The sequence below is a fragment of the Winogradskya consettensis genome, from assembly GCF_018332715.1.
Taxonomy (GTDB): domain Bacteria; phylum Actinomycetota; class Actinomycetes; order Mycobacteriales; family Micromonosporaceae; genus Actinoplanes; species Actinoplanes consettensis.
This window is the reverse complement of sequence record NZ_BOQP01000017.1, coordinates 280,912-396,254: the sequence shown is the minus strand read 5'-3', so window position 1 is coordinate 396,254 and position 115,343 is coordinate 280,912. Positions and strand designations below refer to the sequence as shown.

Genomic DNA, 115,343 nt, shown 5'->3' with positions numbered 1-115,343 from the left:
CGGGCCCAGGAGGTCGGTCAGGGCGGTTGTGCCTGCGGGGGTGACGCGGACGGCGCGGCTGGAGCCGATGCGGGTGAGCCAGCCGGAGGTGAGGGCGTGGGAGCAGAGGGTGGCGCCGGCGATTCCGGCGAGGTGTTCGCGGCGTTCGGTCCAGTCGAGGCAGCCTCGGGCGAGGGGGCGCCGGGAGCGGGTGGGGGCGCCCGGGCCGGTCGGGCCGGTCGGGCCGGGGGTGGGCGGGTTGGTAAGGGTGGTCGGGGCAGCCGGGTTGGTCAGGGCGGTGAGCCAGGCGCGGCCCGGGTCGGTCAGGGTGAAGCCGGGGTCTCGGGAGAGCAGTCCTTTGTGGTCCATCGCGTCGGTGATGGCGACGCCGAGGCGGCCGGCAAGGTGGTCGTAGCAGGTACGGCCCCGGGCCAGCGCCGCCGACGCGGTGACCGCCCGCAGGCCCCGGGCCGGGGTGGGTGGGGCGGGGACGTGGCCGGCCAGGTCCTCGATGAGCTGGGCGATCGGGGCGCCGGAGAGGCGGACGTAGCGGTGGCGGCCCTGGCGTTGCTCGGTGAGGATGCCGCCCGCGACGAGTTTGTGGAGGTGCCCGGTGGCGGTGGCGGGGGCTACGCCGGCGTGGGTGGCCAACTCGCCGGCTGTCCAGGCGCGGCCGTCCAGCAGGGCGAGGCAGATGGTGGCCCGGGTCTCGTCGGCGAGCAGCGCGGCGAAACGGGACAGGGCCCGGGACTCGGTCATCGTCCCATCGTCCGGCATCGGGGTTTCGGCGTAGGCCGAACCGTCGGTCGAACCGCTGGTCGAACCGCTGGTCAAACCGTCGGTCGAGCCGTTGGCAGAACCGCTGGTCGAACCTCCGGGATATCGTCGGGGGTATGGGCGGTTACTACGAGTCGCACATCGATCGCAAGATCCGTGAGGCGCAGGAGCAGGGGCAGTTCGACAATCTTCCGGGCGCCGGGAAGCCACTGAGCGATCACGGGCGTGAGTACGACGAGGACTGGTGGGTGAAGGATTGGCTGCGCCGGGAGGGTGCGGCCGGGGGTGCCCTGCCTCCCACGCTGGCCGTGCGGCGGGAGCGGGAGGATGTCGAGGTGACCGTGGACAAACGGCATTCCGAGGACGAGGTCCGGGCGTACGTGTCGGCGTTGAACGAGCAGTTGCGTAAGGCCCGGGCCGGGTTGATGGACGGGCCGCCCGTGCTGCTTCGGCCGCTCGATGCCGACAGGGTGGTGCGGGGCTGGCGGGAACGCCGGGTCAGGCCTTCTTCTCGGTCATGACGAGCGGGTCCGCGGTCAGGGTGTCGCAGCGGATGAAGGCCTTCTGCAGTTTCACGTCGGTGAACCAGAGGACCGGTAACGTCAGCGGCGGCGGCGACTCCGGGGTGAAGACGACCGGGATGACACCGAAGAGTTTGCCCTCGAAGCGGGTGGCGTAGAGGCGTACGTTGCCCTTCGTTGTGAGGGTGTCGCTCTCGAAGAGGGTGATGTTTCCGGCCTTCTCCTGGACGGTCAGCCTGAACGGCTTGGTCACGGCCTTGTCCATGCTGAACTTCAGGGCTTTCAGGGTGCCCTGCGCCGTGGGGACGTCGACCACGCCGTCGTAGGTCGAGTCGTACATCGTCAGTGAGTCGCTCTCCAGCAGCGCCGGGTGGGCCGCGACCAGGGGAAGGTCGCTGCCGTCGCCGTCCTTGAAGACCCGCGGGCCCAGGCACGGGATCTCGTCGAGGCTCGGCGCCGGGGACGGGGACGCCGCGCCGGACGTGGTGGACGGCTCGGGGGATCCGGAAGCGCCGGCCGGAGCCGAGGTGGAAGGGGACGCCGGCGCGGACGGCTCCAGGGACGGTTCGGCGGACGGGGTCGGTTCGGTGGACAGTGTCGGGTCGGCTGAGGGCGCGACTTCGGGTTCGTCGTCACCGCCGAGGATGTCGTCCACGCCGTCGACCAGGCCGTTCCACACATCTGTCAGGGGGTTGCCCCCGTCGCCCTCCTCAGGGTCGTCGGACTTCTCCGCGGCGGGCGTGGGACTTTTCGAGGTGGAGGCGCGGGGTGCCGTCGCGGGCTTCTTGGCGATCTTCTTGGCGGCGGGCGAGGAAGCGGCAGGCAAGGAGGCGGCAGGCGAGGAGGCAGCCGGCGAGGAGGCGTTCGTGGAGCGCGACGGCAGGCCTTCGGGGCATTCGACGTCGGCGCGGGCCGGGGCGTGGCTGCCGGCGACGAGCAGGGCGGCCGTCACGACCAGCGGGACCATGGTGATCACGAGCGTCTTGCGGTGCGGGTGGTGGCCCTGGCGCTCGCCGGGCTCGGCCGCGGGGATGACCTGGGTGGTGTCGGGGTCACCATCCAGGCCGGGTCCACCATCCAGGCCGGGACCGACGCCAAGGCCGGGGACGATCTCCGGGGTGGAGACGGGCCGTGCGGGCGGTGCGCCGTAGGGCAGCTCCGGGGCGAGGGGCGCGTTACCCGGCGGCGAGGAGTGCGCGGCCGCGACGGGAGGGGGGGACGGCTTGCGGGGTACCCACGCCAGGACGAGGGCGCCGCCGATGATGCCGAGGAGCATGCCCAGGGCGAAGCCGCCGAAGTTCAGGCCGATCAGGGAGTACACGGCGGTGAGCAGGCCGAGGATGCCGTAGAAGAGCCGCTGGCCGGGGGAGAGCCAGGTCAGCACGCCGCAGAGCACCAGGATCAGCGGCAGCAGGTAGGACAGGAAGCCCTCGGGGCCGAAATGGACCTCGAGGTCGCCGATGCTCTGGTTCGCGCTGAGGAAGAGCTCCAGACCGGCGAGCAGGAGCAGCAGTCCGCCCCAGTACGGCCGGGTGCGCCGCCAGCGGTGAAAGCCCGCCCAGGTGGGTGTTGGCACGAAGCGCCCTTTCATGGTGCCAGGCACGGTTGAGGCCCGCGGCGGTGCAGACCGCGGGCCTCAAGCGTGGGTCAGAAGCACTCCGGAGGCGTACCGCTGCCGGAGACATTGATCTTCAGGTTGAGGCCGGTGAGGGTGAACGTGCCGGCCGTGGTGGAGACGGCGGTCTGTTTGAGGCCGTCGATCTTCACGTGGGTGGCCTGCTGGCCGAACATGCCGGTGCGGGCCTTCTTCTCCTCGGCGTTCTCGCTCGCGGGCCCGACCGTGGAGGCGTCCTGGCCGATGTTGATGTCGGTGAACTCCGCGTCGCCGCTGAGCTCGTTGACACCGATCAGCAGGTTGGTCGCCTTCGCGGGCTTCCCGTCCTCACGCCCCGCCCGGATGGTGAGGGAGATGGGCAGGCCGGGGGTCTTGACCGACTGGCACAGGTTGTAGAGCTTGGCGGAGTCGATGCTGGAGACGGCGACCGGGATCTTGGTGCCGTCCGTCTTCTCGACGAAGCCGCCGTACTGGGCGAAGCCGGTGCCGTCGAGCTGGTCGGCGGAGATCTTGAACGTCTGGCCGGAGACGGCGAACGAGGCCGCGAACGCCCCGTTGGCCATGCCGAAGACCAGTGCGGCGACCGCCGCGGTGGGTACCGCCGTGGCGACCGCGAAACGGCGCCAGTTGGTGCGACCGTAGGCCGGGTCGCCCTGCGCTTCCTTCACCGATTCTCCCTTGTGAAATGAACGGGTCCTAACGTGCGGGAGATGTTGCTCCTACTCGCCGGTAGGGAGCAAGAGGTCTGGCTACCGGCCGGTAACGTCCACGAAACAAGATCACCTCACGGTGAGTAACATCGGTCATCGCCAATGCCCGCGAACCCCCCATAACGCCGGTGTGACCGTCACCACAGGTGCGGGGGTCGCCAAGGTAACGAATCGGTAACGACCTTCAGGGAGCTCACAGGTTCAAGTCGGGCGCGAACGTGCCGAACCATGTGATGTGAGGGTGCGTGAGAAGGAGCGGCTGCGGGCGCTGCACGAGTACCACCTGCTCGACGCCCCCGCCGACGACGAGCTCGAGGCGGTCGTCCGGGTCGCCGCGATGGTGGCCGGTGTGCCCACCGCGACGCTGAACCTCATCGACGAGAAGCGCCAGTGCCAGCTCACCACGACCGGTTTCGAGGGCGGGGACTCGGCCCGCGAGGACTCCATGTGCGCGGTCCGGTTCGAGACCGGCCGGTTCACCTACCTCCCCGACGCCCGCCGGGACCCCGCGTACGCGACTAACCCCTGGGTCACCGGCCTGCTCGCCGACGTGCGGTTCTACGCCTCGGCGCCGCTGGTCACGCCGCAGGGCCACGCCCTGGGCACGCTGTGCGTGTTCGACTCCGAGGTGCGCGAGCTCAGCGACGCGCAGATCTCCCGCCTCAAGGATCTCGCGCAGGTCGTGCTCGCACTGTTCGAGCGGCGCCGTCAGGCCCGGCTCAACGCGCGGCTCTACGTCGAGGCCGAGGCGCGCCAGGACTTCACCGACGCGGTGCTGGAGACCATCGACGTCGCCGTGGTGGCCGCCGACCCCCACGGTCACCTGACCTTGTTCAACCGCGCCAGCCGCAACTGGCACGGCCTCGACGCCGACCCCACGGTCACGCCGGGCGAGTTCGCGGGCCACTACGCGCTCTACCGCACCGACGGCGTGACGCCGCTGCCCGTGGAGGAGATCCCGCTGCTGCGGGCGCTGCGCGGCGGCATGGTCCGGGACGCCGAGATGATCATCAAACCAGCGGGGCGTACGCCGGTGCACGTCAGCGTCAGCGGCCGTGCCCTCACCACGGCGGACGGCAGCCCGCTCGGCGCCGTGGTCGCGATGAGCGACGTGACCGCCGACCGGGCCCAGCGCGAAGCCCTGGAGAACGCCCTCGCCGAACTGCGCCGCTCCAACACCGAGCTGGAGCAGTTCGCCGGGGTGGTCAGCCACGACCTCGCGGCACCGCTCGCCGTCGTGCACGGCTACCTCGAGCTGCTCGCCGACAACTACCGGGAGAACCTCGACGAGCTGGCCCACAAATGGATCGACTCGGCGGTCCGTGCGGTCGGCCGCGTTCAGGGACTGATCGACGCGCTGCTCTCGTACGCACGGGCGGGCAGTGAGCCGTGCCGCCGCGCGCAGGCCGACCTCGGCGAGGTGGTGACGCTTGCCCTGCTGGATCTGCACGAGGTGATCGAACCGGCCGGCGCGCAGGTCGAGGTCGCACCCGGCCTGCCCACCCTCGCCGTCGACCCGACCCTGATCCGGCAGCTGCTGCAGAACCTCATCGGCAACGCCGTGAAGTACCGGCACCCCGACCGGCCCAGCCGGATCTCCGTCGCCGCCGTGCCCGCCCCCGGAGGATGGCGGGTGACGGTGACCGACAACGGCATCGGCATCCCCGCGTCCGACCGTTCGCGGGTCTTCGAGATGTTCACCCAGATCGACGGCGAGCTGCCCGGGTACGGCGTGGGCCTGTCCACCTGCCAGCGCATCGTCGAACGCCACGGCGGCACGATCCGGGCCGAGGCGACACCTACCGGTCAGGGCACGACCATCGCCTTCACCCTGCCGGAGGCGTGACGTGGGCTCGCTGGGCCGACGCGTACACGCCGGTTTCATCCTGCTGATCCTGCTGTTCCTCGGTTACGTCGTCACCCAGCTCGTGGTCACCGAGCGGCTGCAGACCCGCCACACCGCGCGGGCCACCCGGCTCGAGGCCGCCCGCGACGCCAACGTCGCGGTGCTGCAGCACATGACCGACGCCGAGACGGGCGTACGCGGATTCCAGCTGACCGGCCAGGACCTGTTCCTCGATCCGTACGACAAGGGCCGCAGCGGCGCGTTCGTCGCGCTCGACGCAGTGGCCGCCACGATCACCGACCCGACGGTGCTCCAGCTGCTCAAACAGGAACGCGCGGCCGCCTCGCAGTGGCTCTACGCGTTCGCGACCCCGGTCGTGAACGCGGGAGTCGCCGACCCCGAGTACCCGCTGACCCGCCGGGGCAAGGACCTGTTCGACGGGATCCGCGCGTCGAACGCCGCCGTGGACGCGGCGATCCGGGCCGAGCAGGCGAGCACCACCGACCACGACCGCCGTGAGCAGCGTCTGGCCCAGCTGCTCTTCGAGTCGCTCGGCGTCGTCCTGCTGGGCGGGACGATGCTGTTCGGGCTGTGGAGCCGCCGGACGCTGATCGCGCCGCTGGAACACATCCGCCGTACCCTGCAACGTCTCGCGAGCGGGGAGCTGTCGGCCCGGGCGGTGCCGGCCGGGCCGAAGGAACTGCGGACCGTCATCCGTACGCTCAACGATCTCGCCGCCGAGACCGAACGGCTGCACGCCGCGGACCGGGCCCGGATCCACCGCACCGACCTGCGCCAGGCGGTCGCCGTGGAACTGCGCGACACCCACGACCCCGCGCTCACCGCCCGCCGGGTCACCGCCATGATCGGTGAGGCGCTCGGCGCGGACGCCGTCCACGGCCGGATCTCGGTCGACGTCACGCACGGGCTCACCGTCAGCTGGCCGCAGGAGGCGCCGTCGCTGTCCGCGCGTACGGTCCAGGAGGTCCTTGCCGGTGAGCCCGGCGTGGCCCTGACCGTGCCGCACGTCCAGGGCGCCGTCGCCGTGGCGATCGCCGGTGACGCCAACTGCCCGCCGGGGCTGCTCTACGTGGTGCGCCACGAGCGTCCCGAGTGGAGCGACGACGAGCGCCGTCTGCTGGTCACGCTGACCCGCGAGATCGATCACGCCATCCGCCAGCAGCGCCTGCACGCCCGCCAGACCCGCCTCATCGGAGAGCTGCGCGGCCTCGACGAACGCAAGGACGTCTTCGTCTCGACCGTCACCCACGAGCTGCGCACCCCGCTGACCAGCATCCTCGGCTACACGGAGATGCTCAGCGACGGCGACGGCGGCGAACTGTCCCCGCTGCAGCAGCGCGGCGTCAGCGCGATCCTCCGCAACGCCCACCGCCTGCAGGCCACGGTCGCCGACCTGCTGCTCCTCGACAAGGCCGGCGCCGCGATCGGCGAGCACGACGACGCCGCCGGCGACAGCGCCCCGGTCGACCTCGCCACCACCGCGGCGACGGTGCACGCCGAGTTCGCCCCGGTCGCCCGCGGCCGCGACGTCACCCTGACCGGCGACGCCGCCCCGGTGTGGGTGCACGGCGACGCCAGGCGCCTGGAACGCGCCGTGCGCAACCTGTTCGACAACGCTCTGAAGTTCACCGCGGCGGGCGGCCACGTCACTTACCACGTACGCGCGGAGGGCAGCGACGCCGTCTTCTGCGTCACCGACACCGGCATCGGCATCCCCGAGGGCGACCTGCCCGGCATGTTCACCCCGTTCCACCGAGCGGCCAACGCCATGGATCAGGCAGTCCAGGGCCCCGGCCTGGGCCTCGCCATCGTCCGCACGATCGTCACCGAACACGGCGGCACGGTCCGGGTGCAGTCCCGCCTCGACCACGGCAGCACGTTCACGGTCACCCTGCCCCTCACCGCCGTCCCCAGCCCGGCCTGACCGCTGCCGGTGCCGGCTGTGGCGCTCACGTCTCTGCCGAGGTCCGCGGGGGTCGGCAACCGGTTCGCACCTGGAAGAGCACCGGTTCCGCACTCAGGGGGGCGCAGATTGGGGTCTCCCCGATCAAGGAGTCGCCCCGATGCGCCTGCGCCGGACCGTTATCGCCACCTTCGCCGCGGCCGCGATCGCCGTGCCCACCCTTGCCACCGCCGCCCTGGCCTCGACCCCCACGCCGGCCACGGCCACCGTCGCGGCCTCTGCCACGGCCGCCAAGTCCAGCGACAAATCGAGCAGCAAGCCGAGTGAGAAATCGAGTGGCAAGCCGACTGCGAAGCCGACCAAGACCGCCAAGCGGGCCCTTTTCGCCGCTACCGGCACGGTGACCTCGGTGGATGCGACGGCCGGGACGATCACTCTGTACGCCAAGGGTGGCACCAAGGACGTCCGCAAGAAGACGATCACGGTGACCGTGGCGGACGACGCGCTGATCAGGGTCAACGGGAAGCGGGGGGCGGGGCTGTCCTCGATCGCCGCCGGGTTCCGGATCGACGTGGGCGGTCGCCGGTCGGGGTCGGACTACACGGCGGAGATCATTATCGCCAAAGGTAAGGTCCGCGCCACCCCGTCACCGACCGTGTCGCCTAAGCCTTCACCGACAGTGTCGCCCTCGATCTCGCCCTCGCCGAGCGTAGAGCCGTCCGAGAGCACTGAGCCGGGCGACGATGACGACACGTCACCCTCCGCTGAGCCTGGCGACGACTCACAGTAGTTCCGCTTGAGCTATTGATGATCAGAAACGCCGCGTTCACCGCTTCGGTGCGCGGCGTTGCTGTGCCGGGCAGATACTGGCGGGCGTGACTGTGGCCAACGACGGCGTACCCGCCGACGAGTTCGAGACCGACCTGCTGCGCAACCTCGCCCACCAGCGGGGGACCACCCGCCAGTCGGCGAGCGCGCAGGACATCTACCAGGCGCTCGCGCTCACGGTGCGGGACCGTCTCGTCGATCGTTATGTGAAGACCGCCGCGACGTACTACGAGACGAACCCGCGGTTCGTCTACTACCTGTCCGCGGAGTACATGCTCGGCAAGCAGCTGCCGCAGAACCTGCTCTACTCCGGGCTGCAGAACCAGGCCCGCGACGCCCTCGAGAAGCTGGGTCTCGACCCGGCCGAGCTGGAGGATCTCGACGTCGAACCCGGCCTCGGCAACGGCGGGCTGGGCCGGCTCGCGGCGTGCATCCTCGACGCGCTCGCCACCGAGGACATCCCGGCCGTCGGTTACGGCATCCGTTACGACCTGGGCATCTTCAAGCAGACGTTCGAGGACGGCGCCCAGGTCGAACGCCCCGACGACTGGACGTTCTACGGCAACCCGTGGGAGTTCGCGGCCCCCGACGACCAGCAGCCGGTCGGCTTCTACGGCAAGGTCGAGGACGGCAAGTGGACGCCGGACGAGATCGTGCTCGGCGAGCCCAGCCACATGCTCGTCCCCGGCTACGGCACGCAGACCGTCAACCTGATCCGGTTGTGGCGGGCCCGGGCCAGCCGCGCGTCGTTCGACCTGTCCCGCTTCGGCGAGGGCCGCTACGGCGAGGCCGTCGACGCGATCGTGCGCTCCGAGAACATCAGCAAGGTGCTCTACCCCGACGACAGCACCGAGCTCGGCCGCGAGCTGCGACTCAAGCAGCAACATTTCCTGGTCACCTGTGCGCTGCGTGACATCGTGCGCCGTTACCGGCTGCGCAACACCGGGTGGGACGCGTTCACCGAGAAGGTGACCATCCAGCTCAACGACACGCATCCGGTCATGGCGGTCGCCGAGCTGATGCGGGTGCTGCTCGACGAGGAGGGCCTCGACTGGGATCGCGCCTGGCTGATCGTTCGCGGCACTTTCGCGTACACCTGTCACACGCTTCTGCCCGAAGCCCTGGAGACCTGGCCGGTCGCGCTGGTGGAACGGCTCCTGCCCCGGCACATGGAGATCATCTATCTGATCAACTTCCACTTCCTGCAGGAGGTGGAGCAGGCCTACCCCGGCGACACCGGCAGGCTGCGTGAGTTGTCGATCATTCAGGAAGAGCCCGAGCGACGGGTACGGATGGCACATCTCGCCGTCGTCGGCGCCAAAGCCGTCAACGGCGTCGCCGAGCTGCACTCGAAGCTGCTGCGCGAGACCACCCTGCGGCCCTTCGCCGAGCTGTGGCCCGAACGCTTCCACAACGTCACCAACGGCGTGTCCCCGCGGCGCTTCATGCTGATCGCCAACCCGCGGCTCACCGGCCTGATCAGCTCCCGGCTCGGCGACCACGACTGGCTGCGCGACCTCGACCGGCTCAGCGAACTCGAACCCGCCGCCGACGACTCCGCCTTCCGCGACCAGTGGCGCGAGGTCAAACGCGCCAACCGCCGCGACCTGGCCCGTTACGCTCGCGCGGTCACCGGCGTAGCTCTCGACCCCGACGCCATGGCCGACGTCATGATCAAGCGCTTCCACGAGTACAAGCGGCAGCTCCTGCGCGTCATGCACGTCATCACCCTGATCCACCGCATCCGCCGCGGTGAGACGGCCGGCCTCGTGCCACGGTCGGTCATCTTCGGCGGCAAGGCAGCCCCAGGCTACTACGCCGCCAAGCGCATCATGCGCCTCGCCAACGCCGTCGCCGACGTCGTCAACGGCGACCAGCAGCTCTCGGCGTACGTTCGGATGGCCTTCCTGCCCAACTACAACGTCTCCGGCGCCGAACTGATCATCCCGGCCGCCGACCTCTCCGAGCAGATCTCCCTCGCCGGCAAGGAGGCCTCCGGCACCAGCAACATGAAGCTCGCCCTCAACGGAGCCCTCACGATCGGCACCCTCGACGGCGCCAACGTCGAGATCCGCGACCGGGTCGGCGCCGACAACTTCTTCCTCTTCGGCCTCGACGCCGGCCAGGCCGTCGCCCTGAAACAGGCCGGCTACCGCCCCCGCAGCTGGTACGAAGCCGACTGGGAACTGCGCGAAACCATCGACTTCATCGCCACCATCGACGGCGGCGCCCTGCGCGAAGTCGCCGACGACCTGCTCAACCGCGACGAATACCTGACCCTCGCGGACTACCGCGCGTACATCGAATGCCAGGACGAGGTCGCCCACGCCTGGGAGGACCGCGACGCCTGGACCCGGATGTCCATCCTGAACGCCGCCCGCAGCGGCTTCTTCTCCGCCGACCGCACGGTCCGCGACTACGGACGCGAGATCTGGCACACGCCGGCGGTGCCCGAGGCCTGACCGCTTTACCCGGCCGGGACCTCACGCAGCGTCCCGGCCGGACCTTCTACTTTGGCGTCGGCTTCGTTGGCTTCGGTGGCTTTGTTGGCCTCGGTGGCGGCGTCGGTGGCGGCGGTGATGAATGCGGCGACCAGGAGGCGGGAGTCTTCCTGGGCCCAGGCGATGACGAGTTCGCTGGTGGGGGCGTCGGTGACCGGCCGGTACACCAGGTCGGGGTGCGGTGGCCGGGCGAGCGAGCGAGGCAGGATCGCGACGGTACGGCCCAGCCTGATCATCTGCAGAACCTCGGCGGCGTCGGTGACCTCGGGCCCTTCGTTCCCTTCCGGTGCCCCGGTCCAGCGGACCCCTTTCCAGCGCGGGAAGGTCTCCTGCGCGAGATCGGCGAGGGTCAGTTCGTCGCGGGAGGCCAGCCGGTGGCCGGGCGGCAGAATCGCCACGCGTCCCTCGACTGCCAGGGTCTCGTGGTCCAGTCCGGTCAGGTCGTCGAACGGTTTGTACAGCAGCGCGACGTCGGCCCGCCCATCACGCACGAAGTCGGCGCGGTCGGTCGCGCCGCCGAACAGAATGTCCACCTGGCGGGCGTCCGGCTGCCGGGCGTAGGCGGCGAGGATCCCGGACAACAGGCCGGCGTCGCCACCGGGTTTGATCACCAGACGAAGAGGAACCTGCCGGTCACCGGCCCGGCGTGCCTTGTCGACCGCCGCGCTGACGGCGTTGAGCGCGTGCCGGCCATGGTCCACCAGCGCCTGCCCGGCGGGCGTCAGGGCGACGTGCCTGCTGGAGCGTTCCAGCAGAGTCACCCTGAGGCGGCTCTCGACACGCCGGATCGCTTTTGACAACGCCGGCTGAGCGATCAGCAACCGAGCCGCAGCCCGCCCGAAATGCAGCTCCTCGGCCAGCACGACAAAGTACTCCAGCTCACGGGTCTCTAACTCCGCCACGCCAAGACATCCATTCCCCGCAGGCATCGTTCAAGAACCAGAAGATCTTGGATGCAATCATAAAATCCCTGTTCACTGGGTACATGATCCACCACACGATGATCGTAGCGTTCGACAATCCCATTCCCGGCGACGAGCTCGACCGCTACCTCAAAGAACTCGAAGAACTCGTCATGAACTCCGGCCTGATCGATTCCTTCGCCGCCCAGCACCACATCCGGGTCCCCGGCGACGACCACGCCCCGCTCGCCGTCGCCAGCGCCATCGTGCAGCTCCGTCTGACCGACCTCGACGCCCTGAACGCGTCCTTCAGCATGCCGGGCGTCTTCGACCTCATCGAGCGCTGGCAGAACCGCTACCCGTACAAGGCGATCTGGGTGAATCACCAGCCCCTGGACTGACCGGCCGCCTGGGTTGAGGGTCGCCCGGGGCCACGATCGAGGCCGTCCTGGAGTGCCCGCCCAGTCCTGCGGCTTGCGGGCTGCGGCAGAGAGGATCGGGTCCGACTTCAGTGACCGACTTCAGTGACCGAATGAGCGCCCCCAGAGTGCCGGCCATCCCTGACCGAGCCACGACGAAGGAACCAGCAGCCCGTGCACGGCGATCCGCTGCCAGAACTCGTCGGCGACTCCGCCCAGCTCCACGGCGTCCGGCCACGAACCCTGCCACAACGGATCCCGCAGCGACGAGGCCGGATAGCCCGGAACCGTCACCTGCCGCCGCCCGCTGACAGCCGCACACGCCCCGACCCTGCGCTGCCCGTCGAGCCGAGTGCCCCCGCGGGCGTGCGGCATTCCGGCCACTGTGCCGATTCCGCTGTGGACCTGACCGGTCTCGTCTCACTCGTTCGAGTCTCTGACTCCGCCAGGGCCGCCGACCTGGTGGAGCCCGCCCACCGGGAACGGCTGGGCTGCCCCGTCCGGCCCAACTACATCGGATGACTCTGTCACCCAGTCCGGCCCGGCTGTTTCGGACGGCTCGTTCGCCCCGTCCGACCGAGCCGCCCCGTCTGGCCGAGCCGCCCCGTCTGGCCGAGCTGACTCATGCGGCTGGGCTGCCCCCTCTGGCCAGGCCGCCCCGTCCGGCCGAGCTGTCTCACGCGGCTGGGCCGCACCGTTTGGTCGGGCCGCCCCGTCTGGCCGAGCTGTCTCATAGGGCTGGACCCCGCCGTCTGGCTGGACCCCGCCGTCTGGCCGGGCCCCGCCGTCTGGCCGGGCCCCGCCGTCTGGCCGGGCCCCGCCGTCTGGCCGGGGTGCATCGTCTGGCCGGGCTGTCCCGGACGGTCCGGTCGCTGCGGTGGGGAGGCCGCCCCAGGACGTTACGGCCAGGGCGGCGGCGCGGAGCAGGGGGTTGTGCGGGCGGGCCGTCATCGCGGCGGCCAGGATCGGGTCGTCGGTGCGCAGGAGGGTGGCGAAGGCGGCGCGGACTCGGAGGGCGACCAGCTCGGCGGTTCGGGCCGGGGCCACGCCGGGGAGTCGGGCCAGTTTGCGGAGTGCGCCGGGTAGCGGTTCGTCGCGGGACAGGGGTGCGAGGCGGGCGCGTACCTCGTCGGGGAGCTCGTTGATTGCGGCCGTGAGGGGGCGGTGGGCCGTGGCCGTCCAGAGGTTCGCGGCCTGTGCCGGGTCGTGCAGGGCGTGGCGGACGTGGTCCGTCAGCGCCGCCGGGGTCAGGCGGCGCAGGGCCACGAGGCTTGCGGGTGTGGGGTCGGCGGCGATGAGCTTGGTCAGGGCGGGCTCGGGCCGGAGCGGCACCGTGAGCCGGTCGGCCCACTGCTCGGCGAGTCGCTGGGCCGGTGGGCGGCGGCGGGCGGTCCGGGCCGGGGAGGGGTCCGTGGCGGGGTCGTCGCGGACGGGTGGGGTGGTGACCCGCGGTGGTGGCAGGGTGCGCATCCAGGCGCGGACGTGCTCGACCAGGTCCGGGGCGGGGTCGGCGTTGAAGCGGGCCTTCATCTCGTCGAGTTTCCAGCCCTTGCCGGTCGACTGGACGCTCACGTTGGCCCGGATCTCGCCGTCGGGGGCGCGCAGGGCCAGCAGCACCATCCGGCCCGCCATAGCCTCGTCGGCGTAGTCACTGCCGGCGATGCAATTGCCCATGTACGCCGCCCAGCCCGTCAGGGTGCTCCCGGTGCGGGCGATCTCGATGCGGTCCGTGGTGCCGGGCAGGAGGGTCGCGTCGAACGCCTGGACCTCGGGCGGCACGGTGAATCCCGCGACCAGTGCCTCGGCCGCCTCCTGCGCGGCGTGCAGTGCGGCGCTCAGCTCGCCCCAGCCGCGAGGTTTCGCGGGAACCACGCCGCTGAGCCCGGCCAGTTGGGCCGCGTGGGCGGCGGTGCGGGCCACCGTGGTGAGCTCCTGGGGGATCCGGGGAATCACCGCACTGAGCCAGCCATGATTGTGGTCGAGCTCGGCGGCGGGCCGGCCGCGCAGCTGGGCCATGGCGTCGGCGAGCTCACCGAGCCAGAACAGGTCGGCGACGACCTCGATGCTCGCCGGCGTAGCGGCGGGGTCGGCACGCAGCCGGTCCGGCAGCGCCGGCAGGTCACCCGACATCGGCTGGGGCCACGTCTCCATCCGGTGCGGCGAGAAATAGCCGGCCGCTGTGCGCCAGCCGGTGAGGCTCACCGACTGGAAGGAGTCCATCGCCGCCTGGGCGTCCGGGTTGATCAGGTGATCCTCCCCGTCACAGAGCATGTCCTCGGCTGCCCGCCACGCCAGTGTGGCGTAGGTGTGGGCCGTGCGGAGCCTGGCATCGACGGTCTGCAGCTGTTTCGCGGAGAGGTCTTCCTGGCCGGCCCGCTCTGCCAGGTCGCGGACGTAGGAACCGGGCCGGGCCGGGTGCCCGGTGAGGCCGGGGACGAGCCTGGCGGCGTCGACGGCGGCGCGCCTGCTCAGCAACGCGGCCGCCGCGTCCAGCTCGTGGCGGTGGTGGACGAGTGCGGCCCCGGTGCCGTGGTCGGCGGCGGTGGTGGCGACCCGCGCCAGCACGGTGGCGCCCATGGCGTCGTGCAGCACCCGGGTGAAACGCTCCCGCCAGTAGGACTGCGAGGGATGCCAGAGCGCTGCCTGGATCAGCGTCACTCTGCGGGGCAACAGGCGCTCGAGGATCGCGTCCTCGTGCTGGGCGCGACGGGCCCGTAGCTTGACCGTCAGCTCGTGACCGTGCTGCCACTTGCCGAGCCGCTCGACGCGTCGTCGCTCTCGCAGGAGGCCGCAGAGATGCTCCCACAGCCCGGTGATCAGGGTCAGCCGCCGCCGGGGGCTGTAGGACGACAGCACCCGTCCGAGGTGGTCACCGGCCACCGAAGGCAACCCGTCGGGGAACGGGTCGACTCCCGCCGGTGCCCGTAGCGCCAGAACCTCGACGAGTTGCTCGGGGCCGAGCAGGTCGCTGACGGCCACCGCGAAGCGCAGAACGGGCCACCGCCCGTCCGCGATCGCTTCCAGGGTAGCCGCGCCGAGAGGCTTCGTGGCGTCGGGACCGAACAGGGCGACCAGTGTGGCGGCCGGTGGCCCCAGCCGGTCCGCGAAGCGGGGCACGGCGAGTGCGGCGAGCACGGCGTCTCGGCGGTCACCCGCGCCTCCGGCGATCCTCGCGGAGCGGAACCCGCCACCCAGATCGGCGGTCGCGTCGGCGGCGACCACTCCTGCGGCGGTGACGAGGGCGCTCAGCTCGGCGACCGCGGCTTTCCGGGCCCCGGGGCCGGCCTCCGCGGGACCGATGGCGACCGGGGTGCCCGGCGAGAGATCGGCAGCACGGGTCACGGGGTCGAGTGCCAGGACGCATTCCCTGGCACCGACCGCCACACCACCCGACACCGTGACCATCACCAGACCATGATGGCCCCGGCGTCTACCGGATTTCGTCCTCGATCTCCGCCCTGTGGACAACTCGCGACACCGGCCGGAGGCCCTGTGGACAACGCGGGCACGGCCGGCGCCGATCGGTCCATCCTGGGGGCACGGCTGAGGCCCGCGACCCCGCGATGTGCGGGACCACGGGCCTCGTGGGGTGGTGCTCAGCCCTTGACGCTGCCCGCGAGCAGGCCGCGGACGAAGTAACGCTGGAGGAACAGGAAGATGGTGACCGGGACGATGATGGAGACGAAGGCGCCCGCCGAGAGCAGGTGCCACGCCGTGCCGCGGGTGCCGCTCAGGTTGGCCAGGGCCACCGTGATGGGGGCGATCTCGGTGCCGCCACCGCCGAACACCAGGGCGACCAGCAGGTCGTTCCACACCCAGAGGAACTGGAAGATGCCGAACGCGGCCAGGGCCGGGCGCAGCAGCGGTAGCAGGACCCTGAAGAAGATCGCCACGTGACCCGCGCCGTCGACGCGGGCCGCTTCCAGCAGGGAGGCCGGGATCTCCCGCATGAAGTTGTGCAGGAGATAGATGGCGAGTGGAAGACCGAAGATCGAGTGCGACAGCCAGATCGTCCAGAACGTGTTCGCCAGGCCCGCGTCCACGTAGAGGGTGAGCAGCGGGATCAGCGTGACCTGCAGGGGCACGATCTGCAGGGCGAAGATGACGAGGAAGAGCAGGTTCCGGCCGGGGAACTTGATCCAGGCGAAGGCGTACGCCGCGATCGTGGCCAGGGTCAACGGGATCAGCACCGAGGGGATGGAGATCACGATGGAGTTGATGAAGAACGAGCCCAGCCCGGCTCCCTCTTCGGAGTCGAGCACCGCCTTGTAGTTGTCGAGGGTGACCTGCGGGTCCGAGAAGAACGTCCACCAGCCGGTCGTCTTGATCGCGCGTTCGGGGCGGAACGACGAGACGAGCAGGCCGAACGTCGGCAGGGTCCAGAGGATGGCGATGACGAGCGCGGCGAGCGAGGCCCAGGGGGAGCTGAGCTTCCTCTTCGCGTACGAGGTGGTGGTCTCGTCCTTGACAGCGGCCGGCAGCACCTCGGTGCTCGGCAGGGCGGTGGTCATAGCGCCTCCGATTGCTTGAGCTGCCGGATGTTGTAGACGACGATGGGGATCACCAGGATGAACAGCAGCACCGCGAGCGCCGCGCCGAGCCCCTGGTTGTCGCTGCGGAAGCTCTGGCTGTAGAACTCGTTGGCGATCACGCTGGTGTTGAACTGGCCGCCGGTCATCGTCCGGACGATGTCGAAGACCTTCAGCGTGCCGATCGCGATGGTGGTCAGCACGACAACCACGGCCGGGCGGATCGCCGGCAGCGTCACGAATCGGAACATGCCCCACGGGCCGACCCCGTCGAGACGGGCGGCCTCGATGATGTCCTCCGGGATCGCCTTGATGGCCGCCGACAGCACGGTCATCGCGAAGCCGGCCTGGATCCAGATCAGCACGACGATGAGGAGGAACGTGTTGAGCCAGTCGGTGAGCAGCCACTGCTGCGGGGTGCCGCCCAGCCAGACGACGACCTGGTTGAGCAGGCCGATCTGCTTCACGTTGGCCTGGTCCGGCCGGTACGCGTAGACGAAGCTCCAGATGATGGAGGCGCCCACGAACGAGATCGCCATCGGGAGGAAGACCAGAGCCTTGGCGAACGACTCGAACTTCGTCTTGTCGACCAGGATGGCGTAGAGCATGCCGATCGCCGTGGCGACGAACGGGGTGAGCACGACCCAGATGACCGTGTTGCGCAGCACCGTCAGCTGTTCGCTGTCGGTGAAGATCGTCTCGTAGTTGCCGAGGCCGATGAAGGCGTCCCCGGCGGCGTTGAAGAACGACTGGTAGATCGTGCGGACGCCCGGGTAGACGAGGCCGACGGCCAGCATGATCAAGGTCGGTGCCAGATAGATGTACGCGGTGAAACGGTCGGCTAGCCGGCCCCGGAACAGCGTGGCGATGAACAGGATGATGCCTACGACCGCGGCGAAGAGCAGGATCGCGGCGATCATCAGCCCGATCTTGCCGGCGTTGGTGTCTGCGGTTAACACGCGACCCATACCTCCTTTGAGGAGAGAGGAGAAGGGCCGGTCACCTGTGGCGACCGGCCCCGGGACTTCCTAGCTCACTTGGCGGGCCACGCCTTTTCGACGTTGTCGACCGTGGTCTTGGTGTCCTGTCCGGTGATCCAGTTCGTCATCTGCTTGAAGATGGCGTTGGAGCCGACCGCGGCGGGCATCTGGTCGGAGCCGTCGAAGCGGAACGTCGTGCTCGGGTTCTGCAGCAGGTCGGCGGAGAGCTTGTCGATCGGGTTGCTGACCTTGCTGGTGTCCAGGCCCTTGTTGGCCGAGATCCAGCCCTGCGAGGCCTGCGCCTTGATGTTCGCCCAGGTGTCGGTCGACAGGTACGTCTGGAACGCCTTCACCTCGGGACGGTCGGCGAACGCGAGGTTGAACTCGCCGCCACCCAGAACCGGCTTGCTGGTGGCGTCCTTGCCCGGCAGGTAGAACGCGAAGACGTCGCCGTCCTCGGCCACCTTCGTGCCCGCGGGGAAGTTGGCCGCGTAGAAGCTCGCCATGCGGTGCAGCGAGCAGGTTCCGTCGAGGATCGGCAGGCCGGCCTCCTGGAACGTGGTGGTGGCGATGCTCTTGACGTCGCCGAGGCCACCGTTCACGTAGGCCGGGTTCTTCAGGTACGCGCCGACGGCGTCGAGTGCCGCAGTCGAGTCGGGACCGTTGAAGGGGATGTCGTGGTTGACCCACTTGTCATAGGTCTCCGGCCCGGAGAGCCGGAGCATGAAGTCCTCCATCCAGTCGGTGAGCGGCCAACCCGTGGCCTCACCGCTGGCGATGCCCGCGCACCACGGCTTCTTCTTGTCCGCGACCATCTTGTCGGTGAGCGTCTTGAGCTCGTCGAGCGTGGTCGGAACGGTGTAGCCGGCGTCCTTGAACTCGCTGGGCGAGTACCAGACCAGCGACTTCACGCTCGCACCCGAGGGGGCGGCGTAGAACTTGCCGTCGACGGTGCCGTAGGCCTTCCAGTCGGCACCCCAGAACTTGTCGACGTTCGCCGAGACCTCAGCCGGGGCCGCCACCGCTTTACCGGTCGCGACGAGCTGCTTGAGCAGGCCGGGCTGCGGCACGATCGCGAGGTCCGGCGGGTTGCCGGCCTTGGCGCGGACGAGGATCTGCGTCTCGAAGGACTTGTCACCCTCGTACTTGATCGTGACGCCGGTGCAGTCCTCGAAGGGCTTGTACGAGTCCTTGTAGGCCTTGTCCTCCGGCGTGACGATGCCCGTGTAGACCGAGACCGTCTTGCCCTTGAGGTCGCCGAACGTCTTGTATGGCGCGCAGTCGATGGACGCCGCACTGGCGGTGTCGTCATCCGAGCTGTCGCTGCTGCTGCTGCAGGCGGCTGCCCCGAGTACCAGGCCTACCCCCACGGTGCCCGCGAGCGCGCCCCTGAGGCGCCGACTCTTCGCAAGACCGAACATGCCACTCCCTATGTCACATCACGCCGGGGCGTGACAACGCCGTCACCATCTCCGGTTCCCCTGGCAGTCAGTCAAGAGTGAGGCGAGGTCTTTCGCAATGTTTCCGAATGATCAACCGAGTAACGATTCGGCACCAGAGGGAAGGGCAAGTAAAACGGTTAACACTATTTATATAAGACTTCCGCTGATCGGATGCAATTATCAATGGAAGATCACCGATGCGGTGAGGTTGCTGACGTCGCAAGATTTTTCATGGCAGATCCCGTGGGAGCGTGCCCATGGCGCCGTTCGGACGTGCCCGGATGACCGTTCCGATGACCGGATCGGGCCGTCCCACCGACCCTTCGCGCCGGTTGGCCGACCCTCTTCCGTGTGGTGAGCGTGACGTTGAGCACCGGGACGGTAACGATGAGCGCCAGGATGCGGTCCCCCGCCGCACGACCAGGTGGTCGAGTTTCACCGCGTGGCCGGGGGTTCGTGATGGGCCGCCGGCGGGCCGGAAACCGATTCGTCGGCGCGTCAGGATGACCCTCCGCCCGTGGGGTGGCCGTCAGGCCGGTTTGCGGCAGGCGCCGGCGTCGGTGAGAGCTCTTGCCACGGCTCCGGCGAGCCCGGTGCCGGACTCGGCGCCGGTGGGGTCGGATCCGGTTCCGGTGGGGTTGGTGCTGGGCGTGGCGTCGGTGGGGTTGAACGAGACGTTGCGGCCGGCGATGACCAGGCGCAGGCCGTCCGGGTGGGCCTCGATGGTCTGGAAGGTGAGGCCGCCGGGCAGGGTGGGCAGGGTGATCGTGCGGCCCTGACCGAGTTCGCCGAGCCGGTCGGCGGGAACCCGGATTCCGAAGGCGCTGATCTCCACCTCGGCGGGGCGTACGGTCAGCTTGCCGGCGGTCAGGGCGAGGTCGGCGTACACGCTGATCGGCATTGTCCGTCCCTGCATCGGCATCTTGGCATTGATCACCAGCCGGCCCGTTTCATCGCCGCTGATGGTGGCGCCGGCCAGAGCGCCGGCCAGAGCACCGGCCGCTTCCGGGCTGCTGCCGGTCGTGCCGGAGCCTTCCTCGGCAGGCGCGTCGCCGCTGCGCCCGGTGGAGGTCTGACCGTCGGCTGCGGGCTGCTTTCCGAGGCCGAGGAGGCTGCCGAGACCGCTGTCAGGACTGCCGTCGAGGTTGGTGCCGGCCTTGGTCATGAGGGATGACAGCGTGGCGTATCCGATTGTCGCGTCGAGGGAGATCGTGCGGGCGGTGACCGGTGTGGCCAGCTTGAGGTGTTCGGCCTCGGCGGCGATGTGGGTGAGGGTGATGGGGCCGGCGGTGACGTTGTTCGCGCTGATCGTGGGGTGGGTCAGGGTGCGGGTGGCGAGCTGCGTGAGGAACGGGAAGCCGCCTAGGGAGACGTCCGGGGGCGAGTTCAGGCCGGCGGCGCACTGGAGGCGGTCGGCGATCCGGTGTTCGGCGACGGACCGGGTGATGCGGTCGCCGAGCAGGGGCAGGCCGACGATCGCGGTGGACATCACGGCGAGGATCACGGTGCGTTTTCTGGTCATGGGCTCACTTCAGCAAGTGTGGTTGCCGGGCCGATGCGAGCGGGATGAGAGTTCGTTAGGAGTCGCGGGGGAGGGCGAACCAGACGGTGGATCCTTCGATGCCGGTGGTGCCGCCGTGGCCGCGGATGACTTCCGCGACGATGGCGAGGCCGAGGCCGGTGCCGCCCGAGGAGGGCCGGGAGGCGTCCGCGCGCCAGAACCGCTCGAAGGCGTGCGTGGTGGCCGCGTCGCCGAAGCCGGGACCCGCGTCGGTGACCTCGACGCGGAGGTCGACCGGGTGCAGGGTCACCGAGGCCGCGGTGCCGGGTGGCGTGTGGGCGCGTACGTTGCTCAGCAGGTTGGCTAGGACCTGGCGCAGGCCGTCGGGGTCGGCGGTGACCAGGCACGAGGCCGGAGCGGCAACGGTCAGCGGGCGGTCCGGCTCCACAGCCCGGGCGTCGGCGGCCGCGTCGCGGATCAGAGCCGCCAGATCGACGGGTACGCGGTTCGACTGCGGCCCGGCGTCCAGCCGCGCCAGGTACAGCAGGGACGTCACCAGGGTGCCCATCCGGGTGGCCTCGTCCTCGAGGCGTCCCAGCACGTCGGGGCGTTCCCGCAGATCGACCACGCCGGTGCGGACCAGCTGCAGGTAGCCGCGGATCGACGTGACCGGGGTGCGCAGCTCGTGGGACGCGTCGGCGACGAATGCGCGCATCCTCGACTCCGACCGCTCCCGGGCGGCGAGGGCGCGTTCCTGCGCGGAGAGGGCGGACTGGATGCGCGCGAGCATGCGGTTCACCGCCGACGTGAGCATGCCGACCTCGGTGCGGGGGGCGGCGAGGCGATCGGGGACGCGGCGGTTCAGGTCGCCGTCGGCGAGGGCGGTCGCGGTCGCCGCGATCTCGGTGAGCGGGGACAGGGCCCGGCGCAACAGCAGGCGCGCGGCGAGACAGAGCACGCCGAGCACCGCGAGGGAGGTGACCACGGCGATCAGAATCAGTCGCCGCACAATGTCGTCGACGGGGGACACGGGCAGCGCCACCAGGGCGAGAACCGGGCCGTCGCGGACCACCACGGCCCGGTAGCCGGCGACGGTCTGCGGACCCGTGCGGCTCAGGTCGGCCTGGTCGAGCAGGGGCCGCGCGGGCAGCCGGGACGTACCCGTCGTCCGGGTGATCCCGCCCTGCGCGTTGCGGAACTCGGCCACGAACTCGCTGACATTGGTGACCTGCTGGACGTTCTGGCCGCTTGCCACCGGTGCCAGGGCCGCTATGACGGCCCGCTCCCGCAGGGCCGCGGCGGCGGTGACCAGGGTGTTGTCCATCCGATCCAGCAGGTACGCCCGGAGCGCCACCACCGCCGTCACGCCGGTGACCGCGAGTGCCGCCGCGGTCAGCGCCACGATCCACAGCAGGATCCGCCGCCGGAGCGTCACAGCAGGCTCGAGCGCAGCGCGTACCCGAAGCCCCGGTGGGTGACGATCAAGGGTGGGCCGGACCGGTCGAGCTTGCGCCGCAGATAGCCGATGTAGGTGTCCACGACGTTGGAGCCGGCCCCGGTCTCGTATTCCCAGACCGCGGCGAGGATCTGGCCCCGGGACAGCACGCGCCCCGGATTCTGCAGGAAGTAGCGCAGCAGTTTCAGCTCGGTGGGGGAGAGCTGCAGCTGGACGCCGGCCCGGCGTACGTCGAGCGTGTCCTGATCGAGCTCGACATCGGCGTACCGGAGCAGCCGGCTCGTGGGGGTGTTGCCGCCGGTGCGCCGCAGCACCGCGCGCACCCGGGCGAGGAGGACCTCGACGTCGAACGGCTTGGTGATCCAGTCGTCACCGCCGTACGCGAGCCCCTGCACGAGGTCGTCGCGCGCGTCCCGGGCGGTCAGGAAAACGACGCCGGCCCCGGAACCGCCCGCGCGCAGCCGCCTGCACACGTCGACACCGTCGCCGTCGGGCAGCATCACGTCGAGCAGCACCAGGTCCGGGTCGCGCTCGGTGGCCTTCTCGACCGCCTGGGCGGCGGTGGCAGCCGTGTCCACCGCGAACCCGTGGAAGGTCAGCACGGTGGCGAGCATGTCCACGATGTTGGGCTGGTCGTCGACGACGAGGATGCGCGCGCTGGTCATGATGCCGCCATGACAGCACACCCCGATGAGAACTCCATGAGAACCGGCCGGGGGATGCCAGGGGGCCGTACCGGTCCTCCCGGCGGGGCGGGCAAATCGGTAGCGGTGCCGGCGGGGGCGGTCATAGGGTCGTCGGCGAACGCACCTTCGGTCGGTAGTTCGTTATGGGGAGGCGACATGCGAGGCATCGGGACGCTCCGGATCCGACGTCCGTTCCGACCTCGCGAGGTTCTCCTTGACCCGTCCCACACTCAATCTCGGCATCCTGGCGCATGTCGACGCAGGTAAGACCAGTCTCACCGAGAGGCTGCTGTTCGACCACGGCGTGATCGCTGCGCTGGGCAGCGTCGACGGCGGCGATACGCGTACCGACAGTGGTGACATCGAACGGGAGCGGGGCATCACCATCCGCTCGGCGGTCGCCTCGTTCACCCGGGCGGGCGTGCAGGTGAATCTGATCGACACGCCCGGGCACCCCGATTTCATCGCCGAGGTGGAACGCGCGCTGACCGTGCTCGACGCGGCGGTTCTGGTGCTGTCCGCGGTCGAGGGTGTGCAGGCTCAGACCAGGGTGCTGTTCCGCTCACTGCGCCGGCTCGGCGTGCCGACCGTGCTGTTCATCAACAAGATCGATCGGCCCGGCGCCCGGCCCGCGGAGATCATTTCTGAGGTACGCGCGAAGCTCGGCGCCGATGTGTTCGCGATGAACGACCCGGCGGCGGAGGAGCTGCGGTCGCTCATCACCGAGCAGACGGTGGCCGGGAGCCTGCATCCCGCGTACTTCGGCTCGGCGATCACCGGCGCCGGGGTGCAGGATCTGGCGAACGGACTGACCACCGTCCTCGGCCCACTCGCCGTGGCGAACCGGCAGGCTACGCGGGCCGAGGGGGAGCCGGAAGCGGTCAGCGGGCTGGTGTTCGCCGTTGAGCGGCGGGGTGGTGCGGAGAAGGTCGCGTATCTGCGGCTGTTCGGCGGGGAGGTCCGCGAGCGGCAGCGGGTCCGGCTGCGGCGGGGGAACGAGAGGGTCAGCGGGCGGGTGACCGGTATCGAGGTGGTCGGCGCGGACAGCCGGGTGCTGCGGGCCGGCAGTATCGCCCGGGTCCGGGGGCTTTCCGGGGTACGGGTGGGGGACCGGCTCGGGGAGCGGGGTGCTGACCCCTTGCCGGTGTTCTCGCCGCCGGGGCTGGAAGCCGTGGTGCGGCCCGCGTGTCCCGGTGACGAGGCCCGGCTGCACGCCGCGCTGACCCGGCTCGCTGACGAGGATCCGCTCATCCGGACGCGGGTGTCCGCGGGCGGCGGGACCTCCGTGTTGCTGTACGGGGCCGTGCAGCGGGAGGTGCTCGCCGAGCGGCTGGTGCGGGAGTTCGGCGTCGAGGCGGTCTTCGGGCGGATCCAGCCGGTCTGCTTCGAGCGCCTGCGTGGGAGCGGGACGGCGATCGTCGAGTTCGACAAGCGCGGGGGCAGCGACTTCTGGGCGACGGTCGGGCTCAGGGTCGCCGCGGGGCGGGCCGGGGCGGGGACGGTGTACCGGCGGGAGGACGAGTGGGGTGCGCTGCCCCGGGCGTTCCACGTCGCCGTCGAGGAGTCCGTCCGGAAGACCCTGGAGCAGGGGCTCTTCGGGTGGCAGGTGCTCGACTGCGAGGTCACCGTCGTGCGTACGGGATGGAAGTCGCCCATTTCGACCGCCGCGGACTTCCGGGGTCTCACGCCCGTGGTGCTGCTGCGGGCGTTGCGGGACGCCGGGACCCGGGTGCATGAGCCATGCCAGGCCTTCGAGGTGGAAATTCCCGGGGACACGCTCAGCGCGGTGCTCGCCGCGCTCACGGGGCTGGGGGCCGCGATCGCCGGCACCGCCGGACGCGGTGAGTCCTGGGCGGTCACCGGCGAGGTTCCGTCGCGGTCGGCGCAGGACCTGGCCCGGGTGCTTCCGGGCCTGACCCGTGGTGAGGGTGCCCTCTGGACCCGGCCGGGTGGTGACCGTCCGGTGAGCGGGCCGCCGCCGGTGCGGGCCCGCCTCGACGGCGATCCGCTCGACCGTGAGCGGTACCTGCGCCACCTGAACGGCAGGGTGCCGGTCAGGGGGCGGTCAGCGTGATTCGCGGTCCCGGTAGGTCCAGGAGCCGCCGCCGAGGGCCGACGAGCGTGGCCCGGGCTGGTTCCCGCCGGACGCGGACGGCCCCGACGCGGATCGCCCGGATGCGGACAGGCCCGATGCGGACGGCAGGGAGCCGGGCCGCGGGGCCGCGGGAGCAGGTGCGGCCGGCGTTCCCAGGCGGCGGGAGGCGAGGTACTCCGCGGCGGCGCGGTCCTCCTCCGTCGGGGCTGCCATCAGGGCGTACAGGAGGCCGAGGACGCCGAACAGCACCGTGAGGCCGATCGGGATCAGCAGCGACGTCCCGGAGGCGCCGGTCGGACTGGTCGCGGTGGCTCTGGTGTGTACGGACATCGCGGACATGCCCGTGAAGTGCATGCCGTTGACCGCTACGCCCATGATGAGGGCCGCGCCGAAGATGGCGACCGGGCGCTGGACGTTGGCGGCGAGCCAGAGGGCCGCGGTGGCGGCGAGGACCGCGATGGCGATCGAGGCTGCGACCTTGCCGGTGCCGTACGAGATGGCGCCGTTGAGGTGCATGGCGTACATGCCCATGTAGTGCATCGCGGCCACGCCGAGGCCGGCCAGGACGCCGCCGATGGCGATGCGGGCCGGGCCGGGACGGGTTGCCGTGGTGCCGCCGAAGACGACGAGCATGCCGAGGCCGACCGCCGCGATGGCCAGGATGGCGCTGGCGGCGGTGAGGGCCACGTCGTAGCGGATGGTGGTGCCGACGACGCCGAAGCCGAGCATGGCGACGAAGTGCATGGTCCAGATGCCGGTGCCGCCGATGGCGATGGCCGAGAGCGCGAGCCACCAGGTGCGTGCCCCGGTGCCCGTGGCGGAGCGCAGCCGGACCGCGCAGACCAGGCCCAGCATCGAGCCGAGAACGGACAGTGCGTAACTGATGGCCGGGGTCACCCAGCCGTGCTGGAAGTGGTGAATTTCCATTTGTTTGTACCCCCCAGGTATATCCCCGGGGCGCATCTTGCCTGGTGAAAGCGAATTCGGCGCGGCCCGGCGGCGGTTCCGGGGCAAGATCGGGCTGTTAGGGGGACGTCCGACCGGCTGACCAGCCGACCCTCGCGGGCATCCGGTGGGTGCGGCCGATACGACCGTCTTCGGGTAGTCTTAGTCGCCAGGCCGAGGGGCGCTGCGACGGGGTGACCCGCCACGCTCGGACTGGATTCACCGACCAAGGGCGCCTCCGAGATCCTTGCGGAGGTGGTCACGTGTCTGTAACAGCGCAAACCGGCAAAGACGTGGTGAAGACCCTGCGCCAGCTGATGGCTGAGCGCATTCTGGTCCTCGACGGTGCGTGGGGCACGATGCTGCAGGGTGCCAAGCTCACCCCGGCCGACTACCGCGGCGATCTCATCGGGGACGACCACCCCAAGGATGTCACCGGCGACCCCGACCTGCTCATCCTCACCCGCCCGGACGTGATCCTCGACGTCCACCGGCAGTACCTGGCCGCGGGCGCCGACATCACCACGACCAACACGTTCACCGCGACCAGCATCGGGCAGGCCGACTACGGCCTCGAGTCGATGGTGCGCGAGATGAACATCCAGGGTGCGCGGCTCGCCCGGCAGGCCGCCGACGAGGCCGAGGCCCGCGACGGCAGGCCACGGTTCGTCGCCGGTTCCGTCGGGCCGCTCAACGTGACGCTGTCGCTGTCGCCCAAGGTCGAGGACCCGGCCTATCGTGCCGTCACGTTCGACCAGGTCAAGGCGACGTACGCGGAGCAGATCCAGGCCCTCGCCGAGGGCGGCGTCGACCTTCTGCTGATCGAGACGGCCTTCGACACGCTCAACGTCAAGGCCGCCGTCTCCGCGGCCCGCGCCGTCGCACCGGACCTCCCGCTCTGGATCTCGGTCACGATCGTCGACCTCTCCGGCCGCACGCTGTCCGGGCAGACGGTCGAGGCGTTCTGGCGCTCCATCGAGCGGGCCAACCCGCTCGTGGTCGGCGTCAACTGCTCGCTCGGTGCCACCGAGATGCGCCCGCACGTGGCCGACCTGGCCCGCCTCGCGGGCACCTACGTGGCCTCCCACCCGAACGCCGGGCTGCCCAACGCGTTCGGCGGCTACGACGAGACGCCCGAGGAGACCTCCCACCTGGTCGGCGGGTTCGCCCGGGACGGCCTGGTCAACATCGTGGGCGGGTGCTGCGGCACCTCACCGGCGCACATCCAGCAGATCGCCGGCGCCGTCCAGGGGCTCGCCCCGCGGGCGGTCGCCGAGCCCGTGCCGGCCACCCGGTTCAGCGGTCTCGAGCCGTTCGAGATCGGCCCCGACACCGGCTTCGTCATGATCGGCGAGCGGACCAACGTCACCGGCTCCGCGAAGTTCCGCCGCCTCATCGAGGGCGACAACTTCCAGGCCGCGACCGACGTGGCCCTCGAGCAGGTGCGCGGCGGTGCCAACCTGCTCGACGTGAACATGGACGCCGACCTGCTCGACAGCGAGCAGGCGATGACCACGTTCCTCAACCTCATCGCGACCGAGCCCGAGGTCGCGCGCATCCCGGTGATGATCGACAGCTCCAAGTGGAGCGTGCTCGAGGCCGGGCTCAAGTGCGTGCAGGGCAAGGGCGTCGTCAACTCGATCAGCCTCAAGGAGGGCGAGGAGCCGTTCCTGGCCCAGGCCCGCAAGGTGCGCGACTACGGCGCCGGCGTGGTCGTGATGGCGTTCGACGAGAAGGGCCAGGCCGACACCACCGAGCGCAAGGTGTCGATCTGCGGCCGGGCGTACGACCTTCTGGTCAACGAGGCCGGGTTCGCGCCCGAGGACATCATCTTCGACCCGAACGTGCTCGCGGTCGCCACGGGCATCGCCGAGCACAACGGGTACGCGAAGGCGTTCATCGACGCGCTGCCGCTGATCAAGGCGCGGTGCCCCGGTGTGCGTACCAGTGGCGGCATCTCGAACCTGTCCTTCTCCTTCCGGGGCAACGACGTCGTCCGTGAGGCGATGCACTCGGCCTTCCTGCTGCACGCGGTCCGCGCGGGCCTGGACATGGGCATCGTCAACGCCGGCCAGCTCGCCGTCTACGCCGACATCCCGGCCGACCTGCTGGAGCTCGTCGAGGACGTCATCTTCGACCGCCGCGAGGACGCCACCGACCGTCTCGTCACGTTCGCGTCCACGGTCACCGGCTCGGGCACCAAGCGCGTCATCGACCTGAGCTGGCGTGAGGCGCCCGTGGCCGAGCGTCTCAAGCACGCCCTCATGCACGGCGTGGTCGACTTCGTCGAGGAGGACACCGAGGAGGCACGGCAGCTCGTCGACCGCCCCCTCGACGTGATCGAGGGGCCGCTGATGGACGGGATGAAGGCCGTCGGCGACCTGTTCGGGGCGGGCAAGATGTTCCTGCCCCAGGTCGTGAAGAGCGCCCGCGTGATGAAGCGCTCGGTTGCGTACCTCGAGCCCTTCATGGAGAAGGACAAGGCCGGTAGCCGCGGCCAGGGCAAGGTTGTCCTCGCCACGGTCAAGGGCGACGTGCACGACATCGGCAAGAACATCGTCGGCGTGGTCCTGGGCTGCAACAACTACGAGGTCATCGACCTGGGCGTCATGGTCCCGGCCGCGAAGATCCTCGACACGGCGATCGCCGAGGGCGCCGACGCGATCGGGCTCTCCGGCCTGATCACGCCGTCGCTGGACGAGATGGTCTCGGTGGGTGCCGAGATGCAGCGCCGCGGGATCCAGCTGCCGCTGCTCATCGGTGGTGCGACCACCTCACGCCAGCACACCGCCGTACGCATCGCGCCCGTCTACGAGGGCGCCACGGTGCACGTCCTCGACGCCTCCCGCGTCGTCGGCGTGGTCTCCGACCTGCTCGACCCGGGCCGCGCGGCGACCCTCGACACGGCCAACCGCGAGGAGCAGGCACGCCTGCGGGAGCAGCACGAGAACCGCCGCTCCCAGCCGCTGCTCAGCGTCGACGAGGCCCGCGCCAACCACGAGGTCGTCGACTTCACCGAGCTGCCCACCCCGTCGTTCACCGGGATCAAGGTGGTCGAGCCGTCCATCGCGACGCTGCGCGAGATGATCGACTGGCAGTTCCTCTTCCTGGCGTGGGAGCTCAAGGGCAAGTACCCCGCGATCCTCGACCAGCCCGTCGCCCGCGAGCTCTTCGACGACGCCAACACCATGCTCGACAAGATCATCGAGGACGGGTCCTTCCAGGCCAAGGGTGCATACGCGTTCTGGCCCGCCCACTGCGACGGCGACGACATCGTGCTCAGCTCCCACGGCGTACGGTTCCCGATGTTGCGGCAGCAGACGCAGAAGCCGCAGGGCCGCGCCAACCGTGCCCTCTCCGACTACATCGCGCCCGAGGGTGACCACCTCGGCGGGTTCGCGGTGGCGATCCAGGGTGCGGACGAGCTTGCCCACCGCTACGAGGCGGAGCAGGACGACTACCGCGCCATCATGGTCAAGGCCCTCGCCGACCGGCTGGCCGAGGCGTTCGCCGAATACATCCACCTCGAGGCCCGCCGCGAATGGTTCGAGCCGGACGCCCAGCCCGACCTCGCCGACCTGCACGCGGAACGCTTCCGCGGCATCCGGCCCGCCCTCGGCTACCCGGCCAGCCCGGACCACAGCGAGAAGAAGGACCTCTTCGAGCTGCTCGAGTCGGACAAGCTCGGCATCGCCCTCACCGAGTCGTTCGCCATGACCCCGGCGGCGGCGGTCAGCGGCCTGATCTTCGCCCACCCGGACGCCAAGTACTTCACCGTCGGCCGGATCGCGAAGGACCAGGTCGAGGATTACGCCAAGCGGCGCGGGATGCCGCTGGACGAGATCGAGCGGTGGCTGCGGCCGAACCTGGCGTACGAGATCTCCTGAGCGCCTTCATGCCCGGGCCGGCCTTGCGGGGCCGGCCCGGTTTTTGCCGGACCCCGGTCGTAGGGTGGGCCGATGGATACTCTGGATCGTGCGGAAGCGTTCCTCTGGGTCAATGCGCGGCTGCTCGACCGGCTGCGGTTCGCGTTCCACTTCCGCGACGGTGACCCGGCGACGGTGATCGACGCGCTGCGGCCCTATGGGAACGCGGACGGCGGCTTCGGGCACGCGCTCGAACCCGACCTCCGCGGCCCGGAGAGCCAGCCGGTCCCCGTCGAGCTTGCCCTCTTCGTCATGGACGAGGTGGGCACCCTCGACGCGGACCTGCTCGACGGCATCCTGCGCTACCTCGAGTCGATCACCCGCCCGGACGGCGGGGTGCCCTGGGTGCTGCCGACCACGAGCCCGCGCGGTCCGTGGTGGACGCCGGTCACCGGGCTGCCCGGTTCGCTCAACCCCACGGCCTCGATCGCCGGCCTGCTGCTCAAGAACGGCGTCGAGCACCCGTGGGTCGAGCGGGCCACCGGCTTCTGCTGGACAGCCCTCGACAATCTGAATGCTGTCGGCGCCTACGACGTACGCACCATCGTGAAGTTCTTGGAGCACGTGCCGGACCGGTCCCGAGCCGAAGCGACCTGGGCCGCCCTGAGCGAATCCGTCCGCTCGGTGATCGACCTCGACCCGGCCGCCGACGGTGACGTGCACGGGCCGCTCGACTTCGCACCCCACCCGGACAGCCTCGCCCGGTCGCTGTTCGACGGCGACGTGATCGACCGGCATCTGGACGCGCTGCGGGCGAAGCAGAAGGCGGACGGCGGCTGGGACTTCACGTTCGAGTCGTGGACACCGATCACGCGGCCGGAGTGGCGGGGCTGGGTCACGCTGGAGTCTCTGCTGACCCTGCGCTCCAACGGTCGCTTGTAGAGGAAAACCGCGGTGTGCTGTCCGAGCGCCACGTGGTGAGACGCGGGTGCCCCTCCAAGGAGCCGCGGCCGGTGGCCCACAACAGGGTGAGCCACGGATCGGCGCCGCCAGGAGCCTCGGGAAACAGGCGGGCGAGCAACCGTGAGCAGAGATCGGCGGGCGGGGCCCAGGCAAGCCCGAGGCCTTTCGTCAGATCGTGCATGTGGACCAGCGTCTCCTGCAACCCCAGCGCCGCGAAGCCTTCGGGGTCCGACACCCCGGCGGCGTGGTGGGCGCGGACCTGCGGCGGCGTGGTCCGCACCATCGCGACCAGCAGCGCACCACACGTCTCCAGCACCTGCAGCAGGCCGGCCGGACCCGCGGCACGGTCCGCGGAGAGGAACGTCGCGGGTGCGTCCGGCCTGTCCCGGCTCAAGGCGAAAGGCACGTGGGTGTCCAGCGGCGGGCTCTGCGGTCCCAGCTGCGCGGCGTAGTAGAACAGGTCGTTCGCGAGGTGTTCGGCGGTCTCCCAGCAGTCCCAGTCGAGCGAACCCGCCTTACCACCCCACCCCTGCGGGGGCGCGTCCCGAAGGACCTCCACGGCGAGCCGCACGGCAAGGTCGACGTCGTCCGCGGTGACGGGAGCGGGATACTGCGCGTGGATGTCGCCGTCGTGAAGGCGCCAGCAGAAGTCGTTCATGCGGGCAGCGGCTGGGGCGTGCCGGGCGAGGATGGCTGCGACGGCGGGTGGGACGTCCTGGGGGATGTCGCCGGTTGCGCACCGGCGGACGTACGTGTTGCGGGCGGTGAGGCTGCCGGTCACGCCGCAGGCCGTGGTGACCAGCCAGTTGACCAGGCGCATGGCCGCGTAGTCGCTGTCGTGGCCGAGGTTGCGGGTGACGAAGTCGCGTTCGGCGGGTGACAGGTCGAAGGTGGACGACGTTGCCAGGCCGAAGTCGACGAGGTAGATGCGGTCGGCGTCGGCGCGCATGTTGCCGAAGTGGCCGTCCATATGGAGCAGGTGTCGGCTGCGCAGAAACGCCACGATCTCGAACAACTCACGCTCAACGGTCTCGGGAGGGGCGGTCAACCGCTCGGGAACGGGGCTCGGGAGGTGCTCGAGGAACAGCACGAGGCTAGACGTGGCGGCGGCCAGTTCCTCGAAGCGGGTGCGGACGGCCGGGTTGCCGCCGAACTGCGTGACCACCGCGTCGATGTCGTGGTGTTCGGGCGCGAGCGGGGGACGGCCGGGGAGCACGCGCCAGTGGTACAGCAGGGGGAACGCCTCGGTCTCGCCGGCGAGCACCCCGTCGGAGACGATCGTGCACGCGGCGAGTTCGCGCCACGCGTTGAAGCCCGGGCCGGCGAGTCGGTACGTGCCGTACTGGCAGTGGACCGGCAGGTTGAACAGGTTCGCGGTGCTGTGCGGGTGGGCCAGCTCGCGGCCGGTGATCGGGATCCGTTTGGCGAACACCGGTGTGCCGTCGATGGTGACCACCGAGGAGCCGCCGCCCACGCCGACGGAGCCGGCGGGTGCGGCACGCAGCGATGCCGTCAGCTCGTCGTCGCTGCGTCCGGCGAGGGAGATCGACATGCGATGGTGGAGCAGACGCCGCGGGTTGGCCATCGCGCCATCATGTCATCGGCGGACCGGGTGGCCGGCCCTCCTGATCGTTCTGCAGGCCGAGCCAGATGCGGTCGCGCGTGAACGGCGGGTCGGTGAAACGTACGCCGGTGGCGTCCCGCAGCGCGTTGGCGATCGCCGGGGCGACCGGGTTGTACGGGCTCTCGCTCATCGATTTCGCGCCCAGCGGCCCGATCGCGTCCTCGGTCTGCGCGAACACGACCTCGGTGTGCGGCACGTCGGCGTACGCGGGCACGTGGTACTGCCGGAAGCCGGTCGTGCGGACCTCGCCCGTGCCGCCGTCGAGGACCATGCGCTCGGTCAGCGCCGACCCGAGGGCCTGGGCGACGCCACCCTCGATCTGGCCCCGGCACTGCAGGGGGTTCATGACCCGGCCTGCGTCGGCGCTGTGCACGCTGCGCAGGATGCGGAGCTCGCCCGTGCCCGGGTCCACCGCGATCCGGAACCACTGCGCGTTGAAGGCGACCGACCGGGGGCTGCCGGTCCAGTGTCCCTGCGCGCTGATCGGCCCGGGCACGTCCCGCAGGTGCAGCGTCGACCCGTCGGCCTGCACGACGGTGTCCACTCCCAGCGTGACCGCGCCGGTCTTGGCGAGGATGTCCGCACGCAACCCCTTCGCGGCGGCGAGGACGGCCTGCCCGGCGACGACCACCCCGGTGGAGGCGAACGCGCCCGTGTCGTGGGCCACGACGTCCGTGTCGGACTGGCGGATGACGATCCTGTCCGGCTTGGTGCCGAGGACGTCCGCGGCGATCTGCGCGTGGACCGTGGTGCTGCCGTTGCCGAACTCGGAGGTGCCGACGGCGATCTCGTACCGGCCGTCGGCCAGCAGGGTGAGCGTGGCGTCGGCGAAATGGCCACCGGGCGGCCCGGCGGCGATCATGGCCATCGCCATGCCCTCACCGACCAGCCATCCCGCGGGCGCCGGCTCGGGCAGGGGCTCGTGGGACGCGTCGCGGATGGCGGTCAGGCACTGGTCGAGGCCGTAGCTGGCGATGGTCAGGTCGTCGGCGTGCGAGCCGGGCGCGGTCATGTCCTCGCCGGGCAGGACGACGTTGCGTTCGCGCAGCAGGACCGGGTCCATGCCGAGCATCCGCGCGAGCTCGTCCAGCACCGACTCCACCGCGAACGACACCTGGCCCAGGCCGTAGCCCCGGAACGCGCCGGCGGGCACGGTGTTCGTGTAGACGGCGTACGCGTCGACCTTCTTGTTCGCGCAGCGGTAGACCGAGATGGATTCGTGGCAGCCGTGGAACATCACCGACGGGCCGTGGTTGCCGTAGGCGCCGGTGTCGGACACCACGCGCAGTTCGAGGGCGGTCAGGACGCCGTCGCTTCGTGCGCCCGCCTTCATGCGTACGGTGAAGGGGTGCCGTGTCGTCGCGGAGGTGAACTGCTCCGCGCGGGTGTATTCGTGCTTGACCGGTTGCCCGGTGGTGCGCACGGCGAGCGCGACGAGATCCTCGACCAGCATCTCCTGCTTGCCGCCGAAGCCGCCGCCGACCCGCCCGGTGAGCACCCGCACCCGGTCGAGGGGCAGGTCGTAAAGGTCGGCGAGCGCCCGCCGGGTCAGGAACGGCGTCTGGGTGCTCGACCGCAGCGTGAGCCGCCCGTCCGCGTCGAGCCAGCCGATCGCGCCGTGCGTCTCGAGGCTGGCGTGCTGCACACGGGCGGTCCGGAACGTCTGCTCGTAGACGACGGCGGCCTCGGCGTACCCGTCGGCGACCGAACCCAGCTCGGCATCGAGCCGCCCGATCGCGTTGCTGTCGCCACCGTGCAGCAGGGGAGCGCCGGGCAGTAACGCGTCCTCGGGGTCCACTACGGACGGCAACACGTCGTAGGACACGCGCAGTAGGCGGCAGCCCTCCTCGGCGGCACCCTCGGTGTCGGCCACGACGGCGGCCACCCGCTGGCCGATGAAGCGGACCACGTCGTCGAGAACCCGGGTGTCGGCGGGGTCCTCCGACGGGTTCTCGTGCCGGGCGGTGGAGAAATACTTCGCCGGCGCGTCCTCGTGGGTCAGCACCGCGCGCACCCCGGGCACGGCCAGTGCCCCGCTCGCGTCGATGCCCGTGATGCGCGCGTGGGCGTGCGGTGACCGGAGCACCTTGAGGTGCAGCATCCCGGGCATCGCCACGTCGAACGTGTAGCGGGCCGTTCCCGTCACGATCTGCGGACCGGCCGGGGCGCCGAGGCCGGCCCCGATGGCAGCTCCCGCCTCCGGATCCTCCACCGTACGCACACCGTTGATCGCGTCGGCCACCGCGCGGTACCCCGTACACCGGCACAGATTGCCCTTGAGCGACCGGGGCAGATCCGCGCGTTGCGCCTCGTCCAGCGCGGCCGTGGTCATGATCAGCCCGGCGGTGCAGAACCCGCACTGGAAGCCCTGGGCGTCCAGGAACGACTGCTGCACCGGATGCAGGCCGTCCGCCGTCGCGAGCCCCTCGATCGTGGTGACCCGCCTGCCCTGCGCGCGGAACGCCGGATAGACACAACTGTGCACCGGCTCGCCGTCCACATGGACGGTGCACGCGCCGCAGTCGCCGGTGTCGCACCCCTTCTTGACCCCGAAACAGCCCTCCTCGCGCAGGAACGTGCGCAGACACTGACCGGGCCGGGGTGCGCGGTCGTGCTCGGTACCGTTGATCCGGACCGTCATGCGGCCAGCTCCTGCCGGATCTCGGCGGCGAACGTGCGCGTCAGATGCGCACGCCAGGCGGGCAACCCGTGCACGTCATCGGTCCAGGCATCATCGGGAATCGCCGCCGCGAGCTCGTCCAGCAGGTGCCGCTCGTCCGGCAACTCCGGGAACCGCAGCTGATAGGGCCGCACCGTCGACGCCGTCACGGTCAGGACGAACCCGCCGGCCTGCGTGAGTCGTCCCGCCAGGAGAGCGGCCGACCGGCCGTGCGTGAACAACGACCCTTGACGGTACGCCGTCAGCCCGGTCAACGAGGCCCGGGGCAACGTCACGGACCGCAGCATCTCCCCGTCCCGCAACACCGTGCTGCCGTCCCCGGTCACGAAGTCGACGACCCGCACCCGCCGCTCGACCGGACCGCCGTCGCCATCACCGGGATCGGCGGGGATTTCGCCGGCCGGGCCGTCGGCGGGATCGGCGGGGCCGTCGGTGGGATCGGCGGGGCCGAGAATGAGGCATTCGCCGTCGAGGGCTGCGGTGAGGGCGATCATCGGGCCGGCGGGCAGGGCCGCGCACAGGTTGCCGCCGACGGTGGCGACGTTCCAGATCTTGAAGCTGGCGAGGAACGCTCGGCAGCAGGCGGTGGCAAGCCCGTGGAAAGCGGTGAACTCGGGCGCTCCGGCGAACCTGGTGACGTCCGCGACGGTGCAGGTCGCGGCGATCTCCAGCCCTTCGTCACGGACAGTGATCGGCGTCCAGCCGCTGGCGGCGAGGTCCAGCAGCCGGGTGACCCCGGGCTGAGGCTCGCCGAACAGCGCGGTCCCGCCACCCAGCCACGCGTCCCCGCGCCGCCACTGCCCGGGCCGCGCCGGGCTCACCACCTCGACCACCGTGTGCAGATCCACGCGAGCCCCCTGCGTCCGTACCCACCCCAAGGAAACACGGTACGTTACGCGCCGTCTGTTTCCGCTTCGCTTCCCGCGGACCCCGCCCGGATCGTGCGCCCGGTGGCCGCCGGATGCGATCATGCAGACGTGAGCTACGACCTGGCTGTGTGGTTCGAGACGCGCACGCTCTCGGACGACGAGGTGCTCGCGGTGTACGACGTGATGATCGACGCGGACCCCGATCCCCGCCCCGCACACCCCGCGGTGTCCGCGTTCCTCGACGACCTGACCGCCCGCTATCCCGTCGGCGACCTGGACGACCCCTGGTCCGCGGAGCCCTGCGCGGTCGTGGACGGTGTGCTGCTGTCCGTCATGTATTCGCGGGCCGATGAGTTCCGGTCGGTCGTTACCGAACTCGCGCGGCAGCACGGGTTGCTGTGTTTCGACGCCTCGTCCGACGTGGTACGGACGTTCGCGCGTGCCGGAGCATTCACGCTCTGGTCCGCTGAGGGGTTCCGGTGTGCTGATCCGTCGCACGAGCAGCTCCTCGCCGCGGTCGGGCGGATGAGCGAGACGAACAACTACATCGTCCTGGAACGGGGAGCGGAGAACAGCGAGGTGTACATCCAGTCCCTGGTGTCGGACGGCGCCCTGACCCTGGAACACCGGGAGGGGTCCGCCGACCGGCACTACGCCACGCGGGCCGCCGACCGGGTCGAGCTCGCCGGGGCGTTCGCAGCGTTCCTGGCGGGCGACGAGGAATGGAAGACGCGGTTCACGTGGGAGCGGGTCGACCTGTCCTGAGTCCGGCTCAGGCGTCCGGGGCGGTGCTCACCTCGGTCAGGGCGTGTGCGGGCAGGGGCTTGGCGTAGAGGTAGCCCTGGCCGCGGGTGCAGCCGAGGGTTTGCAGTTCGAGGGCCTGGTCGGTGGTTTCGATGCCCTCGGCGATGGTGGTCAGGTGCAGGACCTGGGCGAGGCGGATGACGGCTTCGGCGATGGCGCGGCCCTCGGGTGTGCCGTTCAGTTCCGCGACGAACGCGCGGTCGATCTTGAGGATGTCGACGGGCAGGCGGGTGAGGTACTGCAGGGACGAGTAGCCCGTACCGAAATCGTCGATCGCGACCCGGATGCCGTGCTCCCGCAGCGCCTGCAACGTCGGGGCGTGGGTGTCGTCCACGAGGGCCGATTCGGTGATCTCCAGGACGAGCCGCGAGGGTGAAGTGGCCGTGCGGTGCAGGACCGCGAGGACGTCGTGGACGAGCGTGGGGTCCTGCAGCTGCCGCGGTGACAGGTTGACGGACATGTAGCTGCCGCTCGGCCGGACCTTCAGGGCCTGTTCCAGCACCCACAGGCCGATACGCGCGATCGCCCCGCTGCGTTCGGCGAGCGGGATGAACCGTACGGGGCTGATGAACCCGCGTGCCGGGTGTTCCCAGCGCAGCAGGGCCTCGGCGCCGAGGGTTCTGCCGGTGGTGATGTCGACGATGGGCTGGTAGAGGACGTGGAGCTCGCCGCGGTCGAGGGCGTGCTGGAGGTCTTCGGTGAGGGTGGCGTCCTCGGCGCGGCGGTCGGTCATGGCGGGGTCGTATCTGGTCCAGCTGTGGGTGCCGGCGCGTTTGGCGTGGTACATGGCGAGGTCGGCGCGGCGCATGAGGTCTTTGACGGTGTCGTCGGCGTCGGTGGTGGGGGCGAGGCCGATCGAGGCGCGGATGGGGACGGTGTCGTCGTCGAGGGCGACGGTGGGGGTGTGCAGCAGGCGTTCGGCGATGGCGGGGGTGTCGTCGGTGGCGTCGGGGAGCCAGATGGCGAATTCGTCGCCGCCGATGCGGGCGCAGGTGTCGGTGTGGCGTACGGATGCTCGTAGGTGGTGGGCGAAGGTGGTGAGCATGTGGTCGCCGGCGGGGTGGCCGTAGGCGTCGTTGACGAGTTTGAAGCCGTCGAGGTCGATGAGCATGAGGGTGCCGTGTTCGTGGCGGCGCAGGCTGCGGGTGATGGCGTTGTCGAGGCCGGTGCGGTTGGCGAGGCCGGTGAGGACGTCGGAGACGATCAGGTCGCGGCTGTCGCGCAGCGAGATCACCTGGCGCAGCATGATCGAGGTGGTCATCACGATCAGGCCCAGCACCAGGCCGCCCCAGAGCAGGATGTGGTCCTCGCGGACGGTGACGATCAGCATGAGGCCGCCGCCGAACACCAGGGCGAGCAGCGGGAGCCGCGCCGACCACGCCGGTTGGCCGGTCAGCCGTTGACGCACGACCGGTGAGCGCGATCCGGTGCTGATCAGGATCGGCGACAGCGTGATCAGCGCCGTGGCGAGCAGGATGCCGCAGCCCAGCACCAGCGACGACTCCGGGTGCAGGCCGCGGACCGCCAACGCCGACCAGATCGCGTCGGTGACCAGGTAGGCGAGCATGCCGAACACCAGCGGCGTGACCGGGTGGGTGAGCCGGGGCACGGCACCCCCGAGCAGCAGCGCGCTGGCCGAGACGAGCATGAGCAGGTCACCGATCGTGTAGCCGATGGTCGCCACCCACAGCGGGCCCGGCTCCCAGTGCTCGATCAGCGGGTCCAGCGCGAAGTACCAGGTCAGCATGAAACCGCTGGCCAGCACGGTCAGCAGCTCGGCGCCGAACGCGTACCTGCGGCGCCCGGAGAGATCCACCATGCGGCTGATGACGGCACCCGCGGAGATCAGCCCGAACATCAGCATCCGCAGGACGGTGCCCGTCCACCACAACGCCTCGGAACCGTTGACCGAGGAGACCGCCAGGGTGACCCCCGCGGCGATCGCGGCGATGCGGCTCAGGCCGGCGAGCCGCCAGGACGACGGGTACGGGCTGCGCCGGGCGGCCCGGAAGAAGTACACGGCTCCGAAGGCGTCCAGCACCAGCAGCGTCGCGGAGAAGATGGCCCGGCGGCCCTCGACGTCCAGGACCGCGGCGGTGACACCCACGACCGCGACGAGCACGACCGCGCACGCCGCGACCGGTAGGACCCGCCCGGGGGATCTGCTCACCTCTGTCCGATCGGCAGGAAACCCACCGTTCTGAACCGCGCGGGGTCCGTGATCCGTACTGAGGCGCATGAGGGTCTTGCTGGTTGAGGACGACGAGTCCATCGCCGAGCCGTTGGTCGACGGCCTGGCGCGATACGGCATCGTCGCCGATCACGTCGCCACCGGCGCCGCCGCGCTCGCCGCCGCGCCCACGGACATGGTGCTGCTCGATCTCGGGCTGCCTGACATCGATGGCATCGAGGTCTGCCGGCAGCTGCGCCGGGGCCGCGACACGCCGCTGATCATGCTCACCGCGCGCGGCGACGAGGCCGACCGGGTGCTCGGCCTCGAACTCGGCGCCGACGACTACCTGCCGAAACCGTTCAGCGTGCGCGAGCTGGTCGCGCGGATGCGCGCGGTGGACCGCCGCACCCGCCCGGTGCCGCCCGCGGCCGACGACCCGGTGCGCTCCTGCGGCCCGCTCGCCATCGACACCCGCACCCATGACGTCCGCCTGCACCGCCTGCCCGTGTCGCTCAGCCCCAAGGAGTACGACCTGCTCCTGCTGCTCGCCGAGGACCCGGGCGCCGTCGTGGCCCGGCGGCACATCCTGGAGACCGTCTGGGGCCCGGCGTTCACCGGGCCGGGCAAGACGCTCGACTTCCACGTCGCCAGCCTGCGGCGCAAACTGGGCGACCCGGCCTGGATCGAGAACCGCCGCGGCGTCGGGTTCCGCCTGGTCGCTCCGGCGTGACCGGCGGAGGGACCGGGCGGCGTGACCGGCGGCGGGACCGGGCGGCGTGACCGGCGGCGTGACCGGGCGGCGGGACCGGGCTCAGTGGCGGGCGGCGGGTTCCGACCAGTCCGGGACCTGCGCGCCGGGGGCCGTGAACGTGGTGAAGTCCGTCGTGTCGCGGAACGCCGGGATGGCGTAGAGGTCCCGGGCGTACGCCCAGAGGTTCGGGTAGGCCGCCAGGCCGGGGTTGATCGTGCGGTGGGCGTTGGGGCCGGCGTCGTAGCGGACCAGGCGGACCCAGAGCCGGATGTCCGCCTCGGTGACCTGGTCGCCGAGCAGGTAACGCTGCTGGGCGAGGCGATCGTCGAGCTGCTGGAACGTGGCCAGCAGGGTGTCGCGGGCAGGTCCGGGGGTGGTCGCCTTGCCGGCGCCGTACGTGACCGCCGGGCCGAGCCGGCGGTCCAGTTCTTCGATCTCGTCCGCGAGCTCGGCCGGGTACGTCGCGATCAGGGGCTTGGCGAGGTGATGGAACTGCGTTGCCAGGTCGATGCCCATGGCGTGCGAGTCGTTGGTGAGGATCTTGCCGGTCGTACGGTCCCAGAGCGCCGGGACCGACACGTGGCCGTCGAACCCGGGGGTGGTCGCCTCGTAAGCCTGGCGCAGCAGGGTGAAGCCGTTGACCGGGTCGGGGCCGTACTGCTCGCGGAAGGCCCAGCCGCGGGCGTCGCGCTCGTTGCCGACGAACGACATGGTGACGATGTCGTCGAGACCGGCGAGGGTGCGCACGATGGCGACCCGGTGTGACCACGGGCAGAACCAGCCGCCGTACAGGTGGTAGCGGCCCGCCTCGGCGGTGTCCGCGGTGATCCGGCCGGTGAGGGGACCCGGGGTGGCCGGCATCGTGTACTCGCCGTGGGTCGCGAGGTCGACCGGGCTCGCAAAAGTGGTCATCGCGAAATTCTAGGCGGCGCCCTGCGCGGTGGCCGCCACCGCCATCGTCGACCATTTCATCGCCGCCATCACGGTTCCGGACAGGTCCTGGCCTGCGTACGCGGCAGCAACTTCTTTGAGATCTCCCCGCTCGTACGCGTTGACGACCCGCAGCACCTGCCCGATCTTCCCCGTGCCCCGCTCGAGGGCCTGCTCGATCTCCGGGGTCAGCGGCAACTGGTGCGCCATCGACGCCGGGCTGATCCCGAGCATCTGCGCGACCGCCGTGATCAGTCCCGCCATGAACGCCGCGTCGCCCGCGGCGCCGAACGTGGCGGCGACGTTCTCGCAGAGGCGGGCGCGGGTCAGGGCGTCGGCCATCTGGGTCTCGGTCGCCTCGGCCACGTCGTCGACCACCATCAGCATCGCCCACTGGCGGATGTGGGGCAGACCGAGCATGACGACCGCCTGGCGTACGGAGGACACCCGGCTCGTCGCCCCCACCGCGGCCGAGTTGCTGGCCCGCAGGACCCGCATCGTCAGCGCCGGGTCGCCCGCGATGATCCGCAGAACCTTGTCCAGGTCGGCGTCGGGGGCGGTCAGCGCGCCGAGCAGTTCGAGGCGGCGCAGCTTCGACGGGGTGAGGCTCTGCGCGGTCAGGACCTGGGGGCGGCTCAGGACGTACCCCTGGCGAAGTTCGAAGCCGTACCTGTTGCTGAGCGCGAGATGCTCGCCGGTCTCGAGCCCCTCGGCCACGATCTTGATGTCGGGGTAGGCCCGGCACGCGGCGACGATCTCGTCGAGATGTGTGAGATCCCCGTCGAGCAGATCGAGCTTCACGTACGAGGCCAGCGGCAGCAGCTTCTCGTGCCCCGAACCCCACACGAAGTCGTCGAGCGCGATCTTGTAACCCTGCGCGACCAGCTCCGTCACGCCCGCGATCACCTCGTCGTCGACCTCGACCGTCTCGAGGACCTCCAGCACGACGTGCTCCGGCCCGAACGGCAGAATCAGCTCGCCGACCAGGAACTCCCGGGTCATGTTGATGAAGCAGGTACGGTCCCCGACAACCTCGTCGATGCCGAACTCGGTGAACGCGTTCACGATGACCTGGCTCGTCGCGTACGTGTCGCGCCGGCCTGCCTCGATCGCGTCCATGCTGCCTCGGAACAGCAGCTCGTAGGCGACGACATCGCCGGTCTGATCGAAGATCGGCTGACGCCCGACATGTACGAGCTGTGTCCCCGGCAACGGGATCGGCACCATGGGGTTCACGCCATGATTGATCGGCGGCACCCGCCCCGGTATGAAGGTTTTCGCTCAGCCCGGTCGTAAAAGAGTGGCATTCGTGGTGCAGCCCTCAGATTCGCGCCCCGCGCAGCTCCTCGACCAGCGACGATCCCGCCGGCGTCCACCCCAGCCCCCGCGCCTTCGCCCCGCTCGCCGCCTGGTCCAGCAGCAGCGCGTCGGCATAGGCACCCCCGAGCCGCTGCCGCGAGGCCTCGGCGCTCTCCGCCACGAAGCTGCCCAATGCCTCCCCGAGCTCGCGTACGCTCGGATTGTCGCCGCTCGCCCCGATCAGATACCCGAGCCCCTCACCCCGCTCGAGCACGATCCGGTACAGCTTCGCGATGTCATCCACGTGCACGGTCGTCCAGTGCTGCGACCCGTCCCCGACCAACGGCACCTTCCCCTCGGGGGTACGCGCAGCAGCGAACCCCTCGACGACCATCCCACCGCCGTGCCCGTAGACAACGCCCGGCGCAATGATCGTCACGACGAGCCCGGACGTGAGCACGGCCTCCTCGACGGGGATGCGCCAGGCGGTGAGCGCCGGCGGCTGAACCGGCGACTCCTCGGTGATCGAGGTGTTGTCACCCCACAGCCAGATCCCACTGGTGTGCACATACGGCTTCCCGGCCCTGCGCGCGGCCTCGAGCACGTTCCTGTCCAGCAGCGCGGTCTCCGCGTCCCCGGTCGCAGCGAGATGCGCCACGGCATCGGCCTTCTTGAACTGCTCCGCAGCCCATCCCGGCTCGAACAGGTCCCCGACAGCTGCCCGCGCCCCGAGCTCGCCGACCTTCCCCGCGGCCCCGGCACTGCGCACCAGCGCAATGACCTCATGCCCCGCCGAAACCAGCTCCGCCACCACCGCCGACCCGATAAACCCTGACCCACCCGTCACCGCGATCTTCATTTGACGACGCTAACCCGTCACGGGCCCCGGACGGACCGTGACGTTACCCACCAGGGACACATCACCATGCTGCACACCGACCGCCTCCTGCTGCGCCGGTGGCGCCCGTCCGACCGCGCCCCGTTCGCCGCGATGAACGCCGACCCGGTGGTCATGCGCCACTTCCCGGCCACACTGTCTGCCGACCGGAGCGACGCGATGGCGGACCGGCTCTCGGCGGCGATCGACTCGCGGGGGTGGGGTTTCTGGGCTGTGGAGCTGGTGGCGACTGGCGACTTCTGCGGCTTTGTCGGGATTCGGCCTGTTCCGGAAACGCTGCTGTTCGCTCCTGCCGTGGAGATCGGCTGGCGGATCGCTCCTGCTTACCGGGGGCAGGGCTTAGCACCGGAAGCCGGCTGCGCCGCAATCGCCTACGCCTTCTCCCCTCCGGCTGTGGGTGGTCCGGCTGGTAGCGGTCCGGCTGGTAGCGGTCCGGGCGTGGGTGGTCCGGGCGTCGGTGGTCCGGGTGTGGGTGGTCCGGGTGTGGGCGTGGCCGTGGGGGATGGGCGGGGTGTGGGTGGGTTGGGGCTGGGGGCGTTGGTTGCGCTTACTACCAGGGAGGATGTGGCGTCGCGGCGGGTCATGGAGAAGATCGGCATGAGATATGACCCGGCCGACGACTTCATCCACCCGACCGTGCCGCAGGACTGGCCTCAGCGCGACTGCGTCCTCTACCGCCTGATCAACAAATAGCCCCGCCGTCGACCGTCAGGGCGCTACCGGCACGAGCGGCCACGGCGAGCCGCGAATTCGCTCCGGGCGCCGACCGCCAGCTCGACGACGGGGCCGAGCTGCCACCGACCGCCCGCGCTGAGGACGTGAGCCGACCGCCCGCGCTGAGGACGTGAGCCGGGCACCCGCGCTGAGGACGTGAGCCGGGCACCCGCGCTGAGGACGTGAGCCGGGCACCCGCGCTGAGGACGTGAGCCGGGCACCCGCGCTGAGGACGTGAGCCGGGCACCCGCGCTGAGGACGTGAGCCGGGCACCCGTGCTGAGGACGTGAGCCGGGCACCCGCGCTGAGGACGTGAGCCGGGCACCCGTGCTGAGGACGTGAGCCGGGCACCCGCGCTGACGACAGGTCCGGGGACGCCGGTGTGGTGGGCGGGCGGGTGCCGCTGTCGAGGTGCAGGGTGGCGCCGAGGTCGGTGACCTTGACGCTGCCGCGTTGTGCGGGCGGGCGCCGATCGAGGCGCTGATCGTGTTCGGGTAACCCGTGGCCCGCCCGCGCTGACGCTTGAGTTGAGCACCCGTCCTGACGACGGGTGCTGGGATGCCCGTCGAGCGCGCGCCGGCGACGGTCGGCCGGCCCCGACCAGTGGCCGCACGGCACGCAGCACCGCTAGGAGGGTGGCGGTCTCCGGACGGGCCGGGCGGTCGTGAGTGACGGCCACGGCCGGGCTTTCCGGGCGGGGTGCGCGCACTCGGCGGGCAGGGTGCGCGCCCTCGGCGGGCAAGCCACGACGCCGGCTTCTGGGATGCCCGGCCGGCCGCGGGCTCGAGGAGCACCCGGTTGCTGTCAGTCGGTGGTGAGGGCCTCCAGGACCTGTTGGCCGTACTTGGCGAGTTTGCTTTCGCCGACGCCGCTGATGGTGGAGAGCTCGGCGAGGGAGCCGGGCTTGGTGGAGGCGATCTGGCGCAGGGTGGCGTCGTGGAAGATGACGTAGGCCGGGACGCCGGTTTCCTTGGCGGCGGCGGCTCGCCAGGCTCGGAGGTGTTCGAAGAGGGCGGTGGCGGCGGGGTCGAGGTCGGCGGCCGGGGCTGCACCGGAGCCACCCGAGCTGCTTGAGGCGCGGCGGGCTCGGGGGGCCTTGGTGCGCTCGGGTTCGCGGCGCATCATGACCTGGCGTTCGCGGCGCAGGACGGTGGAGCTGGCGTCGGTGAGGGCGAGGGTGCCGTATTCGCCTTCGACGGCCAGGAGGCCCTGGGCGAGGAGTTGGCGGACGACGCCGCGCCAATCCTGCTCGCGGAGGTCGCTGCCGATGCCGAAGACGGACAGCTCGTGGTGGCGGAACTGGGTGATCTTCTCGGTGGTTTTGCCGAGGAGGATGTCGATGGACTGGCCGGCGCCGAACTTCTGGCCTCGTTCGCGTTGCAGGCGCAGGACCGTGGAGAGCAGTTTCTGGGCGGCGACCGTGCCGTCCCAGGACTCCGGGGGATTCAGGCAGGTGTCGCAGTTGCCGCAGCCCGCGACTGTGGAGGAGTCCTGGCCGAAGTAGGCGAGGAGCTGGGCGCGGCGGCACTGGACCGTTTCGCAGAGGGCCAGCATCGCTTCGAGGTGGGCGGCGAGGTTGCGGCGGTGGGCGAAGTCGCCGTCGGAGGTCTCGATCATCTTGCGTTGCTGGACGACGTCCTGCAGGCCGTAGGCGAGCCAGGCGGTGGAGGGCTGGCCGTCGCGGCCGGCGCGGCCGGTCTCCTGGTAGTAGCCCTCGACGGACTTGGGCAGGTCGAGGTGGGCGACGAAGCGGACGTCGGGTTTGTCGATGCCCATGCCGAACGCGATCGTGGCGACCATGACCAGGCCGTCCTCGCGCAGGAAGCGGCTCTGGTTGCGGGCGCGGGTGCCCGAGTCGAGGCCCGCGTGGTAGGGCAGGGCCGCGATGCCGTTCTGCACGAGGAATTCGGCTGTCTTCTCCACCGAGGCGCGGGACAGGCAGTAGACGATGCCGGCGTCGCCGGGGTGCTCGGTGCGCAGCAGCTCGAGGAGCTGGCGTTTGGGCTCCTGCTTGCCGACGATGCGGTACTGGATGTTGGGGCGGTCGAAGCTGGCCGTGTAGTGCCGGGCGCCGACGAGGTCGAGGCGGGTCGCGATCTCCTCGCGGGTGGCGCTGGTGGCCGTGGCGGTGAGCGCGATGCGGGGCACGTCGGGCCAGCGCTCGTGCAGCATCGAGAGGTTGAGGTAGTCGGGGCGGAAGTCGTGGCCCCACTGCGACACGCAGTGCGCCTCGTCGATGGCGAAGAGCGCGATCTTGCCCTGGTCGAGCAGGCGCTGGGTGGAGGGGACGCCGAGCCCCTCGGGCGCGACGTAGAGCAGGTCGAGCTCGCCGGCGACGAACTGCTGCTCGGTGCGGCGGCGCTCGCTGACGTCCTGGGTCGAGTTGAGGAAGCCGGCCTTGACGCCGAGCTGGCGCAGCGCGTCGACCTGGTCCTGCATGAGCGCGATCAGCGGCGAGATCACGATGCCGGTGCCCTCGCGGACCAGGGACGGGATCTGGTAGCAGAGCGATTTGCCGCCACCGGTCGGCATGAGCACGAGCGCGTCGCCACCGTCGATGAGGTGCTCGATGATCTCCTGCTGCTCCCCGCGGAACGCGGAGTAGCCGAAGACGCGGTTGAGCACCTCGGAAGCGGGGCCGCTGAGCGGGGGAGCGGAAGTCACCCCGCGAGTTTAGTGAACTCGCCAGGACGACTTCCGCACCCTGTGGATAACTACCTGACGTCGATGAATATGGGGTTCGTGTAGAGCCAGGTGTCGAGCCACGGATCGCCGTCACCCGGGGTGTGCGGGACCGGGCCGTGCGGATCGATGGACCGCCCGAGCAGCCCGGGACCGCCCCGCCGCCCGTCCGAACCGCGAAGCCGCAGGTAGGAGGACGAAGAAGCCACGAGCGGGAACTTCAGCGTGTACGTCCCGGAGCGCCGCGACGTGTCGAAGCTCTCCACCACGCGGGTGTCCGGCGCCAGGAAAGAATCCGCCGCGGAAGGGCCACGAACGGCACCTCGGATGACGTCCAGGTGGGCAAGGCGCGGGAGGAGGCCGTGGAAATTGGGGCGGGAGGCGCTGGTCACAGTCACGGTCAGGGTCAGCCGTTCGCCGCGCCGGGCGGAGATGCGGCCACCCAGCGTCGCCGATCGGCCGTGTGCCGAGGTCAGGCGTACGTCGACGCCGTCCACGAGCTGGCCGTGGTCGACCCAGACGCGGCCGGCGCGCAGGCCCGCCATGACCTCGGCGTATCCGTACCGGGTGACACCTACGTGCGTACGCGAGAATTGGCCCGGCCAGAAGTCGCTGCCGGCCTGGGCCGTGTGGGTTTCGATCGGGTCCGGGATCCTGCCTGTGGAGTCGAACGTGGACCCGGCCGGGAAGTCACCGTTGCGCAGCGTGTCGAAGACGGTCCGGTGGTTGTCGGAATTGCTGGTGATCGAGAACAGTTTCCCCTCGGCCAGCAGGGAATCCCACATACCGCCGACCGTCGCGGTCATCCAGTCGAAACCACCGTGCGTCACGTACGCGTCCGCGGGGTACCCGGCGTACGACTGGGCCGACGGTTTGTTCTCGTATTCGCCGCGGATGCTGGCCGCGCCCCGCAGGCCCGGGATGGCAGCGCCCTGCGCACCCGGCGCGCCCTCCATGCCGATCATGATCCCGGGCGCCGCGTCCCGCCACGCGCGCAGTTCGTGCGGCGCGTCGATGCCCAGCCGCGACGGATGGTTCGCCAGGACCAGGGCGTCCTTGCCGGAGGCGGCCAGCCACTTCAGCGCGGCGACCGCGAGGCTCTCGTCGGACGACGGCAGCAGCTTGCCGTCGTAGAGCTTCTCGAACTGGCGCAGCACCTCGGCCTCGGCCTCACCCGGCGCGGTGAACACCGTGGCGTGCTCGGCGCCGGGGATGTACCACTCGAGGCCCTGGAAAATCAGCGTTCGCGGGTTCTCGGCGCGCGCCTTGAGTATGTCGGCGCGTTCGAGCACGGCGCCGAAGTCCTCGTGCCCGACGTTGCTGTGCTCGGTGCAGACCATCCAGTCCAGACCGAACTGCGCACCCCGCCCGGCGGCCTGCGACACCGTGTACTTCGCGTCGTGGCTGTACTGCGTGTGCACGTGGTGATCGCCGACGAGGTAGACGTACTGATCAAGCTGTTTGTCAGAAGCTGCCGCGGGTGCGGCGGGACCCGCCACCGAGGCCGCGGCGAAGCCTGCTCCGAACAGGCCCGCCCCGAACAGGCCCGCGCGGCGCAACAGGGAGCGCCGGTTCAGGCCCTGAGGATCCAGATCCGCTTCGGGTACGCCCGGATCAGCCCACTGCGGAATCGATGTCATGGCCCGTGACGCTAGGCCGCGCCGACGACCGCCAGCCGTCCACCGGATGATCATCAGGCGAACGCCGGACCGGGAGGAACAGCAGCAGACCCAGGGCGATCCACACGTACGCGTTGGCGCCGGCGAACGCCACCGGCCCCGAGGGGTCCGCCCACCACAGCCACACGACGCTGCTGCTGAGGAGGATCCAGAGCGGCCACGGGCGGCGTACCAGAAACAGGGCCGGCAGCAGCCAGACCAGATGGTGCACCCACGTGACCGGGCTGACCAGGCACGCGAGGGCCCCGGTCAGCGCGAACCCGGTCACGGCGTCGGCGCGGCGCACCCGCACGAACCAGCAGGTCAGCACGGCCAGGACCAGGACCGCCCACCAGGCCGCGGGCAGCTCCAGCCGGGCGATGACCCCACGCAGCGACTGATTCGACACGTACGCCAGCCGCCCGACCCGGCTCGTGTCCCACACCGCGTCCGTCCAGAACGCCACGGAAGCATCCGGAGCGAGTACGGCGGCCAGCAGCGTCGCCCCCGCCGCCGTGCCCGAGGCGACGGCGGCCGCCCGCCATCGCCGCGTGACCAGCAGATACAGCACGAAGACGGCCGGGGTCAGCTTGATCGCGACGGCCAGTCCGATGCCGACGCCCGCCCATCTGCCGCCCCCGGTCAGTGCCCGCACGCCGGCTTCCCCGCGGGCCAGCGTTCGCAGGTCGGCGCAGACCAGGAGCAGCAGGACGAGGTTGACCTGACCGAAACTGAACGTGTCGCGGGCCGGTTCGAACATCAGCATCGCGAGGAGGAGCAGCGAGGTGATCCACCACGCGCGCCGACCCAGCCACCAACGCAACAGGGTGAGCGTGGCCGCGGTGTTCACGACCACGGACGTCACGATCGCCACGGGCCAGGAGGTCAGGGCGAGCGGGCTCATGACCAGCGCGGCGAACGGTGGGTACGTGAAGCCGTACTCGGAGTCCTGGTATCGGTATTCGTAGAGCGGCTCGCCGTCGAGCAGCCAGAACCGCACCGCGCCACGATAGACACCCAGGTCGAAGAAGTGCCGGAACGTCGGCACGGTCACCAGGAATACTCCGACGGCGATCGCCGCACCGGTGACGAGGGCAAGCTTTTTCATCGCAGTGCCCGGGATGCCGGGGTCGCGGTGGTGGCCAGGGCGAACGCGGCCACGCCGAGCAGGGCGCCGAGAACGGCCAGGAGCACCTCACCGCGGTCCGCCGCGTAACCGTCCGGCAGCACCACCGGCGTCAGCACGGCGCTGAGCAGGGCCAGCCCGCGATGCGCGGCCGGGACGACGGCGAGCGGCACGAGCGCCCAGATCACATACCAGGGCCGCAGCGCAGGACCGAAAATGACCACTGCGAGCAACGCCAGGCCAAGACCGGGCAAGGCCCCGATGCGCTCACGGTACGCCCAGACGAGCCCCGCCGACACCACAGTGGCCAGCACCCCCGCCCACCGCCACACCTCGATCGCGAACGGCGACCCCACCCCCTGCGCGGTCACCCGCCCGAGCACCCCGGTCAACGACCAGTTCCCGGCCGACACCGGCGTCCCGAGCGCCCCGACCCACCCGTACCCGCTCCCCGCCACAGCCGTCACCACCACCGTCGTCACCCCTGCCACCGCAGCCGTGACAGCCCAGGCATTCACCCCTGCCCACCGCCCGGCTCCCCGGCCCTGGTGCGTGGCGCGCAGCGAATCCGCCCCGATGATCGCCACTGCCACCAGCCCGAGCGCAGCCGGCGCCTTGACCAGGGCGGCCATCGTGACCAGGACCGCGCCGGCAACCGGGTGCCGGTGCAGGGCGGCGGCCAGCCCGGCGGCGAGCAGGCCGACCATCAGGGCATCGTTGTGGGCACCGCCGACGAGGTGGATCAGGACGAGCGGGTTGAGGATCACCAGCCACCACGCCCTCCCGTCACGGGTCAGCCGCGGCAGCGTGACGGCCAGCAGCGCAAGCCCCGCAACCGCGACCAGCCGCATCCCGAACACCCCGGCACCCACGTGCTCACCGGTCACGGCGGTCACCGTCCGCGACGCGAGCAGGGCCACCGGACCGTACGGGGCCGGCGTGTGCTGCCAGATCTCCGGAACCAGCGCGGCCACCTGCCCACCGAGCACGGCGGGACCGTCCCGGTAGACGTCATGCCCCGAACCGGCCAGCAGCCCCTGCGCGAGATAGCTGTACACGTCCCGGCTGAACAACGGCGGCGCCACCAGCAACGGACCCGCCCAGATGCCGAGGGTCGCCCACCCGTGCCGCGGTGCCGCCGTCCCCGCCCGCCCGTACCACCACCAGCCGAGCAGCATCAGGGTCAGCCCCGCGTAGGCGCAGGTCAGCCCGCCGCGGCCCAGGGTCCCCCCGGCGGCGACCAGCAGGGAACCGGCACCACCGGTCGCGGTGGCCAGAGCGTGATCGCTGCGCACGGCAGCACCGTGACAGCCCAACATGTCCACCCGCGGTACGCCGGGTGACGCCCCCCGGTCGCGCGCTTGTCGCCCCGCCCGCAGCTTCCCAGCCCGACCCACAGCTTCCCAGCCCGACCCGCTGCTTTTCAGCCCGGCCCGCTGCTTTTCAGCCCGGCCCGCAGCCTCCCGGCCCGCAGCCTCCCGGCCCGCAGCCTCCCGGCCCGCAGCCTCCCGGCCCGCAGCCTCCCGGCCTGACCTACAGCGACTCCGCACCCACGGCACACGGCGGTCCTGGCCCCTGCTGCTCCGCGCTCACAGCGAACCGGTGTCCCAGGCGGCCCTGATCATCTCCCGCCCGGCGGCCAGCTCGTAAACGGCCGCGGTCAGCCAGGCCACAGCCAGCCGTTCCGCATCATGCGGATCCAGCCGCCCGAACACATCCCGGGTACGCCGCACACCCGCCGCCCCGAGCCCGTCAACAACCGCCACCGCCGTCCCGAGTTGAGCAGCCGCAAGCCGCCGCGAATCATCCGCCACACCCGACACCAGTGCCGAACGCCCGCCCGCAACCACCCGCTCGAGCCGGTACCGCACCAGATGAAGCGGCGGCCCCGCCACCGCCTCCCCGCCATCACCGGTGCCGCCGCTCCTCAGCGGTTCCGCTTCCGGTCCAGGGATGGGCTGGGCCGGGGGTGTGGCGGTGGGGAGGTCGGTGCGGGTGAGGGAGGTGGTGCCCAGATCGAGGTGGCCGCCGTGCCGGGTCGGGAGCCAGCCGGCGGTGAAGGCGAGGGCGGCGACCCGGCGCGGGCCGGTGAAGCGGGCGATGAGGCGGATGCGGGACCCGGTGGCGTGGGTGGCCAGCTTTCGCAGGTTGGCGACGTAGGGCAGGGACGGGTCGTCGTAGGGGGCGGTCACCACGACCGTGCGCGGGCGTTCGTCGGCGGTATGCCGACCGGAGGAGGGGAGTGCGTCGCGGCGGTCGGTGGAGAGGAGGAGGCCGCGGTGGTCGGAACCGAGGATCGTGCCGTCCAGGAAGGCCAGGTCGTGGGTGGCGGGGCGGGCGTGGTCGGGCAGGGTCGCGGCCTGCAGCCAGCGGTCGGTCTGCGTCCGGTGGTCGTCGGTCCAGAGGGTGGCCAGTGGGGGGTCGAACCAACTGCTGCCGGTGGCCCGCACCGCCTGGCGGGCGCGGCCGTGGCTGAGGCGGCCGGAGGGGGAGGCATGGGCGTTGACCGCCAGGAGGCCCGCGCGGGACAGGTCGTGATGGCTGAGCCGAACCTCGCCGAGGTCCACCGGAGCCCCCGTCGGGGAGATCTGGGCCGCTGTATCCGGGGTGGCGGGTTTGATGTCGGAGATCACCCACAGGCGGCCGTTCGCGTCGGCGAGGTAGGTGACGGCGCCGGCGTGGCCTGTTGCTGCTCGTACGGGTTCGCAGAAGAGGCCGTGGAGGCGTAGGTCGCCGACGGGTTCGTAGTCGCGGCGGGCGACACCGGTTGCCGAGGCGTCGCCGGTGGATACGCGGTGGCAGGCGGTGAGGAGGTCGCGCAGGTCGTCGGTGAGGGTGGACAGGCGGAATGCGGGGTTGTCGTGGTGGGCCGAGCGCAGGTGTTCGACGACGCGGATCGCGTACGTTGCGGGGGTGTGGAGGCCTGTGGCTCTGGCCTGGTGGACGGCCCGGAGCAGGTCGGCCTGGGCGACCGCGCCGGCTCCGGGGATTCCGGTGGAGAGCACCGCGGCCGCGGCCGACCACAGCCCGCGGGCCGCGTCTCGTTGAGCGTCACTGACCTGTGCCGGTGGGAGCGCCGCGGCGACCTGGGGGTTGGGGGCCGGTTCGGCGGGCGCGACGGGGGCTGCGCTGAGGACGGCGGCGCGGTGCAGGCATCGGGGGGACAGCAGGCAGCTGCAAGTGGCGTCGGCCGGGGTGGTGACCGGGGTGCTGAGGGTGATGGTTGTCCGGTCGTCGGGGTGGACCGTGATCTGGGCGCCGGCCTGCCGGACGGGCCAGGTGGTGGCCTGGGCGACGCTCTGATCGAGGCGGCTGCGCAGGCGAGCGGGAAGCACGGACACCGCATCGGCGGTGACGGCGGCGGGAACCGGTGGCAGGGCCACCGGCGACTGGGTCACCGACGGCGGGGTCACTGGTGGCTGGGTCACCGGCGACTGGGTCTCTGGCGGCGGGGTCAAGGACGGCTGGGTCATCGGATCTGGTCTCCGATCCAGCGGGCCAGTTCGGTGGGGCTGAGCGCTGCCACGGGCATGCCGGCTGCGGCCAGCTGGGCGGCTGTGCCGGTGCTGTAGCGGGGGGCGCCGCGGTCGTCGAGGCTGGCGCAGCCGAGCAGGGTGATGCCGTCGTCGGTCAGGGCGCGGGTCGCGGTGAGGAGACCGCCGAGCGGGAAGCCCTCCTCGAAGTCGCTGATCGTGATGACCAGGGTGCGGCTGGGCACGAGGGCGATCTGCCGGGCGTAGCGCAGAGCGGCCGCGATGTGGGTGCCGCCGCCGACGCGGATCTCCAGCAGGAGGGAGAGCGGGTCGGTGACGCGGTCGGTCAGGTCGATGACCTCGGTCGAGAACGTCACGAAATGGGTGCGCAGGGCCGGCACCCCCGCCACGATCGACGCCGTCAGGGCCGCCCAGATCGTCGACTGCTCCATCGAGCCGGAGACGTCGACCAGGAGGATGACCTGCCAATCGACGCTGCGCCGGCCGGGGGTGCGAAAGACCGGCCGCTCCGGGACGAGCTGCGGTCGTCCGGCCGCATCCGCTCGTACGGTGTGCAGGTTGCGCCGCACCGTAGCCGCCAGATCGAGGCGTCCGGTGGGGCGCAGGGTCGGCCGTGACGTCCCCAGGCCCGTGAGCGCCGGGCGGATCCTGCGAGCCAGTTGCGCGGTCAGCTCCGCGGTGAGCCGGGCGACGAGCGGCCGCAACCGCGCCAGCCGCGCCTCGGGCAGGCCGCCGGCCAGGGACAGCACGGCGTGCAGCAGGTCGATCGAGGGCCGGACCCGCTCCGGGTCGGCGGCCAGCACCGCGTCGAGCCTGCCGTGCTCGGCCGCCCGGGCGAGGACCTCGTCGCGCACATCGGCGCCGAAGAGCGCCTGCAGCTCGTCGAGCCAGTCACGAACCTGCGGGTACGCGGCCTCCTGCCCGCCACCGCCACCCGCCGTCCACGCACCCTCGCCGTGCCCGGCGCCGTAGAGCTCGTCGAGCGCGGTCGCGAGCCGTCGCTGCCGGGCCGGGAGCTGGTCGCTCTCGCGGCCCAGCAACAGCCGCCAGCGCTGCTCAGCAGTGATCGTCGAGGGAAGGGCCGAGGAAGACGGCGCGGAGAAAGACAGCTCGGCGGGGGCCGGGTGGGGAGATTCGGAGGTGGGCGGGAGGGCGAGGGCGGTCAGGGCTGCCAGGCCGGCCCGGTCTGCCGACAGCCAGGTGGCGAGGGTGGCGGCATCGGTGGGGAGGTGCTCGTCGAGGGGCCCGTGCCGGGCGGTGACGGTGGTCAGGAGGCGGTCGCGGTCGGCGGGGGTGAGGGCGTCGAAGCCACCGCGCAGGGCGGGCAGGCGGCGTACGAAATCGTCGTCCGGGAGGTTGTCGATCGTGGTGAGCAGCGGGGTGAGGATCTCGTCACCGGATTGCAGGAGCGCACCGGCGACGCTGAGGGCGCCGCGTAGCCGGTCGGTCGCCGCGGTGCCGGGCAGGGTGACCCAGGAGGCGAGGCGATGACCGAAGGCGCTGGGCTCCTCGTAGCCGGTCAGGACGCCGACCGCGGCAGCTGCTCCGCGGATCAGGGGAGAGCCGTCGCGGGTCAGGGCGCGGATCGTGTGGCTCAGCCGGAGCAGCAGGCCGGCCTCGTCGGCGGCGCGGACCAGGTCGTAGAGGGCACGGGCGTCCTCGACGCGGGTCGAGCCGGCGGTCCCGGCCACGGCGGCGACCGCCGCCGCGTGCAGGTCGGCACGAGCTTCCGCGACGGCAGTACCGAGGGCGGCGGGGGCGAGGCTGGGGAAGTGGCCTTTGCCGAGGCGGGTGAGGAGGTGGAGGGCGGTGACGAGCTGGGTGACGGTGCCGGTGTGGCAGACGGAGCGCCGCAGGTCGGTGAGGCGGGCGTGGGTGAGGGTGGTGGCGGCGCAGGACGCTGCCGCTTCGAGGCCGGTGAGGGACTGCTCCGGGGTGGGGCCGCCGGCCCGGGTCTCGCGGTGGCGGCGGGTGGTCAGCATGCCTTCGGCGGCGTGGGCGAGGGTGACGCCGTGCAGGCCGACGAGGGCGAGTGCCGCATCAATGCCGGGGGTCCATTCGACCCGCCAGGTGCTGGTCAGCGACTCGCCACCCACGGCGGGACCGGCGGTGCCGGGGGTGGCGTAGGGGATGCCGCAGGCGGTGAGCCGGCGGATCGTCAGGTCGCGGACGCGGTCGGTCGGGGAGCGCAGCGGGTCGAGCCGGATTCGCTCGGCGGGCCGGCCGGGGCCGGGGAGTTTCAGCCGGGCGAGCTCCCGCTCGACGGCGGGACGCAGACCGGTGACGGGGGCGCCCGCGGGGAGCCGGCCGCGCTGCCGTCCGATCAGGACGGTCTCCATGGCCTGGGCGACGCCGCGGCCCACGCCGGCCGGGGAGCCCTGGGCGAGGACGGTCTGCAGGGCTTCGACGAGTTCGCCGCGCCCCGGTGCCGGTAGCGTGCGCATTCCCGCCAGGTCCGCGGCGAGACGGGTGACCTCGGCCGCCTCGGCCGGGCCGGCCGGGTGACCCTGGGCGCGTAGTTCGCGGGTGACCTCGACGGCGAACGCCCCCACCGCGGAACGGATCCGGGCAGGATCGGCGCCGCAGTCGTGGACCGCCTGCTGCCAGCGGGGATCGCGGATGCCCGCCGGATAGCCGGACCGGGCGTCGAGCAGGCCGAACGTGTACGGCACCAGGGAGATCACCGGCGCCGGACCAGGGGATGACGCCTCCTCCGGCAAGGGACCGCTGAGCAACGCCGGGGCATGGAAGGCGCCGACGACGACGGCGACCCGTCCGGGCGTACGCGTGATGTGTCCTCGCATCCACGCCTCCCGCCGCAGATCCAGCGGGCCCACAGCGGTGTTGTGCCGCAACGCCCACCCGGCGGCCAGCGCGGCCCGCCGTACACCCTCCGGGGTGCTGCCGGGCGCACCCGCCTCGATCAGCCGGTCCCACAGGTCGTCGTCGTCCCGCCCGGTCAGCGCCGTCCGCACCACCGCGCCCAGCGACGGCCCGGACGGATCCTCCCGCCCGGACTCCCAGTCGGGGTCGGTGAGCGGCAGGTCGCAACAGATCACGGGTACGCCGTTGCGCTGAGCCCAGCGCAACGCTGCCAGCTCCGGGCTGAAGTCGGCGAACGGGTAGAAGACGTGCGCGTCCGCCGCGAGCGCCACCGGGGCGGTGGTGCCCGGATCGGCGAGCCAGCGCACCCACGGCTGCATCTCCGCGGGGAGCTCCACCAGCACCGTCTCCGGGGCGAACGCGTCGAGCAGGGCGGGCACGGCGACGGCCAGGACCGGGGAATGATGGCGTACGCCGATCAGCTGCACCCGGTCGTCCCCGGCCAGCTCCTCGACGACGGCTCGGGGATCAGTCACGCAGCACGTCCCGGTGCTCCCACAGCTGACGCCACGATCGCGAGCCTGCCTCGGCCCGCCGCCGCAGGGCCCCGTCCCAGTACGCGAGGAGCCGCGCCGCGTCGGCGGGGTCGTCCTTGCGGGCCACGCCGAGCAGTTGCCCGGGCAGCAGCGACAGCGGGTCAGGGCCGGGCAGGTACGCGGCGGCGAGCCCGATCGAGGCGGCGACCGCGACCGCTTCGGCGGTGCTCATGACCGACGACGGGCGTTCGACCTCCCAGCCTTCGGCGCTGCGGCCGGTACGCAGGTCGCGGAACGCCGTCACCAGGATCGCCAGCACGTCCTCGTCGACGGCGAACGTGGCACCGCCGCGCTCGACCGCCGCCGTCGCCTGCCGGGTGACCAGGGCGACCTCGGCATCGAAGTCGGCGATGGGCGGCACGACCTCGAAGTTGAACCGGCGTTTGAGCGCCGCGGACATCTCCGACACCCCGCGGTCGCGCAGGTTCGCGGTCGCGATCAGGCAGAAGCCCGGCACGGCGTAGCCGACCGCGCCGTCCTGCCCCGCGAGCTCGGGCACGGTGATGCGGCGCTCGGACATGATCGAGACGAGGGCGTCCTGGACCTCCGGGAGGCACCGGGTGATCTCCTCGACCCGGGCCACCGCGCCGGTCGTCATCGCGGTCAGGATCGGCGACGGCACCAGTGACTCCGCAGACGGTCCCTTCGCGAGCAGCAACGCGTAGTTCCAGCCGTACCTCAGCTGGTCCTCGCTGGTGCCCGCCGTGCCCTGCACGGCCAGGGCGCTCGTGCCGCAGATCGCCGCCGCGAGCAGCTCCGACAGCATCGATTTCGCGGTGCCGGGCTCGCCGACCAGCAGCAACCCGCGCTCGCCGGCGAGGGTGACGACGCAACGCTCGACCAGGGCCCGCTCGCCGACGAACTTCGCGTCGATGACCCGGCTCCCGCCGGGCCCCGGCACCGGGAGGCCGCCGGAACCGCAGACGAAGGTCACCACCGCGCGCGGGGTCAGGTGCCAGCCCGGTGGGCGCCGGCCGTCGTCGGCCGCGGCGAGGAACGTCAGCTCCCCGGCGTGCAGGTGCTCGGGCGGATCGATCTGGCGGACGGCGGTCACGGCTGTTCCTTCAGGTCGTGGTAGCGGGGGACGTCGCCGGCGGTGACCCTGCTCCACGCCGCGGCGAACAGCTCGGGCAGGGCCAGGGGCACGACCCGCCGGTTGCCGGCCTCGACGTACAGCGACTGTTTCCAGGTCTCCACCGGCAACCGGGGCGCCCGGGCCGGCAGCCAGCCACCCGGCAGGAACACCGGCCGCCCGGCTCGTTCCCGCTTGGCCGCCACCACCAGACCCGCGGTGGTGAGCGCTTCCTGCGCCTTGCGCAGAGCGGCGGGTTTCCAGCCGTTCCACGCCTGGACCGCCTTGTCGGTCGGGTCGGGCAGGGCGAGCAGCTGCAGATAGTACGCCGCCACAGCGCTGTCGCACCCGAACCGTTCGGCCGCCTCGGCGACCAGGTGCGGGACGCTGACCCGGGGGTCGTGCGGCTCCCCGGAGGCATCGTCGGGACTGGACACGACGCCGTCGATCCAGCCGGAGAGCAGGATCCGCAGCGCCGTCGCGGTGCCGTCGTCGACGAAGCCGAGGGCCGGATCGTCGTCGCCGGTCAGCTTCGCCGGGACGACGTGGTGGGTCACGAAGCTGTGCATCGCGTGCCCGTCGACCAGCGCGGGGCCGGCGTCCGGGCGCTCGGTCACCGGGTGGACCCCGGTGCCGGCCAGCAGGTGGGGGTTGCGCAGCCGGGCCCGGACCAACTCCAGCGCGCCGGGCAGCGCGGCCCGCAGCGGGTCGTCCCAGGACAGCCTGTACGCCAGCCACGGCAGGGCGACCGCGACGGCGTGCAGCCAGATCTCGTCGAACGGCTCGCCGCCGTCCGCCTCGGTCCGCACGTCGTGGTACGACACGATGCGTGACCGGCCGTCGGTGCTGAGCCAGTCACCGTCCTGCGGCCCCGCGATCGCCTGCAGCACCGCCGCGGCCCGGGCGTCGTCGATGACCCGCGCCAGCTCCGCGACCAGCTCTTCCGGCACGGCGATCCGGCGTCCCCGCAGCCGGATCCACTCCTGAGCGACGGCGTCGACGTCGGGCCCCCGCTCCCACAGGCCGGCCGGGTCGGCGGGCATCGCCGCGTCCAGCAACGCGACGCGCTCGGCATGCAGCTTCACCAGGGCGGCCCGGGCGACCTTGGCCTGCGCCGAGGTGAGGCCGAGCGTCGCACGCTGCTCCGGGGTGAGGAAGTTGGCCTCCCACACCTGGATCCCGGGCAGCCCCGCCAGCAGCAGCGTCGCCTCGGCCCGGGTCATGCCGGTCGCGGCGGCCAGCGCCTCGGCCGCCTCCGGGCGCCACGGTGCCGGCCCGCGCTCGGCCAGCAGGGTGCAGAACGCCGTCAGCCGCGCGCCACCCAGTCGGCCACCGGGCCGCACCTCGTTGCGTACGGTCAGATCGGGGGGAAGGGTGAAGACCCCGGTGGGGGAGACCTGGACGGCGTCCTGGCTCCACGAGTATCCGCCCGCGGTGTAGTGCTGCTCGGGTGGGAACAGCACGGTGACCTGCGGTCCGTCGCGGTGCACGACGACCTCCGACGCGGTCATCCGTGGCAGGGTCAGCTCCAGGACGCGCAGCGGCGGCCCGTCACCGGCGAGGGGCGTGCCGGCGATCGCGGTGAGCAGCGCGGTCAGGGCCATCCGGTCGGCGTCGGTGGTCACCGCGGACGCCGCGCGCAGGGCGACCGCGCCGAGACCGGTGAGCAGGGCCGTCCAGCCGGCGGTGGCCGCGGGGATGTCGCCGTGCAGGTCGGAGCCGGCCAGCAGCTCGCCCACCGCGGTCACCTGCTCGAGGATCTGATGCCGGGGCCCGGACGGCCCGGAGTAGTAGTTGTGGGTTGTCCGGGTCAGCCCGTCCCAGGCCAGCCGGATGGCCGAGTCGGTGACGGCCGGCAGCGGACGTTCGGGTGCCGCCTGCGCTCCCAGGTGGCGGGGGATCTCGGCGATCCGGCGGCGCATCCGCACGGCGAGGGCGACCACCTCGACGACCCGGGCCCGCAGGACGGTGTCGGTGACCTCGGGCAGGTGCGCCGCGACGTTGGCCGCGACCGCTTCCTTGACCCGGACCGTCCCGGACACCGTGTCGTCGACGGCGAGCAGCGCCGCCGAGGTGGTCTCGTCGATGGCCCGCAGCGCTGCCGAGCCGGCCTCGTCACGGGCCCGCAACGCGTGCCACCACTCGAACGGCGGCAGCGTCATGGTCTGCTCGCCGACCTCGGCGAGCACGTGCCCGCCGTCGGCCGTCCACACCCGCATCCGCCCGCCCGGGTAACCGGGCCGCCGGGTCACCGGCAGCGGCGCCGCCGAGCCGGGCATTGTGACGGCACCCACGAGCGGTTCGTCGCGGCCGTCGACCCCGGAGAGCGTGACCCGGCGGCCGTCGACGCCCTCACCCGTCTGGGTCCCGGAGGCGGTGGTGGTGACCCGCCAGCCGATCAGGCCGTCGTGCCATCCCAGCGGCGACGCCGCGAACTCCTTCGGCGCGGGATGCAGCCGGCTCGCCTCGGCGACCAGCTCCCCGGTGGCACCGGCGAGGAACGCGGGAACGCTGACCCGGCCACCGTCGCCGGTCAGCGGGTCGAACTCCCGCCACCGCCAGGCGTGGTCGCCGGAGTCGCCGCGCTCCCACTCGCAGCGCCAGAACGCCTGCCCGTCGCTCACCATCGGATAGGCGTGGCCGGGACCGCGGGCGTCCCCGGCGTGCACGGGCTGGGCGCCGGTGGTGACACCCCCGCCGGGCAGCGGCAGCGGTGTCGCCGGCACACCCCACCCCGGCCGCTGCAACTGCCAGTCGGCGCCGGTCAGCTCCGCCGGTCGCGACGCCCAGTAGGCGGCTGGGCCGTGCTCACTCTGCCAGGACACGATCAGGTCGCCGTCGGCATGAAGACAGGACACCCGTGTGTACGCGCTGGGCGCCATCCGCTGCCCCGCCGCCGGGTAACGGAACGCGTGTTCGGTGGTCGCGCCGTCCGGCTCGATCACGTGCGCCGATTGCTGGTCGTGGACCACCAGCTGCGGCCACGCGGCGCCGATCTGGATGCCCTTTTTCTCCTTGGCGACAGCTTCGTAGGCGGGCCAGCAGAGCTCCGCCAGCAGCCCGGCGCGCAGCGTCCGCGCCACCACGGCCGCGGCGTCGAGCTCGTGCAGCCGCCGGAACCCGCCGGGCGCGAGTGCCATGCCCGCGGGTGACCAGAGCGGCGCCAGGCCGCTCAGGTCGGCGTCGAGCGCGGTGATCGTGGCGTCGCCGGCCCGCCCGGTGCGTTCCAGGATCAGGCCGGTGAGCACGTCGCGGACACCGGCGGCGCTGAACGCGAGCTCCAGGGTCCGCACCGGCAGAGCGGGACTGTTGAGACTCGTGCCGGTGCGGAGCCGGGAGAGCGCGTCGCCGACCCCGAGTGCCAGCGCCGGGCGCAGCCCCGGATCGGCGGCGATCGCCGCCAGGTCGCGGCGCCCGGCACCCTCGTCCTGCGACCACGCCGCGACGTCGAAGCCCGAACCCCGGTGACCCGGCCCGATGCCCACCCGGACACCGCCGGCGACACACAGGTCGAGCACGTCCAGCTCGGCGGTCCACGACGAGGCGGCCAGCTGCACGCCGTCGTCCGCGACCAGCCGGGGAATCATCCGTTCCACCAGCGCCAGCAGCCGCTCGCTGCGGATCTTGCGCCCGGCGAGCCGCCGGGCCAGCAGGCGTTCCAGCCAGCGGCTCGCAAGACCCGGGGTGAACCCGGCCGCCACCGTCGTCAGGGCCGCGTCGGCGCCCGAGGCGGACAGCAGCTCCAGCCACTGGTCGGTCATGTCGGTGTTGTAGCCGGGCGGCTCGGGGACGATCTCCAGCAGCCGGGCGCGGATCGCGGCGTCGCGCCTGCCGAGACGCACCAGGCTCTTGCGGTAGGCCTTCCACACCGAGGGGTGGGCGCGGCCCATCGCGGGGAAGCTCAGCAGCCGGGTGACGACCTCGTCGGTCTCCGCCTCGGGATCGCGACCCGCTGCCTTCGCCAGCCGGGCGAGATCGGCCGCCATCGAGACGTGCGGTGACAGCCCGCCCGCAACCCGTTGCAGGGCAAGGCTTTTCACCAGCTCGTACGCCTCGGAAGCAGCCCGCCGGTCGACCACGCCCCGGGTGTACTCGGCGAGCATGGCCGCCGTGAGCGCCCCGGCGAACGCGAACTCCAGATGCACGTCGCGCACCCGGTCCTCGTCGACGACCAGGCCGTGGACCTGCTCGGCACGGCGCGCCGCCGTGAAACAGGTCCCCGCCATCCGTGCGTTGCCGGCGGCGGTGAACGCCCGGCCCGCCTGCTCCCAGAAAGTCGGCAGGAACTGCGGCGCGGCGGCGTCGAGCCGCCGGGCGAGCGCGTCGTAGCCGTCCTTCGCGTTGCCGGGCTTGCCGGTGGCGACCCGGGCGAGCTTCTCCATCTCCTTGACCAGCGCCAGCGCGTGCCGCCCGTTGGCAGGGTCGTGCACGAGCGCCCAGGCCGGGAAACCCAGCGCCTGGCGCCGCGCGTGCCCGACCGCGACCGGCTCACCGGCGGGGGCGAAACCGAGGAACTCCATGCTCAGATCCTCGGCGGCACCGACAGCCGCCCCGACCAGCCGCACCACCGTGCGGCCCTCCAGGACCGGGTGCCGATAGGAGCGGGCGGCAACGGCATCGAGGGCGCCGTCCCCGGGCGGGCCGGGCAGAACGGCACCGGCCTCCAGCAGCACGTCACTCATCGGGTGCCGTCCTCATCGGTGACGCGACCGGCGTGCAGGGTCGCAGCCATCCGTAACCCTTCCGACCACGCGACAGGCGGCACGTCCAGCAGAGGGATCGCCTTCCCGGCCGCGTCGGTGAACTCCAGCTCGGACGTCTCCGCCTCCCACGACGGGTCACCGTCACCGATCCAGACCGCCGCCACCACGGTGACGCCCGCTTCCCACACCTTGCAGACGGCTGTGCCACCCTGCACGCGGTAGCCCGCCGAGGTGGCCCGGGTCTGGGCGTGCCGAAGCTCCTTGAACCGGGCATCGGCGTAACGCGCGATCTCCCGGCGATGCCCCGCCTCGTCGACAGGCTTGTGCCAGACCTCCCGGAACAACTGCAGCAGGCCCTGCTGCACGCCGAGATCGGCGGCGAACTCCCGCAGATCACCGAGATCGGGCAGCCGCACCGGATGCGGGATCGCGACGGTGGCCGTAGCGATCCGAGTGGACTCCCCATCGAGGTCGACGATGCCGAGCACCCCGTCAGCACCGGCGTCCCGCAGGAACCCCGCCCCGGCGACATCCCACTCGCCCCCGGCGGTCACCGGAACGACAACAAGATCCCGCAGCACGGCCCGCCACACCTCATCGGCCCACACCTGCCCGATCAGCACAGCCGGCACCGGCAGCGACCGGATCATCCACCGCTCCACCTCCGCCCGGCACGACGCCTCATGCCGCCGCAGCCACTCCACGAGCTGCCGAAGCCCCACCACCGCCTCGTGCTCCCGGACCGCCTTCGGCACGCTCCTCAAGGCCTTGCCCTGCGCCGTCCGCGCCACGACTTTCCCCTGGTCAAGACTGACCTCATAGCCGGCCCCCGCAGCCACCCACCCCATGGACATCCCCTCATCGAAGCGTGCCGCGGATTGTGCCACCGACCCCCGACATTTCTCCCGGGCCCGAGGCCGGTCGGGGTGGGTTGCGACGATCGTTTCCTGCGGGAACTCCGGCAGGACGGTGCTTGCACACCGATCAGCGGGCGCTCGCTGTGGGCGACAAGCCGTTCGAGGAGTTGGCGGATGACGCTGTCGCCGAAGGTGCCTGTGGTGTCTCCTCTCCGGAAGCCACCCTGCACAGCTACGGCCACGCGGATTCACTCGCCGCAGTGGCTGCGATCGCGGCAGGCCGGTCTACGGTGGATCGGATGGCTGGTCCGATCACAGGAGATTCCCTGGTAGGGCGGCCGGCGCTGCCTCTGGTCATGCGCCCTCGGTTGCACCACTCTGCTCGGGAAGTCTCCCGGGTGGCTGTGGACCGGGGCCGAACGTGCACAGCCCGCGTTGTTCATGACGTCGACCGTCACCATCGCTGCCGGATCAGCGCCGGCGGATCGTGTAGTGCAGGGTCATGAATGGCAGGCCGTAGAGGGTGAAGGCGTGGTCGGCGCGGAGTTGGCCGTTGTCGGTGTGGACGTCGAGGCGTTCGGTGAAGCCGGGGACTGCGAGGGTGGTGAGGTCGCGGGTTTCCGGATCGATGTAGGTCAGGTAGTGGCCGGGGTGGGCGAGGTCGCTGTGGCTGGTCAGGATCAGGCCGCCGCCGGGGCGGGGGAGGGGCAGCAGGGTGGCGGTGAAGCTGCCGTGCGGGACGGGGAAGCCGACGCTGACGTAGCCGTGGTCGTCGTGGCGGTACGTCGTGTAGATGCCGACGTAGATCGGTTCGTCGGTGTCGGCGTAGGAGCGGATCCAGCCGCGTACGCCGACCGCGCCGCCGCCGTCGGGGGTGATCGTGTCGATGCGGCTGCGGACGCCGCGGAGGGTTTCGCGCTGGTTCATGGGTACGTTGGCCTGGCCGACCGGGCGGGCCACCAGGCTGCGGTAGAGCAGGTAGCCGGGGCGCACCCAGAGTCGCCACTCGGGGACGATGTCGAGGGTGAAGCGGGTGGTGCGCTCGTAGAATTCGCGCACCAGCGGATCCACGCCGGCCGGGTCGAACTGCGGGCCGGCCAGGTCGTCGAGTGAGCCGACGATCCCGACGTCCGCGGCGTTCGCCTCGTAGGTGCCGCCGATGACCTCGGCGAGGGTGCGCACGTAGTCGACGCCGACGTAGCGGGTGCGCGACTCGAGCGGGACCACGAACGGCAGGTCCGCGGCTCGCACCCGTTCGGCGAGCAGGCCCACCTGCGGGTCGCGGAACAGCAGCGCCGACAGCACCCGGAATCCGACCACGGCACTTGCCGCCACGGCGGCAGGCGGCGCCGACGGTCCACCGGCCAGCCTCCAGGCCACGCCGACGGCAGCCCCGGCCACCGGCCCGAGCACCACCTTCTGCGGCCGCAACCCGAGCGCCCCGGCCACCGCCCCGGCAACAAGCCCCACGGCCACCGGCCCTGCCCCGCTCGCCAGCCCGGACCCGGACCCGGACCCGGACCCGGTCACCCTGGCGCCGAGCCAGCCGAGCGGTGCTGCGATCGCCCCGCTCATGATTACCCGCGACCACCACGGCGGGATTTCCCCGGGCCGCTGCCGGACCCGCGCCACGGCTTCGGAAGCCATCAACGCCGCCGTCCCCACCAGCCCACCGGCCACCGCGGCCCGCGAACCCCTGCGCCCGGCAATCGCAGCCCCTGCCAGAGCCCCGACCAACCCGGCGACCACCAGCTCACCGACCCGCTGCCCCGCCGCCTTCTCCGCCATGGCCGCACGCTAACAGCCCAGCGGTCGTGAGGCGGCCCGGCGGGAGTCCAGCAGCCAGGCGGGGAGTCCAGCAGCCCGGTTGGGAGTCCAGCGGCCAGGCGGGGTGTCCAGCAGCCCGGTTGGGAGTCCAGCAGCCCGGTGGGGAGTCCAGCAGCGCGGGCCGTGACTGACCGACAGCAACCGCTGGGTGCGGTGAGATCAGGAGTGCAGCGCGCGGAGGGCGGCGAGGAAGCCGTGGCGGTCCGATTCGGAGAGTGTGGCGAGGAGGTCGTTCTCGGCGGCGCGGATGGCGGTCTGGATCCGTTGGTGCAGGCTGGTTCCGGCCGGGGTGAGGGCGAGCAGCCGCACACGCCGGTCCGCCGGATCGGGTTCCCGGTGGATCAGTCCGCGATGTTGCAGGTCGTCGAGGATCGGGATGAGGCGTGTCTTGTCCGCACCGATGGCCGTGGCGAGCGCCGCCTGTGTGCGCACCGTCCGGCGGCTCAGGGCGGTCAGCACCACGTAGCCCCACATGGACAGCTCGTGCCCGGCCAGGATCGGCTGCTCCATCGCGATCAGGCGACGGCCGAGCCGCATCACCATTTCCCCGAGGTCGGGCCTGTCGGAATCCATGTGCGCAAGCTTATAGTAAGCGAATGCACATCATTGAGGCGGATGCCCTGGCGACCCGCGGAAGTGCCGACGTGGTCGCCCGGGCCACGACCGCCGATCTCACCCTGGCCACGCCGTGCACGGGGTGGGACCTGCGGGCCCTCCTGGCGCACATGACCGCCCAGCACCGGGGATTCGCCGCCGCGGCGAACGGGCACGGCGACGACCTCGCGATCTGGGGACCTGACGACACCGGAGAGCCGCTCACGGCGTACGCACAAGCGGTTGATCCGGTCCTGGATGCCTTTGCCGTGACCGGCGTCCTGGAGCGACCCTTCGCCCTGCCCGAGCTGGGCCGGGTCCTGCCCGGGCGGATCGCCGTCGGATTCCACCTGGTCGACTATGTGGTGCACGGGTGGGACGTCGCCCGCACGATCGGCGTCGATTGGCAGCTCGCCCCCGGCGTGCTCGACGCGGCGCTGGTGGTCGCGGAGGCCGTGCCGAAGGAGAACAGGGTGTCCTTCGCGCCCGCCCTGCCGGTGCCGGACGACGCCGGCACCCTCGACCGGATACTGCTCCTACTGGGCCGCGACCCGCATGCGGTTCAGGGTGGTCTCCAGTAGCGGGAGGGCGCGCAGGACCTGCCGGGAGCGGATCAGGGCGTCCCAGAGCGGTTCGAACTTCTTCCACCCCCCGGCGTACGCGAGATGCCGCATCCGGTCCGGCAACGGCTTCGCACTCGCCCCGCGCCAGATGTTGCCCCACCGGTAGAAGTCCCGGTATGCCTGCCAGTAGCCGGCTTCGAGCTGCTCAGGGGTCATCCCGCGCGGGCGGTGGACGACGTGCCGGGTGTCGTAGAGGTCCCAGTCGTGGTGCACGATCCGGTCGTCGGCCTGCATCCGCTTGTAGAGGGCGGTGCCCGGGTACGGCGTCATGATGTGGAACGTTGCCGTCTCCAGGCCCGCGCCGACCGCCCATTCGACGGTGCGGCCGAAGACGTCGGGGCCGTCGCCGTCCATGCCGAAGACGAAGCTGGCGTTGACCATGACGCCCGCGTCGTGCAGGCGGCGGGCGACCGCGTCGTAGTCACGGCCCACGTTCTGGCGTTTGCGCTGCTCGGTCAGGTTGGCCTCGTTGACCGTCTCGAAGCCGACGAACATGCTGCGCAGTCCGGCGGCGTACGCCTTCTCGACCAGACCGGGGGCGAGCACCGCGTCGACCGTGCTCGCCGCCTGCCAGACCCGGCCCATGCCCTTCATGCCCTCGAACAGGGCCTCGGCGAAACGGCGGTTGCCGAACAGATGGTCGTCGAGAAAATACAGGTGTTTGCCCGGCAGGCGGTCGATCTCGGCGAGCGCGTCGTCGACCGCCTGTGTGTAGTACGACTTCCCGCCCTCGAAGAACGCGTCCTTGTAGCAGAAGTCGCAGTGATGCGGGCAGCCCCGGGACACGACGATCGAGTTCGGCACGAGGTACCGCTCGCGCTTGATCAGGTCACGCCGGATCGGGGGCAGACCCTGCAGCGTCCGCGTGGTGGACTCGTAGCGCGGGGCAGCCTCGCCGCGCCGGTGATCGGCCAGGAACTGCGGCCAGGTGTCCTCGCCGGGACCGAGGAAGATCGCGTCGGCGTGCGCGGCGGCCTCGTCCGGCAACGACGTCACGTGCAGGCCGCCGAGGGCGACGAAGACGCCACGGGCCCTGTACTGGTCGGCCAGCTCGTACGAGCGCCGCGCCGACGTGATGTACACCTGGATCACCACGACGTCCGGCCGGTCGTCGGTGAGATCGGCCCGCTCGACGTGCTCGTCGACGATGCGCACCTCGTCGTCCGGGCTCAGGTAGCCGGCGAGCGTGGCCAGGCCCAGCGGCGGGAACAGCGAATACTTGATCGGCCGGAACAGCGGGCTGGTCGCCTCGGTCAGCGCGGGAAGGATCATCGTGACTCGCATGCCGTCACGGTAGAAAGCGTTTGCGGAGAAACTGTGCGCCCGCGGGGGAGGTTGCGTGCGGCCTTGCGGAGAAGGCCGCACGCAGCACTTCACTCGAAGTTGAGGCCACCGGTGCGGGTGCGCTTGAGCTCGAAGAAGTCGGGATAGCTCGCCAGGGCCACCGCGCCGTCGAAGATCTTCACGGCCTGCTCGCCCTTGGGGATGCTGCTGAGCACCGGGCCGAAGAACGCCACGCCGTCGATGTGGATCGTCGGGGTGCCGACGTCCGGGCCGACCGGGTCCATGCCCTCGTGGTGGCTCTTGCGCAGCGCGGCGTCGTACTCGTCGCTCTGCGCGGCCTCCGCGAGGGACGCGGGCAGGCCGGCCTCCTCGAGGGACTCCGCGATGACGGCGGCGATGTCGGTCTTGCGGCCCTGGTTGTGGATGCGGGTGCCCAGCGCGGTGTAGAGCGGGGCGAGGACCTGGTCGCCGTGCTGCTGCCAGGCCGCGGTGACCACGCGGACCGTGCCGAGCGACGCGTTGACGGAGGTGCGGTAGGACTCGGGGAGATCCCGGCCCTCGTTGAGGACGTAGAGGCTCATCACGTGCCAGCGCACGTCGACCTCGCGCTGCTTCTCGACCTCGAGGATCCAGCGGGAGGTGATCCAGGCGAACGGGCACGCCGGATCGAAGTAGAAGTCGACAGTCGTCATGACCCGACGATATGCCGTCCCTTACGGGGAAGCTCCGGGACGCACCCGATTACCGCGCGGATCACTTTCCCCGAGCATCGAGTCATGACTATCGCATCCGTGCTGGCACTGGTGATGACGGCGAGCGTCGTTGCCGCGCCGGCGCCCGTACCCATCGAATGGACCTCCTGCGGCAATTCCGCAGAGTGCGCGACACTGCAGTTACCGGTGGACTGGAGTGATCCGGGCGGCGAGAAATTCGGCTTCCGGGTGGCGAGGCACCAGGCGAAACCGGGGCTCCGCGTCGGGACGCTGGTGTTCGGCCCCGGCGGGCCCGGTGACTCCGGCGTCGGCGTCATCACCGACCCGACGCGGTTCGACCGGTTCAGCCAGGATCTCATCGACCGGTTCGACATCGTCAGTTATGACCCGCGCGGGGTGGGCCAGAGCAGTCCGATGCCGTGCCCCGCCCCGGCGTCACCCGTTATCGCCAGCGCCGCGGACTTCGACCTGCGGATCCAGCAGAACCAGGCGGCCTGGGCGAAGTGCCGGGAGGACTACGGCCCGCTCTGGGAGCACGCCGACAGCCTGAGCACCGTACGCGACATCGACGCGCTCCGGTCGGCGCTGGGCGAACGGCAGCTGACGTTCCACGGCAGCTCCTACGGCACCCTGGTGGGGGAGCTGTACGCCGAGACGTACCCGTCGCGTACCCGGGCGGTCGTCCTGGAGAGCTCCGTCGATCACAGTCAGCGGACCGCCGGTTTCGTGCGGACCCAGGCCTGGGCGTTGCAGGACTCGTTCGACGCGTTCGCCGCGTGGTGCGACGCGACGGAGAGCTGCGCCCTGCACGGCAAGGACGTGCACGCCGAGTGGGCCGCCCTGCTCGACGCCGCCGGCCCCGACGAGGTGTGGGACCTGACGGCAACCGCGCATCGCAGCATGTACGCGCCCGACTATGCGGGCTTTGCGGGCGCCATCGCCGCCGGGGACATCGAGAAGCAGTCCACGCCGGAGCCGGCCACCGCGGTGTCCTGCAACGACTGGGCCCTGCCGGTCCGCGACTACGCGTCCTACCAGCGGCTCATCACGAGCAACGCGACCCGTGACTTCCGCTACTCCGCCGGCGTCCTCGCGATCGGGACCTGCCTCGGCTGGCCGCGACCGGTGGCGGACCCGCAGCACCGCCTCGACGTGCACACCCGCACGCCGCTCCTGCTGATCAACGCGCGGCACGACCCGGCCAGCGGCTACAACTGGGCGCTCTCCGTGGCGGCCCAGCTCGGCCGGCACGGCGTGCTGCTCACCTATGACGGCGCCGGACACGGGTCGTACAACAGATCCACCTGCGTGAAGGCGGCCGTGGACGCGTACCTGATGAATCTGACCGTTCCACGACGCGGAACGGTCTGCTAGAGGCCGGGCAGGTCGAGGGTGTGCGAGGTGTGGGTCGCCTTCGTGGCCAGGTAGCGCCGGTTCGCAGGGGACAGGTGCACGCCGGTCGGGATGCGTTCCTTCACCTCCACGCCGTACGCCTGGAGCTGGGTGGCCTTGTCCGGGTTGTTGCTCAGCAGGCGGATCTTCTCCGTGCCGAGCGCCAGCAGCATCTGCGCCGCGGCGGTGTAGTCGCGCTCGTCCTCGCCCCGGCCGAGCGCGACGTTCGCCTCGTACGTGTCCAGGCCCGAGTCCTGCAGTGCGTACGCGTCGAGTTTCGCGTACAGCCCGATGCCCCGGCCCTCCTGGCGCAGGTAGAGCAGGTAGCCGCCGGTCTGGGTGATGCGCTCGACGGCCTCGCGCAGCTGCGGGCCGCAGTCGCAGCGCTCGGAGCCGAACACGTCACCGGTCATGCACTCGGAATGGGGCCGCACGAGCGGCACGCTGTCCGGGTCCGGAGAGCCGAGCGCGAGGGCCAGGTGCTCCTTGCCGTCGGCGAGGCCGTTGAACGTGTGCACCTGGGCGGTGGTGGAGTAGCCGTCCGCGAAGCGCAGCGGAACCGTGACGCGGGTGCGGATCGTCGCCCGCTGTAAAACCCGGCATTCCAGTGAGTCGGACATCGGCCCCCCAGTGTTGTTGATCTGTCGCATTCTCGTCGTACCCCGGCGTTCCCGGGTCAGTCCCGGAACCTGTCGGACAGTGCGTAACGCAACAGCACGACGTCGCCGATCTGGCGCACTTCGGTCAAATCAGCCCGGCGTTGCGGTCCCCACGGGAAAGCCCCGTCGCTGACGAAACGGGGCGCCGTGGAATCGCCGACGAAGAACGGCGCGACCACGAGCTGCAGCTCGTCGGCGAGCCCGGCGGTGAGGAACTGGGTGTGCATGCTGCCACCGCCCTCGACCATGAGCCGGCCGACGCCGCGGTCGGCCAGGTCGGCGGTGACCCGGTTGAGGTCCAGGGGATCGCCGCCGTCGATGACGGTGGCGACACCGCCCAGCTTGCGCCTCGCCGACGGGAGCGCCGGTGACGCGCAATAGACGAGCTTGTCGGCGTCGCCGAGGGCGAAGAACCGGGCTGCCGGGTCGAGGTCACAGCTGCTCGTGACGGTGACCTTGACCGGGTCGGGGCAGACGCCGCGGGTGATCCGGGCGCGGCGCCGGGCCTCGTCGCGGATCAGCAGCCGCGGGTTGTCGGTGCGCACCGTGCCCGCGCCGACCAGGATCGCGTCGCAGGTCGCGCGGACCTCGTCCACCCGGTCGAAGTCCGCGTCGTTGGAGAGCAGGAGCCGTTCGTCGCCCGGGCTGTCCACGTATCCGTCGATGGACATGCCACAGCTCAGCAGCACGTACGGGCGATCTTTCACTGACCCAACATAGACCGAACCAACTGTGTTGGCACCCTCACGCACCGCTACCAACCAGCTGCCGCACCTGGGGCATGGGGAGCGACACGGCGGGGGAGACCGGCGCCACCGCGCGGACCCGCATCTTGGTCATCGCCCGGTGCGCGATGACGAGCAGCCCGGGCAGTGCCGCCACGAAGGCGAACAGGCCGTAGACCACGGCGATGGTCAGGCCCTGGCCGGCGCTGAGACCGGCCGCGCCGAACGCCCACGCGGTGACCGCCTCGCGGGGCCCCCAGCCGCCGATGTTCACCGGCAGCGTCATGGCGAGCAGGGCCAGCAGCATCAGCGGCGCGAGCCGCAGCACGGACGTCCCCGAACCGGCCGCGCGGGCCGCGACCACGAACGTCGCGAGGTGCCCGGCGAGCACGATCGTCGAGGCGAGCACGATGCCCGGCCAGTTGCGGCGCGACAGCAGCCCGGCGCGGATCTCGGTGACGCCGGTGCGGGCCGCGCGGGCCCAGCGGGACGCCCCGGTGCGCAGCCGGCCGACCGCCAGCACCGCCAGCAGGGCGGCGGCGATGACGGCGGCGACGGCGAGGCCGATGACCGGGGCGTGATCGTGCAGGTGGGACAGGACCGGCGACGGGACCGTGAACAGCACCACCAGGCCGACCGTGACGAGCACGACCTGGCCGGCGGTGCGTTCGAGCACGACCGCGCGGACGCTCTTGCCGACGTCGCCGCCCTCACGGCCGTGCTGCACCGCGCGGTCCACGTCGCCGAGGATGCCGCCGGGCAGCGCCGCGTTGATGAACAGCGCCTTGTAGTAGTCGGCGATCGCCGTGCGCAGCGAGAGCCGCATGCCCAGGCCGCGGGCGACCAGGCACCAGCGCCAGGCGCTGAAGACCGTGGTGGTCACACCGATCGCGAACGCGGTGCCGAGCGTCGTGGCATCGATCACCCGCAGCCCGTCGAGGAAGGCACCGGTGCCCAGGCGCCAGAGCAGCACCGCGAGGATCGCCACCCCGCCGAGCACTCGGACCCACGCCCAGATCGATCGGTTCATTGCGACGCCACCTCCGGTTAGCCGTTCCTGCGACTAATACGTCCGGGTGGGGCCGTGCGGTTCAGTCTTTCTGTGCGTAAAGATCTTGATGGCCTACGGACACCCGCAACGCACCCGCCTCGGCGGCCGCGACGCGGTCCGCGAGGTAGCCGTCCAGCTCCAGCTCAGGGCGCTGTTCGGCGGCCGCGGCCACCCAGCCCTTCAGCCATTGCACGATCAGTTCGCGCTGATCGGGACCGAGCTCCCAGGGGGTGGCCCGGGTGGTCACACCCGCGCCGGCCCGCGCGAAGGACTCCGCGGCCGCGCCGACGGCCTCCGGTCCGAGCAGCCAGCGGTCCCCGGTGTGGCGCCGCTGGTGGTCGTTGAACGCGGCCACCACCTGCTCGTCGAGGGGGTGCGGCGGGTCCAGGGTCACCTCGCCGGCCACGGTCAGGGTGAACAGCGCCGGGGTCCCCGACGCCACGCAGATGTCGGCCAGCGCGGCCACCTCGTCGGAGGTGAACAGGTCGAGCAGCGCGGAGCATGTGACGAGCGACACCCCGGCCAGGTGCTCCGCGGTCAGGCCGGCCACGTCCAGCTCGGAGGTCTCCCCGGTCACCGGGCTGCCGTCGGCGGCGGCTTCGGGCAGATGAGACTTGGCGTACGCGAGGAGCGCCGGATCCCTGTCCTGCAGAATCCACCGCTGCGGCCCCGGCAGCAGGGGAGCGAGCCACCGCCCCAGCGACCCGGCGCCGCAGCCGAGGTCGCGGATCACGATCTCGCCGCCGCCGGCGAACTCGGGCCGGGCCTTGATCAGGTCGATCAGGTCGGTCGCGCGGGCCGCCGCGTCGGCGGGCTCCCGCAGCAGCAGCCAGTCGGTGCTGAACTCTCCGGTCATGGTTCGAGTACCTCGCTCAGTCGTCGTGTCGTCTCGTCCCAGCCGCGCAGCGTGTCACGGCGCTCGCGGGCCGCGGCCCGCCAGTCCGTGCGCAGACCGGGGTCGGTCAGCCAGCGCCGCAGGGCGCCGGCCAGGGCTTCGGCGTCACCCGGCGGCACGAGACCACCCGGCACGCTGCCGTCCGGTGCGGTCCCGATCGCCTCGGGCACGCCCTGGACCTCGGTCGCCAGCACGGGGATGCCCCGGGCCAGGGCCTCGGTGACCACCATGCCGTACGTCTCGGCGCGCGACGGCAGCACCAGCAGATCCGCCGCCGCATACGTCTCATCGAGCGCCTTACCGGTTCTGGTGCCGACAAACCGCACCTTTTCGTACGCGAGCAGCGGCTGGACAAACGCAGGATCCCGGTCCAGCGCACCGGCGCAGACGCAATCCCAGTCCAGATCGTCCACTGTGCGCAATGCCTCGACCAGCACGTCCTGCGCCTTGCGGCGCGTGACGGCGGCGACGCACAGCAACCGGTTGCCCGCGTCGCTCGGCTCGGTCATGGGTGCGGCGTCGACGCCGGGCAGCGCAACGTGCACATTGCCGTCCCGCAGACCGTGCAGGCCCTCGATGCGCCGGGCCGCGCCGGCACTGGTCGCCACGACGGCTGCGGCCGCACGGACCGTACGCCCTTCGAGCTCACTGAGCGTCGCGTCCGCCCCGGTCTCGTCACCGAGCGGCAGATGCACCAGCACCACGAGGCGTAACCGGTCGGCCTGCGCCTCGACGGCGTCCGGCGCCGCACACGCCACCAGGCCGTCGAGCAGCACCGTCGAGCTGTCCGGGATGTCCGCGAGAACCCGTCGCAGCCGTGCCCGGGACGCGTCGGAGGGGTGCGGCCACTCGCCGGTGAGGGCGAGCTCGTGCACGTCCCGGGTCTTCGCGAGACCGGTCAGCACCCGCCGGTCGTACGTGTTGCCGCCGCTGGGTGCCGCCGGGTCGTCGATCCCGCCCGGCAGCACCGCCCAGAGCGGACCGGTCACAGATCTCTCTCATACGAGGCCCACGCGATGTGGGACTCGTGCAGCGTCACCGCGATCCCGGTGAGCCCGCCCGCGCCGGCACCGAGCCCGCCGTCGGCCGCCTTCGCCGCGAGCCGGTCGGCGATGACCTTCGCCAGGAACTCCGTCGACGTGTTGATCCCCGTGAAGTCGGTGTCGTCGTCGAGGTTCTTGTAGCTCAGGCCCTTGCAGATGGCGCCGAGCTCCTGCAGCGCGAGGCCGATGTCCACCACGATGTTGTCGTCGTCCAGCTCGGGCCGCTTGAACGTGGCGTCCACGACGAACGTGGCGCCGTGCAGCTTCTGGGCCGGGCCGAACACCTCCCCGCGGAAGCTGTGGGCAACCATGATGTGATCACGGACGGTGACGCTGAACATTACGCTCCAGACGGGTAGGTGATGAGGTGGCAGAGCGCAGGTAGCTCTCCGCTGGTCAGCCTGGGCATGACCCCGGGCAGCTCGGCGAAGTCGGACTCCCCGGTGAGCAGGGCGTCGAAGACCGGGTCGGCGAGCAGGTCGAGGGCCGTGGCCAGGCGGTCAGCGTACGTGCGGCGCCCGCGCCGGGCCGGGGCGATCCCGCCGACCTGGCTGCTCTTGACCACCAGCCGCCGGGAGTGGAAGAACTCCCCGAGCGGCACGCTGACCTGTTTGTCCCCGTACCAGCTGAGCTCGACGACGGTGCCCTCGACGGCGAGCAGCTCGAGGGAGCGGGTGAGCCCGGCCGAGGTGGCGCTGGCATGCACGACCAGGTCGCAGTCGCCGGTCGCGTCCGCGGGCAGCGCGAAGCCGACGCCCATCGCGGCCGCCAGCTCGGCGCGTTGCGGGTTCGCATCCACGAGCTGCAGTTTCACGCCGGGGAACCGGGACAGGATCGCCGCGACGCTCGCGCCGACCATCCCGGCGCCGACCACGGCGATGCGGTCACCGATCAGCGGCGCGGCGTCCCACAGCCCGTTCAGCGCGGTCTCGACCGTGCCGGCGAGGACGGCGCGGGCGGCGGGGACGTTCTCCGGCACGACAGTGACGGATCCCACGGGTACGACGAAGCGCGTCTGGTGGGGGAAGAGGCTGAACACCGTACGCCCGAGAAGTTCCGCCGGGCCTTCTTCCACCACGCCGACGTTGAGGTAGCCGTACTTCACCGGGGCCGGGAAATCGCCCTCCTGGAACGGCGCACGCATCGTGGCGTGCTGATTCTCCGGCACGCCACCGCGGAACACGAGCGTCTCGGTGCCTCGGCTGACCCCCGAGTGCAGGGTCCGCACGAGCACCTCACCGGGACCGGGTCCGGGCACCTCCACGGGCCGGATCGCGCCCTCGCCGGGAGCCGTGATCCAGAACGCGAAATCCGTCACCGGCGATCTCCTTCCGCAATCGATGAACCGAAGCCGCCGCACCAACGTGATGCAGGAGGACAGCGGCAACCATACGCGGGACCCGATCTTGCGCCCCCGGAGGCACGGTGACCATGAGTATCGGCACGATGACGGCCAGGCCCGCCCGCGGACCCCTCGCGGGGCTCGTGGCACACCTCGTCCTCAGCACCGCCCTCGCAGCGACGACGGGGCTGACCGGCAGTGGCTGGGTGGCCGGCATCGCGTACGCCATCGCGCTCTACGTGCTGCTCCGCACGGGTCTGGAGCGGGCCGGCATGCGCGCCCTCGGCGCGGCCAACGCGGTCACCCTGGGCCGCGCGGTCCTGGTCGGCGGCGTGACCGCCCTGGTCGTCACCTCGTTCTCGCAGTCGATCTCACTGCCCGTGCTGGTCACGCTGGTCGGCGTCGCCCTCGCCCTCGACGGCGTGGACGGCCAGGTCGCCCGTCGCACCGGCACCACGTCCTCGCTCGGCGCCCGCTTCGACATGGAGATCGACGCGTTCCTCATCCTGGTGCTCAGCGTGTACGTCGGCAGCACGTACGGCTGGTGGGCGATCGCGATCGGCGCGTTCCGCTACGTCTTCGTCGCCGCGATGTGGGCCGCCCCCTGGCTGAACGGCGCCCTGCCCCCGAAGTTCTCCCGCAAGGTCGTCGCGGCCCTGCAGGGCGTGGTCCTGGTGGTGGTGACGGCCGACCTCCTGCCGCACGGCCTGTCCTTCGCCGCCCTCGCGGTCGCTCTGATCTCCCTGACCTGGTCCTTCGGCCGAGACATCGCCTGGCTGCGCCGCACGGAACTCACCCGCCGCACCGCCACCGCCCGCACCCCGCTCACCCGCCGCATCCCGGCCGTCCGCATCCCGTCCCAGCGCCGCCGCCGCACCGCCTCGGCCAACGTCTGACGGTCCCGGAGTCTGCTTGACCCGGGGCGGCAGGATGGGCGCATGAAATTGATAGCTGTGATCATCTCGGCGGCGGTGGCTGTTGTTGTTCTGGTCACGGGTGGGGCCGTGTGGGCGGCGAAGCGTGGCGGGGACGGGCCGGCGATCCCGGATCGGGTCATGCTGCAGGCCGAGGATCTCAACGGTGTCGAGCCCGGGCCCGCGGCGGACGAGGAAGGTCTCCCGCAGCCCTGCGCCGACTCCCCGGTGCCAGCGCCTGTCGCCAGCCGTGCCATTGCCGCTGACTACCTGCCGCGGGCCCGGGTGCACGAGTTCGTCGCGGAGTTCCCGGAGACCGTGGCCGGTTCGTACATCGCGGCGTTGAAGGAGCAGCTCGGCCGGTGCAAAGCGGGCGGTGGCGAGGACGGGTTCCGGCTGATCGCCGAGGACCCGATCGGACCCGGCACGGTGCTGTTCAGCAAGCAGTATGACGAGGGTGACCGCTGGGTGGCGTACACCGCTGGTGTCACCGGCCGCTACGTCATCATCATCTCGGTGACCGACCCGGTCGTGGGCGGCGCCGACTTCACGACCGCGAACGACCTGCTCGGCAAGGCGCTGCGCCGCGCTGCTCAGAGCGGCCGGTAGTGCTTCTCAGTATTTGTGTTGACGGTAACTGGATTTACCCGGCTACTGCGGGCGAGATTCCCGATGTTGTATCTGAAGTATTTGAGGGCCTGGAAAATGAGCACGAATCGTTGATGCCCGTAGAAGGTGAAAGTCCGATTCGGGTATATCACCCTGGAAGCGATGCCTGGTTCAGTTTCTCCGATCGTAGGCTGGACGACGACGTGGTGGGCGGCGCCTGCTATCTGCGCGTTGCGGTCAACAACGCGACGGGATACGGCGGGCTCATCTGGACGCTCGACGCCGCCGATCCGCGGCATGGCGGCATCTTCGATCACTGCTGGATCTCCGACAATCCGGCACCACCGGCCAGTGACCCGCGGGTGATAGCCGATCCGGGCCTGCCCAGGTTCCATGACCCGCGGAGCACCCTGCGGTCGGGCCACATTCGTGCCGCGGTCGAAGAGTTCTGCCGGTCAGAGGCCGGCGAACGGCCAGAGTCTGTTCGGTGGACGCTGGGGGACCTTGACGGGCGGCGTCACGACGTTCCACAAGATCCTGGAAGCAGCGAAGTAGACGATCCGTGGGCCTGAACCTGTCCCAGCTGGCTTGATCTGACGATCCCTGGTCCTGGGGCGCCGGTTTCGCGTAGGTCAACGCCAAAGGAACGGTGATCGAGGCCGGCCTGTGCCGGGAAAGTGAGCCGGGTAGCTCTGGGATCAGACTCGCCTGACGGTTCCCACGGGGGCGGGCGGGACGGCGTCCGGGTGCAGGATTGCGGCTATCGCTTCGACTCCGTCGACCAGGCGGGGGCCGGGGCGGACCACCAGGGCGTCGCCGTCGATGGCCCAGACCTGGGCGTCCGGGAAGTGGGGCACGACCCGGGCTGCCTGGTCGACCGCGCCGGCCAGGTGGAAGCCGCACGGGGTGACCAGGACGATGTCGGGGCGGGCGGCGGTCAGTGTGGACCAGGTTGTTTCGATCGAGCGTTGGCCGGCGCGGGCCGCGACCGGTTCTCCGCCCGCGGCGGTGATCAGGTCGGGGACCCAGTGGCCGCCCGCGAACGGCGGGTCCACCCATTCGACGATGGCCACGCGGGGGCGCCGGCGGCCCTCGACGGCGGTGGCGATCGCGGCCAGTCGTGCCCGGAGGTCCGCGACCAGGGTTGCCGCTCGCGCGGGGACCCCGGCCCGCCGGCCGACCTCGGTGATCGTGGCGAGGACGTCCTCGAGGGTGTGCGGGTCGAGGGACAGCACGTCCGAGTGGCAGCCGAGATGGTCGAGGGCGTCCTCGACGTGGTCGGACGGCAGGGCGCACACGCGGCAGAGGTCCTGGGTGAGGATCAGGTCGGGGGCGAGGGAAGCCAGGGCTCCGGCGTGGAGGGTGTAGAGGTCCTCGCCTGCGGCCATACGGCCCTTCACATACGCGTCGATGTCCCCGGGGGTCATGCCGCGCGTGTCCCTCCCGCCGACAACCACAGTCTTGTCGGTACGCGCTGACGGCGGCTCGTCGCACTCGAACGTGACGCCTACGAGGTCGTCGCCGAGGCCGAGGGCGTACACGATCTCGGTGGCGGAGGGGAGCAGCGAGACGAGGCGCACACCGGCGAGCCTATCCCCGGCAAGGTGTGGCTGGCCTGCGGGGACCGCGCTGTACTCGTACTCATCCGCGATGCCTGGGAGGGCCTGTGAACGACATGAAGCTGGGCGACGTGACCGTGCTGCGGGTCGAGGAGAGCGACGGGCCGATCATGGCGGCCGGGGCGTTCTTCCCGGATCTGCCGGCGGCGGCGTGGGAGGAGCAGCGGGCGGTGCTCGTGCCCGATCATCTGGACGGCGAGATGGTGCGGGCGGCGATGCAGACGTGGGTGCTGCGCAGTGAGGGGCGGACCGTGCTGATCGACACCGCCGTGGGTAACGACAAGGTGCGGCCGGCGGTGGCGGCGTGGGACCACCTGGACATCGATTTTCTGGGACGGCTCGCCGCTGTGGGCGTACACCCGGATGATGTTGATCTGGTGGTGAACACGCATCTGCATGTGGACCATGTCGGGTGGAACACGCGGCTCGTCGGCGGGGAATGGGTGCCGACGTTTCCGAATGCGACCTATCTGATGCCCGAGGTGGACTTCGCGTACTGGAATCCGGCGAACAACCCGGCGATCGAGGGCGGGGTCAACGAGAACGCGTACGCGGACAGCATCGCCCCCGTGCATGCGGCGGGGCAGGTGCGGTTGTGGCGGGACGCGTACCGGATCGACGGGAATCTGCGGCTGGAGGCCGCGCCCGGGCACACGCCGGGGCACGGCGTGGTCGTCCTGGAGTCGGGCGGGGACAGAGCGCTGTTCGCGGCGGACATCCTGCACACGCCGTTGCAACTGCCGCACCCGGAACACGCCAGCTGCTTCTGCGACGACCCGGCGCAGGCGCTGACCACCCGGCGCCGGCTGCTCGACTGGGCCGCCGACAACCGCGCCCTGGTTCTTCCCGCCCACTTCAGCGGTGCGCACGCCCTGGAGATCGAGCGGGCAGGTGGCGCGTACGCGGTCAAGAGCTGGGCGTAACCGCGTCGTTCACCTGAAATTCACACCGGACATGCCAGGGTCGGCGGGTGCCACTTCCCGATCTTGCGTCCTACAGCCCTCATCGGACGGTTCTGAACGCCGCGTTCGAGGGGGTCAGCGTGCCCGGTCTGCGCGCGGAGTTCTTCCATCGCAGCGAGGGGGAGCGGACCGCCTCGGTGGGACGGTACTCACTGGGCGGGCAGTACCTGCTGATGGCGTGGGGCTGGACCGATGAGGAGCATTGTTCCTGGTCGTCGGTCCGGGACCCGGCCGGGTTCTGGCATCCTGAGCGCGCGGGCCACCCGGTGGTGCGGATCCTGCGGGCGGGCCCGGGGCCGGACGCCCCCGTGACCGGGATGGCCGTGCGCGCGCCGTCCGGTGAGTGGGTCACGGCCGACCGGGGGCCGGTGCCGGCCCGGTGAGCATGAAGTTGGCGCGCCGGCTTTCCCCCGTGGAAGCCGGCGCGGCCCTTGATCATCGTCGCGGGCGGCGGCAGGCGCAGGGCATCGGCCCGCAGGTCCCTCTAACGGGCTACAGCACCGGCGCCGACCGGGACAGGTTGCGCGCGATGAGGTCGAACGCCGCCGGGAGGCAGGTGCTCCAGTAGCCGTAGTTGTGGCGGCCGTCCGCGTACGTGGCGGTGACCAGCGGCAGGACCTCCTGCAGCGCCTTCACGTGGTCCAGGAAACCGTCGTCCTCGCCGCACCAGAGCCCGACCGGCACCTCCCGCAGCGTGCCCGCCTGCACGAACACGTCGTCGCCCGCGCTGACGGCGGGGGACAGGGCCGCGACGGTGCTGACAAAACCGGGAAACCGCTCCGCCAGCAGCAGCGCCCCGTAGCCGCCCATCGACCAGCCCAGCGCCCCGAACGACTCCGTGGCGAACCCGAGATCCTCGCACCAGCGCGGAATCTCCTCGTGCACCATCTTCTGCGGATCGTCGTCGCCGTTCGGGCGCCACGCGAGCCGGTCACCGGTCGCGCCGACGAGCACGAAGGGCGGATTGCCGCGGCGCACGGAATCGGTCACGAATCTGCCCAGGCCCATCCCGGGGAAGTCCGCCGCGACCTTCGACCCGCCGTGCAGCACGAGGCACACCGGCAGGCCCTGCCCGTCACCGTGACCCTCGGGAACGGCCGTGTAGAAGTCGACCGTACGCCCCCGCGCCCGTGACTTGTGCTTCACCAGGCGCTCGTCACCGACCGGCGCGTCCGGGATCACCGGCTCGGCGGCGGTCATTCGCGACCGCGCGTACCCACCCGCGGCCACCACGGCCCCGGCCGCGGCGACCGCGCCGGCGCCGGTCAGCAAAGTTCGTCTTCTCATCGTCGTGAACAACGCCGCGACCGCACCGGCGTGACGATCACAGCAGAAGCTCGGCCAGCCGGTGCACCGCCGGGTTCGTCGAATCCTTCGGGTACGCGAGTGCGACGTCGACCGTCGGCGTCGGCGCGGCGAACCGTCGCAGGCACAACCCGGGCATCGTCAACGCCCGCGCCCGTCCCTCGGGCACCGCGGCGATCACGGCGCCCCCGGCGACGGCCCGCAACAGCTGCTCGTCGTCGGGCTCGTGATGGGCCAGCCGGAAACCGCCGTCCGGCCACACCTGCGCGATGATCCTGTCGTACATGCCGGGCCCGTTCTCCCGGGGCCACATCACCGCGGGCTCCCCGGTGATGTCGGCGCGCTGGATCCGCCGGCACTGCGCCAGGCGGTGCCGCCGCGGCACGGCCAGCAGCAGCTCCTCCCGGTCGACATGCCGGCAGGCCAGCGCCGGCTCATCGATCGGCGGCCGCACGAACGCCGCGTCGAACCGCCCGGCCAGCAGGCCCGCGACGTTCGGCGCCGTCCACGCGGTCTCCGCGACCACCTCGATCTGCGGATGCAGCTCCCGGAACCGCCCGATCAGCGCGTCGACCCGTCCACCTCGGGCCGACCTCGTGTACGCCAGCCGCAGCCGCCCCTCCCGCCCGCCGACCGCCGCCCGTATCCGCGCCAGCCCCGCGTCCACATCGGCCAGCACCCGCCGCGCCTCGGCGGCGACCAGCCGTCCCACCTCGCTCAGCGAACACCCCCGGGCATCGCGCCGGACCAGCTCGGCACCGAGCTGCCGTTCGAGGGCTCGGATCTGCTGACTCAACGCCGGCTGGGTCAGGTGCAACAGCGCGGCGGCCCGGGTGAAATGCAGCTCCTCGGCGAGCACCACGAACGACCTCAGACGGTCCAGGTCCACTCCGGGCGTACGCGCATCTTCCATGCCGTGAGCCTAGATGCGCAGGTGGATCGTGGTGATAGCCGTTTCTTATGACCACTGCGGCGACAACTATTGGCCAACCCGCCCACCCCGCCCGAACGATATGTCCATGACAGAAGTGACAGTCCTCGGCGCCGGCATCATCGGCCTGACCGCCGCCGTCCGCCTCCAGCAACGCGGCGCCCGGGTCACGGTCGTCCACGACACCGCCACCCTGGACACGGTCTCCGCGGTGGCGGCCGCCGTCTGGTACCCCACCCACACCGACCCGCAGCCCCGCGTCCGCGACTGGACGCGCCGCAGCTACGCCGAATTCCTGCGCCAGGCCGACGCGGGGGTGCCGGGGGTGCTGCTCCGGCGTACCCGGATGCTGGTGCGCGCCGACCTGCCCTGGTGGGCCCCGCCGGACGCGACTCTCACCGCCCACGAGCTGCGTTTCACCGCACCACTGGCCGAGATGGACGTCTACCTGCCCTGGCTGCACGAGCGGATCGTCGACGCGGGCGGCCGCTTCGTGCGCCGCCACATCGAGGATCCGGCCCTTCTCCTGAGCGGAACCCCGGTGGTGGTCAATGCGACGGGCCTGGCCGCGGCTGACAAGGACCTCTATCCGGTACGCGGTCAGATCGTCCTCGTCACCAACCCCGGCCTGCACGAATCCGTCCGCGACGAACACAACCCGGCCGGCATCACGTACGTCCACCCTCGCCGCCACGACGTCGTCCTGGGCGGCACGTTCGAGGAGAACCGCTCGGACACCACACCGGACCCCGGGGAAACGGCGGCCATCGTCGCCCGCTGCACAGCCCTGGTCCCCGCCCTGCGCGAGGCCCGCACCCTCACCACCCGCATCGGCCTGCGCCCCGCCCGCCACGGCGGCCCCCGGGTCGAGGCGGTCACCACGGGTCGCGGCCGCATCATCCATGCCTACGGTCACGGCGGCGCCGGCATGACCATGTCCTGGGGCTGCGCCGACGAGGTCGCCTCCCTCGCCCTCGGGGCGGGGTGAGGGTGGGGGCGCAGGACTGAGGAAAACGGGTTGCTAAAGGAGTCTTTATAAAGAAGTCTCTAGGAATGACTTCCGAGGAGCGCAGGACGATCCGGCTGGACGATCCGCGGGCGCTGCGCGCCTATGCGCACCCGTTGCGCCTCAGCCTGATCGGGATGCTGCGGCGCAACGGGCCGATGACCGCCACCCAGTGCGCCGCCGTCCTGGACGAGAACGTGCCGAACTGCTCGTTCCACCTGCGCCAGCTCGCGAAGTACGGGCTGGCGCAACGGGCACCCGCCGCCGACGGGCGGGAACGGCCCTGGCAGGCGACCGCGCGCAGCACCTCCTGGACCGACGACTCGGACGACCCGGAGACGCGGCTCGCGGCGGACCAGCTGAACGCGGCGATCCTGCGGCAGTACGTACGGCGGGCCGAGGCCTATCTCGCGATCCGCGCGCAGGAGCCGGTCGAGTGGCGCACGGCGGCCGGCTTCAGCGACGACATGATCTATGTGACCGCCGAGCAGCTGGTCACGCTCACCGAGCAGGTCGAGTCGCTGCTGGAGCCCTACCGGGACAAGACCGCCCGGGCCGCGGAATCCCGGCCGGTCACCGTCGTGCAGCTGGCGATACCGACCCCCGAGGACGGTTCGCCGTGACGACCGGGGCCCCGCCGAAGACCGCGCCGGCGCTGCTGCGCGAGCGGGTCTTCCGGAACTACTGGTCGGCGCACGCCGTCTCGCTGGCCGGGGACCAGATCTCGCTGATCGCGATCCCGCTGCTGGCCGTGCTGACGATCGGCGCCGGCGCAGCCGAGATGGGATACCTGACCGCCGCCGCGCTGCTGCCGAACCTGTTCCTCTCGCTGCTCGCCGGGGCGTGGGTGGACCGGCGGCCGTACAAACGAAAGGTCATGATCGGCGCCGACCTCGGCCGGGCCGCACTGCTGGCAGTGGTGCCGGTCCTGGCGTTCGCGGGCGTCCTGCACCTGTGGCACCTCTGCGTGCTGTCCTTCGCCATCGGCACGTTCACCGTCTTCTACGAGGTCGCCGATGGCAGCCTGTTCGCGTCCGTGGTCCGGCGACCGGACTACATCGCCGCGAACTCGCTGACCAACGGTGCCCGGGCCATGTCGTTCGTGGCCGGTCCGAGCGTGGGCGGCGTCCTCGTGCAGGTGTTCACCGCGCCGTTCGCGCTGGTGGCCGACGTGCTGTCGTACCTCGGGTCGGCTCTGCTGCTGACCCGGATCGCCCCGCCGGAGCACGCCGGCTCCGCATCGGAGGGTGGCGGCCTGCGGATCGGCTCCGGGCTGGCGTTCATAGCGCGGTCCGCTGTGCTGCGGCAGCTGCTGCTCGGGGTCACCGTGATCAACCTGTTCAACTACCTCTTCCACGCGCTGCTGATCCTCTACGTGACCACCGTGCTGGGCATCTCACCGGGGCTGCTCGGCGCGCTGATCGGCATCGCGTCGATCGGCGGGCTGGCCGGCGCCGCGGTCACCGGCCCGCTCACCCGCCGGTACGGCATCGGCCCGGTCGTGATCCTCGGCTACGTGGCGTTCCCGCTCCCGCTGGTTCTGATCCCGCTCGCCGGCGGTACCCGGCCGGTGGTGATCGCCATGCTGCTCGCCGCGGAATTCCTCTCCTCGCTCGGCGTGATGATCCTCGACATCAGCGTCGGCTCCCTGCAGACGGCGGCCACCCCGGTGTCCCGGCTCTCCCTGGTCAAGGGCGCGCAACGCACGGTCAACTACGGGGTACGGCCCATCGGGGCGCTGCTCGGCGGGGTGCTCGGCGAGCTGATCGGGGTGCACGCGACACTGTGGATCGGCGCGACCGGTGCGGTGGCCGGTGTGCTCTTCGTCGTGTTCTCCCCGGTCCCCCGCATGCGTGACCTGCCCAGTGCCTGACCACCGCCGAGGGCGGCCGGGTCAGGTGGGATAGACCGTGCCGGGGACCGCGGTGATGAGGACCTCGGCGACCGTCTTCCAGCCCAGCGACCCGTAGAGATGGCGGCCCTCGTCGCTGGCGATGAGCAGGCCGCGCTCGGCCCCCCTGCTGATCGCTGTCTGAGCGAGGGTGCCCATTACCGCGCGGCCGAGGCCCCGGCGGCGGTGGGACGGCCAGGTCAGCACCTTGTCGGGGACGGCGTCCCGGCCGGAGAGGCCCAGGGTGCCGCGGGCGGCCTGCTCACCCGAGTCGTGCCACACCTCGACGCGTACGACGGTGTCGCCGTCCGGGACCTCGTTGAGCTGGTAGGGCGCGGTGACCGTACCCCGGGGATGGTCTCGGAGATCTGTGGTCATCAGCCATTCACGACGGTTGAGCAGGACCTGGCCGGCCGATTCCAGGGTGGCCAGGGCTGCTTCCGGGTCGGTGGTGGGGATGTGCAGCCACGTGGTCGCCTCCTCCTCGGACACGAGCTCGGCCAGTCCGCGCAGGGAATCGGCGTCGAGGGCGTAGTAGTCGACCTCGCGGCTGGTCTGGCGGCTGTGGACGCGCAGGCCGCCTCCGACGTCCGTGGCGGGTGGGAGCCCGCGGGCGGCACCCCAGCCGCGCTGCCAGCTGGTGATGAGGTCGCGCATCAGATGCTGACCAGGACCTTGCCGGTGTCCTCGCCGCTGAGCATCGACAGGAACGCCGCCGGGGCGTTCTCGATGCCGGCGTGGATGCTTTCCTGGTATTTGAGGGTGCCGTCGGCGACCAGCGGGGCGACCTCGGTGATGAACTGGTCCCGCAGGTCGCGGTGGTCGCGGACCAGCATGCCGCGCATGGTGATGCGCTTGCCGATCAGGGCCGCGAGGTTGCGGGGAGCGGCGGGAGGCTCGGTGGCGTTGTAGGCGCTGATCATGCCGCAGACGCAGATGCGCCCGTGCACGTTCATCCGCGCGATGGCCGCCTCGAGGTGATCGCCGCCGACGTTGTCGAAGTACACGTCGATGCCGTCGGGGGCGGCGGCTGCGAGCTGATCGCGTACCGGAGCGTCCTTGTAGTTGAATGCCTTGTCGAAGCCCAGCTCGTTCAGCAGGTGGGCAACCTTGGCGGCCGAGCCCGCGCTGCCGATCACCAGGCTCGCGCCCCGCAGCCGGGCGAGCTGCCCGACGACCTGGCCCACCGCGCCGGCCGCGCTGGAGACGAAGACCGCGTCGCCCGGCTTGAACTCCGCGGTGCGCAGCAGTCCCGCATAGGCGGTGGTCCCGGTCATCCCGAGCACCCCCAGATACGCCCCGAGCGGTGCCGCCGCCGGATCGACCCGCGTGGCGGCCTTCGCGTCCACGACGGCGTACGAGCGCCAGCCGAGCCCGTGCAGCACATGATCGCCGACCTTGAAGCCGTCGGCGGCGGAGGCGACAACCTCACCGACCGCCCCGCCCTCGAGGGCTTTCCCCAGCTCGAAGGGAGGCACGTACGACTTCCGGTCGTCCATCCGCCCCCGCATGTACGGGTCGACGCTCATCAACGCGTTCCGCACGACGATCTGCCCGGGCGCGGGATCACCCACCTCCACCTCGGCCACCTCGAAGTCGTCGGGTGCGGGAGTGCCGTGCGGGCGGGCAGCGAGCCGGATCTCAGTCGAGGTGAAGGTCATGACCCCCACCCTAGGAGGGCGTTCCGCGAACCTCACCCGCGCACCCGGGCAGTCGAGAACAATCATGGTCATGGCGCACTGGCTGCTGCAGGCTAACCGGACCCGCTGGCGGATCGAGGACTTCTTCGCCGACGGTCACCACGAGACGGCCTGGCCGATCCGCCGGCACCGCACCGCCGTCACCGAGGGGGACCAGGTCGCACTCTGGCTCTCCGGCAAGGACGGCGGCGTCGCCGCGCTGGGCATCATCACGGCCGAGCCGGTCCAGGGCCGGGTCCCGGACCCGCAATACTGGAGCCCGAAACCCCCGGACAAGGACGGCTGGCTGCTTCCGGTGCGCTTCGATCAGATCTTCGTGGGTACGCCCATAGCGCGCGCAACGCTCGCCGCCGACCCCCGCTTCGCCACGAGCCTCATCATGCGCATGTCCGGCGGCGGCAACCCCTTCCCGGTCAAGCCCCTCGAATGGGAAGCCATCGAGGAACACATCCCACCCCACGGCCCGGTCGCCGCCACCGTCCGCGGCGCCGCCGCCGTGGTCGCAGCAGGAGCAACCGCCGTCCGCGAAGCCTTCCGCAGCGCGATCACCCGTTCCTAGATCGTCTCCGGAGGTAGCCCGGACGACCCCCATCTGTGCTGGCAGGACTTGAACTTCCTGCCAGACCCACACGGGCACCGGTCGTTACGCTCAGGGCGGGCAAAGGTGCCGAAGGAGGCAACTTTCAAAGCGAACGCCGTCTCGCTCGTCATGGCCAGGTCGTAGACCAGCCATCGCACCCGCCGGAGATCCCTCATCAGCACCCGGCCACCCGCGATGACCGCGTCGGCCGCCGCGTGCGCAACCGTCGGAGTGAGCTCGAAGCCCGTGGCGGCGAGCATCCCGAGCGGGTGGCGCGCATAGACCTCCCGGAAATGGGTGCCGGTCGAGTGCTTACCCCGGGTGACCAGGTAGGTCGTCGACGACCCGAAGCTGGGATGCACCGCGTCGCACAACCATTGGTAGATGTCGTTGATGTCATGAGCGGTCTCGGCCTTGGCCAGCTTGCCGATATAGGTGAGAACGTTCCGGCTGAGAAACGTCGGTGGCCGCTGGGTGCCCTGCCCGACCCGGGACGAGAATTGGAGCTCGGCTACCCGGCGGCTGAAGTCCCCCGCGAACTCCTCGAGGGATTCGAGCTGTGGCTCACCCTTCCGTTTGAACGTGTCCCATTCCTGGAGGGTCGTCGTAGCTTCCTGCGTGAAGGCCGCCGCACCTTCCAGCAGCGACCGTGCCGCGGCCGCGGCGGTGATCACCTGCCATCGGTCCAGCGCGCCCCGGACCGAGCCGGCCAGTTCAGCCGCCCGCCACAGGCTCGTGAGATACCAGGCCGCCAGCCTGGTGTGCAGGTCCGCCAAGGAGAAGCGGATGAACCATTCCTGCGATCCGGGGAAGGCCGCCGGAAGGAACGGGCTTGCTTTCCCGATCCTGCGGCCGTCAGACGTGCGGAACGTGGCGAAAGCCCATTGCCTGCCGGGATCCCTGGCTTCGATCCTGCGGCTCAACTCGATCGCCGCGGCCTCAGGGGATTGTGACCTCAGGGGCACCGGGAGATGCACGACGGATTCCGTGGTCGGGGATGCCGAGTCGGCGAGATCGAGAAGGTCACGGGTGACGTCGGCCAGCTGGGCGGCACGGTCACGGCCCAGCGCCCGTTCTACCAGATTGTCGGTCGGCACGAACTCACCGTGGTGTACCCGCCCGGTGCGGGTCAACGAAGTTTTGCCGGTTGCGGGACGCCGGTGATGGCGTCCCGCAACCGGTGAACGTCAGACCGTGCGGGCGAGGCGGTCGGCGAGGAGCTTGGCGAAGCGGGCCGGGTCGGCGAGGTCGCCGCCCTCGGCCAGCAGGGCCGTGCCGTAGAGCAGCTCGGCGGTCTCGGGCAGGGCCGGGTCCTCGGCGCGGCCGGCGTACGCGTCGCGCAGGCCGGTGACGAGGGGGTGGTCCGGGTTCAGTTCGAGGATCCGCTTGACCGGGGGGACGTCCTGGCCCATCGCCTTGTACATCTTCTCCAGCGTGGGCGTGATGTCGTTCGCGTCGCTGACCAGGCAGGCCGGGGAGGTGGTCAGCCGGGAGGTGAGGCGGACCTCCTTGACCTCGTCGAGGGTCTCGCCGAGCCAGGTGAGCAGCGGGGCGAATTCGCCGGTCTTCTCCTGCGACGGCTTGTCCTCGTCCGCGGAGAGGTCGACGTTGCCGCGGGCGATCGACTGCAGCTTCTTGCCGTCGTACTCGGGGACCGCCTCGACCCAGATCTCGTCGACCGGGTCGGTGAGCAGCAGAACCTCGTACCCCTTGGCCTGGAACGCCTCCATGTGCGGGGAATTCTCGACCTGGGCGCGGCTCTCGCCGGTCATGTAATAGATCTCGTCCTGACCGTCCTTCATCCGGCTCACGTAGTCGGCGAGGGTGGTGGGGTCGGCGGAGGCGGTCGAGGCGAAGGACGACACGTCCAGGATCGCCTTCTGGTCGTCCTGCTCGCTGAGCAGGCCCTCCTTGACCGCGCGGCCGAACTCGCGCCAGAACGTGGCGTACTTCTCCGCGTCCTTGGTCATGAGGTCCTTGATGGTGCTGAGGACCTTCTTGGCGAGCCGGCGCCGGATCATCTGGATGTGCCGGTCCTGCTGCAGGATCTCGCGGGAGATGTTCAGCGACAGGTCCGCCGCGTCCACGACACCCTTGACGAAGCGCAGGTAGTCGGGCATCAGCTCACGGCTGTCGTCCATGATGAAGACGCGCTTGACGTAGAGCTGGATGCCGCGGGCGCCGTCGCGCTGGAACAGGTCGTGCGGGGCGCGGGACGGGATGAACAGCAGCGCCTCGTACTCGAAGGTGCCCTCGGCCCGCATCTGGATGATCTCCAGCGGGTCGGTCCAGTCGTGGCTGATGTGCCGGTAGAACTCGGCGTACTCCTCGTCCTTGACGTCGGAGCGCGGGCGCGCCCAGAGCGCCTTCATGGAGTTCAGGGTCTCCGGCGCGGCGGGCGACTCGTCGTCCCCCTCGGCCTTCGGTTCCGCGGCGGCCTTGACCAGCAGGATCGGGAACGAGATGAAGTCGGAGTACCGCTTGACGATCTCCTTGATCTTCCACTCGTCGGTGTAGTCGTAGAGCGCGTCCTCCTCGTCCTTCGGCCGCAGGTGCACGGTCACCGAGGTGCCGGTCGCGACGTCCGCGGCCTCCTCGATGGTGTACGTGCCCTCGCCGGCGGACTCCCAGCGCGTACCCGTCTGTTCGCCGGCCTTGCGCGTGACCAGGGTGACCCGGTCGGCGACCATGAAGGTGGAGTAGAACCCGACACCGAACTGGCCGATCAGCTCGGCCGAGTCCTTGTCCTTGTTCTCCTTCATGCGGCGCAGCAGATCCGCCGTGCCCGACTTCGCGATCGTCCCGATCAGCGTCACGACCTCGTCCCGCGCCATGCCGATGCCGTTGTCCCGCACGGTCAGGGTGCGGGCCTCAGCGTCCGCGACGACCTCGATGTGCAGGTCCTCCGCGGTGAGCTCGTCGTCGGTCAGGGCCGCAAGACGCAACTTGTCCAGGGCGTCGGAGGCGTTGGAGATCAGCTCCCGCAGGAAGATGTCCTTGTTGGAGTAGATCGAGTGGACCATCAGCTGCAGCAGCTGGCGCGCTTCGGCCTGGAACTCCAGCGTCTCGGTGCTCATGCCTTCCCTCCGTGCATCACAATCCTCCGTGCATACGGTGCATTACGCACGTGATCGTATGACCCCACGGTGATCTCCCCGACACGCGCACCCGGTCAGCACCGCCGCGCAGCTCACCAGGCCCATCATCCCCGCCCGGTCTCATTCTGCGCGGGCGGCCGGCTGCGCTGCTGCTGCGGCCACCGGACCGGGCGTCGGCGTGCGTTCCGGGTGTGCGCTCGCGGCGCTTCCCGCCGCGGCGCCGTCCGGCTTCAAGCCGTCATCGTCGGCCGCGACTGACGGGGAGACGGCCACGACCGACGGGGTGGCGGTCGTGTCTGGCGGGGTGGCGGTCGTGTTTGGCGGGGTGGCGGTCGGTGCCGGCGGGGTGACGGGCGGGGCCGGGCTCGGCGGCGGCGGGTTGCCTTCCGCCGGTTCGATGTCCGCTGCTGTGGTGGGAGACGCCGTGATCTCAGGGGCGGTGACGGTCGGTTCTGCGGTGGGCGGCGGGGTGCTGGCCGGTTCCGGGGTGACGAACGGCGGCGTCGCGGGTGGTGCGGTGGCCGGGGGTGCCGTGGTCGGCGGCTGCGTGGCGGCCGGGGTGGTCGGCGCGGGCGTCGGCGGCGGCGGAGCCGGCGTTGTCGTGCCGGGCAGTTGAACGCCGGGCAGTTGAATGCCGGGCAGATGAGTTGTGGGCAATTTAATTGTGGGCAACTTAGTTGCGCCCGATCCGGTGGTGGGTGGGGGTGTGCCGAGCGGGGTGCCCGGGAACGGGATCACCGTGACGGGCAGCGGTTCCTGGCCGGCGGGTGGGGGACCGTCGGCCGGCGGGTTGGCGGGGCCGAGGCCGACGTTCGCGGCGGCGTCGGCGATCGCGGGTGGCTGTGCCAGCACCGGGTTCGGGCCGATTTTCTCCTCGCGCAGGGCGAGGGCGCCGGAGCCCGCGACGAGCAGCACGGCGACGCTGCTTCCGATGATCTGTTTGTCCCGTTTGGTCAAGTCACCCATGAAGACGTCATACCGGCATGAACAGGACTTCCGGGGATCTTTACCGAACATTCCCCCCGGTGGTGAGGCGGGTTCCGGCCGCGAGGAGGGCCAGGGCCGCGGCGAACATGACGGCACCGGCGGCGTACGGCATGCGGTAGCCGACCGCCGTGGCCGCGCCGACGATCGGGCCGGCGATCACCGAGCCGGCCGGGAACGTGTTGCTGAACAGTGTCGACGCCCGACCGGGATGCCCCGGCAGCATGTCCTGCACATAGGTGACGCCGAGCCCGGTCAGCGCGGCGATCGAGGCGGCGTTGAAAACCGAACCCGCGATCAGCTGCCAGGTGCTGGTGGCGACGGCCACGATCAGCATGTACGCGAGCCCGCACGCCGCCCCCGCGATCAGCAGCCGCCGTACGGGCACCCGCGCGGACAGCAGCCCGAAGCCCAGCATCAACGGGATCTCCAGCCCCGCGCAGAGTCCCAGCAGCAGCCCGGCGAGGCCGACGTCGCCGCCGAGATCCCGGGTGATCAGCAGCGGGAGCGCCTGCACCGACATCGCCCCGGCGCAGCGGGTGAGCACGAAGACCGTGATCGTCAGCCAGATCAGTGCGCGGGGCGCGTCGACGCCGGCCGGCTTGCGCGTCTGCGGGCCGGCCGGGACGGGGTGTTCCGATCCCAGGGCGACGAGGGCGACGACCGCCGCGACCGCGTACATGAGCGAGGCGAAGCCGTAGACGAGTACGAAACCGCCGGCCTGCAGCAGCGCCGCGGCGAGTGGGGGCCCGGCGACCCATGCGATCGAGAACAGGGTCCGCAGCGCGCTCATCGTCATCGCGACGCGGCCGGAGCCTTCGAGGGCCTCCCGGGCGTACGCGAAAGCCTGCGGCATCATCGCCGCCGCGAGAGCGGTCAACGGCACGGTGACCAGCAGCAGTGCCCAGTAATCCCGCACGAAAGCGGTGACCAGCGTCCCCGCGCATCCGGCCAGCGCCGTCCCGAGCAGCACGACACGCCGGGACGGGACGCGGTCGGAGAGCTTGCCGATCAGCGTCGACACGATCACGGCCGAGACGGGGGCGACGGTGAGGAAGAGCGCCACGTGGAGGGGGTCGGCGTGGATCTCGTCGGTGAGGAAGAGCGCGAGGAACGGCGAGGCCATCGCGGTCGAGAGCCCGACCGCCAGGAAGACCAGGGAGATCGGCAGCCATCGTTTCGCGGCCGCGCGCAGGGGCAGGACGCTCATGGATCTTGACGCTAGGCGGTTACGGGCCGCACCGACGGACCAGAGGTGTGGCCTGCCCAAGGTGAGAAAAACTACTCCTGGTTATTCTCCTTGGCTGCATCGAGTTATGGCTACTCAAAGTGATGTCGCGTAGGGTGGCCGGGTTGGCGCGTTATGAATGATCCGGGCTGGAGTTCTCCGTGAATTTGACAGAAGCTGCGATGGCCGCAGCAGTCACCTTGAGTATTGGCGGCGTTTCTTACGCTGTGTTGAACAGTGATGCGCTGACCGCCCGTACGCAGCAGGTGGCGAACGCCGTCAGCTGCCGGACCGTCGATGAGGCGATCGTCGCGTACGTGGCGCAGAACGACCGCACCCCGACCCGGCTGTCGCAGCTGCGGGCGTACGTGAAGGGCGACATCTCGGCGTACCGGATCGTGAACGGAGTGGCCGCCGGGCCCGGCTGCTGAAGTCCCCGGGGTGGTAACCCGGCGATAACAATCACGGCGAACAATGCCTCGCATGTCGTCACCGATCGTTGCCGAAGGGAAACACCCCGTAGATCAGATGCTGCCGTTCGGGCGGCTCGCGGTTCTCGGACTGCAGCACGTGCTCGTGATGTACGCGGGTTGCGTCGCCGTTCCGCTCATCGTCGGCGGGGCCCTCGGCCTCGGCTCCGACGTCATCGCGATCCTCGTCAACGCCGACCTCTTCGTGGCCGGTGTGATCACTGTTGTGCAGAGTCTCGGCGTCGGGAAGATTCTCGGCGTACGCCTCCCGATCGTCGCCGGTGCCACGTTCACCGCGCTGAGCCCGATGATCCTGATCGGCGGCAAGTACGGCATGCCCGCCGTCTACGGCTCGATGCTCGCCGCGGGCGCGTTCGGCCTGATCGTCGCGAAGCCGTTCTCGAAGATCATCCACCTGTTCCCGCCGCTGGTCACGGGCACGGTGATCACCGTGATCGGGCTGTCGCTGATCGACGCGGGCGCCGGCCTGATCGCCGGCAACGACGAATCCGATCCCGGGTACGGCACCCTGAGCCACCTCGCCCTGGCCGCCGCGATCATCCTACTGATCGTGCTGATCAACCGGTTCGCCCGCGGCTTCCTGGTGTCGCTGGCGGTGCTGATCGGCCTCGTCTTCGGCGTGATCGTCGCGTCCTTCATGGGCCTGGTCGACTTCTCCGCGGTCGGCGACGCCGGCTGGTTCGGCCTCGCCCGCCCGTTCTACTTCGGCGCCCCGCAGTTCCCGGTCGCCGCGGTCATCTCCATGTGCGTGGTCATGCTCGTCATCTACGTCGAGTCGACGGCCGACATGCTCGCCGTCGCCGCCCTGACCGACAAACAACTGACGGAGAACGACATCGCCCGCGGTCTCGCGGCGGACGGCGTCAGCGGCCTGCTCGCCGGCACCTTCAACTCGTTCCTCGACACGGCGTTCGCCCAGAACGTCGGCCTGGTCCAGATCACCCGCGTCCGCAGCCGCTTCGTCGTCACCGCCGCCGGCGTGATCCTGATCCTGCTCGGCCTGATCCCCAAACTCGGCGAGATCATCGCCGCCGTCCCCGGCCCGGTCATCGGCGGCGCCGCCCTCGTCATGTTCGCCACGGTCACCGCCGTCGGCATCAAGAGTCTCCGCCGCGTCGACTTCGACGGCACCCACAACCTGCTCATCGTCGCGGTGGCCATCGGCGCGGGCATGATCCCGGTCGTCGCCCCTGCCTTCTACGGCAAATTCCCCGACGAACTCCAGATCATCTTCGGCAGCTCCATCACCACCACCGTCGTGGTGGTCTTCCTGCTCAACCTCCTCTTCAACCACCTCACGTGGCGACGCGAGGAACCCGCACCCGACGAGGAGCCCAGCACGATCAGGTGATCCGCAACCGCTCACCGCAGTCCGCCGAGGCGATGGACCGCTTCTCGTTGCCGAGCCACCACACGGCGACTACGAGCCGATACCGCCCGGCGGGCATGTCGGAAGGCAACCTCAGCGATCGCCGATAGGCCGTCGTCCCGGTCCGCAGCCACAACTTGCGGTCACTCCTGGGGTCGAAGTATTCGTGCCCGGTCCTGCCGAACAGGCTCGCCCCGAGCTGGACCGGAACAGGAGCACCGTCGTTGCGGACGACGTAGTCCAGCACCACGGAGTCCCCGGCGGCCGCGGCCTCCGGGACCAGGTCGAGACCCAGAATGCCGGCGTCTCCGGGCTCGGCGCCCGCAGTCAGGTCGCGATGGGACTTCTTGCCCGTGTCGATCGCGAACCGGAGCTTGCCGAGCCAGTTCGCCGCATGCAGGTCCACCCAGTGCCATCGTTGCAACGCCTCGGGAACGATCGTGTCGTCGAGCCCGAGGGGAATGATGAACGCCTTCCCGGCGGGGCGTTCCAGCGCGGCCCGCAGCGCCAACCGGAGCTCTTTCTGCACGAACCCGGTCTTGCCCGCCGACGGCCACGTCCTCGGATGCATAGCTGATCATGACTCTTGGCTCGTCGGGGACCGCTCTGTCCAACGGGGTCGGCTCCACGCCGGGACCATATAACAATAAGAAGATCAATCTCCGCCTCGCGGACCTGAGGAGGGGCCATGACCGCCGGGCAGTTGCCGTTCCTGCACGCGGTGCCGGGCATCGTTCTGACGCTGGTCGGCGCGTACCTGTCGGTCGCGGTAGATGGCCGCAGGCCGTGGGCCGAGGTGTCCGGGGTGTTGATCGGGGTGGGGTCGTCGCTGATCCTGGACGAGTTCGCGCTGATCCTGCACCTGCAGGACGTGTACTGGTCGCCGGAGGGTCAGCTGTCCGTGCGGCTGGTCGCGCTGGCGCTCAGCGGTATGGGGCTGGTCCTTTTCGGGCTGAACCCGCTGACCTCGGACGATGGCTTCGGCGCCGGGCATGTTGCCGTTGCGGCCTCGGCGCTGGTCCACATCGCGGTGCTGCTCGTCTGTGTGCGCAAGGGAAAGTATTCGACGGCCGTGCTCGGTGTCTTCCTGCCGCCGGTGGCGTGGATCGGCGCGGTCCGGCTGGCGCGCCCCGGATCCTCGTGGGCCCGCCATCGCTACGACCCGGACCGGCAGGCCCGGGCGAAGGCGAGGGCGGCCGGCCTCGACGCCCGCTTCGGCCACTGGGGCCTCACCATCGCCGACCTGGTCGCCGGCCGCCCCTCAACGCCCAACCCGCCCCCGCCCGCACACGCGCCGGCCGGCCACGCGCCGGTCGCCGGGTTGTCAGTCCCGCAACCGGTGCAGGAGGGTCCGGCGGTAGGTGTAGGCCCGGCGCAAGATGATCAGGGCGGTGCCGGTGAGCGTCACGCCGACAGTGACGGCGGCCAGTGACCCCGTGACGGCAACGGCGACCACGGCGGTGAGGGTGCTGAAAGCCGTGGCCAGCCAGCCCGCGATCACCCGGTCCAGGGCGAACAGGGGCCGCCGCAGCAGCGCCCAGGCGGCGAACCCGGCCCACGCCAGACCGATCAGGACCATCACGGCAAAGGCGATCCGGGTACGCACGGGCAGCGCGACCGGCTCCGTGGCCCACAGCAGACCGAGGAAGACGGCCGCGCACAGACCCGCCAGCCCCACCGCCACGACGGCGAGGCGGCGGCGCAGGGAGACCGTACCGACGAGCTGGTCCGGGGTGAATCCTGGTGTTTCCGTCATGCCGCGTATCCCTTCTCGATCAGGTGGGCGCGCAGCAGCAGGCGGGCCCGGTGCAGGCGGGATTTGACCGTGCCGGGTGGGACGCCGAGGATCTGGGCGCAGTCGTCGAGGGACAGGTCGTGCAGGTAGAACAGGATCAGCGTCTCGCGTTCGCGCAGGGGCACGCCGGCCAGCCCGGCCACGACCTCGGCACGGTCGAGGACTCCGGCGCTGAAATCGTCCTCGACGAGATCGCCGGGAACCGGCGCCGGGGCGGCGTACTTGTCACGCAGGTGGTTCATCAGGGTCCGCCGCGTGATGGTGAGGAGCCAGGGCGCGAACCGGTCGGGCTGTCTCAGCCGGGGCAGGGCGCGCAGGGCGGCCGACCACGCCTCCTGGCTGACGTCGTCGGCGAGGGCCGGGGTGGCGAGCATCCGCCGGACGTACTGCCAGATCGGCAGGTGCCAGCGTTCCACCAGCGCGGTCAGGGCGCGGCGGTCGCCGAGCTGGGCGCGGATCACCAGTTCCGCGTCGTCTGTGTGCATGCCTGTTCAGTCGCGGGGGAGGCCGCGCGGGTTCACAGCAGGGACGCGCAATAGTCGAGCAGCTCGTCCTGGAGCTTCACGTCGTTGGCCGCGTCGAAGGGCGAATACTGCCGCTGGTGGTGGAAGTAACGGCCGGTGACCTTGGCGCGGGGATCGTCGCTGACCGCGAGCCAGGTCTGGGTGACCGCGCCCTGGGTCAGGTCGTCGGGGGCGCCGGGGCCGCCCATCCGGGTCGCGACCCAGCCGGGGTCGACGGCGTTGGACAGCACCCGCGGGTGGCGGCGGGCGAAACCGAGGGCCAGGAGAACATCCAGGAACTTGCTGTCGCTGTACGCCTGGGAGCCGTTCCAGCGCCGGACGGTCCACTGCGGATCGGCGAGCCCGGGCGTGCCGCCGTGGTGCATGCCGGAGCTGAGATAGACCAGGCGCTGCGGCAGGGGCATCAGGACCGTCAGCGCGTACGGCGCGAGCACGTTCACGGCGAACACGTGCTCGAGCCCGTCGGGGGTCTCCGAGCGCGGCTCGCGATAGCCGACCGCCACGTTGTGGATCACCGCGTCGTACGGCCCGAGCGCCGTCGCCTGCTCCGCCACCGCACGCATGCCGGCGATGGTGGTGACGTCGCCGATCACCGCCGGGGCGAAATCGGGAGCGCGGCCGGCGGCACGGGCGTGCAGGACGACCTCGTGCCCGTCACGGTGCAGGGACTCGGCGGCCATCAGGCCGAGACCGTCGGCGGATCCGGTGATGAAGACGCGTGCCATTGTTCAGACCCTAACCCCGGTCGTGATGTCATGGGCGGTGACGGCGACCACCGACGAGAGCGAGCCCTTCCCGTGCCGACGATCTTCTCCCGCATCATCTCCGGCGAGCTACCCGGCCGCATCGTCTGGTCCGACGACCGGGTGGCAGCCTTCCTCACCATCGCCCCGCTGACCCCCGGCCACACCCTCGTGGTCCCCCGCGCCGAGGTCGAGGAGTGGACCGAGCTGGACCCGGAGCTGGCCGCACACGTCTTCGCGGTCGCCCACACCATCGGCCGGGCGTTGAAGAAGGCGTTCGACGCGCCCCGGGTCGGTCTGGTCGTGGCGGGTTTCGAGGTGCCCCACGCCCACGTACACGTCTTCCCGGCCCGGGAGATGGCCGACTTCGACTTCACCCGCGCCGACGCGGACGCGAGCGCCGAGGACCTGGATGCCCACCACCAGCGCATCCTCGACGCCCTGCCCAAGAGTTGAAGCGGCGCGACGACCCCTCTAGAACGGCATGAACTGAGGCCAGGGGCGGGTGCCGGCGTAGGAAATACGTGATCGTGGCCGGGATTCTTCGCCGACCGACCAGGCCGGAGCGTCGTCGGTGCGCCAGATCGGGTCGTCGGTGCGCCAGGTCGGGTCGTCAGTGCGCCAGGTCGGAGAAGAAGACGCCGATGTTGCGGAAGATGTCGGCGATGCCGTCCCCGATGCCCTGGGCCGTGTCCGCGGCCGGGACCGGGTTCGTGCCGATGTAGAAGATGACGAGGCCGAGCAGGACCCAGCCGAGAACTTTCTTCACGATCCACCTCCGCCTGACGCCGTGACCGAAGTGATCGTGACACACGCGAGCACGCCTCACCTGCTAACACGCTCAGTCCCTGCCCCCAGGTGGGGCGAGCGCCGCGCGGGCGGCTGTCAGGATCCGGTCGGAGAGGTCGGTGCCGCTGGTGGCGCGGGCCAGCAGGAGGGCGCCGACCATGGTGGAGAGCTCGACGAGATTCTCGTCGTCGGTGCCGCCCAGCCAGTCCGCGAAGCCCTGGACCCCGGCGGCGAACGGTTCGCGGGCGGGGCTGCCGGGTGCCTCGCGGGCGACGTCCGGGCCGAACCCCGTGGTCGGGCAGCCGTGGCCCGGGTCGTCGCGGTGCCCGGGGGAGAGGTAGTAGTCGAGCAGGTCGCCCACGGCCTGACCGTGGTCGCCGGGGTGCTCGGTGTCGTAGTCGGTCAGCCGTCCGGCCAGGCCTTCGTACGCCGTGCCGACGGTCTCCGCGACGAGGGCCTCCTTCGACGCGAACTGCTTGTAGAAGCCGCCGTGGGTCAGCCCGGCCTCCGCCATGAGGTCGGCGACGCTGACCCCCTGGACGCCGCGCTCACGAAAGAGCCGGGAGGCCGTCTCGACCACCCGCTGCCGGTTCTCCTGTGCCTGTGCCTGCGATACCCGTGCCATGCCGACCATTATATGACACACATCATCTAAGCCTTGCGTCTCTTAGATGTTGCTCGTAATCTAACTTCCATGGACATCACGAACGCAGTAGCAGTAGTCACCGGCGCCAACCGCGGCCTCGGCCGTCGCTTCGCCGAGCAGCTCGTCGCCCGCGGCGCGAAGGTCTACGCCGGGGCCCGCGATCCTCAGACCGTCGACCTGCCGGGCGTCATCCCGCTGCGCCTCGACATCACCGACCCCGAGTCGGTCGCCCAGGCCGCCAAGATCGCGTCGGACGCCACCCTGGTGGTCAACAACGCCGGCTCCGCGACCGGCGCGGACCTGCTCACCGGTGACCTCGACAAGATCCGCCTGGAGATGGAGACCCACTACTACGGCACCCTGTCGGTCAGCCGAGCCTTCGCCCCGGTCATCGAGGCCAACGGCGGCGGCGCCTTCCTCAACGTGCTGTCGGTGCTCTCCTGGTACCACCCGGGCGCCCTCGGCGGTTACGTCGCGGCCAAGGCCGCCGAGTGGGCGCTGAGCGACGCGCTGCGTGAACAGCTCGCCCCCAAGGGCATCACGGTCTCCGCGCTGCACGTCGGCTACATGGACACCGATATGGCCGCGAGCATCCCGGCCGACCAGAAGCTCGACCCCGCGATCGTCGCCGCCCTCGGCCTCGACGGCGTCGCGGAGGGAAAGCCGGAGATCCTCGCCGACGATCTCAGCCGCCAGGTGAAGGTGGGGCTGGCCACTGTTCTGCAGGGGTGAGCCTCGGGGTTCCGGGGGCGGGGATCGCCTCACGCAGCCCGTCAGGCTTGATGTCTGCGTGAGGCGATCCCCGCCCCCGGAACCGTGGCTCGGTTCAGGTCACGGTGGCCAGGGCTGAGCGCGCCCGGCGTTCCGTGGCTAGGACCAGTTCGGTGGTTTCGGGCGGTAGGGCGGGCTCGCCCGAGGCGATTTCGTAGGCCTCGCGGAGGACCATGAGGTTCACGGCCAAGCGGCGTGCGAGCTCTCGCGTGGGAGCGGCGGTCAGTTCGTCCGTGGTGCGGGTGCAGGTGGCCAGGGCCTTGTCCAGGTGGCGGGCGGCGGTGCGGGTTCGGATGGTTGCTGCGGTCAGGAGGCCGATCGCGCAGCCGAGGATGGTCTGGATCAGGCGGTCGCGGAGCAGGTCGAGGGGCGGGGTCGCATGACCCAGTTCGCCCACCAGGAGAGCCAGTGGGGTCACGGCGAGCATCGCCAGGGCGTAGTTGCGGATCACCAGGAGTTCGGCGGTGATCTGGGCCGCGACGATCAGGGCCACCAGGGGCCAGGTGCCGCCGGGGACCGCCAGGACGGCGACCGCGACCAGCAGGCCGGCCACGGTTCCCGCGGCTCGCTGGATGCCGCGGTGGATGGTGACCAGGAGGTTGGTGCTCTGCAGGACGGCGACTGCGGAGACCGCTGCCCAGTAGGCGTGGCCGAGGCCGGTGATGTGGGCCAGCGCGCCCGCGACCGATCCGGCCGCCAGGGCGCCTACGGCGACCCGGAGCGCGGCCAGGAGCAGGGGTCCGCCGAGCGGCGTCGATCGGACGGAGTGGCGCAGCAGGTCACGTCCTGGTGGTGGGGCGAGGGCGGCTGCCCGGGTGCGGCCGGAGATCTCCTCGCTCTCGGCCTTCGTGGGGCTCAACGCGGGCACCGGTCCTCGCTTCGCCGCCGCGCCGGCGAGTCGTCGTAGATCGGCGGGGTTGGCTGACGCCGGGTCCGCGAGGGCACTCTCCGCCCGCGCGACCAGAGCATCCAGCCCACCGCCGGCCGAGAGCGGCTCGGCCGGGCCTCCAGAACCCGCAGCCGGGCCTCCAGAACCCGCAGCCGGGCCTGCGGAACCCGCGGGCGGGCCCTTATGGAGGGCGGCGGGAGTGGGAGAGGCGGGCAGGGCGGTCCAGGCCTTTTCGATCGCGGTGGCGGCCTGGTGGCGCAGGCGCAGGCCGGGCGGGCCGGAAGGGGCCTCGGCGGCTGCCGCTGCGGCGCGCAGGGCGCGGGCAACGGCCAGGCGGCGCGGGGCGTCGCGGTCGAAGGCGGCCCCGGCCATCGCGATCAGCCAGGCGATCAGAGCGGCCGCGGCGGTGAGAACGGCGTGGCGCGCGAGGTCGGCAGGCGTGGCGGGGACGGCGGCGCTGACCGCGGTGGCGAAGGCGAACATCAGGCCGGCCGGGGGACCCACGCGAAAGACGCCGCAGAGCCAGGTCGCGGCCGCGCCGACCAGGGACACCGCGACCACCGCCGGGATGGCGGGAGCCGGGGTGAGGGCGGCCAGCGTGCCGATCGTGACGGCGGTGACCAGGCCGAGGCCCGCGGCGGCCACGACCCGGCCCCGGGAGCGGTAGTGGGTGTCGCGGGCGTACAGAGCGGCGAACGAGCCGAACGTGGCGATTCCCGCCCAGGCGGTGTGCCCGGCGGGGATCAGGACGACCAGGGGGATCGCGACCGCGAGCCCGGCGCGCAGCGCGAACGCCCACGCCGCGTCGGCCGGGCGTACGCGGGCAGCATCTCGGAGCCGGCTCACCTGGAACTCATACCACTGTCACGGTGTGATCCACAGGAGGTTGGCGTTCGCCCGAACGGGGTACGGCTCGCGGTATGACCGCTTCCGTGCTGGCCGCCGAGACCATCACCCACGCATCGTCCTGGCATCTGGTGCTCGCGGCGGTGCTCGGCATCGCCGTCGTCGTCGTGCTCATCGCGTGGGCGAAATGGCATCCGTTCCTCGCCCTGATCGTCGGTGCCGCGGTGCTGGGCCTGGTCGCGGGGGCCGCCCCGGTGGACACCGTCGACTCGTTCACCGCCGGGGTCGGCAGCACGGTCGGCAGCGTCGGGTTGCTGATCGCGCTCGGGTCGATGATCGGGGCGCTGCTCGCGGAGTCCGGGGGCGCGGACGGGATCGTCAACACCATCGTGCGCAAGTTCACCGGCAGCGCGCTGCCGTGGGCGATGGCCGGCGTGGCCGCGCTGATCGGGTTGCCGCTGTTCTTCGAGGTCGGCGTGGTGCTGCTGGTGCCGATCGTGCTGCTGGTGGCGCAGCGTACGGGCGTGTCGCTGTTGAAGGTCGGTATTCCTGCCCTGGCCGGGCTGTCGGTGCTGCACGGGCTGGTCCCGCCGCACCCGGGCCCGCTGGTGGCGGTCTCCAGCCTCAACGCCGACCTGGGCCTCACGCTGGCGTTCGGCCTGATCTGCGCGATCCCGACGGTGATCATCGCGGGCCCGGTCTTCGGCAACTTCATCGCCAAGCGGGTGCCCGTCGCCATCCCCGAGCGCGCGACCGTCAGCAACGTCGACGACACGGCGGCCGACAGCGAGACCGGTGACGTGCCCGCGAAGCGCAACCCGGGCTTCTGGGCGGCGGTGCTGACCGTGCTGCTGCCGATCGTGCTGATGCTGCTGCGCGCGATCGCCGAGCTGACCCTGGACGAGGGCAACGGCGTGCGCGGCGTCTTCGAGGTCTTCGGAACGCCGGTCGTGGCGCTGCTGTTCGGTGTGCTGCTGGCCATGTGGACGCTGGGCAAGCGGGCCGGTTTCGACCGGGCGCGGACCTCGTCGGTGCTGGGCGGGGCGCTGCCCCCGATCGCGGGCATCCTGCTCATCGTCGCCGCGGGTGGTGGCTTCAAGCAGGTGCTCGTCGACGCGGGCGTCGGCGGCGTGGTCGCGAAGGCGGCCGAGGACGCGAACATGTCGGCACTGCTGCTGGGCTTCCTGGTCGCCGTCGGCATCCGGGTCGCCACCGGCTCGGCGACGGTCGCCACGATCACCGCCGCCGGGATCGTCGCCCCGCTCGCCGCGACGCTGGACAAGCCCGAGGTGTCGCTGCTCGCGCTCGCGATCGGCTGCGGGTCGCTGTTCTTCTCGCACGTCAACGACGCCGGCTTCTGGCTCGTCAAGGAGTATTTCGGGATGACCGTCGGGCAGACCATCAAGACCTGGTCGGTCATGGAGACGATCATCTCGGTGGTGGGTTTCGGCTGCGTCATGCTCCTTGACGTATTTGTCTGACCAGCGGCTACTACCAACTGTGATGTTGCGCTCGCTCAATTCTCACGATCATCACAGGTACGCGGAAAAGAATGTGATCATGCGTAGACGGACTCTGTTGCTCGCACTCGCGGGCGTCGCGGGGGGCGGGAGCCTCGCCGCGTGCACGGCGGAGACCGACATCGGCATGTCGGGGAACACCACGGCCTCCGCCTCTGCCGCGCCCATCCTCGCCTCGACCGCTTCGTCCTCACTGGCACCCCAGAACATCACCTCGGTGTACACGCCGGCATCGGGGAGCGCGCCCACGAGGGCGTACGCCCTGGGTAAGCAGATTCTCCCGTTCAGCCGCGGCGACCGGTCCCTGCCCACCACGGTCTGGTACCCGATCGGCGGCACCGCGCCCGCGAGCCCCGCCCCCACGGACAACGCGCCGCCGGAGCAGGGCCGCTTCCCGCTGGTGCTGTTCAGCCACGGCCTCACCTCGCAGCCCGGTGATTACTCGGCGATGCTGATGCGGTGGGCCCAGGCCGGGTTCGTCGTTGCGGGCCCGACCTACCCCAACACGTGGTACGGCGCCACGGATCTCGACGCGAACGACATCGTGAACCAGCCGCTGGACGCCTCGCACGTCATCGACCTGCTGCTGTCGTCGGCCGGGACGCTCACCACGACGATCGACCCGAACAGGATCGCCGCGGCCGGCCACTCGGCGGGTGGCATCACCACCACCGGCCTGTTCAGCGCGTACCGCGACGAGCGGCTCAAGGCCGGCGTCGTCTTCGCCGGCACCGATTTTCAGGGCGCGTCGTTCACCGGCCCGTCGGCGGCGATGTTGTTCGTCCACGGCCGCAAGGACACCACCGTCACCTACCGCGCGGGGCACGCGGTCTACGCGGCGGTGCCCTGGTCCCGGGCGATGCTGTCGATCACCGATGGCGGTCATGTCACTGAGAGCGACGACTTCGAGGCGACGACACAGACGTCCACGGAATTTCTCAGGTACGCCCTATACGGTGACTCCACGGCGAAAGCCCGTATCCCCGCGGCCGCCGCGACCGGTGATGTGGCTACGCTCGAGAATCAGCTCTGAGCTACGGGCTGTGACGTACACCGCTGTGATGTACACCGCATCCTGGCTCCGCCCTTGCCGTCCACGGGGGAGTAGGGAGCGGCCGGGATGGGCATAACGGACCGACTCGCACCGGAAAAGCCGTGCCAGGGCGGCGGTTACGGCCACGCCCGCAATGTGAGCAATTGGGGTGACCCTCGAAAGGTGGTGCTGGATCTCCGTGGCTAACGTTGACCGGGTGACCTTCTGGACCCGAAAACGCGAACGCTCCCTCTTTGCCAACTCAGGATCGTTGGTGATCTGCGGTCTGCTGGCAGGCGTGGTGGTAGCGGCCGCCTCGTTCCCGGCCGTCGCGATGTCGGGGCTCGCGGCGAAGGCGGGTTCGGAGTCGTTCGCGGACCTGCCGAGCGAGCTGGCCAAGCCGGCCGCGCCGCAGGTGACCCGGATCTTCGCCTCCGACGGCAAGACCCAGATCGCCGTCATGTACGACGAGTTCCGCAGCGACGTGCCGCTCGACGAGATCAACGTCAACATGCAGAACGCGATCGTCGCCGCGGAGGACCACCAGTTCTACGAGCACAACGGTGTCGACCTCAAGGGTGTCGCCCGGGCGTTCGTGAACAACAAGCAGGGTGGCTCGCAGCAGGGCGCCTCGACGCTGACGATGCAGTACGTCCGGATGACGCTCGCCTACACGGCGAAGACGCCGACCGAGGCGATCGAGGCCACGAAGGACACCCCGGAGCGCAAGCTCACGGAGATGAAGTACGCCATGCAGGTCGAGAAGGAGCTGAGCAAGCAGCAGATCCTCGAGCGCTACCTGAACATGGCCCCGTTCGGCAACAGCGCCTACGGCGTCTACGCCGGCAGCCAGGTCTACTTCAAGAAGAAGCCGAAGGACCTGACCATCGCCCAGGCCGCGCTGCTGGCCGGCATGGTGAAGGCGCCGACCGCGTTCGACCCGACCACGGCCAGCGGCTACCCGCAGGCGCTCGACCGTCGTAACTACATCATCGACAACATGCTCAGCCTGAAGATGATCACGGCGGAGCAGGCGGCGACGGCGAAGAAGGAAAAGCTCGGCAAGACCACGAACCACCCCGGCAACGGCTGCACCCAGGTCGCCAAGAACAACTGGGGATTCTTCTGCGACTACTTCTACCGCTGGTGGATGACCCAGAGCGAGTTCGGCGCCAACACCTATGACCGCGAGCGTCAGCTCAAGTCCGGCGGCTACCGCATCGTGACCTCGCTGGACCTCAAGGCGCAGGCGTCGGCGCGTAAAGAGATCAGCGACGTGACCACCGACGGCAACCGCAACGCGCTGCTGCTCGCGGCGGTCCAGCCGGGCACGGGCCGGGTCCAGGCGCTCGCCGCCAACCGCAAGTACAAGCTGGACGACGGGGAGAACAAGCCGAGCTCGAACCCGGAGCTGGCGGCGAACGGCGTGAAGGGCACCTACCCGAACACCACCAACCCGATCATCACCGGCGGCGGCGACATCACCGGTTACCAGGCCGGCTCGGTGTTCAAGATGTTCACGATGGTCGCGGCGCTGGAGAATGGCTACGGGCTCGACCACTCGATCACGTCCGGGTCGACCTACAAGTCCGGTTACGTGATCGACCCGAGCTCCGACGCGGCCTGCCCGGGCACGCACTTCTACTGCCCGAGGAACGCCTCGGCCAGCGAGCAGGGCACGTTCAACATGTGGACCGGTTTCGGCAAGTCCGTGAACACCTACTTCGTGCCGCTCGAGGAGCAGGTCGGCGCGGACAAGGTCGTCGACGTGGCGAAGCGGTTCGGCATCCAGTTCCGGGCCGGCTCCGACGCCGCCCTGGTCAAGGATGACGCCACCGCCCGGACGTTCGGCGCGTTCACGCTCGGCGTCACCTCGTCCACGCCGCTGGACATCGCCAACGCGTACGCCACGCTCGCCGGCGACGGCATGTACTGCAAGCCGACCCCGATCCAGAAGATCACTTCGGCCGACGGTACGAAGGTCAACGCCGGCCAGCCGCAGTGCACCCGGGTGACCTCGAAGGACGTCGCCCGCGAGGCCCTCGACGCGGCCCGCTGCCCGGTCGGTGACCAGGCGCAGCTCGGTAGCTGTTCCGGCTCGACCGCGCCGCAGGTGCACTCGGCGGTGGGTCACCCGGTCTTCGGCAAGACCGGAACCACCGACGCGGACAAGACGGCCGCGCTGGTGGTCGGCACGCGGGACACCGTGGTCGCCGGGTATCTGGTCAACCCGGACTGGTCCAACCACTCCGACCACATGGATCACAACATCGTGAACCCGGCGGTCTGGAAGACGGTCGCGGACTTCATGAAGGGCAAACCCGTGGAGGAGTTCAAGAAACCCGGGGAGTAATCCTCCGGAACTTCCGGACAAGTCACCAGCGGCCCCGACGGCTCACCTGCCGTCGGGGCCGTTTTTGTGGCTTGCGGTCCCCTCATTGCCCGGGAGAGACTGCGACAGTCATCCGGAAGTTGACCGAAAGTTTCAGGAGGCTTTGTCATGACCGTGGTGCACCCGGTCGGCCGGTCCCCGTGGACCGACCGCGCCCTGGATCCCGGCGCCCGGGCGGATGCGCTGCTCGCGGCCATGACGCTCGAGGAGAAGATCGCCCAGCTCGGCAGCGTCTGGCACGGCTTCGGCGTGGAGAGCACCGGTGACGTCGCCCCCATGCAGGAGGTCTTCGCCGCCGGGCAGCGCTCGCTCGACACCGCCGTCGCCCACGGGATCGGCCACCTGACCCGCGTCTTCGGCACCCGCCCGGTCACCGCCGAGCAGGGCCGCGACCGCGTCGTCGAGATGCAGCGGGCAGTCGTCGAGGCCTCGCGGCTCGCGATCCCGGCGATCGTGCACGAGGAGTGCCTCACCGGCTTCACCACGCTCGGCGCGACCGTCTACCCGTCGGCGCTCGCGTGGGCCGCCACCTTCGACCCGGAGCTGGTCGAGCGGATGAGCTCGGCGATCGCCGCCGACATGCGCGCGGTCGGGGTGCACCAGGGCCTGTCACCCGTGCTCGACGTGGTCCGCGACTACCGCTGGGGACGGGTCGAGGAGACGCTGGGCGAGGACCCCTACGTCGTGGCGACGCTCGGGGCGGCGTACGTGAAGGGCCTGGAGAAGCAGGGGATCGTCGCGACGCTCAAGCACTTCGCGGGCTATTCCGCGTCGCGGGCCGCGCGCAACCACGGCCCGGTCGCGATGGGCCCCCGGGAGCTGCGCGAGGTCATCCTGCCGTCGTTCGAGACCGCCCTGCGTGTCGGTGGCGCGCGATCGGTGATGAATTCCTACTCGGAGATCGACGGCGTCCCGGTCGCCGCCGACCCGGCGCTGCTCACCGGCATCCTGCGCGACGAGTGGGGCTTCGAGGGCGTGGTGGTCTCCGACTACTGGTCCATCCCCTTCCTGCAGACGATGCACCGCGTCGCCGCCGACAACGCCGAGGCGGGGGCGCTGGCCCTCGAGGCGGGTATCGACGTGGAACTGCCCGATGCCATCGCGTACGGCGCGGGGCTGACGGAGCTGGTGCGCTCCGGGCGCGTACCCGAGGCATTGGTGGACCGGGCGGCCCGCCGCGTCCTGCGGCAGAAGGCCGAGCTCGGGCTGCTCGACCCCGATTGGACCCCCGAGGCGTCGGTGGCCGCGGGGGAGGGCATCGACTTCGACGCCCCCGCCAACCGGGAGATCGCCCGTGACCTGGCGGAACGCTCGGTCATCCTGCTCGCCAACGACGCCGGCGCGCTGCCGCTGACCCTCGGCACACCGCCGCGGCGCATCGCCGTGATCGGTCCCTGCGCCGATGACCCGCAGGCGTTCATGGGCTGCTACTCCTACCCCAATCACGTCCTGCCCGACTACCCGCAGTTCGGGATCGGGCTGCCCGCCGACTCGCTCTGGACCGCCCTGCGCGCCGAGCTGCCGGACGACTCCCTCACGCTGGAAGCGGGCTGCCCGATCCGCGACGAGGACCGCTCGGGCTTCGCGGCGGCGATCGACGCGGCCGCTGCCGCGGACATCTGCATCGCGGTGGTCGGCGACCGGGCCGGCCTGTTCGGCCGGGGCACGTCGGGCGAGGGCTGCGACGTCCCCGACCTGAGCCTGCCCGGCGTGCAGGGCGAACTGCTCGATCAACTGCTGGACACGGGTACGCCCGTCGTGGTCGTCGTCGTCTCCGGCCGCCCCTACGCCCTCGGCGCCTACTCGTCGGCGGCCGCCCTGGTGCAGGCGTTCATGCCGGGCGAGGAGGGCGGCGCGGCGATCGCGGGCGTGCTCACCGGCCGGATCAACCCGAGCGGCAAGCTCCCCGTCCAGATCCCCCGCGAGCCGGGCGGCCAGCCGGGCACGTACCTGCAGCCGCCGCTCGGGGCGTTCAGCGAGGGCGTCAGCAACCTCGACCCCACGCCGATGTTCGGGTTCGGGCACGGGCGTTCCTACACGACGTACGAGTACGACGAGTTCGCGGTGAGCTCGCCGACGCTGCCCACCGACGGCGCCGTGGAGGTGTCCGTGCGGGTTCGCAACACGGGCACCCGGGACGGCGCGGAGATCGTCCAGCTGTACGCGCACGACGTCCAGGCCGAGGTGACGCGGCCGGTGCACCAGCTGGCCGGGTTCGCCCGGGTGCCGCTCGCGGCGGGTGCCGCGGCCCGGGTGACGTTCACCCTGCACGCGGATCGCACCTCGTACGTGGGGCGTGATCTGCGCCGGGTGGTCGACCCGGGCGCCCTGGAGCTCTTCGCCGGCCCGTCCGTGACGGAACTGCCCTGCATCGCGACCGTGGACCTCACCGGCCCGCGGCGCTACGTCGGCCCGGAGCGCGTCCTGCACACCCCGGTGGTCGTCTCGCCGGCCTGACCGATAATCGTTTGACTACGGTGGGACCGCCCTGGAAGGCTTCCGGGCGGTCCCATTGTTCACCGCTCTTGACGCTCCTGAAGGAATGAAGCCTGTGATCTCGACGCGCCTGAGGGCCGCCTGAGATTTTCCGCGGCGGCCCACCGAATCTGTCGCCCGCACACGCTCTTTCTTCATGTCTCGAGGTCCTACGTTGAACATGGATGCCCGCATCCAGCAGTCCGTCGTCGCCAACCTGCTCACCCGGCCCGCCGCGGCGCAGGCGGGGCCGTTCGTCCTGGGTATCGACCCGGCGACGACCAGCCCCGGCATCAACTACGCCACGCCACGCCCCGGCTCGGAGATCACCCCGGCCGCCGTCACCGAAATGGTCGCCGCCTTCCGTGCGGCCGACCGGCTCCCGCGCCTGGAGTACGTCACCTCCAGCGCCCCGGAGCTGGAGAAACACCTGCTCGCCGCGGGATTCACCGTGGAGGCCCGGCACGACTACCTCGTCTGCACGCCGGAGACACTGGTCGTGCCGCCGGCGCCGGACGGCTTCGACCTGCGTGAACCGGCCACCGACGAGCAACGCGTCGCCATGGTGAACGCGCAGATCATCGGGTTCGGGGGTGACCCCGGTGCCACCGCCGAGGACGCCGAACGGATGGGCCGCCTGCAGTCCCGGGGCGGCGTCTCCGTGATGGCCGTCGCCGCCGACGGCACCTGCGCCGGGGGCGGTCAGGCGGTGCCGCCGAACGACGGGGTGAGCGAGGTGGCCGGCATCGCCGTCCCGCCCGCCTACCGCCGCCGTGGTCTCGCCGCCGCGATCACCGCCCGGGTCGCCGCCGCCCTCTTCGCCGGGGACGGCACCGTCGCCTGGCTCGAGGCGTCGGGCCCGGACGCGGGGCGGATCTACGAACGGGTCGGTTTCCGGCCCACGGGTAAGCGCCTCTACCTGGTGCTGGACCGCTGATTGCCGGGGTCCCGACGGGACGGTGGCAGTCCTGTCGGGACCCACAGTGGTGCGTTCGTTACCCCGTATCCATTGACGTGGACCGTGGTGACCTGATGATCTACAGCCTCACTCCTGGAAGCCCACCCTCAAACGCGCAGCTCGTGGCGGCTTTCGTTCAGTTTGCGGACGTCTGATCGCCTCCTGGCGCCCACCTTCCGGATATCCGGCACTCCCATGATCCACGCAGCGGCGGGGCCCCTCAGGCGGCCGCCGATGAGATGGAGGAACCAAGTGCGGACCCTGGCACGTACCGCGGCCACCCTGCTGGCGGTCACGACTTTCGCCGGCCTGACGGCCTGCTCCCCGCCCGAGAAGGAGAGCGCCTCGGCCGGCACCGGCGCGGCGACGGCCACCAGCGCCGCCGACCTCGGGGGCATCGACGCCCTCGCCGCCGCCGCCAAGAAGGAGGGAGCGCTGAACGTCATCGCGCTGCCGCCGGACTGGGCCAACTACGGCGAGATCATCAAGGCGTTCGGCACCAAGTACGGCATCACCGTCAACTCCGCGCAGCCCGACGCGTCGAGCCAGGACGAGATCAACGCCGCCGACCAGCTCAAGGGTCAGGACAAGGCGCCGGACGTGTTCGACCTCGGCTCGGCCGTGGCCACCGCCAACGTCGCGAAGTTCGCGCCGTACAAGCCCGCCACCTGGGCGGACATCCCGGACGCGCTCAAAGAGGCGAGCGGCACGTGGACCAACGACTACGGCGGCTACATGTCGATCGGCTACGACAGCAGCAAGGTGCCCGCCCCCACGAGCATCGCCGACCTGCTCAAGCCCGAGTACAAGGGCAAGATCGCGCTGAACGGTGACCCGACCCAGGCCGGTGCCGCGTTCAACGGCGTCGTCGCGGCCGCGCTCGGCAGCGGAGGCTCCGCCGACGACATCACCGCCGGCGTCGACTTCTTCGGCAAGCTGAAGAAGGCCGGCAACTTCCTGCCCGTCGACCCGACCCCCGCGACGATCGAGTCCGGTCAGACCCCGGTCGTGTTCGACTGGGACTACCTGAACGTCGCGCAGGCCGCCAAGACCCCCACCTGGAAGACCGTCGTTCCCGCGGGTGCGGTTGTCGGCTCGTACTACGTCCAGGCCATCAGCAAGGACGCCCCGCACCCCGCCGCCGCGCGGCTCTGGCAGGAATTCCTCTACTCCGACGAGGGCCAGAACCTGTGGCTCAAGGGCGGCGCCCGCCCGGTCCGCGCCGACGCGATGGTGAAGGCCGCCACGATCGACGCCACCGCGTTCGCCGCGCTGCCGAAGGTCGAGGGCACCCCGGTGTTCCAGACCGAGGCGCAGACCACGAAGGCGAAGGAATACCTGACCGCCAACTGGGCCAAGGCCATCGGTTAAGAATGACCAGCATCCCGACGAGGGTGCCACGTGGCAGGCTGCGGATCACTCAGGTCCGCAGCCTGCTCGGCACGGTTCCCTTCTTCGCGTACGTCGCGATCTTCCTGGTCATCCCCACCCTCGTGGTGGCGATCGGTGCCTTCACCGGCGACGGCGGTTTCACGTTCTCGAACGTCACCGCCCTCGGCGACGCCTACGTGCTCGACGCGTTCGGGCGCAGCATCCTGCTCTCCGCGGTCAGCGCCCTCATCGGCGCGGTCCTCGGGGCGGTGCTCGCCTACGTGCTGGTCACCGCGAAGCCCGACGGCCTGCTCCGGCGGGTCGTCACCGCCGCGTCCGGGGTCCTGGCCCAGTTCGGCGGCGTCACCCTCGCGTTCGCGTTCCTCGCCACCATCGGCCTGTCCGGCTTCGTCACCGTGTTCCTGCGCGACCATCTCGGCACGGACATCTACGCGAACGGCGTGTGGCTGTTCGAGCTGCCCGGGCTGATGCTCGTATACACGTACTTCCAGATCCCGCTCATGGTCATCGTGTTCCTGCCCGCGCTCGACGGCATCAAGCCGCAGTGGCGGGAGGCGACCGAGAGCCTCGGCGGCTCCACGTGGCACTACTGGACCCGGGTCGCCGGACCGCTGCTCGCCCCCGCTTTCCTCGGGTCCGCGCTGCTGCTGTTCGCCAACGCCTTCTCCGCGTACGCGACCGCTGCCGCCCTGGTCAGCCAGGGCAGCCCGATCGTGCCGTTGCAGATCCGCGGCGCCCTGACCAGCGAGGTCGTCCTCGGCCAGCAGAACCTGGGCAAGGCGATGGCGCTCGGCATGGTCGTCGTGGTGGCAGTTGTCATGACCCTCTACGCCCTGCTGCAGAGACGGACCGCGAAATGGCTGGGGTAAGGGCACAACGCGTACGCCGTCAGCGCGTCCTGCGCTGGGTCGTCCTGGTCGTCCTCGGCGTCTTCTTCCTGCTGCCACTCGCGGCGATGGTCGAGTTCACCACGCGTGGCGACGGGAACACCTGGTCGCTGCTGGTCGACTGGCCGCAGCTCAGCGCCACGTATCCGGACCTCGCCGACGGGATCGCCGCGTCCCTCGAACAGGCGCTGCTGACCGCCCTGCTCATGCTCGTGCTGCTCGTGCCGACCGCTGTCTGGGTACGGCTGCGACTACCCGGGCTGCGGCCGCTGGTGGAGTTCATCTGCCTGCTGCCGCTGACGATCCCCGCGATCGTGCTGGTGGTCGGGCTCGCGCCGGTCTACGCGTGGGTCAACTATTTCCTCGGCGGGTCGTCGCTGACGCTCGTCTTCGCGTACACCATCCTGGTCCTGCCCTATGCGTACCGTGCGATCGATGCCGGACTCTCGGCGATCGACGTCAAGACGCTCGCCGAGGCCGCCCGCGGCCTGGGCGCCGGCTGGTTCACCGTGATGGTGCGGGTGGTCCTGCCCAACATCCGCTCGGCGGTGCTCTCCGCGGCGTTCCTCACCGTGGCGCTGGTGCTGGGCGAGTTCACCATCGCGTCGCTGCTCAACCGCACCAACCTGCAGGTCGCGATCAACCTGCTCGGCAAGAGCAGCGCCACGATGTCGGTGGCGGTCTCGCTGGCGGCGCTCGTGCTCGCGTTCGTCCTGCTGCTGATCCTGTCCCTGTTCGGAGATCGACGAAAGGCCTCCCGATGAGTGGCGTTGCGGTCCACCTGAACGAGCTGCGCCGCAGCTTCGGCGGCGTGCCCGCCCTCGACGGGCTCGACCTGCACATCGAGCCGGGCGAGCTGATCGCCCTGCTCGGCCCGTCCGGCTGCGGCAAGACCACCGCGCTGCGCATCCTCGCGGGGCTGGAGGACGCGGACACCGGCCGGGTGCTGGTCGACGGCAAGGACATCACCGCGCTGCCCGCGAGCAAACGGGACATGGGCATGGTGTTCCAGGCGTACAGCCTCTTCCCGCACCTGACCGCCCTGGAGAACGTCCAGTTCGGCCTGAAGCTGCGCCGCCGCAAGGACACCAGCCGCGCCGCCGACATGCTCGACCTCGTCGGCATCGGCACGCACGGTGCCCGCTACCCGCACCAGCTCTCCGGCGGTCAGCAGCAACGGGTCGCCCTGGCCCGGGCCCTCGCCATCGAACCGCAGGTCCTGCTGCTCGACGAGCCGCTGTCCGCCCTGGACGCCAAGGTCCGCGTGCAGCTGCGCGACGAGATCCGCCGCATCCAGACCGAGGTCGGCACGACCACCCTGTTCGTCACCCACGACCAGGAGGAGGCCCTCGCCATCGCGGACCGGGTCGGCGTCATGCGCGCCGGCCGCCTCGAGCAGCTCGCCGCCCCGCCGGAGGTCTACCTGCGCCCGGCCAGCGCGTTCGTCGCCGACTTCGTGGGCCTCAGCAACCGCTTGCCCGGCCGCCTCGACGGCGACGCGGTCGAAGTCCTGGGCACGCGTCTGCCGCTGGTCTCCCAGGCGACCGGCGGCCCCGAGGTCATTGCCCTGGTACGCCCGGAGTCCATCATCGTCGTCCCCGACCCCACCGGCGACGCCACGGTCCTCTCCACCGCGTTCCTCGGCCCCACCAGCCGCGTCACCGTCACCCGCGGCAACGACGTGATCGTCGCCCAGATCAGCGGCGAACTCCTGGCCGGCCTCCCCGTCGGTGCCCCCGTCCGGGTGGAACTCCGCCCGGTCGCGGTCGCCCTGCAGGACGCTGCCTGACCTCCACCCTTCACCCATCTCGATGAGAAGCCGGCCCGGCGGGTTCCTCACCGTCGCGGCCGGCCTCACCGTCGCGGCCGGCCTCACCGATCCGGTGGTCCGCCGGGCACCCGCGACCTGCCGGTCCGCGCCCGCGAGATCCACGGCGTCGAGAAGACCTGCTGGTGGTCCATCGCCGACTCGTCCTGGCCCGACTACGCCGATCACCGCGCGTCCCTGAGCCACGAACTCCGATGTTCCTGCTGGTGCCGCTGACCCCCGTAGATTCCTGCCCCTCGCCCGCCGGCGTTCCCGGCAACGGGTCGCCCTGCGCGTGCCGAGGGTCGCTCTGCGCGTGCCGAGGGTCGCTCTGCGCGCGCCGGCGGTCGCTCTGCGCGCGGGTCCGCTCTGTCGGCGAGACCTGAGCGTGAGAGTTGGGATGCGCAGGGTGAGGCTGCGAAAAATAATGTCTAACAGCGCCAGACTCGAAGTTGCGTCCAGGTCAGCTTTCGATCAACTTTGTTTGGTGCAGGCCTTTAAGCGCACAACATTTCGTCGCACATGCCAGCTTGAGTTTTGGTGGACTCACGCTCTGTATGGTCGCGCCGCATTCTCAGGGTCGGGTGTCGAGCGCTCCGCGGACCGCGTTGACGACCTGGACGCGATGCCGTCGGTGCCGATGATCGCGGGGTGCGTGCAGGTGCCGGTCAGGGTGCGCCGGCGTCCCCCTGGTCACCACGGGAAGTGGCGTCCGGCTTGCGGAAGATCGAGCGGATGTGGGTGGCGACCGGGTTGGAGGAGATGAGGTGGTGGGCCAGCGGCGGAGGGTGCCGCCGCCGCGATGGATCAGCTTGAAGGCGGGCGCGCCCGCGCGAAGATCGTCCTTACGATCGTTGACGGTATGTGAGTACAGAGGTCACGACGGTCCTGGAGTTCGGTGCGGAGCTGGAGCAGCTCAGAGTGCGGCACGCGGAGCGCAACAAGCGGCCGCTGTTGTCGGCCGGGGAGATCACCGAGCGGGCGCGGCTCAGCTCCGCGGAGACGATCACCGCGTATCTTGCCGGGACCGCGTTGCCGGGGCCGGCCATCCTGGATCGGCTGACCGTTCTGTTCGGTGCCAGTCCGGGTGAACGCCGGCGGCTGAACGAGATCCGCGACCGGCTCGCCGCGGAGGCCGATCCCGGTGGGGAGCCGGTGCGCAGAAACTGGCTGACCACGAAGACGGTTCTGGGTCTGACGGCCGCGGCTGTGGTGATCGCCATCGCGACGACGGCGCTGTTCCATCTGCCGGCCGCGGAGCCTCAGGGCGGCAAGCTCGGGGCTGCGCACGATGGTCCGGCTGCTGACTGCGTACCCCTCGAGGTCTGGACCCATTCTTTTGATCCGGGTTTCGAGGGTGACGTCTATGTTCTGATGGCGGATTTCGGCAGCGTCACCCGCACAGCGTCGGTCGACCTGGTCCGCGCGGGGAGGCACTGGCGGCGGACCGTCGACGTGCACCCGGGCGTGCCGGCGCAGGGGACCGGCGGGACGATGCTGGCGTTCGCGAACGACCCGGGTGCCCCGGACGTGACCCTGCGCAGCGATCCGGCCCTGTGCGCGGCGTTCGGCACGTCGGCGACCGAACCCGCCGCGGTGCCGGCGCTCTACCTGCGGGTCGACGGCTGGTCATGAAAGCTTTTGGATCGATCTCTTTCGCAGTGACGATCATTGATGTCAGACTTCGGCGCGACGCGGCGCTCGGCCGGTCTGCGACGAGAAGGTGATCGATGGGAAAACACGCACGCAGGCGGTTCGGTGTGGTCGCCGCAGTCGCCGCCCTGGGGATCCTGGTCCCGGCCACGGCGGCGTTCGCGGCCCCGCCCGGCAACCTGCCGCAGAACGCCGGGGGCTATGAGCAGACGTTCTCGCCGGCCTACGACTACGACACCGACGGCTGTTACGCGACACCCGCGATCGGGCCCGACGGCACGCTGAACTCTGGCCTGAACACCACCGGCGCGATCAACGGGAACTGCAGGGACCAGTCCGACCTGGACAACTCCCAGACGTACGCGCGATCGAAGTGCAACAACGGCTGGTGCGCGATCGTCTACGCGAGCTACTTCGAGAAGGACCAGACGCTCAACGGCTGCTGCGGGCACCGCCACGACTTCGAGCACGTGATCTCCTGGGTGAACCAGAGCACCAACCAGGTCGAGTACGTCACGAACACCGTCCACAGCGGCGTGCAGACGTTCACCCGCTCGCAGATCCGCTTCGACGGCACCCACCCGAAGGTCGTCTACCACAAGGACGGCTGCTGCAACACGCACTTCTTCCGGCTCGCCGGCACCGGCGACGAGCCCCCGGAAAATCACTACCACGACTGGCGCTACCCGCCGATCGTCGACTGGAACGGCTGGCCCAGCACTACGCTGCGCGACAAACTGATGAACGCCGACTTCGGCTCCGCCACCATCAAGATCACGGACGGCCGGTTCGTCGACCTGCTCACGAACAGCAAGCCGAGCGCCATTCCGTTCAATCCCGCGGGTTAGTCCATCCCGGTCTTTCCGGGTGCCCAGAACGGCTTGGTGAGCACGTCGCGGCGGTTCCAGCCCCGGTCGCGGACCAGGTGGGAGCAGATCATCTGAACGGTGCCGGCCTCGCCGGCGAGGTAGGCGGTGCCCGGGCGGTCGGGCAGGTCGAGCGCGGCGACGGCCGCGACCAGCTCGCCCGACCGCGCCGCGGGCCGGCCCCGGCGGTGCAGCCAGACGGTGCCGCCGGGCAGCGGCAGCTGCTCGTGCTCGGTGTCCACTTCGACGACCGTGTGCACGGGGGCGTCGCCGGCCAGGCCGCG

General features: G+C 71.0%; 96 protein-coding genes and 1 riboswitch (2 of these 97 only partly in view). Of the genes, 39 read left to right on the top strand and 57 right to left on the bottom strand.

All coding sequences use genetic code 11. The annotated features are described in order from the left end of the window. Positions 1-738: the 5' portion of an ArsR/SmtB family transcription factor gene (locus Aco04nite_RS18905; RefSeq protein WP_212998531.1), read on the bottom strand. It extends 24 nt beyond the left edge of the window; 738 of the gene's 762 nt are visible here — the first part of the coding sequence; it begins with the start codon at positions 736-738; its stop codon lies beyond the left edge, outside the window. 134 nt (positions 739-872) lie between these two features. On the opposite strand from Aco04nite_RS18905, the gene Aco04nite_RS18900 reads away from it, so the two are divergent. After that, the gene (locus Aco04nite_RS18900; protein WP_212998530.1) at positions 873-1,277 is read left to right on the top strand and encodes a DnaJ family domain-containing protein; all 405 of its coding nucleotides are present in this window, start codon (positions 873-875) and stop codon (positions 1,275-1,277) included. Here Aco04nite_RS18900 and Aco04nite_RS18895 read toward each other — a convergent pair. Next, on the bottom strand, positions 1,255-2,853 hold the full coding sequence (locus Aco04nite_RS18895) for a DUF6114 domain-containing protein (protein WP_212998529.1): 1,599 nt from the start codon (positions 2,851-2,853) through the stop codon (positions 1,255-1,257). The two genes, Aco04nite_RS18900 and Aco04nite_RS18895, sit on opposite strands and share 23 nt — an antisense overlap. A gap of 71 nt (positions 2,854-2,924) precedes the next feature. Next, positions 2,925-3,560, bottom strand: a complete 636-nt coding sequence (locus tag Aco04nite_RS18890) for a DUF6230 family protein (RefSeq protein WP_212998528.1) — start codon at positions 3,558-3,560, stop codon at positions 2,925-2,927. Between the two features lie 283 nt (positions 3,561-3,843). On the opposite strand from Aco04nite_RS18890, the gene Aco04nite_RS18885 reads away from it, so the two are divergent. The 4 genes from Aco04nite_RS18885 to Aco04nite_RS18870 all read left to right on the top strand — a co-directional run bounded on the left by Aco04nite_RS18885 (position 3,844) and on the right by Aco04nite_RS18870 (position 10,662). Next, the gene (locus tag Aco04nite_RS18885; protein ID WP_244876100.1) at positions 3,844-5,448 is read left to right on the top strand and encodes a sensor histidine kinase; all 1,605 of its coding nucleotides are present in this window, start codon (positions 3,844-3,846) and stop codon (positions 5,446-5,448) included. Between the two features lies 1 nt (position 5,449). Continuing rightward, the gene (locus Aco04nite_RS18880) at positions 5,450-7,393 is read left to right on the top strand and encodes an ATP-binding protein (RefSeq protein ID WP_212998526.1); all 1,944 of its coding nucleotides are present in this window, start codon (positions 5,450-5,452) and stop codon (positions 7,391-7,393) included. A 139-nt stretch (positions 7,394-7,532) separates the two neighbouring features. Beyond that, on the top strand, positions 7,533-8,162 hold the full coding sequence (locus Aco04nite_RS18875) for a hypothetical protein (RefSeq protein WP_212998525.1): 630 nt from the start codon (positions 7,533-7,535) through the stop codon (positions 8,160-8,162). An 85-nt stretch (positions 8,163-8,247) separates the two neighbouring features. Beyond that, positions 8,248-10,662, top strand: a complete 2,415-nt coding sequence (locus Aco04nite_RS18870; protein ID WP_244876099.1) for a glycogen/starch/alpha-glucan phosphorylase — start codon at positions 8,248-8,250, stop codon at positions 10,660-10,662. 5 nt (positions 10,663-10,667) lie between these two features. On the opposite strand, the gene Aco04nite_RS18865 is transcribed toward Aco04nite_RS18870, so the two are convergent. Then, the gene (locus Aco04nite_RS18865) at positions 10,668-11,603 is read right to left on the bottom strand and encodes a LysR family transcriptional regulator (protein WP_244876098.1); all 936 of its coding nucleotides are present in this window, start codon (positions 11,601-11,603) and stop codon (positions 10,668-10,670) included. An 83-nt stretch (positions 11,604-11,686) separates the two neighbouring features. Here Aco04nite_RS18865 and Aco04nite_RS18860 point away from each other — a divergent pair, with 83 nt between their 5' ends. Then, positions 11,687-12,004: a hypothetical protein gene (locus tag Aco04nite_RS18860; protein ID WP_212998523.1), complete on the top strand. Its 318-nt coding sequence runs from the start codon at positions 11,687-11,689 to the stop codon at positions 12,002-12,004. A gap of 120 nt (positions 12,005-12,124) precedes the next feature. On the opposite strand, the gene Aco04nite_RS18855 is transcribed toward Aco04nite_RS18860, so the two are convergent. The 8 genes from Aco04nite_RS18855 to Aco04nite_RS18820 form a co-directional block, all read right to left on the bottom strand. Continuing rightward, positions 12,125-12,397: a hypothetical protein gene (locus Aco04nite_RS18855; RefSeq protein ID WP_212998522.1), complete on the bottom strand. Its 273-nt coding sequence runs from the start codon at positions 12,395-12,397 to the stop codon at positions 12,125-12,127. 45 nt (positions 12,398-12,442) lie between these two features. Then, positions 12,443-15,430, bottom strand: a complete 2,988-nt coding sequence (locus tag Aco04nite_RS18850; RefSeq protein WP_212998597.1) for a hypothetical protein — start codon at positions 15,428-15,430, stop codon at positions 12,443-12,445. A 188-nt stretch (positions 15,431-15,618) separates the two neighbouring features. Then, a complete protein-coding gene (locus Aco04nite_RS18845; protein WP_212998521.1) occupies positions 15,619-16,533 on the bottom strand; it encodes a carbohydrate ABC transporter permease in 915 nt (304 codons plus the stop codon). Next, complete coding sequence (locus Aco04nite_RS18840) at positions 16,530-17,519, bottom strand: carbohydrate ABC transporter permease (RefSeq protein WP_212998520.1); 990 nt, start codon at positions 17,517-17,519, stop codon at positions 16,530-16,532. Before Aco04nite_RS18840 ends, Aco04nite_RS18845 begins: the two co-directional genes overlap by 4 nt. Before the next feature lie 65 nt (positions 17,520-17,584). Further along, the gene (locus Aco04nite_RS18835; RefSeq protein ID WP_212998519.1) at positions 17,585-18,952 is read right to left on the bottom strand and encodes an ABC transporter substrate-binding protein; all 1,368 of its coding nucleotides are present in this window, start codon (positions 18,950-18,952) and stop codon (positions 17,585-17,587) included. A 550-nt stretch (positions 18,953-19,502) separates the two neighbouring features. Further along, complete coding sequence (locus Aco04nite_RS18830; protein WP_212998518.1) at positions 19,503-20,495, bottom strand: LmeA family phospholipid-binding protein; 993 nt, start codon at positions 20,493-20,495, stop codon at positions 19,503-19,505. Positions 20,496-20,550: 55 nt separating this feature from the next. Next, on the bottom strand, positions 20,551-21,909 hold the full coding sequence (locus Aco04nite_RS18825) for a sensor histidine kinase (RefSeq protein ID WP_212998517.1): 1,359 nt from the start codon (positions 21,907-21,909) through the stop codon (positions 20,551-20,553). Continuing rightward, the gene (locus Aco04nite_RS18820; RefSeq protein ID WP_212998516.1) at positions 21,906-22,595 is read right to left on the bottom strand and encodes a response regulator transcription factor; all 690 of its coding nucleotides are present in this window, start codon (positions 22,593-22,595) and stop codon (positions 21,906-21,908) included. Before Aco04nite_RS18820 ends, Aco04nite_RS18825 begins: the two co-directional genes overlap by 4 nt. A 235-nt stretch (positions 22,596-22,830) precedes the next feature. Between Aco04nite_RS18820 and Aco04nite_RS18815 the strand changes: the two genes are divergently transcribed. Then, on the top strand, positions 22,831-24,690 hold the full coding sequence (locus tag Aco04nite_RS18815) for an elongation factor G (protein WP_212998515.1): 1,860 nt from the start codon (positions 22,831-22,833) through the stop codon (positions 24,688-24,690). Here the strand turns inward: Aco04nite_RS18815 and Aco04nite_RS18810 are convergent. Beyond that, a complete protein-coding gene (locus tag Aco04nite_RS18810; RefSeq protein ID WP_212998514.1) occupies positions 24,682-25,638 on the bottom strand; it encodes an MHYT domain-containing protein in 957 nt (318 codons plus the stop codon). The genes Aco04nite_RS18815 and Aco04nite_RS18810 overlap by 9 nt on opposite strands. A 188-nt stretch (positions 25,639-25,826) precedes the next feature. Beyond that, positions 25,827-25,901: riboswitch (S-adenosyl-L-homocysteine riboswitch) on the top strand. A gap of 18 nt (positions 25,902-25,919) precedes the next feature. Here Aco04nite_RS18810 and metH point away from each other — a divergent pair. Both metH and Aco04nite_RS18800 read left to right on the top strand, forming a co-directional pair. Next, entirely contained in the window at positions 25,920-29,543 is a 3,624-nt protein-coding gene (metH, locus tag Aco04nite_RS18805; RefSeq protein WP_438874921.1) for a methionine synthase, read from the top strand. 72 nt (positions 29,544-29,615) lie between these two features. After that, positions 29,616-30,464, top strand: a complete 849-nt coding sequence (locus tag Aco04nite_RS18800) for a hypothetical protein (protein WP_212998513.1) — start codon at positions 29,616-29,618, stop codon at positions 30,462-30,464. On the opposite strand, the gene Aco04nite_RS48905 is transcribed toward Aco04nite_RS18800, so the two are convergent. From Aco04nite_RS48905 to Aco04nite_RS18785, 3 genes are read right to left on the bottom strand one after another with little or no spacing between them, the layout of a single operon-like run. After that, on the bottom strand, positions 30,418-32,070 hold the full coding sequence (locus Aco04nite_RS48905) for a hypothetical protein (RefSeq protein ID WP_244876097.1): 1,653 nt from the start codon (positions 32,068-32,070) through the stop codon (positions 30,418-30,420). The genes Aco04nite_RS18800 and Aco04nite_RS48905 overlap by 47 nt on opposite strands. Positions 32,071-32,077: 7 nt before the next feature. After that, on the bottom strand, positions 32,078-34,750 hold the full coding sequence (locus tag Aco04nite_RS18790; protein WP_212998512.1) for a molybdopterin-dependent oxidoreductase: 2,673 nt from the start codon (positions 34,748-34,750) through the stop codon (positions 32,078-32,080). Continuing rightward, entirely contained in the window at positions 34,747-35,637 is an 891-nt protein-coding gene (locus Aco04nite_RS18785; RefSeq protein ID WP_212998511.1) for an FAD binding domain-containing protein, read from the bottom strand. The genes Aco04nite_RS18790 and Aco04nite_RS18785 overlap by 4 nt, the downstream gene beginning before the upstream one ends. Before the next feature lie 129 nt (positions 35,638-35,766). Here Aco04nite_RS18785 and Aco04nite_RS18780 point away from each other — a divergent pair, with 129 nt between their 5' ends. Next, entirely contained in the window at positions 35,767-36,423 is a 657-nt protein-coding gene (locus tag Aco04nite_RS18780) for a hypothetical protein (RefSeq protein WP_212998510.1), read from the top strand. A gap of 7 nt (positions 36,424-36,430) precedes the next feature. Here the strand turns inward: Aco04nite_RS18780 and Aco04nite_RS18775 are convergent, their stop codons facing one another. Next, positions 36,431-38,632, bottom strand: a complete 2,202-nt coding sequence (locus tag Aco04nite_RS18775) for a putative bifunctional diguanylate cyclase/phosphodiesterase (RefSeq protein ID WP_244876096.1) — start codon at positions 38,630-38,632, stop codon at positions 36,431-36,433. A gap of 67 nt (positions 38,633-38,699) precedes the next feature. Between Aco04nite_RS18775 and Aco04nite_RS18770 the strand changes: the two genes are divergently transcribed. Then, positions 38,700-39,365: a response regulator transcription factor gene (locus tag Aco04nite_RS18770; RefSeq protein WP_212998508.1), complete on the top strand. Its 666-nt coding sequence runs from the start codon at positions 38,700-38,702 to the stop codon at positions 39,363-39,365. An 81-nt stretch (positions 39,366-39,446) separates the two neighbouring features. Here Aco04nite_RS18770 and Aco04nite_RS18765 read toward each other — a convergent pair whose 3' ends face one another. The 3 genes from Aco04nite_RS18765 to Aco04nite_RS18755 form a co-directional block, all read right to left on the bottom strand. Next, a complete protein-coding gene (locus Aco04nite_RS18765; RefSeq protein ID WP_212998507.1) occupies positions 39,447-40,298 on the bottom strand; it encodes a glutathione S-transferase C-terminal domain-containing protein in 852 nt (283 codons plus the stop codon). 9 nt (positions 40,299-40,307) lie between these two features. Beyond that, complete coding sequence (locus tag Aco04nite_RS18760) at positions 40,308-41,543, bottom strand: EAL and HDOD domain-containing protein (protein WP_203835845.1); 1,236 nt, start codon at positions 41,541-41,543, stop codon at positions 40,308-40,310. Between the two features lie 94 nt (positions 41,544-41,637). Beyond that, complete coding sequence (locus Aco04nite_RS18755) at positions 41,638-42,474, bottom strand: NAD-dependent epimerase/dehydratase family protein (protein ID WP_244876095.1); 837 nt, start codon at positions 42,472-42,474, stop codon at positions 41,638-41,640. Positions 42,475-42,540: 66 nt separating this feature from the next. Between Aco04nite_RS18755 and Aco04nite_RS18750 the strand changes: the two genes are divergently transcribed. After that, positions 42,541-43,206, top strand: coding sequence for a GNAT family N-acetyltransferase (locus Aco04nite_RS18750; protein WP_212998506.1), 666 nt, complete (start codon positions 42,541-42,543; stop codon positions 43,204-43,206). Between the two features lie 825 nt (positions 43,207-44,031). Here Aco04nite_RS18750 and recQ read toward each other — a convergent pair. The 11 genes from recQ to Aco04nite_RS18695 all read right to left on the bottom strand — a co-directional run bounded on the left by recQ (position 44,032) and on the right by Aco04nite_RS18695 (position 64,638). Then, positions 44,032-45,891 (bottom strand): DNA helicase RecQ, encoded by a 1,860-nt coding sequence (gene recQ, locus Aco04nite_RS18745; protein ID WP_212998505.1) that lies wholly within the window; start codon positions 45,889-45,891, stop codon positions 44,032-44,034. Positions 45,892-45,941: 50 nt separating this feature from the next. Continuing rightward, positions 45,942-47,549, bottom strand: coding sequence for a PHP domain-containing protein (locus tag Aco04nite_RS18740; protein ID WP_212998504.1), 1,608 nt, complete (start codon positions 47,547-47,549; stop codon positions 45,942-45,944). Next, complete coding sequence (locus tag Aco04nite_RS18735; protein ID WP_212998503.1) at positions 47,524-48,675, bottom strand: glycosyltransferase 87 family protein; 1,152 nt, start codon at positions 48,673-48,675, stop codon at positions 47,524-47,526. Before Aco04nite_RS18735 ends, Aco04nite_RS18740 begins: the two co-directional genes overlap by 26 nt. Beyond that, positions 48,672-49,988, bottom strand: a complete 1,317-nt coding sequence (gene mptB / locus Aco04nite_RS18730; protein WP_212998502.1) for a polyprenol phosphomannose-dependent alpha 1,6 mannosyltransferase MptB — start codon at positions 49,986-49,988, stop codon at positions 48,672-48,674. The genes Aco04nite_RS18735 and mptB overlap by 4 nt, the downstream gene beginning before the upstream one ends. 294 nt (positions 49,989-50,282) lie before the next feature. Further along, positions 50,283-52,121: an SWIM zinc finger family protein gene (locus Aco04nite_RS18725; RefSeq protein ID WP_212998501.1), complete on the bottom strand. Its 1,839-nt coding sequence runs from the start codon at positions 52,119-52,121 to the stop codon at positions 50,283-50,285. Between the two features lie 41 nt (positions 52,122-52,162). Then, entirely contained in the window at positions 52,163-55,546 is a 3,384-nt protein-coding gene (locus Aco04nite_RS18720; RefSeq protein ID WP_244876094.1) for a DUF5682 family protein, read from the bottom strand. After that, the gene (locus tag Aco04nite_RS18715; RefSeq protein WP_212998500.1) at positions 55,539-56,660 is read right to left on the bottom strand and encodes an ATP-binding protein; all 1,122 of its coding nucleotides are present in this window, start codon (positions 56,658-56,660) and stop codon (positions 55,539-55,541) included. The genes Aco04nite_RS18720 and Aco04nite_RS18715 overlap by 8 nt, the downstream gene beginning before the upstream one ends. Continuing rightward, entirely contained in the window at positions 56,657-61,360 is a 4,704-nt protein-coding gene (locus Aco04nite_RS18710; RefSeq protein WP_212998499.1) for a hypothetical protein, read from the bottom strand. The genes Aco04nite_RS18715 and Aco04nite_RS18710 overlap by 4 nt, the downstream gene beginning before the upstream one ends. After that, positions 61,357-62,235: a DUF4132 domain-containing protein gene (locus Aco04nite_RS18705; protein WP_244876093.1), complete on the bottom strand. Its 879-nt coding sequence runs from the start codon at positions 62,233-62,235 to the stop codon at positions 61,357-61,359. Before Aco04nite_RS18705 ends, Aco04nite_RS18710 begins: the two co-directional genes overlap by 4 nt. A gap of 474 nt (positions 62,236-62,709) precedes the next feature. Continuing rightward, positions 62,710-64,026: a hypothetical protein gene (locus Aco04nite_RS18700; protein ID WP_212998498.1), complete on the bottom strand. Its 1,317-nt coding sequence runs from the start codon at positions 64,024-64,026 to the stop codon at positions 62,710-62,712. A gap of 198 nt (positions 64,027-64,224) precedes the next feature. Next, positions 64,225-64,638, bottom strand: a complete 414-nt coding sequence (locus Aco04nite_RS18695) for a MarR family winged helix-turn-helix transcriptional regulator (protein WP_212998497.1) — start codon at positions 64,636-64,638, stop codon at positions 64,225-64,227. 23 nt (positions 64,639-64,661) lie between these two features. Here Aco04nite_RS18695 and Aco04nite_RS18690 point away from each other — a divergent pair, with 23 nt between their 5' ends. Continuing rightward, positions 64,662-65,240, top strand: a complete 579-nt coding sequence (locus Aco04nite_RS18690) for a TIGR03086 family metal-binding protein (protein ID WP_212998496.1) — start codon at positions 64,662-64,664, stop codon at positions 65,238-65,240. On the opposite strand, the gene Aco04nite_RS18685 is transcribed toward Aco04nite_RS18690, so the two are convergent. Both Aco04nite_RS18685 and Aco04nite_RS18680 read right to left on the bottom strand, forming a co-directional pair. Continuing rightward, the gene (locus tag Aco04nite_RS18685) at positions 65,196-66,566 is read right to left on the bottom strand and encodes a B12-binding domain-containing radical SAM protein (RefSeq protein WP_212998495.1); all 1,371 of its coding nucleotides are present in this window, start codon (positions 66,564-66,566) and stop codon (positions 65,196-65,198) included. The genes Aco04nite_RS18690 and Aco04nite_RS18685 overlap by 45 nt on opposite strands. Positions 66,567-66,655: 89 nt before the next feature. Beyond that, positions 66,656-67,258, bottom strand: coding sequence for a mycothiol-dependent nitroreductase Rv2466c family protein (locus Aco04nite_RS18680; protein WP_203835860.1), 603 nt, complete (start codon positions 67,256-67,258; stop codon positions 66,656-66,658). Between the two features lie 84 nt (positions 67,259-67,342). Between Aco04nite_RS18680 and Aco04nite_RS18675 the strand changes: the two genes are divergently transcribed. Next, positions 67,343-68,653 carry an alpha/beta hydrolase gene (locus Aco04nite_RS18675; RefSeq protein ID WP_212998494.1) on the top strand — a complete coding sequence of 437 codons (1,311 nt, stop codon included), beginning with the start codon at positions 67,343-67,345 and terminating at the stop codon, positions 68,651-68,653. Here Aco04nite_RS18675 and Aco04nite_RS18670 read toward each other — a convergent pair. The 7 genes from Aco04nite_RS18670 to Aco04nite_RS18640 all read right to left on the bottom strand — a co-directional run bounded on the left by Aco04nite_RS18670 (position 68,650) and on the right by Aco04nite_RS18640 (position 74,362). After that, a complete protein-coding gene (locus Aco04nite_RS18670; protein ID WP_212998493.1) occupies positions 68,650-69,291 on the bottom strand; it encodes a GTP cyclohydrolase II in 642 nt (213 codons plus the stop codon). The genes Aco04nite_RS18675 and Aco04nite_RS18670 overlap by 4 nt on opposite strands. Before the next feature lie 56 nt (positions 69,292-69,347). Beyond that, positions 69,348-70,037 carry a RibD family protein gene (locus tag Aco04nite_RS18665; RefSeq protein WP_212998492.1) on the bottom strand — a complete coding sequence of 230 codons (690 nt, stop codon included), beginning with the start codon at positions 70,035-70,037 and terminating at the stop codon, positions 69,348-69,350. Positions 70,038-70,074: 37 nt separating this feature from the next. Continuing rightward, positions 70,075-71,085, bottom strand: coding sequence for a lysylphosphatidylglycerol synthase transmembrane domain-containing protein (locus Aco04nite_RS18660; RefSeq protein WP_212998491.1), 1,011 nt, complete (start codon positions 71,083-71,085; stop codon positions 70,075-70,077). 61 nt (positions 71,086-71,146) lie between these two features. After that, positions 71,147-71,962, bottom strand: a complete 816-nt coding sequence (locus tag Aco04nite_RS18655; RefSeq protein WP_212998490.1) for a class I SAM-dependent methyltransferase — start codon at positions 71,960-71,962, stop codon at positions 71,147-71,149. Next, positions 71,959-72,990, bottom strand: coding sequence for a glycosyltransferase family 4 protein (locus tag Aco04nite_RS18650; protein ID WP_212998489.1), 1,032 nt, complete (start codon positions 72,988-72,990; stop codon positions 71,959-71,961). The genes Aco04nite_RS18655 and Aco04nite_RS18650 overlap by 4 nt, the downstream gene beginning before the upstream one ends. Further along, positions 72,987-73,385 (bottom strand): 6-pyruvoyl trahydropterin synthase family protein, encoded by a 399-nt coding sequence (locus Aco04nite_RS18645; RefSeq protein ID WP_203835867.1) that lies wholly within the window; start codon positions 73,383-73,385, stop codon positions 72,987-72,989. Before Aco04nite_RS18645 ends, Aco04nite_RS18650 begins: the two co-directional genes overlap by 4 nt. Further along, positions 73,385-74,362 (bottom strand): zinc-dependent alcohol dehydrogenase, encoded by a 978-nt coding sequence (locus Aco04nite_RS18640; RefSeq protein ID WP_212998488.1) that lies wholly within the window; start codon positions 74,360-74,362, stop codon positions 73,385-73,387. The genes Aco04nite_RS18645 and Aco04nite_RS18640 overlap by 1 nt, the downstream gene beginning before the upstream one ends. A 113-nt stretch (positions 74,363-74,475) precedes the next feature. Here Aco04nite_RS18640 and Aco04nite_RS18635 point away from each other — a divergent pair, with 113 nt between their 5' ends. From Aco04nite_RS18635 to Aco04nite_RS18625, 3 genes are read left to right on the top strand one after another with little or no spacing between them, the layout of a single operon-like run. Beyond that, positions 74,476-75,282 (top strand): CDP-alcohol phosphatidyltransferase family protein, encoded by an 807-nt coding sequence (locus Aco04nite_RS18635; RefSeq protein WP_212998587.1) that lies wholly within the window; start codon positions 74,476-74,478, stop codon positions 75,280-75,282. A 42-nt stretch (positions 75,283-75,324) separates the two neighbouring features. After that, a complete protein-coding gene (locus tag Aco04nite_RS18630; RefSeq protein WP_212998487.1) occupies positions 75,325-75,909 on the top strand; it encodes a hypothetical protein in 585 nt (194 codons plus the stop codon). Beyond that, a complete protein-coding gene (locus tag Aco04nite_RS18625) occupies positions 75,909-76,481 on the top strand; it encodes an Imm1 family immunity protein (protein WP_212998486.1) in 573 nt (190 codons plus the stop codon). The genes Aco04nite_RS18630 and Aco04nite_RS18625 overlap by 1 nt, the downstream gene beginning before the upstream one ends. A gap of 126 nt (positions 76,482-76,607) precedes the next feature. Here the strand turns inward: Aco04nite_RS18625 and Aco04nite_RS18620 are convergent, their stop codons facing one another. Then, complete coding sequence (locus Aco04nite_RS18620) at positions 76,608-77,489, bottom strand: cobalamin-binding protein (RefSeq protein ID WP_212998485.1); 882 nt, start codon at positions 77,487-77,489, stop codon at positions 76,608-76,610. A gap of 95 nt (positions 77,490-77,584) precedes the next feature. Between Aco04nite_RS18620 and Aco04nite_RS18615 the strand changes: the two genes are divergently transcribed. Further along, positions 77,585-78,451 (top strand): MBL fold metallo-hydrolase, encoded by an 867-nt coding sequence (locus Aco04nite_RS18615; RefSeq protein WP_212998586.1) that lies wholly within the window; start codon positions 77,585-77,587, stop codon positions 78,449-78,451. Between the two features lie 47 nt (positions 78,452-78,498). After that, complete coding sequence (locus Aco04nite_RS18610; RefSeq protein WP_212998484.1) at positions 78,499-78,873, top strand: hypothetical protein; 375 nt, start codon at positions 78,499-78,501, stop codon at positions 78,871-78,873. 109 nt (positions 78,874-78,982) lie between these two features. Here the strand turns inward: Aco04nite_RS18610 and Aco04nite_RS18605 are convergent, their stop codons facing one another. Both Aco04nite_RS18605 and Aco04nite_RS18600 read right to left on the bottom strand, forming a co-directional pair. Further along, a complete protein-coding gene (locus tag Aco04nite_RS18605; RefSeq protein ID WP_212998483.1) occupies positions 78,983-79,777 on the bottom strand; it encodes an alpha/beta hydrolase in 795 nt (264 codons plus the stop codon). Between the two features lie 37 nt (positions 79,778-79,814). Next, positions 79,815-80,708 carry a LysR family transcriptional regulator gene (locus Aco04nite_RS18600; protein ID WP_212998482.1) on the bottom strand — a complete coding sequence of 298 codons (894 nt, stop codon included), beginning with the start codon at positions 80,706-80,708 and terminating at the stop codon, positions 79,815-79,817. A gap of 106 nt (positions 80,709-80,814) precedes the next feature. On the opposite strand from Aco04nite_RS18600, the gene Aco04nite_RS18595 reads away from it, so the two are divergent. From Aco04nite_RS18595 to Aco04nite_RS18585, 3 genes are all read left to right on the top strand, one after another. Further along, a complete protein-coding gene (locus Aco04nite_RS18595; RefSeq protein WP_212998481.1) occupies positions 80,815-81,714 on the top strand; it encodes an FAD-dependent oxidoreductase in 900 nt (299 codons plus the stop codon). A gap of 65 nt (positions 81,715-81,779) precedes the next feature. Continuing rightward, positions 81,780-82,355 carry a helix-turn-helix domain-containing protein gene (locus tag Aco04nite_RS18590; protein WP_212998480.1) on the top strand — a complete coding sequence of 192 codons (576 nt, stop codon included), beginning with the start codon at positions 81,780-81,782 and terminating at the stop codon, positions 82,353-82,355. Next, positions 82,352-83,605 carry an MFS transporter gene (locus tag Aco04nite_RS18585; RefSeq protein ID WP_212998479.1) on the top strand — a complete coding sequence of 418 codons (1,254 nt, stop codon included), beginning with the start codon at positions 82,352-82,354 and terminating at the stop codon, positions 83,603-83,605. The genes Aco04nite_RS18590 and Aco04nite_RS18585 overlap by 4 nt, the downstream gene beginning before the upstream one ends. A gap of 21 nt (positions 83,606-83,626) precedes the next feature. On the opposite strand, the gene Aco04nite_RS18580 is transcribed toward Aco04nite_RS18585, so the two are convergent. Then, positions 83,627-84,280, bottom strand: a complete 654-nt coding sequence (locus Aco04nite_RS18580; protein ID WP_212998478.1) for a GNAT family N-acetyltransferase — start codon at positions 84,278-84,280, stop codon at positions 83,627-83,629. Continuing rightward, complete coding sequence (locus tag Aco04nite_RS18575; RefSeq protein WP_212998477.1) at positions 84,280-85,284, bottom strand: NADP-dependent oxidoreductase; 1,005 nt, start codon at positions 85,282-85,284, stop codon at positions 84,280-84,282. The genes Aco04nite_RS18580 and Aco04nite_RS18575 overlap by 1 nt, the downstream gene beginning before the upstream one ends. Here Aco04nite_RS18575 and Aco04nite_RS18570 point away from each other — a divergent pair. Next, a complete protein-coding gene (locus Aco04nite_RS18570) occupies positions 85,283-85,882 on the top strand; it encodes an EVE domain-containing protein (protein WP_212998476.1) in 600 nt (199 codons plus the stop codon). The genes Aco04nite_RS18575 and Aco04nite_RS18570 overlap by 2 nt on opposite strands. Here Aco04nite_RS18570 and Aco04nite_RS18565 read toward each other — a convergent pair. The 4 genes from Aco04nite_RS18565 to Aco04nite_RS18550 all read right to left on the bottom strand — a co-directional run bounded on the left by Aco04nite_RS18565 (position 85,879) and on the right by Aco04nite_RS18550 (position 91,195). Next, the gene (locus Aco04nite_RS18565) at positions 85,879-87,000 is read right to left on the bottom strand and encodes a YecA family protein (protein WP_212998475.1); all 1,122 of its coding nucleotides are present in this window, start codon (positions 86,998-87,000) and stop codon (positions 85,879-85,881) included. The genes Aco04nite_RS18570 and Aco04nite_RS18565 overlap by 4 nt on opposite strands. A 90-nt stretch (positions 87,001-87,090) precedes the next feature. Continuing rightward, complete coding sequence (gene htpG, locus Aco04nite_RS18560) at positions 87,091-88,980, bottom strand: molecular chaperone HtpG (protein ID WP_212998474.1); 1,890 nt, start codon at positions 88,978-88,980, stop codon at positions 87,091-87,093. Positions 88,981-89,121: 141 nt separating this feature from the next. Further along, on the bottom strand, positions 89,122-89,967 hold the full coding sequence (locus tag Aco04nite_RS18555) for a hypothetical protein (RefSeq protein WP_212998473.1): 846 nt from the start codon (positions 89,965-89,967) through the stop codon (positions 89,122-89,124). Positions 89,968-90,007: 40 nt separating this feature from the next. Continuing rightward, a complete protein-coding gene (locus Aco04nite_RS18550) occupies positions 90,008-91,195 on the bottom strand; it encodes an MFS transporter (RefSeq protein WP_212998472.1) in 1,188 nt (395 codons plus the stop codon). Between the two features lie 245 nt (positions 91,196-91,440). Between Aco04nite_RS18550 and Aco04nite_RS18545 the strand changes: the two genes are divergently transcribed. Both Aco04nite_RS18545 and Aco04nite_RS18540 read left to right on the top strand, forming a co-directional pair. Further along, complete coding sequence (locus tag Aco04nite_RS18545; protein ID WP_244876092.1) at positions 91,441-91,644, top strand: hypothetical protein; 204 nt, start codon at positions 91,441-91,443, stop codon at positions 91,642-91,644. Positions 91,645-91,696: 52 nt separating this feature from the next. Next, on the top strand, positions 91,697-93,055 hold the full coding sequence (locus Aco04nite_RS18540; protein WP_212998470.1) for a nucleobase:cation symporter-2 family protein: 1,359 nt from the start codon (positions 91,697-91,699) through the stop codon (positions 93,053-93,055). Here Aco04nite_RS18540 and Aco04nite_RS18535 read toward each other — a convergent pair. Continuing rightward, positions 93,048-93,644: a hypothetical protein gene (locus tag Aco04nite_RS18535; RefSeq protein ID WP_212998469.1), complete on the bottom strand. Its 597-nt coding sequence runs from the start codon at positions 93,642-93,644 to the stop codon at positions 93,048-93,050. The two genes, Aco04nite_RS18540 and Aco04nite_RS18535, sit on opposite strands and share 8 nt — an antisense overlap. Positions 93,645-93,761: 117 nt before the next feature. Between Aco04nite_RS18535 and Aco04nite_RS18530 the strand changes: the two genes are divergently transcribed. Then, complete coding sequence (locus tag Aco04nite_RS18530; protein ID WP_212998468.1) at positions 93,762-94,505, top strand: hypothetical protein; 744 nt, start codon at positions 93,762-93,764, stop codon at positions 94,503-94,505. On the opposite strand, the gene Aco04nite_RS18525 is transcribed toward Aco04nite_RS18530, so the two are convergent. From Aco04nite_RS18525 to Aco04nite_RS18515, 3 genes are read right to left on the bottom strand one after another with little or no spacing between them, the layout of a single operon-like run. Beyond that, positions 94,398-94,829 (bottom strand): hypothetical protein, encoded by a 432-nt coding sequence (locus Aco04nite_RS18525; protein WP_212998467.1) that lies wholly within the window; start codon positions 94,827-94,829, stop codon positions 94,398-94,400. The genes Aco04nite_RS18530 and Aco04nite_RS18525 overlap by 108 nt on opposite strands. After that, entirely contained in the window at positions 94,826-95,353 is a 528-nt protein-coding gene (locus Aco04nite_RS18520; protein WP_212998466.1) for an RNA polymerase sigma factor, read from the bottom strand. Before Aco04nite_RS18520 ends, Aco04nite_RS18525 begins: the two co-directional genes overlap by 4 nt. Positions 95,354-95,385: 32 nt before the next feature. Next, the gene (locus tag Aco04nite_RS18515; RefSeq protein WP_212998465.1) at positions 95,386-96,117 is read right to left on the bottom strand and encodes an SDR family NAD(P)-dependent oxidoreductase; all 732 of its coding nucleotides are present in this window, start codon (positions 96,115-96,117) and stop codon (positions 95,386-95,388) included. A 72-nt stretch (positions 96,118-96,189) separates the two neighbouring features. On the opposite strand from Aco04nite_RS18515, the gene Aco04nite_RS18510 reads away from it, so the two are divergent. Then, the gene (locus tag Aco04nite_RS18510) at positions 96,190-96,591 is read left to right on the top strand and encodes an HIT family protein (protein ID WP_212998464.1); all 402 of its coding nucleotides are present in this window, start codon (positions 96,190-96,192) and stop codon (positions 96,589-96,591) included. A gap of 157 nt (positions 96,592-96,748) precedes the next feature. Here the strand turns inward: Aco04nite_RS18510 and Aco04nite_RS18505 are convergent, their stop codons facing one another. Together Aco04nite_RS18505 and Aco04nite_RS18500 are read right to left on the bottom strand one after the other, a co-directional pair. Then, entirely contained in the window at positions 96,749-96,904 is a 156-nt protein-coding gene (locus Aco04nite_RS18505; protein ID WP_212998463.1) for a cytochrome c family protein, read from the bottom strand. Positions 96,905-96,976: 72 nt separating this feature from the next. Beyond that, positions 96,977-97,549, bottom strand: a complete 573-nt coding sequence (locus Aco04nite_RS18500) for a TetR/AcrR family transcriptional regulator (protein ID WP_212998462.1) — start codon at positions 97,547-97,549, stop codon at positions 96,977-96,979. Between the two features lie 69 nt (positions 97,550-97,618). Here Aco04nite_RS18500 and Aco04nite_RS18495 point away from each other — a divergent pair, with 69 nt between their 5' ends. Beyond that, positions 97,619-98,302 carry an SDR family oxidoreductase gene (locus Aco04nite_RS18495; protein ID WP_212998461.1) on the top strand — a complete coding sequence of 228 codons (684 nt, stop codon included), beginning with the start codon at positions 97,619-97,621 and terminating at the stop codon, positions 98,300-98,302. Positions 98,303-98,396: 94 nt separating this feature from the next. On the opposite strand, the gene Aco04nite_RS18490 is transcribed toward Aco04nite_RS18495, so the two are convergent. After that, positions 98,397-100,076 (bottom strand): FUSC family protein, encoded by a 1,680-nt coding sequence (locus Aco04nite_RS18490; protein ID WP_212998460.1) that lies wholly within the window; start codon positions 100,074-100,076, stop codon positions 98,397-98,399. Between the two features lie 74 nt (positions 100,077-100,150). Here Aco04nite_RS18490 and Aco04nite_RS18485 point away from each other — a divergent pair, with 74 nt between their 5' ends. From Aco04nite_RS18485 to Aco04nite_RS18435, 11 genes are all read left to right on the top strand, one after another. Further along, positions 100,151-101,557 (top strand): GntP family permease, encoded by a 1,407-nt coding sequence (locus Aco04nite_RS18485; RefSeq protein WP_203835900.1) that lies wholly within the window; start codon positions 100,151-100,153, stop codon positions 101,555-101,557. A 79-nt stretch (positions 101,558-101,636) separates the two neighbouring features. Continuing rightward, positions 101,637-102,629, top strand: coding sequence for an alpha/beta hydrolase family protein (locus tag Aco04nite_RS18480; protein ID WP_212998459.1), 993 nt, complete (start codon positions 101,637-101,639; stop codon positions 102,627-102,629). Between the two features lie 217 nt (positions 102,630-102,846). Next, complete coding sequence (locus Aco04nite_RS18475; RefSeq protein ID WP_212998458.1) at positions 102,847-104,982, top strand: transglycosylase domain-containing protein; 2,136 nt, start codon at positions 102,847-102,849, stop codon at positions 104,980-104,982. Positions 104,983-105,129: 147 nt separating this feature from the next. Then, on the top strand, positions 105,130-107,478 hold the full coding sequence (locus Aco04nite_RS18470) for a beta-glucosidase family protein (protein WP_212998457.1): 2,349 nt from the start codon (positions 105,130-105,132) through the stop codon (positions 107,476-107,478). Between the two features lie 199 nt (positions 107,479-107,677). Further along, complete coding sequence (locus Aco04nite_RS18465; RefSeq protein WP_212998456.1) at positions 107,678-108,433, top strand: GNAT family N-acetyltransferase; 756 nt, start codon at positions 107,678-107,680, stop codon at positions 108,431-108,433. A gap of 273 nt (positions 108,434-108,706) precedes the next feature. Beyond that, entirely contained in the window at positions 108,707-109,825 is a 1,119-nt protein-coding gene (locus Aco04nite_RS18460; protein WP_239158720.1) for an ABC transporter substrate-binding protein, read from the top strand. A 2-nt stretch (positions 109,826-109,827) separates the two neighbouring features. Beyond that, entirely contained in the window at positions 109,828-110,715 is an 888-nt protein-coding gene (locus Aco04nite_RS18455; protein ID WP_212998455.1) for an ABC transporter permease, read from the top strand. Next, on the top strand, positions 110,703-111,497 hold the full coding sequence (locus Aco04nite_RS18450; protein ID WP_212998454.1) for an ABC transporter permease: 795 nt from the start codon (positions 110,703-110,705) through the stop codon (positions 111,495-111,497). Before Aco04nite_RS18455 ends, Aco04nite_RS18450 begins: the two co-directional genes overlap by 13 nt. Continuing rightward, positions 111,494-112,522, top strand: coding sequence for an ABC transporter ATP-binding protein (locus tag Aco04nite_RS18445; protein ID WP_212998453.1), 1,029 nt, complete (start codon positions 111,494-111,496; stop codon positions 112,520-112,522). The genes Aco04nite_RS18450 and Aco04nite_RS18445 overlap by 4 nt, the downstream gene beginning before the upstream one ends. A gap of 882 nt (positions 112,523-113,404) precedes the next feature. Then, positions 113,405-114,175 (top strand): helix-turn-helix domain-containing protein, encoded by a 771-nt coding sequence (locus Aco04nite_RS18440; protein ID WP_212998452.1) that lies wholly within the window; start codon positions 113,405-113,407, stop codon positions 114,173-114,175. 95 nt (positions 114,176-114,270) lie between these two features. Beyond that, positions 114,271-115,041 (top strand): NPP1 family protein, encoded by a 771-nt coding sequence (locus Aco04nite_RS18435; protein WP_212998451.1) that lies wholly within the window; start codon positions 114,271-114,273, stop codon positions 115,039-115,041. Here the strand turns inward: Aco04nite_RS18435 and Aco04nite_RS18430 are convergent. Further along, on the bottom strand, positions 115,038-115,343 hold the 3' portion of the coding sequence (locus tag Aco04nite_RS18430; RefSeq protein WP_280519354.1) for a siderophore-interacting protein. 93 nt of this gene lie beyond the right edge of the window; only the last 306 of its 399 coding nucleotides appear in the window; its start codon lies beyond the right edge, outside the window; the stop codon is at positions 115,038-115,040. The genes Aco04nite_RS18435 and Aco04nite_RS18430 overlap by 4 nt on opposite strands.

Bases quoted from the DNA above. Each gene is read 5' to 3' on its own strand.
- Aco04nite_RS18740 (WP_212998504.1), bottom strand. From the start codon at position 47,549: ATGACATCGATTCCGCAGTGGGCTGATCCGGGCGTACCCGAAGCGGAT.
- Aco04nite_RS18735 (WP_212998503.1), bottom strand. From the start codon at position 48,675: ATGAAAAAGCTTGCCCTCGTCACCGGTGCGGCGATCGCCGTCGGAGTA.
- Aco04nite_RS18575 (WP_212998477.1), bottom strand. From the start codon at position 85,284: ATGACCTTCACCTCGACTGAGATCCGGCTCGCTGCCCGCCCGCACGGC.
- htpG (WP_212998474.1), bottom strand. From the start codon at position 88,980: ATGAGCACCGAGACGCTGGAGTTCCAGGCCGAAGCGCGCCAGCTGCTG.
- Aco04nite_RS18835 (WP_212998519.1), bottom strand. From the start codon at position 18,952: ATGTTCGGTCTTGCGAAGAGTCGGCGCCTCAGGGGCGCGCTCGCGGGC.
- Aco04nite_RS18515 (WP_212998465.1), bottom strand. From the start codon at position 96,117: ATGGCACGCGTCTTCATCACCGGATCCGCCGACGGTCTCGGCCTGATG.
- Aco04nite_RS18470 (WP_212998457.1), top strand. From the start codon at position 105,130: ATGACCGTGGTGCACCCGGTCGGCCGGTCCCCGTGGACCGACCGCGCC.
- Aco04nite_RS18760 (WP_203835845.1), bottom strand. From the start codon at position 41,543: ATGGTGCCGATCCCGTTGCCGGGGACACAGCTCGTACATGTCGGGCGT.
- Aco04nite_RS18830 (WP_212998518.1), bottom strand. From the start codon at position 20,495: ATGACCAGAAAACGCACCGTGATCCTCGCCGTGATGTCCACCGCGATC.
- Aco04nite_RS18820 (WP_212998516.1), bottom strand. From the start codon at position 22,595: ATGACCAGCGCGCGCATCCTCGTCGTCGACGACCAGCCCAACATCGTG.
- Aco04nite_RS18845 (WP_212998521.1), bottom strand. From the start codon at position 16,533: ATGACCACCGCCCTGCCGAGCACCGAGGTGCTGCCGGCCGCTGTCAAG.
- Aco04nite_RS18570 (WP_212998476.1), top strand. From the start codon at position 85,283: ATGACCCCCACCCTAGGAGGGCGTTCCGCGAACCTCACCCGCGCACCC.
- Aco04nite_RS18680 (WP_203835860.1), bottom strand. From the start codon at position 67,258: ATGACGACTGTCGACTTCTACTTCGATCCGGCGTGCCCGTTCGCCTGG.
- Aco04nite_RS18670 (WP_212998493.1), bottom strand. From the start codon at position 69,291: ATGTCCGACTCACTGGAATGCCGGGTTTTACAGCGGGCGACGATCCGC.
- Aco04nite_RS18755 (WP_244876095.1), bottom strand. From the start codon at position 42,474: ATGAAGATCGCGGTGACGGGTGGGTCAGGGTTTATCGGGTCGGCGGTG.
- Aco04nite_RS18655 (WP_212998490.1), bottom strand. From the start codon at position 71,962: ATGACCGGAGAGTTCAGCACCGACTGGCTGCTGCTGCGGGAGCCCGCC.
- Aco04nite_RS18855 (WP_212998522.1), bottom strand. From the start codon at position 12,397: ATGCCGCACGCCCGCGGGGGCACTCGGCTCGACGGGCAGCGCAGGGTC.
- Aco04nite_RS18685 (WP_212998495.1), bottom strand. From the start codon at position 66,566: ATGCGAGTCACGATGATCCTTCCCGCGCTGACCGAGGCGACCAGCCCG.
- Aco04nite_RS18465 (WP_212998456.1), top strand. From the start codon at position 107,678: ATGGATGCCCGCATCCAGCAGTCCGTCGTCGCCAACCTGCTCACCCGG.
- Aco04nite_RS18580 (WP_212998478.1), bottom strand. From the start codon at position 84,280: ATGCGCGACCTCATCACCAGCTGGCAGCGCGGCTGGGGTGCCGCCCGC.
- Aco04nite_RS18500 (WP_212998462.1), bottom strand. From the start codon at position 97,549: ATGGCACGGGTATCGCAGGCACAGGCACAGGAGAACCGGCAGCGGGTG.
- Aco04nite_RS18660 (WP_212998491.1), bottom strand. From the start codon at position 71,085: ATGAACCGATCGATCTGGGCGTGGGTCCGAGTGCTCGGCGGGGTGGCG.
- Aco04nite_RS18495 (WP_212998461.1), top strand. From the start codon at position 97,619: ATGGACATCACGAACGCAGTAGCAGTAGTCACCGGCGCCAACCGCGGC.
- Aco04nite_RS18530 (WP_212998468.1), top strand. From the start codon at position 93,762: ATGACCGCCGGGCAGTTGCCGTTCCTGCACGCGGTGCCGGGCATCGTT.
- Aco04nite_RS18550 (WP_212998472.1), bottom strand. From the start codon at position 91,195: ATGAGCGTCCTGCCCCTGCGCGCGGCCGCGAAACGATGGCTGCCGATC.
- Aco04nite_RS18675 (WP_212998494.1), top strand. From the start codon at position 67,343: ATGACTATCGCATCCGTGCTGGCACTGGTGATGACGGCGAGCGTCGTT.
- Aco04nite_RS18480 (WP_212998459.1), top strand. From the start codon at position 101,637: ATGCGTAGACGGACTCTGTTGCTCGCACTCGCGGGCGTCGCGGGGGGC.
- Aco04nite_RS18635 (WP_212998587.1), top strand. From the start codon at position 74,476: ATGAGTATCGGCACGATGACGGCCAGGCCCGCCCGCGGACCCCTCGCG.
- Aco04nite_RS18525 (WP_212998467.1), bottom strand. From the start codon at position 94,829: ATGACGGAAACACCAGGATTCACCCCGGACCAGCTCGTCGGTACGGTC.
- Aco04nite_RS18630 (WP_212998487.1), top strand. From the start codon at position 75,325: ATGAAATTGATAGCTGTGATCATCTCGGCGGCGGTGGCTGTTGTTGTT.
- Aco04nite_RS18605 (WP_212998483.1), bottom strand. From the start codon at position 79,777: ATGAGAAGACGAACTTTGCTGACCGGCGCCGGCGCGGTCGCCGCGGCC.
- Aco04nite_RS18770 (WP_212998508.1), top strand. From the start codon at position 38,700: ATGAGGGTCTTGCTGGTTGAGGACGACGAGTCCATCGCCGAGCCGTTG.
- Aco04nite_RS18590 (WP_212998480.1), top strand. From the start codon at position 81,780: ATGACTTCCGAGGAGCGCAGGACGATCCGGCTGGACGATCCGCGGGCG.
- Aco04nite_RS18455 (WP_212998455.1), top strand. From the start codon at position 109,828: ATGACCAGCATCCCGACGAGGGTGCCACGTGGCAGGCTGCGGATCACT.
- Aco04nite_RS18555 (WP_212998473.1), bottom strand. From the start codon at position 89,967: ATGGGTGACTTGACCAAACGGGACAAACAGATCATCGGAAGCAGCGTC.
- Aco04nite_RS18485 (WP_203835900.1), top strand. From the start codon at position 100,151: ATGACCGCTTCCGTGCTGGCCGCCGAGACCATCACCCACGCATCGTCC.
- Aco04nite_RS18535 (WP_212998469.1), bottom strand. From the start codon at position 93,644: ATGCATCCGAGGACGTGGCCGTCGGCGGGCAAGACCGGGTTCGTGCAG.
- Aco04nite_RS18705 (WP_244876093.1), bottom strand. From the start codon at position 62,235: ATGTCCATGGGGTGGGTGGCTGCGGGGGCCGGCTATGAGGTCAGTCTT.
- Aco04nite_RS18435 (WP_212998451.1), top strand. From the start codon at position 114,271: ATGGGAAAACACGCACGCAGGCGGTTCGGTGTGGTCGCCGCAGTCGCC.
- Aco04nite_RS18450 (WP_212998454.1), top strand. From the start codon at position 110,703: ATGGCTGGGGTAAGGGCACAACGCGTACGCCGTCAGCGCGTCCTGCGC.
- Aco04nite_RS18900 (WP_212998530.1), top strand. From the start codon at position 873: ATGGGCGGTTACTACGAGTCGCACATCGATCGCAAGATCCGTGAGGCG.
- Aco04nite_RS18840 (WP_212998520.1), bottom strand. From the start codon at position 17,519: ATGGGTCGCGTGTTAACCGCAGACACCAACGCCGGCAAGATCGGGCTG.
- Aco04nite_RS18765 (WP_212998507.1), bottom strand. From the start codon at position 40,298: ATGACCACTTTTGCGAGCCCGGTCGACCTCGCGACCCACGGCGAGTAC.
- Aco04nite_RS18710 (WP_212998499.1), bottom strand. From the start codon at position 61,360: ATGAGTGACGTGCTGCTGGAGGCCGGTGCCGTTCTGCCCGGCCCGCCC.
- Aco04nite_RS18645 (WP_203835867.1), bottom strand. From the start codon at position 73,385: ATGTTCAGCGTCACCGTCCGTGATCACATCATGGTTGCCCACAGCTTC.
- Aco04nite_RS18700 (WP_212998498.1), bottom strand. From the start codon at position 64,026: ATGGCGGAGAAGGCGGCGGGGCAGCGGGTCGGTGAGCTGGTGGTCGCC.
- Aco04nite_RS18690 (WP_212998496.1), top strand. From the start codon at position 64,662: ATGCACATCATTGAGGCGGATGCCCTGGCGACCCGCGGAAGTGCCGAC.
- Aco04nite_RS18800 (WP_212998513.1), top strand. From the start codon at position 29,616: ATGGATACTCTGGATCGTGCGGAAGCGTTCCTCTGGGTCAATGCGCGG.
- Aco04nite_RS18790 (WP_212998512.1), bottom strand. From the start codon at position 34,750: ATGACGGTCCGGATCAACGGTACCGAGCACGACCGCGCACCCCGGCCC.
- Aco04nite_RS18750 (WP_212998506.1), top strand. From the start codon at position 42,541: ATGCTGCACACCGACCGCCTCCTGCTGCGCCGGTGGCGCCCGTCCGAC.
- Aco04nite_RS18695 (WP_212998497.1), bottom strand. From the start codon at position 64,638: ATGGATTCCGACAGGCCCGACCTCGGGGAAATGGTGATGCGGCTCGGC.
- Aco04nite_RS18595 (WP_212998481.1), top strand. From the start codon at position 80,815: ATGACAGAAGTGACAGTCCTCGGCGCCGGCATCATCGGCCTGACCGCC.
- Aco04nite_RS18860 (WP_212998523.1), top strand. From the start codon at position 11,687: ATGATCCACCACACGATGATCGTAGCGTTCGACAATCCCATTCCCGGC.
- Aco04nite_RS18445 (WP_212998453.1), top strand. From the start codon at position 111,494: ATGAGTGGCGTTGCGGTCCACCTGAACGAGCTGCGCCGCAGCTTCGGC.
- Aco04nite_RS18615 (WP_212998586.1), top strand. From the start codon at position 77,585: ATGAAGCTGGGCGACGTGACCGTGCTGCGGGTCGAGGAGAGCGACGGG.
- Aco04nite_RS18875 (WP_212998525.1), top strand. From the start codon at position 7,533: ATGCGCCTGCGCCGGACCGTTATCGCCACCTTCGCCGCGGCCGCGATC.
- Aco04nite_RS18540 (WP_212998470.1), top strand. From the start codon at position 91,697: ATGTCGTCACCGATCGTTGCCGAAGGGAAACACCCCGTAGATCAGATG.
- Aco04nite_RS18600 (WP_212998482.1), bottom strand. From the start codon at position 80,708: ATGGAAGATGCGCGTACGCCCGGAGTGGACCTGGACCGTCTGAGGTCG.
- Aco04nite_RS48905 (WP_244876097.1), bottom strand. From the start codon at position 32,070: ATGGCCAACCCGCGGCGTCTGCTCCACCATCGCATGTCGATCTCCCTC.
- Aco04nite_RS18810 (WP_212998514.1), bottom strand. From the start codon at position 25,638: ATGGAAATTCACCACTTCCAGCACGGCTGGGTGACCCCGGCCATCAGT.
- Aco04nite_RS18520 (WP_212998466.1), bottom strand. From the start codon at position 95,353: ATGCACACAGACGACGCGGAACTGGTGATCCGCGCCCAGCTCGGCGAC.